Source organism: Snodgrassella sp. ESL0253 (assembly GCF_013344965.1).
GTDB classification, from domain to species: domain Bacteria; phylum Pseudomonadota; class Gammaproteobacteria; order Burkholderiales; family Neisseriaceae; genus Snodgrassella; species Snodgrassella alvi_B.
In genome coordinates, this window is record NZ_JAAEDQ010000001.1 from 288,357 (window position 1) to 403,699 (window position 115,343).

The following is a 115,343-nucleotide window of genomic DNA, read 5'->3' on the forward strand; positions in this document are numbered from 1 at the left end:
CCGGAAATTGTCCAAGGCTTTATTGAAAACAATAATCGTATTCTGGATTATATTTATCAACATAGTAAGGTCGTTAATTAACCAGCAACGCTTATCATCTGTCTTTAAAATGACAGTGTAGTTAATTAAAATAATATGGCTAATTCTGTACATAATTATCCAGAAAATAACTATTCAATTGTGACAGCCAATAATCAATTTTAAACAATTATCTTCTATTGATATATATCAAATTTATTTATATAAATCAACATATCATATACTTGCAGCATTTAAAAATTAACGCTATATTACGGTTAAACACTGTTAATTTATGCTATTAAAGCACAGAAGGGGCTATTTAATCCGCTGAAATTTAATTTGCAAAGGTAGCAAGATGAAACGATGGTTGTGTATTTTGATTCTGTGCTTAGCTGGTTGTGTTGATGGGCGCAGTGAAGAAGAAAAAAACAAACAATTACAGGATAAATTAGCAATGAAAGATACCACTGAAATTACGGTTTTGATTCCATCTAAAGTTTCAAGCAAAAAACTAGCGATTACTCTACCACGCTGCTTTTTTGGGCCTAACTTAAAAAATGAAGTTATTGATGGAAAAGTTGAAGAGAAAGCGGTTAGCATTATGTATCAACTACCTACTTTCTCCGGTTTTCCCAATGATGAAGAAGCGCTACATCAATGCCCTGATTTTTCCAAGCCAATCTCTGGCATAGGTATACGACCATTATTTACCCAAACAAGCGAAAGCAAATTGGAATATGGTAATTACTGGTTAAAACAGCAATACTACCGATTTTCAGTAAAAGAAGAACGAAATAATCAAGCACTGTACCGTGCTGGCATTGCGGGAAAACTAGCTATATTCGCTAATCAATCTGATAAAAATCAGCAAGATATCAGCATTGAATTCTGGCCATTTGATGCAAAGGATGAAAGCGACTCTTACCCTCATCAGACTGATATTCATTCCGTACTGGATAAGGAATTTGGCTTAGGGTATACCGTGTATTCCTCAAGATATCTACACGGCAAACATAAACCATCGCCAAATCAATGGTATTTTGCCGATGCTTTAATCGATATTTATAAACATAATGAAAGCCTGCTGGAGCATCCGGAAATTGTCCAAGGCTTTATTGAAAATAATAATCGTATTCTGGATTATATTCACCAACACAGTAAGGTCGTTGACTAAGGAGCAGTTGCATACTGCTTTAATAATAATATCGTGCCTGTTTAGCATAATATTGCTCATTTTTAGCAAATTTCTTAAGAAAATAGCGATTAAACTGCGATTGCCAATAATTAATTTCAAATCATTAATTTGCAATTAAAACCTATCGATTTATTTATATAAATCAAAGCATTTAATACTTGCTATATTTGATAATTAACGCTATATTTATGTTAAACACTGTTAGTTTATGCTATTAAAGCACTTAGATAATTTAATTTGCTCAAACTCAATTAGCAAAGGTAGCAAGATGAAACGATGGTTGTGTATTTTGATTTTGTGCTTAGCTGGCTGTATTGATGGACGCAGTGAAGAAGAAAAAAACAAGCAATTACAGGATAAATTAGCAATGAAAGATACCACTGAAATTACGGTTTTGATTCCATCTATAGTTTCAAATAAAAAACTGGCGATTACTCTACCACGCTGTTTTTTTGGACCTAACTTGAAAAATAAAGTTGTTGATGGAAAAGTTGAAGAGAAAGCGGTTAGCATTATGTATCAACTACCTACTTTCTCCGGTTTTCCCAATGATGAAGAAGCGCTACATCAATGCCCTGATTTTTCCAAGCCAATCTCTGGTATAGGTATACGACCGTTATTTCCTAATCCTAACAAAATTGAACTAGAATATGGCAATTACTGGTTCAAGCAACAAAGCTATCAATATGCAGCAAAAGAACAAAAAAATGATCAGACACTATATCATCTTGGTATTGGTGGAGAATTAGCTATATTTGCTGACCAATCTTATAAGAATCAGCAAGATATCAGCATTGAGTTCTGGCCATATGATTCAAACAATGCAGATAGTCCCTTTCCTCATCAGATTGATATTCATTCCGTACTGGACAAGGAATTTGGCTTAGGATATACCGTGTATTCCTCAAAATATTTACATGGGAAGCATAAACCATTACCGAATCAGTGGTATTTTGCCGATGCTTTGATTGATATCTATAAACATAATGAAAGCCTGCTGGATCATCCGGAAATTGTCCAAGGCTTTATTGAAAACAATAATCGTATTCTGGATTATATTCATCAACATAGCAAAGTCATTGACTAGAAAGGAGTAGGTATGAATTGCTTTATTAAAGGTGAAGGTTTCCAAGGATATCTTAATTTAGAATCATATATGGCTGAAAAGGCTTCCTATGATTTGACTGAAGCTCAAAGAGCGGAATTAAGATCAATTATTAATGATATTGAGAATAAACTTGCTCATGGCGAAGATGCAGATTATTCCAAAGCTTATGACTATTTAAAATCCACCATTCCAGCAGGTAATCCGGATGCCAATGGGTTAGATTGGTGGCTGAATGTGGCGGTGGGCACCAATAGCCGCGGGCAGGCCGGCGGAGCCTTGGGCAATGTGATGGATAAAGCGCTGCGCGGAGTCACGGATCTGATCTTGCGCTCTCGGATGGGCAGATATGATAACAATAAATATAATCAATTTTCTAATCAGATGGCTCGAGCCTTACTGAATAATATCGCTCAGTCTGGCAGAGTTTCGTTAGATGGTATTTTAAAATCAGATGCACAGGGCTTTACCCGTTTTGACCCGGATAGCCTGACTCCCAAGGACTGGCCGGGTTCGACACTTGACTGGCATCATCTTGATAAAATTGATACAGATAGTATCAACCTAGGGGATTTATTAAGAACCATGGGTAATCTTGCTGTTGGAACCTACAATTTTCGGAATGATCCACTTAATTTTGGCGGCTGGATTTGTGAGGATCTGAGAGACTGGCTTGATTTACCTCGCGACGGTAAATATTATGTCTATGACCCGCTGGTACTGGATCTGGATGGTGATGGAATTGAAACGACTGGTTCGAGAAAATTAAGTGGGGCGTTATTTGACCATGATGGTGATGGTATCCGTACGGCTACTGGCTGGGTAAAGGCTGATGACGGCCTGCTGGCAGTAGACCGTAATGGCGATGGGATTATTAATGATGGTACGGAGCTCTTTGGTGACAGTACGCTGCTGGCGGATGGCAGCAAGGCGGCCAATGGCTATGCGGCATTGCGCGAGTTTGACAGTAATGGCGATGGCCGGGTAGATGCGCAGGATGCGCACTTTGATCAGTTGCGCGTGTGGCGTGATTTGAATCAGGATGGTATCTGCCAGAGCAATGAGCTGTTTACGCTGGAACAGGTAGGCGTGAAGGCGTTGAATCTGGAAAATAAAAACAGTAATACCAGTTTGAAAAATGGCAATACGCTGGCTCAAATCGGCAGCTATGAAACCACTGACGGGCAAACCCGGGTTATGGGTGATGTGAATTTTGAGCATAAGCCGGTTTTCAGTGAGTATGCTGAGGAAGTAAAACTGACTGAGGAGCAAAAGCAGGCGCCTAATCTGAAAGGTACAGGGCGGGTACGCGATTTACGCGATGCAGCAGCGCTTTCTAAAAATTTAGCCGCTGTTTTGCAATCCTATGCGCAAGCAGAAACGCGCGCTGAGCAACTGGCATTGCTGGACAAGCTGCTGGAGGAATGGGCGAAATCCGACCCGCAGTTTGATGAAAAGGCCAATTATGCTTTGGGCACGAGCTGGGTTAATAGCGGCTCTGCCAGCTCTGGTGGCTCAGCTATCAGGCCGTCAGAAGAAAGTAAGCTTACTTTTGTTGATCCGGTATGGGCGGAGAAGTTTAAGACTTATAGCGGTAAGCTGAATGTTCTGAATGCGTTTACTGGTGAAACCTCAAGATTATTTTATGCGGGTACGCCAAAGCAGCGGCAGCAGCTTCTGGATACGATTGATAAGACTTATAACGGGATTCGCAATAGTCTGTATGAGAGTCTGTTATTCCAAACGCGGCTGAAACCTTATCTGGAAAAGCTAACCTTTAAACTGGAAAATGATGAGGTTTCGCTGGATTTTTCGGGTATTGCAGCTACTTTTAATCAGGTTTTCCGGCACAATCCGGAAAAGGCGTTTGTGGATTTGGGGGAATTGCTGGCTTATCACTATACAGGTTTCTGGCCGGATGGGGTGAAGCTTTTCAATGAGTATGCTGATTACGCTAAAGCGCATAATGTATTTGGCCAGTGGTGTGAGCTGCTGGGTAAAACGGTACAGGATAAGCTGAGTGTGCAGTCTGGCAGTGATGGCAATGATATTCTGATTGGCACTAATCTGCTTGGTGGCGGCCGCGATATTCTGTACGGTGGTGCTGGGGATGATGTGCTTATTGGTGGTATCGGCAATGATGAGCTGGACGGTGGCGCCGGATCGGATATTTATGAGTTTGCGCGTGGTTTTGGCCAGGATATTATTCGCAATCATGATACCGGGATGAATAAGGTTGATAAGATTCGTTTTACCGATGGTATTGTGCAGGATGAGGTGCTTTTTGCCCGCGATGGTAATCATCTGTTATTGAAAATCAAGGGTACTACTGATCAGATTACGGTAGTTAATTTCTTTACTGGCGATGGCCACGGCGGCGACCAGATTGATGTGGTGGAATTTGCTGATGGTTCGCAGCTTGATGTTGAGGCAATCAAGGCGTTGTTGTTAAAGCCAACGGAAGGTAATGATATTCTGATTGGCTATGAATCTGATGATTCTTTAATTGGCCTGGGCGGTAATGATGTGCTTAAGGGCCACGGTGGGGATGATTTTCTGGATGGCGGTGATGGTGATGACAATCTGGATGGTGGTGCCGGCAATGATGTGTTAGTCGGTGGCGCCGGCAATGATATTCTTTATGGCGGTGATGGCGATGATACTATTATCGGCGGCACGGGCGATGATTACCTTGAAGGTGGTATAGGTTCGGACTTGTTTGTGTTTGATAAAGGCTTTGGCCATGACGAGCTGCTTGAATTCAATCCTACCGGTAAAGACGTTAATACTGTGCTCTTTAATAATTGGGTAAAAAAAGATTTTACTTATTCTCGCAAGGGGCAGGATCTTTATATTGTTTCGAAGCGTTCGGATGATTCGCTGAAAATTATTAATTTCTTCCGTGATTCTGGCGTTAATCAGATTGACTTGATTAAGTTTGCTGATGGCAGCCAATTAGATGTTGCAGATATCCGTAAGCTTACTCAAATCGGCACGAACGGTGATGATGAGTTATATGCTTATGGCTCTGAGGATACTTATCTGAATGGCGGTAAGGGTAATGATAAGCTGTTTGGTGCCGCGGGTAGTGATAAGCTGGTTGGCGGCTCAGGTAATGATTATCTAGATGGTGGTAGCGGTGATGACCGCTTATATGGCGGTACAGGCGATGATATCCTTGTCGGTGGTATGGGTAATGATTATCTGGAAGGTGGCTCTGGTAATGACATCTATGTTTTCAGTAAAGGACATGGCCAAGATACTATTCTGGAATGCAATCCCTGCAACAAGGATGTGAATACCATCAGATTCACGGATGTGCTGGCTAATGAGGTTATTTATCGCAAAGAAGGCTGTGATCTGGTTATCTGTGGATATCAGGATACGGATTCTATTGTGGTGAAAAACTTCTTTGGCGGTAAAGCGCACCAAATTCAGGTTTTTGAGTTTGCCGATAAAACGATGACGGCGGCCGAGCTTGGGATAGATAAAATTAAGGCTTCTGCTGAAAACGGTAAAATTGCAATTGCGGATCGCATGGATGGGATGCAGCTTTATCATGATGATGCTGATGATTTATTTAGCATGAATCATGTACGTTTTGCTGATACTCATCTGGCCGGTAATGGCAATCTGTATCATTTAAATGAGGTAAATTATTTATTTGATAACAGGCTGGCTGGATATCATAATTCAGTAAATACTGATAATGCACAGGCTGCAACACAGGTGCAATATTTGATTACGGCTATGGCCAATATGGGCTCTAATGTTGCTGATACTATGGCAGCTCCGGAACAAGTGGTATTGTCACAGCAACAGAATGTGATAACGGCCTACTGGGGCAGTTAATTACTGGTTTTGGATCCAAAGCCTGCAATTATTTTTGCAGGCTTTTTTGTATGCATGGTGTATATAAATTTTTATTCTTGTAAATACGCTATTGCCAGTACAAAACTGATGTAAAAAATTGCGCTGCGAGTTTGAATGTTTTATATGCGGCAGGTGTCATATTATTTAGTGTTTCCTGGGGGATTTTGGCATTATCAATCTTTAACTATTCCCCCAGTTAATCCCCTTGCTTGTGCAGAATTATTAAAAATATATAAATCCAATACTTCGGTTTGATAAGTACGATTAAATCATTCAATATACCCGTTTTGAGATGGCTATTTGATTGAATATAATCTATGGCCATACCAAGTGATTTTACCCAGTTACTCTGAAATTAAGCTGTAATTGGCAATACGCTCTGATAATAGTAAGCATAACGATTCAAGCCAACAATAGCACAACTCATGGCAATAGTAACAGGATGACTTGCTTGTAATTCCTGATCTCAATCTCAAGCTTTACCGGCCTTTGTCGACATTACAGCTTTTTTATAATTTCTTCCTGAAGCTGTGATTTTAAACCCAGCTCGGCAAATATCTGCTTGAGCTTACGATTTTCAGCTTCCAGTTCCTTTAAGCGTTTGATAGCCGAGGTTTCCATACCGCCATATTTCCCCGTCATTTATAAAAGTCGAATTACCAATGCCATATTTACGGCAAAGCTCTTTGACAGGGATACTGGCTTCAGCTTTTGTTAAAATGGATACGATTTGATCTTCAGTCATCTATTTCTTGTTTAAATTCTCTGTGGGTTAATGGAGAGAATTTCTTACTTTGGGGTTGTACTATTTCAGGAGGTAGTTACAACTGCTTCATACCGGCTGTTTTCAATGTTTAAATTAATATTCTTGAACCAGCACAATAGCCGGATATCTTTGATATCCGGCTATTGCATCACTAAGCAGAGTGCTTAAAGCAACATGTCGGCCAGCAGCACAACAAGCTTAAGAAGCACATATGCAAGTTTCATTGCATATAGTTCCAGCCTTTATAAATCCGTACTACTGTTTAAAGTAAACAACCGCTATTTAGCTTTACACTCATCACATTGTTCTTTACGTGGTTTTTCATTAACCTTTTCCCAACCGGCATCAGGATAATGATTCTTAGAACAACTTGTTTCCCAATGATACGTATCCCCACTTTTTTTGTGGTAATACGGTGCACTTGGTTCAGACATACTACAATCTCCTTGCAAAAAAACAATTTGATAATCTTAGTAAAAGATCATCACCCTATACCCATGGCACACAACTTAACTGCACACGAATACACTTCTATTATCTGTTATTTTCAAATAATTTCAATATTAATAAAAAGATAAATCTATGTTTTTTTTTCAGATAGTAGTTTAGATGCAACATTATTAACTTGTTAACTTCATTACTGTATTCATCCACCTGTGTAAAACATCATGGATATTCCAATCATCGTTATTTCTGAACAGTTGACGATACTATGATCCGGTATATATTTTTATCTATCTGTTACTGACGGAATCTATTATTTTCCTCTCAGTCAGATAATATCTGAAAATTAGGGAGTACGTTGTCAAAGCACGTTTACCCTGCAATTACTGACGACGCGCTAATCTAAAATACTATTAGCTATTTAACAGTTCTGGCTCTGTAGTCAACCAAAATAAAGTCAGACAATTATTAGTACAGCTTCATACCAATAGATTCCAGTGTGCAAATTGATAAAGACAATGTTACCTGTTTCATCACAAACCCGGCAGCCAGTTGGCCCCAATATGAATCTTTTAGACATTATTATAGTTATAATCGTGATTCTATTTTATAAATTTCAATTAGTTATAACAATCAATGTTTTTATAAATTTTGGGAATTCTAGCTTTAAGCCAAAGTTAGGTCTTCGCTGAGAGAAGAACCGATGTTTCGAGATGATTTAAAACTCAGAACATCAGGGATTTATCATATTTGAACTTATTTGATGAAAAAAAGTGAGCACAACGTTAGTTAGTGCTCACTATGTACTATGGGCGTAGATAGCTAGACCTAGCTTCCTACGCGACTATTGTCACATTACATCATGCCGCCCATACCACCCATACCGCCCATACCACCCATATCAGGCGCAGCAGGTTTGTCTTCCGGTAATTCGGTAATCATGCAATCAGTAGTCAGCATCAGGCCAGCGATAGAAGCAGCATGCTGCAAGGCAGTGCGGGTAACCTTAGCAGGATCCAGCACACCCATTTCCAGCATATCCCCGTATTCACCAGTACCAGCGTTGTAACCGTAGTTACCAGAACCATTCAACACATTGTTCACCACAACGCTTGGTTCATCGCCAGCATTGGCAACGATTTGACGCAATGGTGCTTCAACTGCTTTCAGAACGATTTTCACACCGGCTTCCTGATCAGCATTGGCACCTTTCAGGTCTTTAATTGCTGCACGGGCACGCAACAGCGCAACACCGCCACCAGCTACCACACCTTCTTCTACGGCAGCACGGGTAGCATGCAGAGCGTCATCCACGCGGTCTTTTTTCTCTTTCATTTCAACTTCAGTAGCAGCACCAACTTTAATTACTGCCACACCGCCAGCCAGTTTAGCCACGCGTTCCTGCAATTTTTCTTTATCGTAGTCGCTGGTAGCTACTTCGATTTGTTTACGGATTTCAGCAACACGAGCTTCAACAGCAGCTTTGTCACCCAAACCATCAATCACAGTGGTATTTTCTTTACCAACTTCTACACGTTTAGCCTGACCTAAATCTTCCAGAGTGGCTTTTTCCAGAGACAGACCAACTTCTTCAGCAATAACAGTACCGCCGGTCAGGATAGCAATATCCTGCAACATGGCTTTACGACGGTCACCGAAGCCCGGAGCTTTAACAGCAACAGTTTTCAGAATACCGCGAATATTGTTTACCACCAGCGTAGCCAGAGCTTCACCTTCTACATCTTCAGCAATAATCAGCAACGGACGGCTGGTTTTTGCCACCTGTTCCAGAACTGGCAACAGATCACGGATATTAGAGATTTTTTTATCAAACAGCAGAATGTATGGGCTGTCCAGACCAGCAATCTGTTTTTCCACATCGGTTACGAAGTAAGGAGACAGGTAGCCACGGTCAAACTGCATACCTTTAACTACTTCCACTTCGTTTTCCAGTGATTTGCCATCTTCTACGGTAATCACGCCTTCTTTGCCTACTTCGTTCATGGCTTTGGCAATGATTTCACCGATAGATTCGTCTGCATTAGCAGAAATAGATGCAACCTGAGAAATTTCTTTAGATTTTTCTGGTACTGGTCTGGAAATGTTTTTCAGTTCGGCAATAACAGCTTCAACTGCTTTATCAATACCGCGTTTCAAATCCATCGGGTTCATGCCGGCAGTAACATATTTCATGCCTTCAGTTACAATCGCCTGAGCCAGCACAGTAGCGGTAGTTGTACCATCACCAGCCACATCATTGGTTTTAGAAGCTACTTCTTTAACCAGCTGAGCACCCATGTTTTCGAATTTGTCTTTTAATTCGACTTCTTTAGCAACAGACACACCATCCTTGGTGATGTGCGGGCCGCCAAAGGCACGATCTAACAGCACATTGCGGCCTTTAGGGCCTAAAGTTACTTTTACTGCTTCAGCCAACACATTGACACCAGCAACCATTTTCTGACGGGCTTCGTCAGAGAATTTCACGTCTTTTGCTGCCATTTGTAACTCCTAATCTTTAATAATCAATTACGCAATAAAATCTTAATATCTGAATAAATAATTTATTCAACAATACCGAAAATATCTTCTTCGCGCATTACCAGCAATTCTTCACCGTCTACCTTAACAGTTTGACCGCTGTATTTGCCAAAAATCACTTTATCGCCAACTTTAACATCCAGTTTCTGACGGTCACCATTTTTCAACAGTTTGCCATTACCTACAGCAATTACTTCACCCATATCAGGTTTTTCAGCAGCAGAACCCGGCAACACAATGCCAGAAGCAGTTTTTTCTTCAGCTTCCAAACGTTTTACGACAACGCGGTCATTCAAAGGACGAATAGTCATATATGTTCTCCACATCTTTAGTGCCTACAGCACTGCAAAGTTGGTTAATACAAACCCGCATTTATTGCGGGGCGTAAAATTCAGTTCGCTTAATAAGGTAAGGTTAGCTACTCACAATTCAAGAGTAAGCAAGATAATTTTTTTCCCATTTCTTACAAATGCTTAGCAAAATTGACAAATTAACCTTGTTATTACAGCTACATAGCTTCCATAGCAATCCAGATATATTTGTGCTCACAGAATCAATGGGGCTCATGTATAACATAAACGCCCAAAACAATAACTCTGTTTTTCTGATAAACAGAATTCAACCTTTAGACAATCTTAACAAATGAGCATGCAATTCAGATAAACAGTTAAAATTCAAATAGCATTAAGCTGATTAAAAGCAATATCTATAGCTGGCTCAGTTACCCTATCTATCCACTACAGACAAATGCTGGCTATTCCGAGTATTACCAAAACCAGTGCTTATTCACGGTCAAATCTGGTTTTAATCTGTGTCGATAAAATTTCACGGGCACGAGCAATACGTGAGCGCACCGTACCAACCGGACAACCCATCACCTGAGCAATTTCCTCATACGTCAAACCATTGACCTCCGACAATATAATCGGCTGACGCAGATTGACCGGTAAATTGTCAATAGCCTCATCCACTGCATCAATCAGTTCGCGATTAAGTAATTGCGCTTCCGGCGTTTGATAATCAGACAAATATTCCAGTACATCAACCTGTTCTCCATCGTCATCCACAATTTCAGTAATCATCTGAGGTTCCCGCCCGTACACGGCGGCCATAGATTTGGCCGTATTCATTCCTATACAGCATAACCACGTATAAAACTGACTACCAGCACGAAACTGTGGTAAAGCCTTATAAGCTTTGAGAAACGTTTCCTGTACTACATCCAGCGTTATTTGCTCATCATGGGTAAAACGATGCAGGAAATGATTCAAGCGACGTTGATATTTATTAACCAGCAAATTAAAAATCTGCGCATCACCCTGCTGAGCCTTACGCACCAACATCTGTTCTTCAACCTGTTGGGTACGGTTATCATGCATACTGTCATCCTCTAGTTATTGTTATTGCATCAATCAGCAGCTGAATCTGCGATAAATATAGTACTAATCTTCCAACTTTATAGCCTGATAGGTAAATCCTCCATAAGCGGCATCCAGCCATTGACTACACCAATATCAGTGGCCACAGCCACATTAATCACAGTAACACACTGATTATTCGAATCACACAAAACCGGCCAGACAGCACGCATAAAAGGCGGGATTTTCCGTTCCTGTAATAACTTCTTAACCTTTTTTCTTCCTCCTCGCAAAACAATTGTATCCTGAGCATGCACCTGACGCACCGTCCACTCAGCGGCAATTTCTGCCAAACCAAAGGTATGCCGCTTCCATTGCAGATAGCCAGCAGCGATTAACTGGCGGCAGGTTACTGGCAGCAACTCAAACCAGAGCCATTGCCGGTTTACCTCATGCTTATTTATCCATAATCTGGAATCATAATAAATTACACAAGCGTGGGGCAAAGACCATTGTGCACCGTTTTTACTTTCCATCAACTGTCGTGCAAATTCCGTGAGCGCGGCCGCAGTTGACATCCCCAGACAATTTTTATGCGCAAACAGGCGTAATTGTTGCCGGCGCCGTGCCGCACTCAAAGTGCGCCACAAAGGTATCTGAAATCCCTGCTGTTGTGCATGCAACATAGTCCAGTCAGCTTCAGCCACTTCATCCAGTAAGGCCAGCTCATCCTGTAACCGCCCTACCGCTGCTTCAATCTGCGTATCCAGATGCGGCTGATGCTCGCGCCAGTGCGGCAAACCACTCAAACGCAGCCAGTTGCGCAAATAGGTACAATTAGTGTTACTGTCATCCTCAATGTGCACCAGCCGCATCGCATCAGCATAAGCCTGTAGCTGCTGTCGTGAAAAATGCAATAATGGCCGCCACAGAGCTGTACGTTCAGTCAATTGCCGCACCAGAGGCATAGCCGAAAGTGAACGTAAACCACCACCACGCAATGCACCCAAAAAAAAGGTTTCTATCTGGTCATCCCGATGATGCGCCAGCACCACTGCATCCGCTTCACTATTAGCATAAGCCTGATAGCGCGCCTTACGTGCCGCTGCTTCCACGCCCTCGCCAGCAGCACACACATTCACCTTAACTATCTTTAATGGCACCGACCAAGATGCACATAACTGCTGGCAGAAAGCTGCCCATTCATCTGCATACCGACTTAATCCATGATGCACATGAAGAGCAGACACCTCAAGCGGCAATCTGTTGCGTAAAAGAGTCAAAGCATGCAACAGCACCACCGAATCAAGCCCGCCACTAAGACCTACGGCTAAAACACAACGGTCAGCCATAGTGGCTGACCATTGTTGCGCAATATCATCACATAAACTGATACAAATTTTATTTACCGTTGAATTGACCATAATTCATCAAACGATCAAAGCGACGCGTCAACAAAGTAGACAACTGTTTACCTTTAGCTTCATGTAACTGGCGGGTAAGTACAGATTTTACCCGCTGCATGATTTCCGGATAATTACGATGCGCTCCGCCCAAAGGCTCCTCTATCACAGTATCAATCAGCTTCAAATCGTGCAGACGCTTAGCCGTAATACCCAGCGCTTGAGCAGCTTCCGGTGCTTTTTCAGCCGTTTTCCACAGAATAGAGGCACAGCCTTCCGGTGAAATGACTGAATAGGTAGAAAATTGCAGCATATTGACATAATCACCCACCGCAATAGCCAGTGCCCCGCCAGAGCCACCTTCACCAATTACCGTACAAATCACCGGTACTCGCAGCCGCGCCAGTTCATACAGATTACGGCCAATAGCCTCAGATTGGCCACGCTCTTCCGCCCCGATACCGGGATAGGCTCCCGGTGTATCAATAAAAGTCAGTAAGGGAATTTGAAATTTTTCTGCCAGTTTCATCAGACGCAAGGCCTTGCGGTAACCCTCTGGCTTAGGCATACCAAAGTTACGGCGAATTTTTTCCTTGGTATCACGGCCTTTCTGATGGCCGATTACCATAACACTTTCACCATTAAAGCGTGCCAGGCCACCTACAATAGCGGCATCATCAGCAAATGCACGATCACCGTGCAATTCCTCAAAATCCGTACACAGCGCATCAATATAATCTAATGTATAAGGACGCTGGGCATGACGGGATACCTGCGAAATCTGCACCGGAGTCAGCTTGGCAAAAAGATTTTTGGTTAAATCATCGCTTTTCTTTTTCAGGCGTGCGATTTCTTCGGAAATATCCACAGCCGATTCATCCTGCACAAAGCGCAGCTCATCAATTTTTTGTACCAGCTCGGCTATAGGTTGTTCAAAATCCAAAAAAATCTGTTTCATTGTTAAGATATCCGCAAAAACATGTGGCAGCTATGATACGCGAAGAAATGAAGCTACGCAGCCCCAAATAGCAAAAACCTAATACACATATCGAAAAAATAAATATAAGTACATGATTTTCACAAGAATAATTATAAAAAAATACCCAAATCGCCAGCAGCATATCTGGCAGACATCATCACACCCCATCGGATTTTAACCATATACAGCAATAATTTACCCTAACAGCACCAGTGCAGATGTCAGAAAAATAAATATCCGGTAACAAACAAACCCACAGCAATATATATGCAACAAATATGCATTAACAGCTTGCCAAGACTGGGAATTACCCACTAAAATTAGCGATTTTCTGTTATCTTGACAGAATAAAATTACTTCGATTTTTTCACTAAGGAATACACTATGGTAGTTATCCGTTTGGCTCGCGGTGGTTCTAAACACCGTCCTTTCTATAACATCGTCGTAGCAGACTCTCACAACCGTCGTGACGGCCGCTTTATCGAACGCGTTGGCTTTTACAACCCTGTTGCCAATGAAAAACAGGAACGCGTACGCCTGAGCGCAGACCGTCTGAACCACTGGATTGGTCAGGGCGCGCAATTAAGCGAAGCCGTTGCCAAACTGGTTAAAGAGCAAAAGGCTGCGGCCTGATTCAGCAGTAAAGCAGATGAATAGTACACAGCCACAATGGGTAGCAATGGGCTATATTAAAGGCGTATTCGGCGTAAAGGGCTGGGTGAAAGTCCATTCCGATACTGAATATACCGACAGCCTGCTTGACTATCCGCAATGGCAGCTGAGTAAAGATGGCCAAACCAGAACTGTGAGCATTGCCGAAAGCAAAATCAGCGGTGATGAATTACAGGTGAGGTTTGACGGAATACACGATCGTGACAGCGCAGCACTACTGCGCGGCTTTACTATCGAAATAGACCGTGCCAGCTTTGCCGAAACCGATGACGATGAGTATTATTGGGCAGACCTGATTGGCCTGAACGTACTTAACCGTACACAGGAAAATCTGGGCACTGTCAGTTCATTAATGCAAACCGGTGCGCATGACGTACTGGTAGTAGATGGTGCTTTTGGCCGTAAACTGATTCCTTTTGTCTCCCAGTACATTGACGAAGTAAACCTGCCACAACAGCAGATTTGTGTCGACTGGGGCAGCGACTACTGATGCATATTCAAGCCATTACCCTGTTTCCGGAAATGTTTACTGCCCTTACCGACAGTGGCGTAACCGGACGTGCCTTACAACAGGGCATCTGGCAGTTTGCAGCAATCAACCCGCGGCAATTTGCCGATAATCCACTGGGGCATATTGATGACCGCCCGTTTGGCGGTGGCCCGGGAATGATTATGATGGCTCCGCCCTTGCAGGCAGCCATAGATGCGGCCAGACAAAGCAGCCCGCAGGGACGATTGATTTACATGAGCCCGCAGGGCAAACCGCTGAATCATGCACGGGCAGCCAGTCTGGCCAGAGAACCAGCACTGATTGTAATGTGTGGTCGTTATGAGGGTATTGATGAACGTATTCTCACCAGCAACGAAGTAACCGAAATCAGTATCGGCGACTTTGTGGTTTCCGGTGGAGAATTACCGGCCATGATGTTAATGGACGCTGTAATCCGCCTGTTACCCGGCACACTTGGTGATGCGCGCTCAGCAGTAGAAGACTCATTTGCCAATGGTTTACTTGATTGCCCGCATTACACCCGTCCGGTAGAATTTCGTCAGCAGACAGTTCCCGACGTATTGCGTAGCGGTAATCATGCTTTAATCGCACAATGGCGATTAACTCAGGCGCTCAGGCGCACACTGACACGTCGTCCGGATTTACTGGCCGACCGTGAATTAACCCCAGAGGAATCCAGACTCTTGCAGCATATCAGACAAGAGGAACGGGACATCCCATTATAACAGGAAGCTTAACATGAACTTGATTCAACAATTAGAGCAGGAAGAAATCGCTCGTCTGAATAAAGAAATCCCGGCCTTCGCGCCAGGTGATACCGTGGTAGTATCTGTACGCGTTACCGAAGGTAGCCGTACCCGTTTGCAAGCCTATGAAGGCATTGTAATCGCCCGTCGCAACCGTGGCCTGAACAGCAACTTCATCGTTCGCAAAATTTCCAGCGGTGAAGGTGTAGAACGTACATTCCAGTTATATTCTCCAGCCGTTGAAAAAATCGAAGTTAAACGCCGTGGTGATGTACGCCGTGCCAAACTGTATTACCTGCGTGGCTTAACCGGTAAAGCTGCCCGTATTCGTGAAAAACTGCCGGCTCGCAAAGCCTAAGCAGCATACATTAGCTGCATATAGCAGACTAATCCTGAGGCCGAATTTATCAATTCGGCCTTTTTCTTTGATTGCTGTGCTAAATTACATAGAATTTTCGTCTGCCACAATCCTGTCAAGGCCAACAGCAATAAACATCCAAGTAGTCCAGCCAGCCATTTTCAATATCTTTTCCGCTCTCCTTTATCAGATATTAATGCTACGATTGGCCAGCTATTTATCCTGCTCATAGCCGTCAGAAAGATATAAGCCAGAATATGCCCGCTAATCAACTGTACCAATTTCAACACCGTAAAAAGATGAAAAATGTTAAAATTGCCCAGTTTTTTGTCTATTCCATCTCAATCAGCTTTGTTCTTGTCCAAAGGAAGCACACTAATGAGCCAGTCCCTGAGTTATCGCGATGCCGGTGTTGATATTGACGCTGGCGATTCGCTGGTCGAAAAGATTAAACCATTTGCCAAACGTACCATGCGCCCTGAAGTATTAGGCGATTTGGGCGGCTTCGGCGCACTTGTAGAAATCAGCCATAAATACCGCCAGCCAGTACTGGTATCCGGTACCGATGGCGTAGGCACCAAACTAAAACTGGCTTTTGAATGGGATCAACACGATACCGTCGGTATCGATCTGGTGGCCATGAGTGTCAATGATATTCTGGTACAGGGAGCAGAACCACTGTTTTTTCTGGACTACTTTGCCTGTGGTAAACTGGATGTTGAACGTGCAGCAGCAGTGATTAAAGGTATTGCCGCCGGTTGTGAACAATCAGGATGTGCCCTGATTGGCGGTGAAACTGCCGAAATGCCCGGCATGTACCCAGATGGCGAATATGATTTGGCTGGCTTTGCTGTAGGCGTGGTTGAAAAAGAACAAGTCATCAATGGGCGCAGTATTGTGGCCGGTGATATTGTACTGGGACTGGCCTCTAATGGTATTCATTCCAACGGCTATTCATTAGTGCGCAAAATTATTGAGCGTGCCCAACCAGAATTGGACGCCGAATTTGAAAATGGCAAAACCCTGCGGCAGGCCATCATCACCCCTACCCGTTTATACGTTAAGCCCATTCTGGCTGCATTAAAACAGTTTACCATCAAGGGTATGGCACACATTACCGGTGGTGGCATCAGCGAAAACGTACCCCGTATCCTGCCAGACAACACTGTTGCCGCAATTGACGCCCAGTCTTGGCCACTGCCAAAACTCTTCCAGTGGTTACAGCAGGCCGGACAAGTAGATATACAGGAAATGTACCGTACCTTTAATTGTGGTATCGGCATGGTAGTGATTGTAGACGCCGCAGACGCTGTTGCTGTACAGCACTTTCTACAACAGCAGGGCGAAACTGTTTACCAGATTGGTACCATTCGTACACGTCAGGGTGATGAACATCAGACGCAAATAGGCTGAAAAAATTACATCTACAGAATATAAATCAAAAGCCCAGTATCAGCTTGCGCTAATTTCTGGGCTTTTTTCAAATTGATTTGGTCAAATAATACTGATAACTAATTAACTTTGTAGTGAAAAGCACTTTCGTCTATCGCAAGTAAAACTGTTCTCCTTAGGAAGCTTTCCACAGACAAGTTATACAAAATCTTACTTCTTTATTAACACTTCAAGTATTATTAAATGATTCAGATAAATCAGAATGGTGCCTAAATAAACTAATCAATCCTGTGCAAACAAGGATACAATATCAAAGAATAGATAATTTCTTACAGCTATCATAATAAATAACCCAAACACATGACACTAAAAAATTTAAATCATTGATTCTGTAACAATTCCTTTAAATCTGCATAGCTTAATTTAACTTTATCTGTTTCATCTTTGCTCCATTCTAGAGCTTTTTCCTTAAGCCTACTTTTAATTTCTTTGGTTAATTTAAATGGCCCCTCAGACCTCTTCTTTAAAAAATCAATAAGATACATATTACCTTTTGATTTATCAACGACAATTTTCTGGCAACAAAAAAACTTGATTTTATTCCCCCGTTTATTCATACATAAAATAATCTCATTTTCTCTATAGTCTTTTTCATACTCACGATCAATCTTAAAGCATTCATGCTTATCAAAATTTAGTTGCTCACAAGAATTTTCTTTTCCAACTTTAGCTTCAATATATTTCATTTCCTCCTCATCCATATATCTATCCCAAATTAAAATTGGTAATTCAGGTGGAATTTCTTTTTTTAAATAATCTTCCAAACTTGAATCTGTACTATTTGAATTTAACCAAACTCTAGATTTTAAATGCTTTTTTCTATATTTTTCTAGTTCATCATTAAAATTTTTATCCTTACAATCTAATACTTTATCTAATACTTTTACTTCAGCAATTTCTTTTAAGTAGTCTAAATACAACTTTTTATTATGTATGTAAAGGCATGTATCTCGAACAAGCTTCAGCCCTTTTTGGGTAAAATTGGCGCTTCCTATAATAGTAATATCTGGCTCAATCATATAGAGCTTCCAATGAACGCTATCGTCATATCTGAAATCAATATAAAATTTAAAATTATTATTCTCCTCAGCCTCTTCAATGCAAAAATCTATCAAATCGATAGAAGAAAAGGCATTGATTGTCCCTATAATAAGTTCAACCTGATTATGTTGATCAAGTAATTGTTTTATATCAGATTCAATTCCACTTATAAAAGCAGAAACAATAGTAATTTTTTTATTATAATTTTGTAGTAAGATTTCACGCAGACAATCTTCTCTCAAAATTTTCATATTTATCCTCTAATTTAACATTTAGATGTTTAATGTGCTGACTATAGCACATGGTCATTTACAACAACTTTTTTGTTGATTAATCTTAAGCCAAATCACTTATTATTTAGCCGGTATTGTTATAGGCTTTGTCCAACAAGTGCTTTATTTAGACAAAATAAAAATGCTTTTAACATAAAAGATAATGTATCAATAAGCTATATTTGGATAAAAACATAATATTAACAAGCATATCCATATTTTATTTTATTTATAATAACGTTAATTATCAATTAAAATAACAGGAGTAGTGATGCAAAAATGGCTATTAATTATAACCGCAGCTACTTTCATGGTTAGCATTGCACAAGTCAAAGGCTGTTTGCCCTGCTCTGGAAAAAAAGCGGTATTTCTTATTGTGCGGGTATAAAACCTGTTTGCAAGATGGAAGTCTCAGCGCTTCCAAGCGTATTTGTAAGGTATAAATTAAAAAAGGCATAATCATGGTTATGCCTTTTTTATTAACTAGATGAAGTACAATAGTAAAATTTTTAATGTAAATACCCTATATCTAGTACAAAACTTATCCAGAAAATTAAGCAGTCTGTTTCAGTGTTGTATATTGTATTGGCGTGATATTTGTTAGTACCTGATGAGGTCTTTAGGTACTGAGAATTATTAACCACTCTGCCAAACCATACAGGCACGCTAATCCCCTTTTGATTTTATATGTTTGTTATCCATACCTGAACGATAGCCCAACCAATAACAGGGCCAATGGGTTCCGGCTCCGATATTATTGACTATTAAAGCGACAAGAACTAACAGAACTGAACCTATCAGTACGGGTGTCAACAAGAATGAATAGTCAGTGATTCCTGACATCATGATAAGAATGGGATTTGCACCCGCAGGGGCATGGACTACACGTAAAAATTGCATTAAAGCAATGGATATGCCAACCGCTAATGCTATGGATAGTATTCCATTACCAAATAAATTGATGAACAAAATCCCTACTAAAGCCGAGATAAAATGCCCCCCGATAACACTTCTTGGCTGGGCTAATGGTGCTTTAGGTACGGCAAATAATAATACACATGTTGCACCAAATGGAGCCATGATTGCTAAAGTACCGCTCCAGTAAGTTATCAGGAGTAACACGAAAATTCCCAAAGTGCCACCAGTAAAACCTCTCAATATCGCTACTATATTAGGTCGGGGCTGCATGGCCTCTCCCCCTTTAATTTTTACTAACATGAGTTCCTCCTGTAATGAATAAGTAAACATTATTGTTCAAATAAATACAATAAGTACACGATTACGTTTACTTATTGTATTTTTAAAACCATAAATGGTCAAATAATATTTATAATTAACCAAAATGGTGTTATTGTGATAAAATTAAAAAATATGCTAAAAACGTCAAAATAATGAAATCTGAAATTATTGATAAGATACTTGCTGCTGCTGAATCATTGTTTAATGAATTTGGTTACTGCGCTGTTAGTCTGGAGCTCGTTGCAGAACGTGCAGGAGTATCGAAACGAACGTTATATAAATATTTCGGTGACAAAAATGGGCTGGTGAGTAAAGTATTACTTAGGAGGAATGCTTTTTTTAAAAAGTCACTTACAGATGTGATAGCGGTATTTTCGGAGAAAAAAGATAAAATTAATGCGCTTATTTCATGGCATATCAGGTGGTTTAATGATGACGACTATCGCGGTTGCATGTTTGTGCGTGCTCAGGCTGAATATGGCAATAGGAGTGAAGAAATATGCTCTATTGTTAGAGAACACAAACAATGGATGCAGGCTTCAATTGCTCAATGGCTGGGCGGAACCGCAGCATGTGAGCAGGCGGCTTGCCTGATTATGTTAATACTTGAAGGTATGATTGCCTACGCATCGGTTTTTGGTGTTGAGGGGCATGATTTTGAACGAGAAAAGAGATATATATATGATATAGTTGACGCTATTGGTAACGCTAATGCATAAAATCATTAATAGCCGTTTATCTATCTAATCGTCAATTTTGTGCAGATGTGATTTTAAATCAGGAATTGATGCGTACTGCACATTCTGTAATCAACTGATAGCGTGCTTTATTAATTTTATATTGGCTTGCCTATTTTCAGCTGTTGGCTATATTGTTTAATAGGTGTGCTTGCCAATATAAGATTCTGAGCAGGTAAATTCTGATTTACCCTGAACAACTCTTTTAAAATCAGTGTATTGATATTTAATTACTTATATTTTATTTAAGCATTCAGGGTAGTAATATTTTTATTATTCAACCAGTAACGCTGGAAACAGCCGCTCAATCCACTGGCGCAGCAAAATCAGTTTGCCATGGAAAAAATGGCCGGAGCCCGGCACGACCAGTACAGGTAAATCCTGTGCCTCTGCCCAGTTCATGCTGTTTTGCAATGGTACTACTTCGTCTTTTTCACCATGAATCAGCAAGGTGGTGGCTGGATTGTAGGCATTGGGTGCATCAACAGGATACATGCCAATCGCAGGCCCCATCAGCAGTAAGGCATCCGGACGGGCAGTTAAGGCGCTGAATAAGGCAACATAGCCGCCAAAGGAAAAGCCGGACAACACCAGTTTGTTCGCTTCTGGATGCTGGGAACGGGCAAAATCAACTACAGCAAGGCAGTCTGCTACTTCACCGCGGCCATAATCATGCTCGCCGTCGCTGTTGCCCACACCGCGCAGATTGGGCAGATAGCAGTGAAAGCCCAGTCCGGTAAGTGCTTTGGCAGCAGTCTGTACGACTTTGTTGGTATTCAGCCCGCCCTGTAATGGGTTAGGATGATTAATCACGGCTACACCACGGGCGGTGCCCTGTGCCGGGAGATAGATGGTTTCCAGCCGTCCTGCCGGCCCGTTAATCCAGATGTTGGGTTGTTGCTTTAGCATCGGGTTTACTCGCTACTTTCGGGTTTATCCATTAATAAACGGGTAACGACACGGTCGTTAGCCAGTTCTTCATCGAGAATTTCCTGTAAATCACTTTCGTCTACATAGGTATACCAGCGCCCCTGCGGATACAGTACCATAACTGGCCCTTCATCACAGCGTCCGAGGCAGCCGGCACTGCTGATGCGCAGTTTACCCACGCCCATCAGCCCCATTGCTTTAGCATGGCCTTTAAGGTAATCAACTGCATCGGCACCGACGTTATCGTCACCGCAGCTCTGGCGGCACGGGTTATCACGGCGATTGGTGCAGACAAACAGATGTTTGGCATAATAACTCACGGGTTTTCCTTTATTCTTTCTGCCTGTTTACGCTGGCAGTGCGAGTTGGTGCGCCAGCGTGAGGTTATTTAATCATTAAATGACAGCGGACGATTGCCGTGTACCTGCTGGGCTTTTATGGCAGCCAGCATGGCGGGTAAATCCAGATTAAACTGGCTGGCGCGCTGCCCGGCACGTTTTTTCAGCTTATCCCAGTCGCGCAGTGTTGGTGGCTGCTGAAAGGCCAGTACGGCAATATTGCCATGGGTTTCTGCCGGCACCATTAGCACACGGTTGTCAAATACTTCGCGCAGGCGGCGTACAAAGGTTTGAAAACGTTTGTCACCCTGCCACCAGTTGGTGACAAAGATGCCATGTTCGCTGAGTGCCTGACGGCAATCAGCAAAAAATGGTTCAGCTACCAGACTGTCTATAATCTGCTCGCCATCGAAGCCATCTACCAGAATGATGTCGGTATTGCCTCGTAATACTTTGATGTATTCGGCACCATCGTCTTCGATAATTTCGAATTTTTCACCTTCAAACGGCAATTCAAACATACTGCGCGCAATGCTGATGACCTGCGGATTGATATCAACAGCAGTTTGGCTGGTATCAGGCAGATAGGCATCAATCCAGCGCGCAAATGAGCCACCGCCCAGCCCAATCTGGGTAATATGCTGCGGCATATCATCGACAAACAGCAGCCAGGCCATCATGGCACGACTGTATGACAGTACCAGCTCGGCCGGATTATCTACATTCATTGAGCTTTGAATGGTAGGCGTACCCAGATGCAAGGAACGGATGTTACCTGATTCGGATATGCCTACTTCCGGTAATTCATGGCGTGCAGGACGTAAACGGCGATAAGGATGTTGTGGCATGGTAGTTTCCATCATCAGATAACATGGGTTGGTGGGCGCCTGTTTGGTAACTGGATAAGCGCCGGCTACGTATATTTGTTCACGCCAGCGTTAATCAGCAGAGTATCAGGAATCTGCTAAGTAAACTGGTATTGTGGATAAGTAAGCCAGCACTGCACTGTAAGGAGCTGCTGGCAAAAATACAAGCTCACTGAGCAGACCGGTTTAACCGTACACACAGTGAGGTCTGTGCAGGCGTATTATATATGTATGGCAGGATTTATGTTTTATTTAAAGAGCGCAAAAACCCTGTTTGTGAAGGACGGATAATATATCACTACATTTATAATGTTTACATGCTAACTTGCTGGCTATTTGCGTAGTATATACATCAATGCGCTATTCACTGCCGCACACATCTTTATAGATCTGCACAATTTCATTGTATGCAGCAAAATCGGCCAGATTAAATATGTCCTGATTATGATTTTGAAATGAATGCATTGCCAGTGCCATACGGTGTTTGTGTTCAGAACAGATGAGTGGCAACGCTTATCGGCATGGCCATTGTAAAAGCCTGTTTGGGCAGATGGGTCATCTGGATAATCTGGCGGATATCTTTTTGAATACTAGCCAGATATACGCTACGCAATTCCATGCATTCAGCGGCGATAGTCATGCTCAGTGCCGCAATCATGGTATTTTCTATGCCCAGAATAAAAATATCTGTACTGATTGAGCCATCATCGGCCAAACCAAGCTGGGTACAGATGTGATGCTTGCGATACGGGTCAAACACACAAAAGCCGGTAAGTCACCGTTGTGCTCCCTCCTGCTGCCAAACAGTATGAATCTGGTCACGCAATGGCAAATCGGTAACGCAGATAATTGTACATTGCTGTAAAAAATCTGATGCAGATGCGCGTATATATTGCTCGTTTGTAAGTGCTGGTCTTTGAAATTGCGCACGATGCAAGGTTGTAACCGTAATTCTTTTGTTGTGGAAATATTCTTTACTCTTTTTCTTTAATCATGACTTATATAGGATAGCGAATACTTTGACACCTTTTTGCTAATTCTTTTGTACCACGCCAGCAATTTCACTGGCGCATGTTTTTGTACTTTTTTGTTACTCTTCCTGTGTGCTCGGCAATTCAGAAATTAAACCTTGCTGATACCTCAGTAGAGCTGCCCGGTACTTTCTTCAGGCAAGCAATCCCCTTTTTTTGCCTCTGCTCATTTTTCTTCGGTATCTGCAAAATCAAGTATATCTTGATATCCTGTAAGTCGTTGAAACTGATAAAGTAGTGAAAAAACAGAACTGCTAGTTCAGTTTAGCAAAATCTAAATGCATATTGCAATACAATATAGTTTTAGACCAGTAGAATTAAAGGACTGCGAAAAAGCCGCAACTTATTTAAATAAATAGATCAGTTTACTAATTTGAAAGTAAAAAGCACTACATCAATTTTTTGCTTTAGATTTTGCTTACGTTTCCTAAATTTAAGCAAATTTTTTACTATCGACTAAACAAATGTTTTTTTTGTTTAGTCGGTAAGCATGCTAATTCATAATTTTATACAACCAATTAATTTAATTAAACAAAAGACTAAACAAAAAATTGTCCATTTTGTTTAATCTTTTGTTTAGTTGCTATTTTCTAAATAAGAGGATTTGCATACATGGATAACGCTATCTCTTGCATATTCATTAATAGCCTCAAATTGTATATTTTAAATAACAAATTGATTTTTTTAATAAAAAATAAATTTTCAAATGAATGCAAGCATTTACATATCCATTTGCCTATTCGTACATTTAATATAAGCAAATGAACTTGATGTGCTAAATGATAATTTGCGCTTAGCCAAGTATATATAATTTCTTTATTGTAAACAGCAATAAAGAAAAAGTCACAACGCCAGTCACTCACATGAGTTGTAGAATCTTCGAAAAAGTTAGAAGCTATACAGTTATACAAAAATAATGTGTAGTATTATGTTTCTTAAAATATTTATTTAACTTTTACGCTTAATTTAAGCTTTACGGCAACGTAAAACTTAAGGTAGAAAACTATTACGCCCAAAACACATAAAAACCACATTATCAAAAACTATAGAATTGACTTTTAACAACAGTTTAAACATTGCTCAAATCTTATTTATGATCTGCTTAAAAGGTTTCAAAAATTGCGCAATTTTTGCCTAAAATGGTACAAAAGCTGATTTTCAGATTTTTGTCTTTTCACCCTCCCAGAATGCCCGTGTTTCCTTTATTTCAGCCTTTTTATGTATAGTGCAAAAAAGTTCAAAAGAACGCACTACCCCACATATATTAAGTAAATATTAATAAATTCAATCTGCCGGAATGCAGATAAAAAAACCGGCACGTGGCCGGCTAATACGGGTGTTGTTTAAAACAAATGCTTCCTGCTAAGGCTAAGTTTTGCTTTTAACACTGGGTAAATGTTAAATCCTAGTAAGCATACGGATAATACCTGTCTGGTTAAAGCAGAATTTCCTTAAAAGGAATCAGTGATGATGGCTGGCCTGCATGGCCAACCACTTATTTCTTTAATCATGAATAGCAGCAATTAATTCACTCTTCGCCCAGCCAATACTGTGTTTGCTATTTTCACGTACTGGCATGTTATATTCCAGCCGGAATATTCCTGTCAGCTATTTATCACATCACAAACAGTTACTGGCCGGGCTGTTTTATCTGCCACTCTGAATAAATACTTACACTTCTGCGAGTAAATGCAGTGCTTCCTGATATTTAGCCAGTGTTTTGGCAATAATGTCGGCCGGTACTTGCGGTGCTGGCGGCTGTTTATTCCAGCCGGATGCCTCCAGCCAGTCTCGGATAAACTGTTTGTCAAATGAAGGTGGATTGGTACCAACCTGATAGTTATCTACCGACCAGAAACGGCTGGAATCAGGAGTAAGCACTTCATCCATTAAAGTTAATGTACCATTCTCATCCAAACCGAATTCGAATTTTGTGTCAGCAATGATAATGCCTTTGCTACGGGCATAAGTGGCTGCTTCGGTATACAGCTCAATCGCTTTGGTGCTTACCTGTCTGGTCAGTTCTTCCCCCAGCAAGGTGGTGCATTGTGCCAGACTGATGTTTTCATCATGGTCGCCTACAGCAGCTTTGCTGGATGGGGTAAAAATCACTTCCGGCAACTGTTCGGCTTCGCGCAATCCCGCCGGTAACTGAATGCCGCAAACAGCACCTGTCTGCTGATAATCGCGCCAGCCACTGCCGGAAAGATAACCGCGGACAATGGCTTCGATTTTCAGCGGAGTCAGCTTTTTCACTACGACTGCTCGTTTGGCAATTTTATCCGCCTGCTCGCGTGGCAGCACATCATAAACTGTTGCACCAGTAAAATGGTTTGGCATGATATGTTGCAGTTTTTTAAACCAGAAATTGGATATCTGGGTAAGAATTTCGCCTTTTCCTGTTATAGGTTCAGGTAAAATTACATCAAAAGCGGATAAGCGATCAGTGGCGACCATCAGCATGTGCTGCCCGTCAATTGCATACAAATCCCGTACTTTACCCGAATATATTTTCTCTAACACCAGCTCGCTCATTATCCATCCCCATTAAAACGATCAATTGCTAACAGATCAATATCTGTGCAAAAACATATCCTTGTGCTAAGGTAGTTCTTGTGTAACAGATGTTAGCAGCCAATAATTATTTTAACCGATATTGCAACAAAACTGGCAGTCTGTTTGCTGCACGACACAGGTTAAGCTGGCTGTTGATTTTGATATTGTCAGTATTTTGACGCCACTTGTTAGGAGAATGATCATGGCTGATTTTGATTCCCAAAAAGAAGATTTAATGAAAGAAGTACGCTCTGTGCTGGATGAAGTTGAAGATTTATATGACAACGCCAGTGACAATGGTTCTGATCAGGCCAAGGAGCTGAAAGACCAGCTACGCAAAAAACTGGGTAATACCAAATCCAAATTGAGCGATCTGGAAAGCACACTGGCCGAAAAAGCCCGTGCCACAGCCGAACGCACCGATGAGCTGGTACGTGAACAGCCATATTACGCCATGGGCATCGCCGCCGCGGCTGGCTTTATTGCCGGTGTTATGCTGGGACGCTGCAAACGCTGAACACTGCCAGCACAGGCTACATTCAGGCAATACGGTAAACACCAATTGCCTGAATATGATTCACTCTTAAACGGATACCATGGCATGAGTATAGGTAATCTTGGCCGCGATTTGCGCAAGCTAAAAATCTGGCTGACATACGGTAGCGAGTTATTGTGGATTCGTGCACGTATGCTGCGGCTGGATGCCATTGCCCAGCTACAAAGTATTATTGTACTGATGGTGCTTGTGGTGCTGGCTGGGGTGGTGTTTTTTCTGGGCTTTATCAGTCTGTTATTCGGTCTGAATACCCTACTCACACCACAGGCCAAAGTATGGGTGTTTTTTGGCATTGCCATTCTGTTTTTACTTTTAATCCTGCTTCTGACTATTCTGATTGTTAAATTACTGCGCAAACAAAGTCAGTTTATGACTGAAACATTCGCAGCCATAAATAAAGATATAAGCTATCTCAAACACACAAGCAATGCCAAGGCTAATGGAGAACACTGAATATGAGTAAATTCGGTAAGCTGAATATAGCACAGCAACGTGAGCTGCTTAACCTACAGGCACAAGGTGCGCGATTAAAACTATTGGCCGAACAGCTTAAAAATGGTCATCATGCCACTAAATCAAACCTGTGGCAGCGTTCACTGAATATCGTGGATAAAATTCCGGCTGGTGGTTTGGCACTGAAACTGGCCAATAAACCCAAACGCTGGCGTAACAAGATACTGGTAGGTGCGTTATTGACTGTTGCCTCGCTGATGGCCAGCAAAATCAATCGGTCCATCCGCCGGTCTTAGATTGATAAAATCAATACGATGGATTTTGCCAGATATATAATCTGCTCATCCCAATATAAAAGCCTCTTACTGGTCGTAAGAGGCTTTTATTTATTGCAAACAGATTTAAGCTTAAATACCACGCAATAATTCATTCACGCTGGTTTTGGCACGGGTTTTGGCATCCACTTTTTTCACAATCACAGCACAGTACAGGTTATGGCTGCCATCTTTGGCCGGCAGGCTGCCAGACACGACTACAGAACCGGCTGGCACTCGGCCATAAGTGATTTCACCACTTTCACGGTCGTAGATTTTAGTGGACTGGCCAATAAACACGCCCATGGAAATCACGCTGCCCTCTTCAACAATCACCCCTTCAACAATTTCAGAACGGGCACCGATAAAGCAGTTATCTTCAATAATGGTTGGTGCAGCCTGCAAAGGTTCCAGTACGCCGCCAATTCCCACGCCCCCACTGAGGTGAACATGTTTACCAATCTGGGCGCATGAACCTACAGTTGCCCATGTGTCTACCATGGTGCCCTCATCAACAAACGCACCGATATTCACAAATGAAGGCATCAGCACCACATTTTTACCGATATGGCTGCCAGCACGCACCACTGCGCCCGGCACAGCACGAAAACCAGCCTGCTGAAAATCAGCCGCGCTCCAGCCGGCAAACTTGGTGGGCACTTTGTCAAAATAGCGGTTTACCGCATCATCGGCAATGACATTGTCACTGATTCGGAATGACAGTAATACTGCTTTTTTCGCCCATTCATTAACCTGCCACTGATTGCCCTGTTTTTCAGCCACACGCAGGCAGCCGCTATCCAGTTGCTGCAAAGTTTCTGCTACCGCTTCTTTTACTTCCGCAGTTACAGAAGAAGGGGTAATTTCGGCACGATTTTCAAAAGCAGTTTCAATCACTTGTTGTAAAGACATAAAGTATTCCTATAATCAATGATTCAGGTAAGGACTATCGCCGGGTAAGGGGATAACACCATTGTCGGCCAGTACCTGTGGCTTAACAGGCTGTGGCAGTGGCTGTGCATTAAACTGATGCAGACAGGCGGCAAAATCAGTAAACGGAATTTCCCGCGCACCGAAGCTGGCCAAATAATCGGTATAAACCTGACAGTCAATCAGCGGTACACCCTGCTGCTGCAAATAATGTACAGCATGGACAAAGGCAATTTTGGAAGCGTCACCAGCATGGGCAAACATGGATTCCCCATAAAATATCTGCCCAAGCAGCACGCCGTATAAACCGCCTGCCAGAAAGGCCTGCCCCTGCGCGTTCTGATACCAGCATTCAAATGAACAGGCATGCTGCTGTTGATGCAGCGTGTAATACGCCTGTTGCATTTCCGGCACTAGCCATGTGCCGTTCTGGCCATTACGTGGCGTTTGCGCGCAGTTGGTAATAACCTGCCGGAAAGCATAATTCATCGTTACCGCATAGGGTTTATTACGCAGATTTTTCGCTAGCGAACGACTGATTTTCAATTCAGCCGGAAGCAATACCATCCGCTGCGCAAAAGCCCACCACATGATTGGTTCATCTGGCGCATACCACGGAAAAATACCTCGCCGGTAAGCAGCCAGTATTCGTGCCGGGCTTAAATCACCGCCGATGGCTACCAGACCATCACGCTGGCGCTGCGCAGGCTCTATATCAGGAAAATCCAGATTTTCACTACACAGCACCGGAATACATGGCCGGTATTCAGGCTGATTCATACACGCACATCCTGCCCTTATTCAGTTCAGAAGTGTTTACTCTCAAACTGCTGACATTCGCCACACACACCATACATATACAACGCATGGTCAACAATACGGTAGCCGTTATCGTCGGCAATTTTCTTTTGCAGTGTTTCAATTTCTTCACTGCAAAACTCAGTTACTTTGCCACATTTAATACAAACCAGATGGTCATGATGGCCGCCACGATTCAGTTCATAAACTGCCTTGCCGGTTTCAAAATGGTGGCGCAACAAAATATTGGCCTGTTCAAACTGGGTAAGTACACGGTAAATGGTGGCTACGCCGATTTCAACCCCTTCATCCAGCAGGCGCCGGTATACATCTTCTGCACTCAGGTGCTCTTCGGGCTGAGCTTCAAATAGCTCCAGAATCTTCAGTCTGGGCCCTGTCACCTTTAAACCGTTATCTTTCAGTTGAGCTACATTGTTATTCATGATGCTTAATTCACCACTAGATGATAATACTCGCTATAATACGCACTTTTAAGGCAATTGCCCACTGGGTGTCATACAATGTCGCCATCGCCATTGCTAACTGTTTCGTCCCAGCTCCGAGGTATCAGCATGAAAAAAATATACTGCCTGCTGGCAGTGGCCGCTCTCGGCCTGAGTGCCTGCTCTACAACCAAACTGGCACAAATCCCGTCGTACAAACTCAAAATCATTCAGGGTAATGAATTACTTGACCAGAATGTGGTGAATTCATTACAGCCCGGCATGAGCCGTGAGCAGGTACAAATGCTGCTTGGCACACCATTACTGCGCGACCCGTTTCATGCCAACCGCTGGGATTATCTGTATGTAATTACCCGCGCCAGCGAGATTCAGGAAGAAAGAAAACTGACTCTTTATTTTGATGCTAATGGCAAACTGATTCATGCCGAAGGTGATGTCATCACTGCACAACCGCAGCCAATAACCACTGCTGTGCCTGAAAAAACGGAGTAACTTATGTCTACATCTCGCTTGAGAGTGGCTGTTGCCGGTGCCAACGGCCGCATGGGCAGAGCCCTTATTCAAAGTATCAGCCAGCGGCACGATTGTGTATTAAGTGGTGCACTGGAACACAATGCCTCACCGGCTATCGGACTGGATGCCGGCTTTGCCATCGGGCTGGAACTTGGCGTGAGCATTTGTCACGACCCCGAAAAAGTACTGGACAATACCGATGTACTGATTGATTTCAGCAAACCGGAATCCACACTGAGCAATCTGGCTATTTGCGAACGCCTCGGTGTTAAGGACGTGATCGGCACCACCGGCTTTGATGAGGCTGGCAAACAGCGCATTGCTGATGCTGCTGAAAAAACGGCTATTGTGTTTGCGCCCAATTTCAGCGTGGGCGTAAACCTGACCTTTGCCCTGCTTAATACCGCAGCACGCGTGTTAAACGAAGGCTACGATATTGAAATTATAGAAGCGCATCATCGTCACAAAGTAGATGCCCCTTCTGGCACTGCGCTGCGCATGGGCGAAGTGATTGCCGATGCCCTTGGCCGTGACCTGAAAACCTGCGCGGTTTATGGCCGCGAAGGACACACAGGAGCTCGCGACCCACAAACCATCGGCTTTTCCACTATTCGTGCTGGTGATATTGTTGGTGACCACACGGCCCTGTTTGCTACCGATGGCGAACGTGTGGAAATCAGTCACAAAGCTTCCAGCCGCGCTACCTTTGCCAATGGTGCTGTCCGTGCAGCAGTATGGCTGCGCCAGCATCAGCAGGGATTATTTGATATGCAGGATGTGCTTGGCCTGAAATAAGCATAGCAGGAGCATCTTTACTACAAGGTTAGCTATTAATCTGGCTAACCTTGTATGCATTTGTAATGCAGACAAGGCGCTATCATTGGAATTTAGTCGATTAAGCTCGCCGGCTGATGTATTTTCAGGCGACAATTTTATATAGCACATATTAAAAGCCATTGTCTGCAACAATGGCCGGATAATTAGTAAATGAATCAGGCCGCCATAGCCATGCATTTGTCTGCACAGGCATTGCAGGCTTCGGCACAGCGCTGGCAGTGCCCCATATCAAACCGCCCGCATTCCTGCGCACAAGCGCGGCATAGTTGAGCACATAGCTGGCATACCTGTGGAACAAAAGCGCTGTTCTTACACATAAAATTAACCGCAAGGGCACACATTTCAGCACATTGCAGATCCAGACTGATACATTTAGCCATCATTTTGACATCATCTTCCTGTAGACAGGCTGTTGAGCAATACTGGCACAAGGCTATACAACAGTTACATGCTTCTACACATTCCTTAAATTTCAGCGCATCCATGATTCGCATCCTTTTCAACAATATTTTGATTTAACAAGAGAAATCAAAATCAGTCTATAAAACCATAGCGCATATTGCAATCCAGCCAGAAGTAAATAAATATATGATTTAGATATGTTTATTTAACTTTTACTAGCAAATAATCAATATATGCCAATTACACAATATCAACTGCCTGTTACTGTAAACTGGCCAGTGGAAAATTCAGGAATGATTTTAAAATTGATGGTTTGAATGATTATTTTCTAAATATACAATTATTTGTCTTTCAAGCCTGCCCTGTGAGCAAATGGATTGAATAATTAACAGGCGCTGTTTCACTACAAAGTAACACAGCAATATGACAATCGATACAAAATATGATGTAACCCATTGTATATCAAATTTTATTTAATAAAATTTGTACACAACACTATAACTGCCGCGCGGATAAATGGGTCACAATCGCTTTCAACTATAACAATCATCGTTTCTCGGCGCTCATTTTAATCATTTCAGACCAATCATTACTCGCAGCCGGCATTGTCCGTTTATCTTGTGTTTTTTCTTGATGGCTGCGGCAATGATTTTATCTAACCATCCAGTCTGACAATAACGATATTAATCAGCAGTATATTGAAAATCAAATGAACAACCCCATTTCAATACCCTGATATTTAAAGGAATTTATTATGGCTAGTGGATGGGCTTCAGATGATGCTGTAAACCAGCAGATAGAGAGCACAATAGCAGATGCCCTCAATCATGTACGTCAGCAGATGGAACAGGCAACAGAAAGTGCAGAATTTTGTGAAGAATGTGGTGAAGCTATTCCATTAGCACGCCGTCAGGTAATTCAGGGCGTGCGCTTTTGTGTTGGCTGTCAAACCGAACGTGATAAGGAAATACAGAAAACATTCAGTTTATATAACCGGCGTGGCAGTAAGGACAGTCAGCTACGCTAGGCTGATTGAATTGGGCTATCAGGCACAGATCGAATGGCCTGCACTGTGCAAAGATTCACACAATTTCTATTTAAATGATAAATATTTATTGGAAAAAGTGATGGTAATGGCCTGAAATTTAGTGCTTGAAGTCAGTATGAAGTTTTAAGCCCACTGCTGATGTACAGGTATTATTTCTGTATCTGAAGTTGAAAAACTTGTTTGGCACAATTAGTCTGATATGCTGAAAGCAGTAAATCAGCCCGATAGAAAATCGGTTTGATAATCATAACTAACTATGCCATTAAGTGTATTGGTTCTATCCGTTACCACTAACAGCAATATGGATGATTGACACACCACCGGCCTGATCTGCACACATTATTGAACATGCTTTTAGTAGCACATATCTGCATGCATCTGCTTTTCGTTGCAGGCAAGCGCTATGCTGTCTTTCTAATTGTATAAAAATCACTATAACCGATAAACAGGCTTTATTCGGGTTTAATTAGTGGTTTCTGGTTTACCAGCTACAATGCATACAGCCAGATATAGCATACTTCAGCGGTTTAGATTTTGCGACCAAACCACTCTACTTTGCCGATAATTTCAAAATCCTGTTCGCTATTAGCCAAATCGATAGTGAATGGTTCATAAGCATTATTGGCTGATGTTACCAGCAATTGATTATTTGGTTTGAGTTGTGTACGTTTTACCAGAATATTCTTTCCTATGCGTAACACATACAGGCCATCGCCTCCAGCTTTTTTACTGTGATTAATCAGCACATGATCGCCATCGTTTAGCACACCGGTCATGCTGTCATCCTTGACAATCAGGGTACTGAGTTTTTGCGGATCTACATTCAGATAATTTTCCAGCCAGTTACGGTTAAAGGCAATGGTACACATTGCTTTGCCTTCTGTGGCTTCAATATTATCCGGGTTTTCGGTTGAACATACTGGAATAAATGCATAATCGCTGGCACAGACTGCATGAGGATGGTTGCCATAACCACAATCGGTTTCACCGATAGGCGTATTCTTTGCCAGTGGATTAGGCAGTTCTGCGTAATACTTTGCATTTTTCTGGTCAAATTTTGGCCCTATGCCTGTTGCCAGCCATTTTATTTCTACCTGTGCAACACGAGCTATTTTTATCAGATTGGTAGTACTGGGTTCTGCTCCGTCTCTAACCCATTTTGATGCTGTTGGGTACGCTACCTCTACTCTTCTGGACAACTCAGATACACTGCCGAGAATATCCACTACTTCCTGCATTCTGGAGGCAAAGCCAACATTAAAATTTTCCATATTTGAATTACCTTCAAATAAAAACAATGTAAGGTTTAATTTAAAATTTATTATTAAACAATCATTTACAATTTAAAGTTTAATTAAATACAACATTCAGCTATATAAAATTAAATTAAACCTTGCTAAAAATAACTTTTGCGATATAATTTAGCATGTGTATATATTAGGAGTAGCAATTCAACACATTAAATATATTCCAAACTAACATTATAAATTTAAGCCAAAGTTGCTATTTAAGCTTACTGGTGTAGCATCAATTACTTGTACTGCACTATAACTGCTTAATATGATATCTCTATCGGGTAAGCGTTGATGATACCATGTCGTCATGTACAAGAAAATGCTTGGACATGAGTTAATTTGCGCCTAAATCACTGTATATACAATCAGGCAATTGTAAGTTAACACGTAATATTACAACCATTGGTAAAGTTTGCTTTATATAAGGGGCGAGCTATAAACTATTATATGTGAACTTGTGTTAATTTTATAGCCTTTTTTTCATAAAATAAACATAAGTTATTCTATAATTAAACTTGAATAATTATTTATTTAAAACTGATTTTTCTGGTTTATCTTACTGCTTACTATCCTTTCAGTTCATAAAACTTGCGATATTCTAAATATAAACTCAATTTGTACAACAAAAAACTTAAATTTATTTATACAAGTTAATTTGTAAATACATTTGATTATATCATTAATTTATTATCAAGATTTATCATTATTTTAATGCGATTGAAATATTATTCAATCTTCATTTCAGTTTTAATTATCTTTTTTTATACAGATATTAAAAGAAATGTTACTTCAAAGTTAAAAATAGCGCGCTGCGTAACAATATGAAATATATAAAACTTGTTAGCTATTGGATGCTCTGTAATCAATACTCGGATGAATAGACAGCTTCTGGATTATCTGGATATTTTATTAACAAAAGTTTGAAAGATTAAAGGGCTTTTCCGGTTACAGAATATTTTAAGCTCAATAAATTATCGTTACAGGCTAAATGGTTACCGCCAGATGCAGCCAGTGATATTCACTAACTGCAAATGCTGATCATTATTTTAGGGCTGACGCTGCCAACTGCCTGACTGGCCACCTTCTTTATGTTGCAGGCAAATGTCACTGATGGTCATACTGCGGTCTACTGCCTTGAGCATATCATATATGGTCAGCAGGCCGATGCTGGCTGCGGTTAAGGCTTCCATTTCCACACCAGTCTGCCCCGTGTTTTCGGTTTGTACGCAGATGGTTATACTGCGCTTTTCGTCATCAAGGCTGAAATCCACATTCACCCGGGTCAGGGCGATGGGATGACACAGGGGAATTAGATTACTGGTTTGTTTGGCCGCCTGTATGGCAGCAATCCGGGCAACACCCAGCACATCACCTTTTTTGCTGTCACCGCTAAGTATTTTGCTATAAGCATTGTTGTTGACACTAATCGTACCGCTTGCAATGGCAATACGCTTACTGTGTGGCTTGCCGCCTACGTCTACCATATGGGCTTCGCCACGGCTGTTGAAATGAGTTAACTCGTCTGAATTCATCTTGCTTCACTGACAGGCTAAAAGGTCTATATTACAATAATTGCCTTTTTGCTGCTGGGGATGGTTTGATATGAGTACACTACCTTTATTAAAAATCGGTCTGGTTTCTATTAGTGACCGGGCATCTACTGGTGTCTATGCCGATCAGGGTTTGCCGGAATTGAAAAAATGGTTGCAGCGGGCTGTATTGAATCCGCTGGAACTGGTCGAACACCTGATACCGGATGAGCAGGCTCTGATTGAAAGTACGCTGACGCAGCTAGCGGACAAGGATGCTTGCCCGCTGATTCTTACTACTGGTGGCACCGGCCCCTATCTGCGCGATGTGACACCGGAAGCAACGCTGGCAGTGGCCGACCGGGTAATTCCCGGCTTTGGCGAACTGATGCGGCAAATCAGTTTACACTTTACGCCCACAGCTATTCTGTCGCGTCAGGTAGGCGTATTGCGTGGAAATAGTCTGATTCTGAATTTACCCGGTAAACCATCTGCCATTGCCGAAACGCTGGGCGGGGTAAAGGATGAGCACGGTAAAACGCTAATTCCGGGGATTTTTGCTTCGATACCGATTGCGGTGGATGCCGTTGGCGGCCCGTTGATTCAAACTGATGCGGATTTCTGCCCGGTGGTGTTGCCCAAGCGCTGATTCTGAGCTTTTGAAAGCTGCTAAAAACTGATTTTCAATTAACAATCTAACGTTTTCTGGTGTATTAGCGCATTATAGAAGATGATTGACTGCTTATTCTGGCTTTGGCCACACACCAGCGAGTGCATGTCATCAAGTATGTTGAAAATTTGCTTAACCTGTCGCTTGAATACGGCATAGTAGTACCAAAAGTGCCAAAACTAATGGTATGGTGGCAGATTGTTGCGTATGTGTAAGCACCTTTTGGTTTGTTACGGGAGCGGTGTAGCTGACTTAACATAAAGTAGTTACAGTCGCACAGTGGTCATGTTGGCTGCTAAAGCTGTGATTGTACTGTAGCCGCTGCGGATAATCTTTTTAGCAATAAAAAAACAGTCTGGATAGTTTCCAGACTGTTTTTTTAATACTTCTTAGATATTTTTATCCACTTCGTCCAATGTTGCTTTGGCATCACCAAAACACATTCTGACATTTTCTTCATAAAACAGCGGATTATCTACACCTGCATAGCCAGACTGCATGGAACGCTTGAAGACAATTACATTTTTGGCTTCCCAGACATGTAGTACCGGCATACCGGCAATGGGGCTGCCCGGATCGGTAACCGCTGCCGGATTAACGGTATCATTGGCACCAATCACCAATACCACATCGGTATCACTGAAATCATCATTGATTTCGTCCATTTCCAGTACCACATCATAGGGGACTTTGGCTTCTGCCAACAGTACATTCATGTGCCCGGGCAGGCGGCCGGCTACCGGATGAATGCCGAAGCGCACATTCACCCCCTGCTGGCGCAATTTGGCCGTGATACTGGCCACTGCATTCTGAGCATGTGCCACAGCCATGCCATAGCCTGGGGTAATGATAACACTATGCGCATTTTTCAATGCTTCGGCTACTTGTTCCGGCTTGGTTTCCTGCACTTCACCGGCAGGAGTATTGTCGCCACCAGCAGCTACGGGTGCTGCACCAAAGCCACCGCCAATCACTGCCAGAAACTTGCGGTTCATGGCCTGACACATAATATACGACAGGATGGCACCAGAAGAACCCACCAGTGCACCGGTAACAATCAGTAAATCATTGTCGAGCATAAAACCGGCAGCGGCAGCAGCCCAGCCTGAATAGGAGTTGAGCATGGAAATCACTACTGGCATATCCGCCCCGCCAATTGAAGCTACCAGATGGTAACCAAAGGCCAGTGCAATCAGGGTCATTACAATCAGCGCAAAGCCGGAACCATCCACACCCACAAACCACAGCATCAGCACGAAAGACAATATCAGGGCAGCCAGATTAAGCAGATGGCGATGTGGCAGTTGCAAGGGGCTGCTGGCAATTTTGCCATTCAGTTTACCCCACGCCACCAGAGAGCCGCTAAATGTGACCGCACCGATAAATACACCCAGAAAAACTTCAATCAGGTGAATGGTGAACATATCCGAATCTACATCGTGCGGGTCGATGTAGCTATTAAAGCCTACCAGTACAGCGGCCAGACCAACAAAGCTGTGCAGCATGGCAATCAGCTCCGGCATCTGGGTCATCTCTACTTTTTTAGCCTGTTGCAGTCCAACTGCGCCACCTATTACCATGGCAATAATCACCCAGCCCAATCCGTGCGCATCTTGGCTGAAAACAGTAGCAATCAGGGCGATGGCCATGCCGGCTATCCCCATATAGCAGCCGCGTCTGGCACTTTCTTGCTGCGACAGCCCGGCCAGACTCAGAATAAACAATACGGCAGCAACGATGTAGGCGGCAGTTACGATACCTTGAGACATCCTGTTTCTCCCTTACTTACGAAACATATTGAGCATACGACGGGTAACAGCAAAGCCGCCGAAGATATTGACACTGACAATGGCCACCGCAATAAAGGCTAACAACGACACAAAACCGTGTCCCTGCCCGATTTGCAGCAATGCACCCAGTACAATAATGCCGGAAATGGCATTGGTTACCGACATTAACGGCGTATGCAGGGAATGATTCACATTCCACACAACAAAGTAGCCCACGACGCAGGACAGTACAAACACCATAAAGTGGTTGAGAAAGGCCACCGGAGCTACGGCGCCAACCCATAACACCAGCATAACGGCAATAGCCGCCCAAATCATTTTTTTCTTTGCCGTATTCGTCTGTACTGCCGGCGCAGCAGTGGTGGGCGCTACGGCCTTTGGTGCCGCTTTGGGTGCGGCGGACACCTGGATTGGTGGTGGCGGATACATGCTGTTGCCTTCATGGGTCACAGTCATGTTACGGATAATCACGTCTTCAAAGTTCAGCACTAATTCGCCATCGTTATTAGGCGTGAGTAATTTAGCCAGATTCACCAGATTGGTGCCATATAATTGTGAAGACTGGCCAGCCAGCCGGTTGGCCATATCGGTATAGCCGATTATTTTCACGCCATTGGCTGTGGTAATGATTTTACCGGGCTCGGTATATTCGCAGTTACCGCCAGTTGCAGCAGCCAGATCAACGATTACCGAACCTTCGCGCATACTGTCTACCATGTCGCGGGTAATCAGTTTTGGGGCTGGTTTGCCCGGAATCGCAGCAGTAGTAATGATAATATCAACCTGTCTGGCCTGCTCGGCAAACAGTTTCATTTCTGCTTCAATGTAGGCAGCACTCATGGTTTTGGCGTAGCCGTCACCACTGCTGCTTTCTTCTTCCTGATAGTCCAGATGCAGGAAATTACCGCCCATGGACTCAATCTGATCGGCTACTTCTGGTCGGGTATCAAAAGCATTGACTACGGCACCAAGCTGGCGCGCAGTTCCAATGGCGGCCAAACCAGCCACACCGGCACCAATGACCAGTACTTCAGCCGGTGGTACTTTACCGGCAGCAGTAATCTGACCGGTAAAAAAACGGCCAAAGTTTTCCGCAGCTTCGATAACGGCGCGATAGCCACTGATATTGGCCATTGAAGACAGTGCATCCATCGCCTGCGCGCGCGAAATGCGCGGAACCATATCCATAGCCAGCACGGTGATTTTTTTCGCCTGCAACTGTTCAAGCAGTTCTGGCTGCTGTGCCGGCATAATAAAGCTAACCAGAATCGTACCTTCATTCATGGCCGCAATTTCGTCAGTATTGGGCGCGTTTACCTTAAATATCAGCGGGCACTGCCAGACGGTTGCAGCATCAGCCACGGTTGCACCGGCTTCATGATACAGCCCGTCAGACAGGCTGGCCGCTTTGCCGGCATCATGTTCAATAATAACTTCATGCCCCAATTTAATCAGCTGGGTAACGGTTTTCGGCGTAGCCGCTACTCTGGTTTCACCGGCAAGAGATTCGCGTGGAATACCTATCTTCATTCTTATTCCTTTCCGAGGAAGGTGCCGTAAAAATCAATTTTTTGACAGTAAGTGATATGCCATCAGGCCACTGGCAGGCCAGAACAGCAATATTCTATGCTGCTTTTACAACCGCTATAGTATCGAAAACAGGGCGATAAAACCGCAATGATGGCGTTATTGCTGTCTGATTTAAAAAATTTAACAATAACATCAAATTGACACAGATAAAAGTCAAATATCTGCTTCAGGAAGAATAGACAAGTACGTGATACAAAAAAGCCAGCCATCAGAAGTAATGGCTGGCTTTGGCTTAGTATTAAGTGATGTTATTTAACGTCATTCAAGGGTTTCACAACTTCATCAATCTGCTGGTTCAGACTTTCCAGCCCGTTACCAGACAGATACCATAAATCGGCACTGAGATAAACTACTTTGGTACCGGCGCGCTGCAATACTTTGTCATCAAAATAGTCATTACGCATTGGTGTTTTGCCGATGGCTTTGCTGCGGTCAACAACATAGACAATATCTGGATGGTATTGGTTGATAAACTGGCTATCCACCATTACAGGCACAGGTCTGCCATTATCACCGATAACAGGTGTAGGCAGCGCATCCGCAGCCACAGCACGTTTAATCTTCAGTTCATCAAAAATCAATGCCGGATAAGTGCCCTGATTCATCAGCATGACATGGCCGTCATTATGCAGCACCACGATGGCTTTCTGGCCTGAATGCTGTGCCAGCTCGCGGGCTGCGCTCATTTTCAAATCTAATGCTTTTAATTGCTGCTGCGCCAATACTTCCTTGCCGGCAATTTTCCCCAACCGGCGGATTTGCTTTTTCACATCTTCATAATAATGCCCATCTGCGGCATTAACTGAATAATTCAGGGTAGGAGCAATGGCACTTAAATCTTTATAGAAAGCTTCCTGACGTCCGCTGATGATAATCAGGTCTGGGCTAAGTGCCTGAATAGCGGCAATATCCGGCTCTTTCATCTGGCCTGCATTCTGTACCTGATCGTTCTGATACTGGTGTAGATAACTGGGTATACTCTGCTCTGGCACGGCAACTACTCGGTTACCGGCACGAAGTGCATCCAGAGTATCCAGTGCACCAAAATCCATCACTACAATTTTTTGTGGTGCTGCCGGCAGCTTCAATTCTTCACCTGTCTGCGCTACCTTAACCGGTGCTGTACTTTGACAGGCACTCAGCCCCAGAGCTAATGCAGATAACACAGCCATCGCCAGAATTTTCTTCATGACAAATTACCTTTTTGCGTTAAATAATGATAATAATTATTATTTATATTAAGGCAAAAGTCCAGTCTGTCGGTTGCCATTAATGGCTGTAAGCTGTAAACAGATGATTTTCAGCAGAAACTGGCAACCGGCCAAACACGGCGATGCTTTAGTGGGCACCAAATTTCAGACCAATGATACCGATAATAATTAGTGCCAGACTAATCAGGCGTATGGCACCGGCCGGTTCCCTGAAAACGATAATACCTACAATGGTTGCACCCACTGCACCAATTCCGGTCCATACCGCATAGGCTGTCCCTACCGGCAAGGAGCGCATCGACTGTGCCAGTAGCAGAAAACTGCCAACCAAAGCCACCAACGTAATAATGCTGGGCGTCAGTTTAGTGAAATTCTGTGAATATTTAAGACCAATGGCCCAGACTACTTCCAGTAATCCGGCCAGTAATAATGACAGCCAAGCCATGATTGTTCCTGTACAGGCTAATGCAGGCCGTCCTGCATGAGAATTTACCGGCCGGGTCGTCCCAGACCGGATGCATAAGCATGTGAATAACCGCATCATAGTAGGCAGACAAAGCCAGCGTCAAGCACTGAGAAACCATGATGATGCAGCAACAGACGGCATCGCGGCCATCTGGCGTGATCCTGGCAGTTGGTGGCACGTTAGGGCTTAAAGCACCACCGACTAATCATACAGGTTTATTTTTCTGTATAAATTCAATTTTATAGCCATCCGGGTCTTCCACAAACGCTATTACTGTCGTGCCATGCTGCATGGGTCCGGCTTCACGTGTTACCCGACAGCCCTTAGCGCGCACAGCATCGCAGGCAGCATAAGCATCATCTACCTCAATAGCAATATGGCCGTATCCGCTACCCAGCTCATAGGCATGGGTATCCCAGTTATAGGTTAATTCCAGCACGGTACTATTGGATTCTTCACCATAGCCGACAAAGGCCAGAGTAAAACGGCCGCCGGGAAAATCTTCGCGTCGCAGCAGTTTCATGCCTAACACATCCTGATAAAACGCCAGTGATTTATCCAGATCGCCTACGCGCAGCATAGTATGCAACATTCTCATGATTTGTTCCTTTATTCTGTTTTTGTTTGCGCCAGATTACCCAGCAGCATGGCATCGCCATAACTGAAAAAACGGTATTGTGCTGCTATGGCGTGCTGGTAAATGGCACGGATTTCATCATAACCGCTAAAAGCACTCACCAGCATCAGTAACGTTGATTTGGGCAGGTGAAAGTTGGTAATCATGCGGTCGATAACCTTAAACTGATAACCGGGGGTAATAAATATACTGGTATCTCCCTGCCCGGCCTGCAATTTTCCACTGCGCGCGGCAGATTCCAGTGCGCGTACTGCGGTGGTGCCCACTGCCCAGACTTTATTACCACGGGCATGCGCAGCTTCTATTTCTGCCACTACCGTTTCACTCACATCATACCATTCACTGTGCATATGATGCTCGGCGATATTCTCTACCCGCACCGGCTGAAAAGTACCAGCACCGACATGTAAGGTTACTTCGGCCAGATGCACGCCTTTGTCACGCAATTGTTGCAAAAGGGTATCAGTAAAATGCAAACCGGCAGTCGGTGCTGCCACCGCACCTTCATGTTTGGCATATACTGTCTGGTAACGTTCATCGTCGTCATTATCGGCCGAACGGGTAATGTATGGCGGTAAAGGCAGATGCCCGTGAGCGGCCAGCAACTCCCATACTGTCTGGCTGCCAGCAAAGTGCAGCACAAACAGCTCACCCTGACGTGCCTGCATCTGTGCATGCAGGCCACCTTCAAAAATCAGTTCTGTACCCGGTTTGGGTGATTTGGATGAACGCACATGTGCCAGCGCGGTATGCGCGTCCAGCACGCGCTCAATCAACGCCTCAATCTGCCCACCACTGGCCTTGTGGCCAAACAGGCGGGCTTTCATTACACGGGTATTGTTAAATACCAATACGTCACCGGCTGCAATATGGTCAGCCAGCCGGGTAAATTCGCTGTCTGCCGGCTGTTGTCCGGGCAGAGCAACCAGTAAACGGCTGCTACCACGCTCGGCTGGCGGATGCTGCGCAATCAGTTCTGGCGGCAAATCAAAGTCAAAATCATTAATATGCATGTACTAGTGCCTGAAAACGGCAAAAGACGTATTATATGCCTGCTGCGGTAAGCTGCGAAGCAATAGCATACTGGCCAGAGGCTAATTAGCCGGTTTCCCAGAAATCAATGTTATCTTAAGTATTTTTATAATTAATTCTGTATGTAATATTGAAATTTTATTTCAAATCATACCTTTATCCTATCTTAATTAGCACTATAACAGACCACCAAACATTAATTATTTTTAAATAATCATCACAAAAAAACGATAAGTGTTTAAAGTAACACTATGGTTTAATTCTGTTATTCATCCATTTAATACCGCTAGTAAGTATGCAACTATGGAAAGACGAAATTCAAACTAACCCAATAAGCTACCTGAACAGTAAACAAAAAACCAAAATATTATATTTAATCATTGTTTTATGCATCAGCTCTCTACTTTAAAATTGCTCATATATTATTTTATAAAGCTTGGTTATGATGAAATTACAAACATTATCTGGGGTGAAGGCAGAAAAAGCCTGGCAAGTTATCAGCCTGTTACATGTTCATGCTCTAAAGGTTTGATGTATTTTAATAATGATAAAAGCATTAATTATTAATAATGGATATTTTTATTTTCACAATAATCCTGTTGGTAAAGTTACACTAAAAGACAAACCTGATTATATCTGAGACGGAAAAATTCTAACTGAGGATGAGTTAGCAGTTAAGAATATTGAAGAAGGTTTTGTTTATCACTATGACCAAATCATAAATGATGAAATTATTATTTGATAAAAGAAAATTCGATTATTGTGCATTTATCAGCTTGCCTGACATTTATATTTCTACTCTCTCAATTCCTGTCATCATTTCAGACAAAAATTTAAGTAGTGTGCACGCAAAATAAGGCTGCCAGACTATAAACAGTACAGAAGGACATCATTTATACAGTGAAATAAATACGAAAACACTGGACATCTGCGCGCATTTTCGGCAAAAATGACGCAATTTTGCTAAAACCAATAAATCTATGAGTGCCTCTATTCTGGTTTTAAACGGCCCCAATCTTAATCTTTTGGGTGTGCGTGAACCGCATATATATGGTCATGCCACACTGGCAGACATCAACCAGAAACTGCGGGTACAGGCACAGGCAGCCGGTATGACACTGGAAACACTGCAAAGTAATGCTGAACATGTTCTGACCGAACGCATTCAGGCCGCTTTAACTGATGATACCCAGTTTATTATCATTAATCCGGGCGCGTTTACACATACCAGTGTGGCCATCCGTGATGCTTTTGCTGCTGCCGGCAAACCATTTATTGAGGTACACATTTCCAATGTACATGCCCGCGAAGCTTTCCGGCGCCATTCCTATCTGTCCGATATTGCCATGGGCGTAATCTGTGGTCTGGGCGTATATGGTTACGAAGCGGCATTACATCGGGCAATTGAATACATTCAAGAGACCAGCCGCCAACACTAATACCTATTGCGGCCAAGTCGAAACACACAAGGGTTCATAATATGGATTTACGTAAACTGAAAAAACTCATTGATTTGGTAGAAGAATCCGGTATTGCCGAAATCGAGGTTACCGAAGGTGAGGAAAAGGTACGCATTACCCGTACTACTGCGGCAACCCAGCCAATATATGCGGCGCCGATGCAGCAACAGCCTGCTATGATGGCAGCTCCTGCGGCAGCAGCCACAGAAACAACAGCAACTGCATCTGCACCGGAAGCTGCCGCCCCCGACCTGAGCAAGGCGGTAAAATCACCGATGGTGGGCACTTTTTACCGGGCAGCCAGCCCCAATTCCGCACCGTTTGTTGAAGTGGGCCAGACGGTTAATGCTGGTGATACCCTGTGTATCATTGAAGCCATGAAACTGATGAATGAAATCGAAGCTGATCACAGTGGCGTGGTGAAAGAAATTCTTATAGCTAATGGACAGCCTGTTGAATTCGGTGAACCGCTGTTTATTATTGAGTAATTCTCAATATCAGTAATATTTCCCGTTTCTTACAAGGTATTGCCTTATGTTAAAAAAAGTTCTTATTGCCAATCGTGGCGAAATTGCGCTGCGCATTCTGCGCGCCTGCCACGAGCTAGGTATTGCAACTGTAGCTGTGCATTCGGAAGCCGACAGTGATGCCTTACATGTGAAGCTGGCAGATGAATCTGTGTGCATTGGCCCGGCCAGCTCTGCCCAGAGTTATCTGAATATTCCTGCCCTGATTTCTGCAGCTGAAGTTACCGATGCGGATGCTATTCATCCCGGCTATGGTTTTCTGGCTGAAAATGATGGTTTTGCCGAACAGGTGGAACAGTCAGGTTTTATATTTATCGGTCCACGTCCAGAAACCATCCGCCATATGGGAGACAAGGTTTCTGCCAAAAAGGCCATGCAGGCTGCTGGTGTGCCGTGTGTGCCCGGTTCAGACGGTGCTTTGCCGGAAGACCCACATGAAATTGAAAAAATCGGTGCGCAAGTTGGCTATCCGGTGATTATTAAAGCTTCCGGTGGTGGTGGCGGTCGCGGTATGCGTGTGGTGGAAAAAGCTGAAGACCTGCTGGCTGCGGTAGAAATGACCCGCACCGAAGCTGGCGCAGCTTTTGGCAATCCAGCCGTGTATATGGAACGCTATCTGCAAAAACCGCGCCATATTGAAATCCAGATATTGTGTGATGAGCATGGCAATGCCATCTATCTGGGTGAACGTGACTGCTCTATGCAGCGGCGCCATCAGAAAGTAATTGAGGAAGCACCAGCGCCGTTTATCACACCAGAAGAACGGGAACGTATCGGTACGGCCTGTGTGGCTGCCTGTAAGCGCATCGGCTACCGTGGTGCAGGTACTTTCGAATTCCTGTATGAAGACGGCGAATTTTTCTTCATTGAAATGAATACCCGTGTACAGGTAGAGCATGCCATTACTGAGCTGATTACCGGTGTGGATATTGTGCAGGAGCAAATCCGTGTTGCCTCCGGCCTGCCATTATCCTATACCCAGGCTGATATCCGCTTGCAGGGACATGCTTTTGAGTGCCGGATTAATGCCGAAGATCCGTACACCTTTGTCCCCAGCCCCGGCCTGATTACCAGTTGCCACCAGCCCGGCGGTAATGGCGTGCGTATCGACAGCCACATTTATCAGGGCTATACCGTACCGCCCTACTATGACAGTATGATTGGTAAAGTCTGTACTCTCGGCCGTAACCGCGAAGAAGCCATCGCCAAAATGCGTGTAGCCCTGCGGGAACTGGCCATTACAGGCATAAAAACCAATACTAACCTGCATCGCGACATTTTTGCTGACCCGGGCTTTATTCAGGGTGGTGAAAGTATTCACTATCTTGAGCAATGGTTACAAAAACACAAAGAAGCACAAAAATAATTTACAATATGCGTACATTGCGCTTTTGTTTGCAGGCAGCCGCAGTGGCTGCCTGAAGTTTTATAGAACATCCACATACGGTAAAAAGCCATGCACTACCAACAAGTTGTTATCACAGTTACACAGGGTCAGGTTGATAAGCTCTCCGATGCACTGATTGAAAATGGCGCATTGAGCACCGCTATCGAAGACGCCAATGCCGGTAATGATAATGAGCAGCCTATTTTTGGCGAACCAGATATGCCCACCGAGCAGGTATGGCTGCAAAGCAATATTGTGGCACTATTTGATGAAAATGCCGATATTGAAGCCATCGTGTCTGCTGCTGCACGGGATTGCGCCATTGACATGCCGCATTACTATCTGGAAACCATTCCTGAGCAGGACTGGGTACGACTGACGCAATCACAGTTCGACCCCATTCAGATTTCTTCCCGCTTGTGGATAACGCCATCGTGGCATAACCAGCCAACTGAGCCGGGTGTGATTAATCTGCAACTAGACCCCGGACTGGCATTTGGTACGGGTAGCCACCCCACTACCCACTTGTGTCTGCAATGGCTGGATAAACATGTGCGTGGTGGTGAAACCCTGCTTGACTACGGCTGTGGTTCGGGCATTCTGGCAATCGCAGCACTGAAACTGGGAGTTGGCCGAGCCTGTGGTGTAGACATCGACCCGCAGGCCATACGCGCCAGTCAGGACAATGCGCTACAGAATCAGGTAGAGGCCGATTTTTTCCTGCCAGACGACCTGCCTGCCGAACAGCAGTTCGATATTGTTATCGCCAATATTCTGGCTAATCCACTGCGTCTGCTGGCGCAAATGCTGGCTGAACGTACCCGCACCGGTGGCGAGATTGTTCTATCAGGTATTCTGGCTGAACAGACGGAAGAGCTGAGTGAAATTTATCGCCAGTGGTTTGATTTGAATCCACCCATAACACTGGATGGCTGGGTATGCATTAGTGGTCGTAAAAGAGCATAATCACCCGGCACAGCCATTTGTCTAACAGCACTGATACGACACGCTAATGCGATTTAACGGCTATCCGCTTTTGACAGTACTGAATTTCCTCCTTTTTTAACTATTTTGGTTTGCTGAAATAATCATGTCTAAAACAATTACTGTTATTTGTCCCAAATGCCATGCAGAAAACACCGTAATGACACCGCCACGCGATGGAGGACGTGTTGTGTGTCGTGAGTGTCAGTACAAATTTACTGTTGTATCCAAAATCCGGAACAGTAAAAATGTTACCCCGCAGCCTGCATCCGGCAAAAACGATAATTCTGCTTCTGGCCAGCAGGTATTGAGTGCCGAGGAAGTCATGGATATGCTGAGCAACGCACTGAATCAGACCACCATCCAAAAACGCGCGCAAACGCAAATCTATACCAGTGCACCCACGCCCAAAAATACCGCAGTCATCGATAAGCGGCCGAATCTGAATACACTGTTAAATCAGGTAGCCAATAAAGTTGAAATCCGCCAGCCGGCAGTAGCCGAACCGGAACCAGAACAGTTATCTACGCCGCAGCCGCAATTGGCCAGCAGTGAATTGCTGCGTAATCCTGCTCTTACACAGGTTCCGGCAAAAGAAACACTGGCCACTACCAATACACCGGTACCTGTACCGGAGGAAAACACCACCAATATATCCATGAACAGTAATGTGAATAACCTGAATAATCTTGTTTTTACCTTACTGCCTAATGACAACCCAAATCAGGCAGATGTACCATTGCTGCTCAATGATGCTATCGAAAAAACCGATGCCATCCATGCTAAAACAGAATTCCTGCACCACCAGCAGGACAAATTATCCAAAGAATTTAACTGGACTCTGGCCACAATTGTTGCGTTAACGGTACTGATGATGCAGTTATTTTATTTAATGGCAGTAAAATGAGTATGCCTGTAGGTAATCGAGAATTTTTTCACAATAACCGCTTTATTCACGATTTTCGTCAGGCTTCTCCCTATATTCACCACCTTAACGGCAAGACTCTGGTGCTGGCCATCAGCAGTCATGTTCTGGTAAGTGACAAACTGGCGGCATTGGCAGCCGATATACTATTACTCACCAGTCTTGGCATGCGTGTGGTCATCATTCATGGTTGCAGCCAATATATTCAGGCCATAGCCGGTCGCAGCACGGCCGTTAGCATTGATGAAAATCCTGTTACCGATGAGGCTGTTCTCGAGCTGGTCAAACAGGCCAGTGGCATAGCACGTTTCAATCTGGAAGCAGCATTGTCGATGATACCGACACAGGTAATGGAACACAGTGCACCCAATGTACGCATTGCCGGTGGCAATTTTCTGCGCGCCAAACCACTAGGCGTGATTAATGGTATTGATATGTGCTACAGCGGCTGTGTACGCAAAGTGGATGCGGCCGCCATTGAGGAGCGTCTGGCACACAATCAGCTGGTATTAATCAGCCCGATTGGCCACTCACTCAGCGGCCAGTCTTACCGTTTACAGGTAAATGAAGTTGCCCAGGCTGTCGCCGAAGCGATTAGCGCAGAAAAACTGATTTTTCTGGGCACACAACAAGGCTTGCTGGATGAACAGCAGCAAACCATCAGTGAACTGAATTGTATTGAAATCCGTCAGCTTCTGGCTAAAAACATCACCGATAAACGCCAGACTGAACTGTTGCAGACTGCGGCACATGTACTCGAACATGGCGTGCAACGCGTGCACGTTCTTTCCGGCCTGCAGGACGGCAGTCTGCTACAGGAATTATTTACCCGCGAAGGCAGTGGCACCGCCATGGCCAAAGCGCCGTTCATGCGTATCCGCCCGGCTGAAAACAAGGACATCGGTGAAATTCTGCAACTGATTGCTCCATTGGAAGCTGCCGGTATTCTACTGCCGCGCGACAGTGAGTACATGGAAAACCATATCCATGAATTTTCCGTGCTGGAACAGGATTGCTACGTTTATGGCTGCGTAGCTCTGCATGTTTATCCCGAGGAAAATGCTGGTGAGCTGGCCTGCCTGATTGTTTCCCCGGATGCGCGTGCGCGCGGCTACGGCGAGCTGCTGCTGGCACATGTCATCAAACAGGCACAAGAGTTACAGCTACAAGCACTGTTTGCCCTGAGCACCCATACCGGCGACTGGTTTGTCGAACGTGGCTTCAGCAGTGCCACACTGGCGCAATTACCGGCAGAGCGGCAGCAACAGTACACCAGCAATAAACGCCGTTCGAAAATATTTCGCCGCCAACTTTGAACGCGACCAGCAAAAATCTTTTACAATCTACCCTTTTCTCTGATTGCCACTAAGGAAGACACATGAGTCATACAGTGCATTGCGTCAAACTGGGCAAAGAAGCACCCGGCTTGAAATTTCCGCCATTTCCCAATGAACTGGGTAAACGCATTTACGATAATGTATCGCAAGAAGCATGGGACGGCTGGTTACGATATCAGACCATGATTATTAATGAAAACCGCCTCAGTTTGGCCGACCCACGTGCCCGCCAGTACATTACCCAACAAATGGAAAATTACTTCTTCGGCGATGGTGCCGACCACATCAGCGGCTATACTCCGCCACAGGAATAAAATCTAATGGCTGTTCGACTGTATGCAGATGAACAGCTTTTTTTATTTGTCCAACACCTTGCTACAGCTTTTATGGTTATACAGCTCATTAAAAGTGATTTATTTCGTTACAGCGGCCGTACTGACTGGCGCACACTCATACGCCACTACTTTTGTAACCGGGGCTTTCGCTTTTCCTGCTGGCTAAGATTGGCTGCTGCACCGGGAGTCTGGCGCAAACTGGCCTACCCGATGTATGTATGGCAAAAGCGCCGCAGTGGAATCATCATCAGCCCGCGCACGCCTATTGGCTACGGGCTGTATATCGGCCATGGTGGGCCGCTGATTATTAATAGCAGTGCCCGGCTGGGTAATAATGTCAATCTTTCCCCCTATACCGTAATTGGCGCCAACAACGGGCCAGCGGCCACTATTGGTAATAATGTCTATATCGGCCCCAATTGTAATCTGATTGAAAATGTCTGCATTGGTGACAATGCCACCATTGGTGCCGGCAGTGTTGTCACCAAAAATATCCCGGCAAATGCAACTGCTGCGGGTAATTACGCCAAGGTGTTAAATTTTCAGAATCCTGGCCAGTTTATTCACAATCGCTGGCCACCAATAAAGCAACATGACCCTTGACCTATTCGTAAAACAGTGCCAAGGTTAGTAAAATAACACCAAACTGACACCCCCTTACTCATAATGACAGCCACAGGTATGTCCCATGTCCAAAATTCAGCCACACTTACTTTGCCGTGAACTTAGCCTGCTGGCATTCAATCGTCGAGTACTGGCACAGGCACAGGATACACAGGTACCCCTGCTCGAACGTTTACGTTTTTTATGCATTGTTTCTTCTAATCTGGATGAATTTTTTGAAGTTCGGATGGCATGGCTGCGCCGTACCCGTGAGCTCTCACCTCATATTCCGCTGGCCAATGGCGAACTGCCGGATACTGTCATCACCAACGTCACCAAACAGGCACATGCCATCATTGCCGAGCAATACCGCCTGTTTAATGACGAGCTGATTCCGGCCTTGCGCAGTGAAGGCATATCGTTTTATCCGCGCAGTGCATGGAGTGAGGCGCAGCGCCAGTGGGTGGCTGACTATTTCCAGCATGAACTGTTACCCATTCTTACACCCATCGGACTGGATCCATCTCACCCCTTTCCACGTTTACTCAATAAATCGCTGAATTTTGCCGTAGAGCTGGAAGGTAAAGATGCTTTCGGCCGGACTGGAGGCATGGCAATTGTTCAGGCGCCGCGTATTCTGCCACGGGTATTAAAAATGCCCAAAGAATTATGTAATGGACACGATGGTTTTGTTTTTCTGTCTTCAATTCTGCATGCCCATGTACATACCCTGTTCACAGGTATGACTGTCAAAGGCTGCTACCAGTTCCGCATTACCCGCGACAGCGATTTAAGCGTTGACGAAGAGGATTTAGAAAACCTGCGCACCGCCATTGCCGGTGAACTACAGGGACGTCAGTATGGGGATGGTGTGCGTTTGGAAGTAGCAGACAACTGTCCGGCACATGTTTACGATTTCCTGCTCAGCCATTTTCATCTGGGACGCGATGAACTGTATCGGGTGAATGGTCCGGTCAATCTGGTACGCCTGATGGCCGTACCGGATATGGTTGAACGCAATGATTTAAAATTCCCGCCATTTATTCCCGGTACGCCGGCCATGCTGAATAAAAATCGCGACCTGTTCAGTATTATCAGCCAGCGCGATATTCTGCTCTATCACCCCTATCAGTCTTTTGAACCAACAGTGCGCCTGATTCAGGAGGCAGCGGATGACCCTCAGGTTATTGCCATTAAAATGACTATCTACCGTACCGGTAGTAATTCTGATCTGGTGAAAGCGCTGATGAAAGCGGCACTGGCCGGTAAACAGGTCACAGTAGTGGTTGAACTGATGGCACGTTTTGACGAAGAAACCAATCTGAACTGGGCCAGCCAGCTTGAAACTGCTGGCGCCCACGTGGTGTATGGCGTATTCGGCTACAAAGTCCATGCCAAAATGGCGCTGATTGTGCGCCGCGAAGACGGCAAACTGAAACGCTATGCCCATGTCAGCACTGGCAACTACCATCAAGGTACCAGCCGCATCTATACCGACTTGGGACTCATGACTTGCAATCCGGACATCAGTGTTGATGTCAATACTGTGTTTATGGAAATTACTGGGCTGGGGCAACCCAATCACCTGAATAAAATAGCCCAGAGCCCGTTCACACTGCACAAAATGCTGCTCGACAGCATTAATGCTGAAATCGAACAGGCAAAAGCCGGCAAAACAGCGCGTATTATTGCCAAAATGAACGCTCTGGTCGAACCTACTATGGTGGATGCCCTGTATGCAGCCAGTCAGGCTGGCGTACAGATAGAGCTGATTGTGCGCGGTATGTGCGTACTGCGCCCGGGCGTTAAGGGACTATCGGAAAATATTCGGGTTCGTTCCATTGTCGGCCGTCTGCTGGAACATGCACGAGTATTTTATTTTGAAAATGGCGGCGACACTAAAGTATGGATATCCAGTGCCGACTGGATGGGGCGCAATCTGTTCCGCCGTGTAGAAATTTGTACACCAATTGAAACACCTGAGCTAAAACAACGTATAATCAAGGAAACGCTGATGCTCGCCTTAGCTGATAATCAGTGTGCATGGGTGATGCAGCCTGATGGCCGGTACCAGCGAGTTAAAGCGGCAGACAATGAGTCTGTATCTAATATGCAGAATATGCTGATTGAACGTTATCGCCAACAATAATGCGGTTACCAACAATCAATCTGGCCGGTCAGAATGCTGAAATAAATTTGCAGTAAGCAGTTTAGCCAGTGCCATGGCAAAAAAAGCAAGGTAATCCATCCGGATACCTTGCTTTTCGTTTATTTAACGCCCAAAACTACTGGTGGCCAGTACTGCCAAAGCCACCTTCTCCTCGGCTGCTTTGCGCAAATTCATCCACAACGGTAAAAGCCGCCTGCATCACTGGCACAATAATCATCTGCGCAATCCGTGCCAATGGTTCAATTACATATGCTTCCTGACTGCGATTCCACAGCGATACTTTTAATTCACCCTGATAATCAGAGTCAATCAGTCCCACCAGATTACCCAGCACAATACCGTGCTTATGCCCCAGACCGGAGCGCGGTAAGATTAAGGCTGCATAGCCTGGATCGGCCAGATATACGGCCAGACCGGTTGGCAACAGAAAGCTTTCTCCCGGCTGTAAAGTAACCGGTGCTTCAATACAGGCACGTAAATCCAGACCAGCCGAACCAATAGTTGCATATTGTGGTAACTGTTCCGCCATTAACGGATGCAATACCTTAATTTGTACAGATAACTCAGAAGCACTCATAAACCAACCAGTCTTTATATAATTTATAGTTAACAAATATCGGGGCAGCAAGCTCCCCGATACATAAATACAGTCTTACTTACTGCTGCGCCAGCAGTTGCGCCAGCCGGGCAACAATTGCAGTAGCTGTATCATCTTTACTCATCTGCGGCAAGGCAGTTTCCTGCTCGTCATCAAGCAGTATCACCTGATTGGTGGATTTACCCATTGCCTGACTCACCTCATTGGCCACCAGTAACGGCACGCCTTTTTTCAGCCGTTTGGCACGTGCATGCTCCAACACATGCTCACTTTCTGCGGCAAAACCCACACAGAACGGCGCATCAGCCCGGGCAGCCACAGTAGCCAGAATATCAGCATTCTCAGCAAGCTCTATCACAGGTACGGATTGACCGGCCTGTTTTTTCAGTTTCTGTTCACTGCGGTTTCTAACCTTATAATCAGCCACCGCAGCTACCGATATAAACACATCCTGCTCAGGCAATAAGCGTTGCACCGCCGCCAGCATCGCATCCGCACTGACAGCCTGTTCAGTATAAGCCAGCCCGGCGGCCAGTGCCGTCTGTACCTGCCCATACACCAGAGACACATTAGCTCCGGCAGCGCGACAGGCACGCGCCAGCGTCATCCCCATCTGCCCGCTGGAAATATTGGTAATACCGCGTACCGGGTCAATGGCTTCAAAAGTGGCTCCGGTAGTAATTAATACTCTTTTGCCCGCCAGTACAGGTGGTGTCCAGACATCAACCAGCAAATCAGCCAGCTCTGCCGCTTCCAGCATACGCCCGCTGCCGACTTCACCGCAGGCCTGTTCGCCAACAGCCGGCCCCAGTATTTTTATCTGATCCTGCTGCAATAAGGCCAGATTGCGCTGATTAGCCGGATTATTCCACATCTGCACATTCATCGCTGGTGCAACAGCAAGCGGACAGCTACGGGCAGCTGCCAATGTAGTGAGCAGATTATCTGCCATGCCTTGAGCTATTTTTGCCAGCGTATTGGCAGAAGCAGGCGCAATCAGCATCACATCTGCCTGACGGCTTAAATTGATATGTGCCATGCCATTACCACCAGATCCATCGTGTGTATCCAGCAATACCGGTTCCCCACTCAGAGCCTGAAAAGTAGTTGGGCTGATAAAATCAGTAGCTGCCTGAGTCATTACCACATTTACCTGATGCCCTGCCTTTTTCAGCAGCCGCACCAGCTCACAGCTTTTATATGCAGCAATACCACCACAAATACCCAGCAATACCTTTTTTTTCATTACCTATACCACCTATAGCCAAAATCAGCTTACAGCAGACAATCACATCAAATTCACTTTACCAACTCAGTAAAATGAAGAAAACTTTTTGATTAAATGGAAAATTTTTTGCATAATCCATTTATATTGGTAAATAGACATTCATACATATAAGTAATATGGTTCAGTTATCAGACAAAGCCAGACCTGAACGAATATAACAGACAATTATTACATGATACACTAGGCATTACTTAGTTCGCCAGACAGGCCATACTTTAAAACCCGTACCTTAGCGTGATCCTAACAAAAATTAATTCAAGTTAGAAAGCAGTACTAAATACCTGTTTACATGCAAAGTTATACACAAAGTGGAGAATTTAAATGTATTAACAGTTAAATTTCATTGCCCCACGCAAAATGCTTGCATACAATGCCCCCCCTAAAGCAGGAGCAGAATCGTTTTTGCACCGTTCTTTACACATTACAGTAAACATCCATATGCCGAGCATTGGCTGGAACGATTTTTCTGGAGTAACCTTTATCATGAGCGAAAACGCAACCACCAAGCTAGGTGCCGATCCCGCACATTACTTACAGATTAAAGACATCGTCAAAACCTATGGCGACAACTACGCCGTTGACCATGTCAATCTCACTATTAAAAAAAATGAAATTTTCGCCTTGCTTGGCAGCTCCGGTAGCGGTAAATCAACCCTGTTACGCATGCTGGCCGGTATGGAAACACCGACTCAGGGGCAAATTATCCTCGATGGTGAAGACATCACCAAACTGCAACCCTACGACCGTCCCATCAATATGATGTTTCAGAGTTATGCCCTGTTTCCTCATATGAGTGTCGAACAGAATATTGCTTTCGGCCTGAAACAGGACAAACTTCCTAAAGGCGAAATCAGCGCCCGTGTCGAAGAAATGCTGCGTCTGGTACAAATGACCAAATACGCCAAGCGTAAACCACATCAGCTTTCCGGCGGGCAGCAGCAGCGTGTTGCACTGGCGCGCAGTCTGGCCAAACGGCCGAAACTGCTGCTACTGGACGAACCACTGGGTGCACTGGATAAAAAACTGCGGCAACAAACCCAGCTCGAACTGGTTAATACACTGGAAAAAGTAGGTGCCACCTGCATCATGGTTACTCATGATCAGGAGGAAGCCATGACCATGGCCTCGCGCATAGCCATCATGTCTGACGGACAGTTGCAACAGGTAGGTACGCCTTCTGACATTTACGATTATCCTAACAGCCGCTTTACCGCTGAATTTATGGGTGAAACCAATATTCTGGCCGGTAAAGTTACAGAAGATGGTTCCGATCACACCATTATTCAGTGTCCTGACCTGCAACAGCAAGTCTATCTTGGTCATGGCATCAGCGGACCGGAAGACCAGAATATCTGGCTGTCCATTCGTCCGGAAGACATCAATATCTATCGCGAACAGCCACAGCAGGAATACAACTGGTCAGCAGGCATCGTCAAAGAAATTGCCTATCTGGGCAGCTTTGGTATTTTTCATATCCAGCTCCCTTCCGGCAAAATCATCAAAAGCCAGGTTTTATCCTCATATTGGGAACAATCCAACATTCCCATGCCCACCTGGGAAGAAAAAGTTTACATTAGCTGGCCAGACAATCAGGCCAGCCCCTTGACTCATTAACAGCCGTGGGAGCTTAAACATGAACTGGTTTAACCGCCTGAAAGGCTTGCGCCCCACTCAGGGGCTAGTAGTTGGCATCCCCTACATCTGGCTGCTGGTACTGTTTCTGGTACCGTTTTTTATTGTACTCAAAATCAGCTTTGCTGAGCAGGATATCGCCATTCCACCTTATACTCCGCTATATCATGTTGATGGCGATCTAGGGCGAGTGAATATTCTGGTCAGTTACCAGAATTACGCCGATATTTTCAACGATTTCTGGCAATCCCTCGGGCAAATGCTTATTGGTAATCGTGGTGACAACATCTACCTGCTGACTTACTGGCTGTCGATTAAAACCGCCTTTACCACCACACTAATCTGCCTTCTGGCGGGCTATCCGATAGCCTATGCCATTGCCCGGGCACCAGAAAAAATCCGCAATGGTCTGTTACTCGCCATCATGCTGCCTTTCTGGACTTCCTTTCTGTTGCGTGTGTATGCATGGATGAGCCTGCTCGGCCATAACGGCATCATCAATACCTATCTGCTGAAGTGGGGGCTTATCAACCATCCGCTGGATATGTTCTACAACTCATTCTCCCTAAATCTGGTGATGGTTTACGCCTATTTGCCCTTTATGATTCTGCCGTTATACACCCAGCTGGTGAAGCTGGATAACCATTTGCTGGAAGCAGCAGCTGATCTGGGGGCGGGCCCGATTAAGGCTTTTGTTTCCATTACCCTGCCCTTGTCCAAGGCCGGTATTATTTCTGGTTCAATGCTGGTATTCATTCCAGCAGTAGGCGAATTCGTGATTCCCGAACTGGTAGGCGGGCCAGAAAATCTGATGATTGGGAAAGTATTATGGCAAGCCTTCTTCGACCAGAACAACTGGCCACTGGCTTCAGCCGTAGCCGTAATCATGGTGCTGTTACTGGTGATTCCGATTACCCTGTTCCATCGCTATGAAACCCGCGAAATTGAAGAAGGAGCCGGCCATGCATAACCAAAAATCATCCTGGTTTCTCAGAGGCATGCTGATTCTGGGACTGGCCTTTCTGTACATGCCGCTGGTGATTCTGATTATTTACTCGTTTAATAGCTCGCGTCTGGTTACTGTCTGGGGCGGCTTTTCAACCCAATGGTATGGCAAGCTGCTACAGAACGAACAGATACTGGATGCAGCATGGTTATCCGTACGCATTGCCCTGTGTTCAGCCGCAGCAGCCGTTATTCTGGGTACACTGGCCGGTTATGCACTGGCACGTATCAAGCGCTTTCGCGGCAATACCCTGTTTGCCGGCATGGTATCAGCACCGATGGTTATGCCGGATATCATCACCGGCCTGTCCATGCTGCTGCTGATTATTCAGGTGCAAATGCTGCTGCAAAACAGTGCTTTCAGCTTCCTGTATTTTGAACGCGGCTTCTTTACCATCTGGCTGGGTCATACCACCCTGTGCATGGCTTACGTGACTGTTATTATCCGCTCGCGCCTGTCTGAGCTGAACCAGTCGCTGGAAGAAGCGGCCAAAGACCTTGGAGCACGTCCATTAAAAGTATTTTTCCTGATTACCCTGCCCTCTATTGCACCGGCAATTGCTTCTGGCTTCCTGTTATCCATTACCCTATCACTGGATGATCTGGTGATTACCTCGTTCCTGTCCGGCCCGGGTTCATCCACCCTGCCCATGATTATTTTCTCCAAAATCAAACTGGGACTGGATCCGCAAATGAATGTACTGGCTACCATCATCATCGCACTGGTAGGCACCTTGGCTATCGGTATCAACTACTGCATGATGCGACAAAATACCAGACGCGAACGGGAAATGGCTGAAGCCTACCGCCAGAGCCAATTACTTGAGACTAATAAATAATATCCGTTTACAATGGCAGTTATCTGATTCAAGATAACTGCCAATTTTTTTATCTTTCAGCCCTGTTTCACCCAGCGCCCATGTCTACATCATTCACGCATACAGAACCCATTCACAGCTATTATACTGCCAGCCGCAATGACCACACTCACTACCCCAGTGTACAGGGCACGATAGAAGTTGAAACGTGTGTTATCGGTGGTGGCCTGAGTGGTATCGGCACAGCATTGCCACTGGCACAGCAGCAGCGCAGCGTGGCGCTTATCGAAGCAGCACAGATTGGTTACGGCGCTTCTGGCCGTAATGGTGGTCAGGTGATTTATGGCTACGCTGCCGAAATGAGCAGCATAGCCAGCATGATTGGCCTGAAAAATGCCCAGACTCTATGGCAGTGGAGTCGCCAAGCCGTTGCTCTGGTAGAACAACAGATACAAACTTACCGGATAGACTGCGACTGGCACCGTGGCTATGCCCATGTTGCCATTCGGCCACGACATCTGCATGCCCTAACTGAATGGGTGAAAGAAGCCGCCACACATTATCACTTTCACGATTACCAGATATGGAATCAACACCAGCTACAACAACAACTGGCCAGTGAACGCTATGCAGGCGCGATATTTGACCATCAGGCCGGCCATTTGCATCCACTCAACTACACGCTGGGGCTGGCACGTGCTGCGGCAGCAGCCGGCGCATTGCTATTCGAACAATCCCCCATGCTTGCCCTTGAACCATGGCAGCATGGCTACCGGATTACCACGCCGAACGGCTGTATTATGGCCAAAAACATTGTTATCGCCGTTAACGCCTTTACCCGCAGCCTGCAACACGCGCCCATCCAGTCACTGGCAGCCAAAATTCTGCCAGTAGGCACTTATATGATTGCTACAGAACCATTAGGTGAGCGCGCTCAACAACTCATACTAAACAACATGGCCGTATGTGACACGCGTTTTGTACTTGATTATTATCGCCTCAGCGCAGACAAGCGCCTGTTATTTGGTGGCAAAGTTAACTACTCTGGCCGTGAGCCCGGCCAGCAGCAATTAATTCAGGGCATGCGCCGTGATATGTTAAAAGTTTTTCCGCAACTGGCAGACGTGCACATTGACTATGCATGGGGCGGACAGGTTGACATCAGCATGAACCGTATTCCCCATTTCGGTCGTCTTAATCCGCAGCTATACTTTTTACAGGGATTTTCCGGGCATGGTGTGGTTGCTACCGGACTAGGCGGACAGATTATTGCCGAAGCCATCGGCGGTGATGACAGTCGCCTGCGTCTGTTTGAAAAAATAACTCATCACAATTTTCCGGGTGGCAAGCTGTTACGCCTGCCGGCACAATGGCTTGGTGTCGGTTATTACCGCCTGAAAGATTTATTACCTTAAATTTAAGAGTACTAAACACAACTATAGTACAATCAATGTCCTGTTTTGAATTTTCAGCAACAAGCTACATGACTGTTTCCGATTCGACTGCCTTTTATCAACATGCCTTACAGCAGTGCCTGCTTATACAAACCAACCTGATGCAAAGCCACACACTGGCAAATGGAGAAAAAGTATGGGTACGACAGGCAGGCGCGCGCAACAGTATCTGGCGTTATCGTCTGTTAAGAATAGCCCAGCAAATCAGCGGTATTCACATGCTTCAGCCTGTACCCAATCTGGGCGGCATTCCTTCCCTGCAAACCGAAGCAGCCCGTTTGCAGGCTCTGGCCACAGCAGGCGTTCAGGTACCGGCCATTCTGGCACAGCAGCCGAATGCACTGATGATTAGCCACATTGGCGAACACAATCTAGAAAATGAATGGAAACAACACAAGCACCAGCCAGAAATCCTGCTGCAACGCTGGCAGCTTGGTCTTAACGCTATTGCGGAGGTACACAAACGCAAGCAATACCTGAGTGAAACCTTTGCCCGTAACATGATTTACGTGAATCAGCACAGCATAGGTTTTATTGATTTTGAAGACGACCCGCTGTCAGTTATGACCTTACCCCACTGCCATGCCCGCGACTGGCTGTGTTACTTGCACTCAGGCGCACGCCTGATGCAGGAATATAGCGTGGCCAGTCAGGCCAAAGCCTTGTGGGACAGTATGCTGCATAATCAGCCTCAAGAAGTTCACACTATTGTGGTCAACAGTTTGCGTAAAATCCGCTGGATGCGCTATTTCACCGCCAGATTTTATGGCAAAGACACCCTCAAGCTGGCAGCCATGGCCAGTTATGCCTGATATAACCGCATATCACTAAACTGATGATAATGCGGTTGCATTCAGACATAGCCAGCAATTATCCAAAACATAAAGGCTGTAGCACAACAATTGTGTGCTACAGCCTTATTTCAGATACAGACAAGCTTTAACTTACTGCCGCCTTCTGGCACTGCATCACCATTTCCTGCAACATCCACGGCTGTAATAACTGTATATGCTTGTGCTCAACCTTAATCCAGCCCTCATGCTGGAATTTGGACAGAGTGCGGCTCACTGTTTCAAGTTTCAGCCCCAGATAACTGCCAATTTCCTCACGTGACATGCGCAGAATAAAATCATTGGCTGCAAAACCACGGAAGCTCAGACGATGAGACAGATTAACCAGAAATGCCGCCAGACGTTCTTCGGCACGCATATTACCCAGCATCAGCATCAGCTCCTGTGTGCGCAGGATTTCCTGACTCAGCAGACGATAAAAATGTGTTTGTAATGAAGGTAACAGATTACTGGCATCTTCCAGATTATCAAACGGCAACTCACAAACTTCACTGTCTTCCAGAGCCACAGCATCACAGCCATGCATACTATTACAGATACCATCCAGCCCCAGCAGCTCACCAGACATAAAAAATCCGGTCACCTGATCACGCCCGTCCTGACTATTCACCATGGTTTTGAAAAAACCGGTGCGCACTGCAAATATTGCACTAAAAGGTTCTCCAGCACGAAACAGGTACTCACCTTTTTTCAGGCGACGACTCTGACGAATAATAGCACCTAAATCAGTTAATTCCCGTTCCCTTAGCATTACCGGCATACAAAGAACATACAGAGAACATTTCTCACATAACTTCTGTACTATTTCACCCTGTTTATGCAATCTAATCATAATATATTAATAATTACCTGTTACACTTTGCCAACGAACATCACCCAACCAATACATTGATATAAATCAAAATTTTTCTAAACAACCCTACACATTATTGATAGTGTGAATTGAATTTTCTATCAGACCCTGCTCTAATATAGAATGGGCTTATTATATAGTCACTGCTTTACTTTACTGCTGCATGTGCTTATTCTACCATAAATAGTTATCATCCTTATCTATTTCACCAAGCCATTCAACAAGAATAATCATTATTACCCAATGAACACACCACGCATCAACATAGAATTTGACCGCACTCTTATTGCATCCTTACCCGCTTCGGGCCCGCGCTACACATCCTACCCTACTGCTGACCGCTTTAATACCACCTTCACGGCTGTACAGTTACAGGCTGCCCTGCAGCAGCATATCGGCAGCCAGCCCGTATCCCTGTACGTACACGTACCTTTTTGCAATACCATCTGCTATTATTGCGGCTGTAATAAAATCATTACCAAAGATACCAGCCGCGCAGACCTCTATATCCAGTATCTGGACAAAGAGCTGGCACTTCTGGCGCAAAACTGGCAAGGCAAGCCCCTCTTGGCGCAACTGCATTTCGGCGGCGGCACACCCACCTTTCTTAACGACGACCAGCTAAGCCACATCTTTGCCAGCATCAGCCGCTACTTTACCCTAACCAGCCAGGGTGAATACTCCATTGAAATTGACCCACGCAAAGTTACCGCCAGCTCAGTTGCTCATCTGGGCAAACTTGGCTTTAACCGCATGAGTGTCGGCATTCAGGATTTCAATCCCGCCGTACAGCAGGCAGTCAACCGCATTCAGAGTGAAGCTGAAACCCGTGCCGTAATTGAAGCTGCACGCAATAATGGCTTTCAGTCAGTCAGCGTAGATTTAATTTATGGCTTACCACACCAGACAGAAGCTTCCATGCGCTGCACACTGGATCATGTACTGCAATTACAGCCAGACCGCATTGCCATGTATCACTATGCCCACCTGCCGCACCTGTTCAAACCCCAGCGGCGGATTGATACCGCAGCTGTACCAGACAGTAGTGTCAAACTGGATATCCTGCAAAATACCGTACAATACCTGTTACAGCAAGGATATATTTTTATTGGCATGGATCACTTTGCCAAACCGGATGACGAACTGGCTATTGCCCTGTCAGAAGGACGTCTGCAACGCAATTTTCAGGGTTATTCAACCCATGCCGACTGCGATTTAATTGCCATTGGCGTATCCAGTATTGGCAAAATAGCCAATATCTACAGTCAGAATGAAAAAGAACTGAACGCCTATTATCAGGCACTGGATGAAAATCGTCTGCCAGTTATGCGTGGCTACCAGCTTAACGCAGATGATTTACTGCGCCGACAAGTGATACAGGATTTAATGTGTCGCTTCCAGCTCAACTATCACGACTATAGTGCGGCCATACAACAGCCTTTTCAAACCTATTTCGCGACTGAACAGGCCGATTTACAGCAACTGGCACAGCTTGGTTTACTCAGCCTTACCGATCAGCAATTACAGGTTACCCCGAAAGGGCGTCTGCTGATTCGCAATATCGCTATGGTATTTGACTATCATTTACGTCAGAAACGCACAGAAGCCCAGTATTCGCGCACACTATAACGATTAAATAACACTAACTACTACCTGTTTAACTGCACCAAATCATGGTGCAAACTAATAAACGGCATAAACTGCTATTATGCTGTTTATTTAACAACAAATCACCTTGACGCTTAAAAGCTAAATCAGTTCCCATGGCAAGTCCCGCCGTTTATGAACTGGTTTTAATTTTTATGACACCGCTGCTGATTAGTCCAATTTACTTCCGGCATCTTTTCAGACACAATTCCCTATCCCTATAGATCATTCTTTAGGCCTAATCAATATATAAATACATCAAACGGCCAATATTCTTAGTATATGAATATGTTTACTTCACCCGATAGCCTGAACCAGTTTTTGCATTATGCCAGTACCACCACTATCCCGGCGATACTCAATCAGCGCCAACAATTGCTGCAACAACTGCCTGTTACCTTTCGGCGTGCTGCGGTACTCATGCCCTTCGACTGGAATCATGGCGCCACACAAATCTGGCTAAGTCAACGCAGTAAGCAGCTACGTCAGCACAGCGGACAAATCGCCTTTCCGGGCGGCAAACTGGAAGATAATGAAAACAGCATTACTGCTGCATTTCGCGAAAGCGCAGAGGAAGCCGGCCTGATTCGTCACCAATGGCATCTGGCCGGTACCCTGCCACCATGCTATCTTCCCAGCGGCTTTAAAGTCGTCCCAGTTCTGGCCTGGAGCAATGCACATCTGCAATGGCAGCCCAACCGTGCTGAAGTCAGCGAAATATTTGCCATTCCCCTGTCCATCGTTCTGAATAGCAGCCAATACCAGCAAAGCATCATGCGTTATCAGCAACGCCGGCTTCCCATTTACCATTTACATTACCAGCACTGGCATATCTGGGGTGCCACCGCCTGCATGTTACTGCATATGGCACAATGCTATCAGGCATGGTATCGACAAATGACATCAGTCCTGTAAATTAATACACAGCACTTCACCACACAGCTGTCGAACCTGTGCCAGACAATGTGCGGGTTTCAATGCCTGAAAAGCATAGGTAAGCTGTGCCTGAAAACTGCCACTGGCCACCGCATCTCCATCACCGGCCACACCACTGGGCATATCCAACGCTACCCGGAATACATCAGCCTGAGCCACCGCAGCAAAGCATTGCCTGACAATCTGTGGCAGCTCCCCATGAAAACCAATGCCATACACCGCGTCCACCACTACCTGCATGGATGGCAGTAATGTGTCCAACTGCGCGATATCCGCACACACTACCGTAGCAGGTAAGCTTGCCCGATTGGCCGCGGCCAGAACGGATAACTGCTGCTCCTGTAACCACATAATGGTTACCGGCCAGTGCTGCCACACCAATCTCCGTGCCAGCACCAAACCATCACCAGCATTATTACCCTTACCACAAAGCACCAGTGTATGCTGAGGAGCTGGAAAACGCCGCATCAAATCCTCTGCGGCGCGGCTACCCGCATGTTCCATCATTCTGGCATAGCTCAAACCAGCCTTATTCTGCTCATCTTCCCATGCCTTCATCTGCATTACAGTCCATACCGGCGTATGCATATCGCTTCCTTTTCCGAGCAAGGTAGGCAATGATCACGTTTAGGTACATTGGCGCTCAATCAGCACACCCACCTCTTTGACACCGGCCAGAATGCCCGGCTTCACAACCTTCACCCGCACCCACAATGCCCCGTAACGAGTGAGAATAAATTGCGCCACATATTCAGCCAGTGCTTCCAGCAACAGAAATTCCTGTTCAGCTAATGCCTCGCGCAAATTCTCAGCGACTCTAGCGTAATGAATCGTATCGTCAATATTATCGCTTTGCGCAGCCTGCTGAAAATCGGTACCAATATCCAAATCCAGCAGCAAAGTCTGTTGCTGCTGCCGTTCCCACTGATACACGCCAATCAGCGTCTGCACACTCATGCCATGTAAAAAGATAGTATCCATGTCCAACTCACTGGGCTAAAATGCAAACCCTTAGATTGTAGACTAAAGAAACCGCTTTATGGCTAACTACTTTGCAATTATCGGTGCCTATTTGTTGGGTTCACTGTCTTTTGCCGTTATTGTTTCGCGCTGCATGGGCATGCCCGACCCGCACAGCTATGGTTCTGGCAACCCCGGTGCCACCAATGTCCTGCGTAGCGGCAGAAAAAGCGCTGCCGCCCTTACCCTGCTTGGCGATGCATTCAAAGGCTGGCTGGCCGTCTGGCTGGCAGAGCACTATCAGGCTACATGGCAATTAGATAACAGCATCATTGCCATCGTGGCGGTAGCGGTGCTTATCGGCCACATGTGGCCGGTATTTTTCAAATTTAAAGGAGGCAAAGGCGTAGCTACTGCATTGGGCGTGCTACTGGCCTTATCATGGCCAACTGCACTGATTTGCGCTGCTGTCTGGCTTGTCATCGCCTTTGGCTTCAAAGTATCCTCATTGGCCGCATTAATTGCCACACTGATCAGCCCGTTTATCGCCTGGTGGTTTATGCCACAAACAAGCTGGGTATTTGCCGTTATTGTGATTGATTTACTCGTGCTGTACCGGCACAAAAGCAATATTAAAAATCTGTTCAGCGGGCGTGAAAGCAAAATCGGCGAAAGCAAATAAAGCACACTGCAACAGCCAATAAAAAAGACAGTTATCACAACTGTCTTTTTTATTAATACGAAAATTCCGGGATTTATTTCAAATTTTGCTTTTGCTGCTTGCGATTACGCCGACGCTGACGAATTTCAGCAATCTTGCGTTTAAAAAACTGCACACGCTGACGCTTTTTCCACCAGTAATACAATAAAGCCAGCAGACCAATACCAATGACAATATACACAACTGCCTGAAACTGATGCACCTTATGCATCAGCCAGTCGATGTTTTCCGCACCATATTCACCCAAATATACCCAGACAGGTACCGAAATCATCGCAGCCAGACCATCCATCAGCAAAAATTTCAGAATGGAAACCTTACCACTGATACCTGCCGTAATATAAATCGGCGTACGCAATCCCGGCAGAAAACGGGCGATAAACAGCACCCGGCTGCCATACTTATCAAATTTATCCTGCACCTGAGCATAACGCTTTGGCGTCATTACCCGCTGCACAAAACGGAATTTCAGAATACGATGACCGAATACCCGCCCGGCAGTAAACATCAGGCCATCACCTACCAGCACACCAGCCATGCCTACTACAAACATCGTATGCACATTCGCGTGCCCCAGACCGGCAATCACACCACCAGTAACCAGCGTTACATCTTCGGGTATTGGCACGCCAAAGCCACAGGCCACCAATACCAGAAATACAGCTGCATAGCCATATTCAGTAAAAAAAGCTTCCAGCAATGCAAACATAAAATGCCCGTTCTTCTCTCATTCTGGCCGGACAGATTTAATCCGCCAAACCCGCCACAATCGCATCTGCAATTTTTTCAGCTGCCTGCCGCGCAACTTCAGTTTGGCGTGCTTCCACCATCACCCGCACCACCGGTTCTGTTCCTGATGGACGAAGTACTACGCGTCCATTTTCTCCAAGTTGTGCTGTTACCTCGTCTGCCACCGGTGTGGCAATACTCTGCCAGTCCTGATCCGGCTCAATATGGACATTAATCATGGTTTGCGGAAAAGGCTGCCAATCAGTAAGTATACTGGCCAAATCCTGCTGTAAATCCTGCAAGGCTGCAAAGACCTGTAAAGCTGCGATAATCCCATCACCAGTATTATGTTTATCCAGACAAACAATATGGCCAGAGGCCTCACCTCCCAGCGACCATCGGTGCTGATGCAACTGTTCCAGCACATAACGGTCACCTACCTTGGCGCGGACAAAATCAATGCCCTGCTGTTTAAATGCCTGTTCCATCGCCAGATTGGTCATAACCGTGCCAACCACACCGCCATGCAGACAACCAGATGCAGCACGTGCCTTGGCAATAACATAAATCAGCGCATCACCATCATAAACTTTGCCAACCTTGTCCACCATCATCAGCCGGTCGCCGTCACCATCCAGCGCAATACCGTAGTCAGCCTCATTCTGTAATACTGCTGCCTGCAATGATTTAGTATAGGTAGCACCGATTTTCTGATTGATATTATAGCCATCAGGTTTATCACCAATGCATACCACATCCGCACCCAGTTCATGGAAAACCTTGGGCGCCACAGCATAGGCTGCACCATTGGCGGTATCTACCACCAGCTTTAAACCACGCAAATTCAAATGACTGGGAAAAGTAGACTTGCAAAATTCAATATAACGGTCAACCGCACCATTAATACGCCGGGCGCGGCCGAGCTGGCTGGAAGGCACAGTCTGCACCGGTTTTTCCAGTTCTGCTTCAATTTCTAGCTCCAGATGGTCACTCAACTTCACCCCACCCTCAGCAAAAAATTTAATCCCGTTATCGTGATAAGCATTATGTGAAGCAGAAATCATCACCCCGCAATCCAGACGCAGCGCACGGGTTAAATACGCCACACCCGGCGTAGGCAACGGCCCAGTAAGCAGCACATTCACGCCTGCCGCAGTAAAACCGGCCTCCATCGCCGCTTCCAGCATATAGCCGGAAATACGCGTATCCTTACCAATCAGCACAGTAGGCTGATGATCAGTTCCATGCTGCACTAAAACATGACCGGCGGCATAAGCCAATTTCAGTACAAATTCAGGCGTAATCGGAAACTTGCCTACTTCACCACGTATCCCGTCAGTACCGAAATATTTCTTTGCCATTACCAGCTCCAAGCATTTAAAACAAGACTGTTATTGTAGAACAGGCATAGCCGTTCAGTCAGTAAATAAAATGGTATTTAAGGATTCATTCAACTCATATCCCCCAATACAGCATACTATTTCCCGCTAAAGCATGAACCCAGACACTTAATCACATGCCTATCGCCAATACATATCTTATAGCTACCTTTATCTATTATCCGAATATTGCCACAATGACAAAATCATAAAAGCAACTGACACAGATAAAGCACATATTCTTTCACGACACACGAACACCCAAAGCAGCCCATACTTGCAAACCTTGTCGGGTTTCACGCACATCATGTACCCGTACAATCGCAGCACCGCGTGCCACTGCTGCCACTGCCGCCACTACACTGCCTGCAACCCGCTGCTGCGGATCTGTTTCAGCCGTGAGCAAACCAATCATCGTTTTACGCGACACACCAATCAGCGCCGGACAGCCGGCAAGCGTCTGCCATGCTGCAAAATCCTGCATCAAAGCAATATTATGCTCAAGGGTTTTACCAAAACCAAAACCCGGGTCTACCGTCAGGCGTCTGCGGCTAATACCAGCCTGCTCACATACCCGCACCCGCTGCTGCAAATACCGACCAACCTCTAGCACCACATCCTCATAGACAGGATTATGCTGCATATTCTCCGGCTGCCCCTGCATATGCATCAGACACACCCCCACATCCTGCTGCTGCGCCAGCAAAGCCACTGCATCAGCATCTTCCAGTGCCTGAATATCATTAATCCCGTCTGCAAGCTGCTGTTCGAGTAACTGGCGCATTACCCATGCACGTCGTGTATCCACCGTTAACGGCACATTCCAGGTGATCAATTCACGTAATACCGGCTCAATCCGTGCCCACTCCTCCTGCGGCGATACAAAAGCCGAGCCCGGACGTGAACTTTCCCCGCCAATATCCAGAATATCAGCCCCATCTTTCAGCAACTGCTCGGCATGATTTAACGCCACCGTCAGCGAAGTATTGTAACGGCCACCATCAGAAAATGAATCCGGCGTTAAATTGACAATCCCCATAATTTTCGGCTGAGCCAGATCAACCTGAAACCGGCCACACTGCCAGTAGGTTTGCATTGAACTATCCATAATCAATCATTATCTTTCAACAATAGCCAATACAGCTGCATTTACCTGTACTCACTGCTGATAGTAGTGACATCAGCTGCTAAGTACCTCAAACCAGCCTGTGGCATTTCTCAATATCGAATCCGTTATCAGTTAAACAAATACATAATCTTCACTAACCATACCCAGCTAAATATCACATAGCGCCAATTGCATCAGCGTGGCAATCATTTAGAAAACGCCCAAAGTCATATATGCAAACCCAAACACCAGCCCTATGCTTTGACATAGCAAGCAACACTCGCCTGACATCAAAGATTCTCCGTCTTTTACTTCATACCAACCAGAATCCTGCCTATACAAACAGCATAGTATCAGAATAATCCTGCAACAATATTGATTTAAACTACTATTATCTAATAGCCACTACCTTTGCCAACGCCATTATTTACTTGCAGATTACTTGCGCAAACACCGCGGATACAGGATTAAAAAGAAATCATGGCCTGAGTGTAATAATCGCCCCGACATCATACCTAATATCAGAAACAATATTAAATTTACAGATTCATATACTTATATCAATATTTTATATCAGGCCAATATACATAGCGCGATATCAAAAAAATCATCACCATCAACAAAAGATTAATTGAAATGATAAATATAAACAGGCCAATATTATTTATTGTTAACCAGTACCAGAATTTATTGTCCAAGTGCTTTTATCCATAAAACCTGCTTATATTCAATCAAACCGAATCGCAGCATGAATCCAAAAAAAATTAAATAAAATTATTAATTCATCACCATAACTGGACTATCTGGTTTTATCCAGATTGCTAACAATCATATTGCTTTAGCATTCCATTGCTAGCTGATTCGAAATTATCATCTTTCAGCCAGCCTGTTTTTCAATGTTTGTTTAACTGCTTAAGCCATTTCACTAAACGTATATGCAGATTATCGAATGCCATATATCAACCAAACCATCACAACCACATGCCCATTATCATAAAAAAGGTATAAAAAACGGCAGCTATAGCTGCCGTTGAAAACTCAATTACATTATTGCTGTGATTTCTGCTCTGGTTCTGACGCTTTAGTTTCAGCATCACTTACAGCTTCTGCCTCAGAATCAGTTGCAGCGGCTTCTTCAGCAACAGGTTGCTCAGCGTCAGCATCCTTAACCACATTTTCACTGAAATCTTTCGGTGGACTAGGCTCTTTGCCAGCCATGATTTCCAGCACCTGATCACGATCAATGGTTTCCCACTCAATCAAGGCTTTGGCCATGGCGTGCATCTTATCCTGATTTTCATCCAGAATTTTGTAAGCAACAGCATATTGCTCATCAAGAATACGACGCACTTCAGCATCCACTTCCTGCATGGTTTTTTCAGAAATATTTTTCGACTGAGTTACTGAACGTCCAAGAAATACTTCGTTTTCATTTTCGCCATACACCATTGGCCCCATCTTCTTGGACATACCATAACGCGTCACCATGTCACGGGCAAGCTGAGTAGCGCGTTCAAAGTCATTAGAAGCACCAGTAGAAACACGGCCAATAAACATTTGCTCAGCAATACGGCCACCAAACAAAATCGAAATCTTATTGAGCATCTGGTCTTCATACATACTGATGCGATCACGTTCCGGTAACTGCCACGTCAGCCCCAGTGCGCGGCCACGAGGCATAATCGTTACTTTATGCACAGGGTCAGTAAAGTCCAGCGTCTCAGCAACAACCGCATGGCCAGATTCATGGTAAGCAGTGGCTTTCTTTTCATCCTCATGCATCACCATAGAACGACGTTCCGGGCCCATATAAATTTTATCTTTGGCGTCTTCAAAGTCACTCATATCAACTTTGGTCTTGTTACGACGACCGGCAAACAGTGCAGCTTCATTCACCAGATTGGCCAAATCGGCACCAGAGAAACCAGGAGTACCACGTGCCAGCACCGGCAAATCCACAGACTTATCCAAAGGCACTTTAGTTGCGTGTACTTTCAGAATCTGTTCACGACCACGTATATCCGGTAGAGGCACGACTACCTGCCGGTCAAAGCGACCCGGACGCATCAGTGCCGGATCAAGCACATCGGGGCGGTTAGTGGCTGCAATCACAATCACTGTCGTATTGCTATCAAAACCATCCATTTCAACCAGTAGCTGATTCAGAGTTTGCTCACGTTCATCATTACCACCGCCCAAACCAGCACCACGCTGGCGGCCTACCGCATCAATTTCATCAATAAAAATAATACAGGGTGCATTCTTCTTCGCCTGCTCAAACATATCACGCACACGTGAAGCACCTACACCAACAAACATTTCCACAAAATCTGAACCGGAAATACTGAAAAACGGTACCTGTGCCTCGCCAGCAATAGCCTTGGCCAGCAAAGTCTTACCCGTACCCGGGCTGCCGCACATCAGAATACCACGAGGCATACGGCCACCCAGCGTCTGATAACGCTGCGGAGCACGCAGATAATCCACAACTTCCTGTACTTCTTCCTTGGCTTCATCACAACCAGCCACATCGGCAAAAGTAACTTTATTGGCTTCCTTATCCAGAAGACGGGCACGGCTTTTACCAAAAGAGAAAGCACCGCCCTTACCGCCGCCGCCCTGCATAGAGCGCATAAAATAAAAGAACACCCCAATCAGCAACAGCATCGGCAACATACTGTAAAGCAGATTAGTTAAAACACTTGGCTTTTCTTCCGGAATCACATTAACCCGAACATTCTTAGCCAGCAGGTTATTAATTAAACCATTCTCCAGTGGCGTAGGAGCATTAGTGGTAAATGATGATTTATCATTGCGCAAACCTTTTAGCTGAAAGCCATTAACTACCGAACCTTCAATATTTACGCTGGCAATCTCACCCTTGTTAACCTGCTGAATAAACTGAGAGTATTCAATCTTCTGTTTACTCTCTTTTTTCTCAGTTATGGCATTGAATGCGGCCATTAAAATTAACGCCAGCACCAGCCAGACAAAAAGATTCTTTACGGTATTCCGCACTGTCAGAAACTCCTAAGGAGGTTAATTAATTGTTGTTCAGAATAGTCAGCACAGCCAACACCCTCAGGCTTGGCCATCACAACTATTTTTTACCGCGACCGAGCAGATAAATTTCACTGGAACGGTCACGTGAAGCTTTCGGCTTGCGAATCAATACCTGTGCAAAGCTATCTTTCATCACCTGCTGAAACTCTTGCAGACCACTGCCCTGAAACACCTTCACCAGGAAATCACCACCCTGTTTCAGATGTGCCTGCGCAAACTCCAGACCCAACTCTGCCAGATACAAACTGCGCGCCTGATCAGTAATGTTATTGCCTGACATATTGGGTGCCATATCACAAATTACAAGATCCAGCTCACAGCCATCCAGTAACGTTTCAAACTGCACCAGTACTTCATTCTCGCGAAAATCACCCTGAATAAAGCGTACACCTGCCACTGGCTCCATTGGCAAAATATCCAGCGCGAACACCTGCCCCTGCTTACCGGCCAGTTTAGCTGCAACCTGCGACCAGCTTCCGGGCGCACTGCCAAGGTCTGCCACCACCGCACCCGGCCGTATCAGATGATCCTTATCATTGATTTCCAGCAGCTTGTAGGCTGCACGTGCACGATAGCCTTCTTTCTGAGCCAAATGAACATAATGATCGTTAACATGCTCATTGAGCCATGCACTGGAAGATTTAGAACGAACACCCATGATGCAATTTCTTGAAAAAACCTTCACATTGTATCGTGAAATCGAAGCGGAATACAGAGCATACCAGTAGCAAAGCTGATAAATTTAACAGCCTAAAACAGCAGCAGATTACCTTAGCCAGCCACCAAAACAGTCTGAATTCACCGCTTCTACCTCAAACCTGAATCTATCTTCTTTGCATCATACTGCCAGCAGCGCTTTAAGCAAAAATACTGATTAACAAAATAAAAGTATGAATAATCTACTCAGCATACAGAATTGATTCAGCCGTTAATACTCAACAGCACAGCTCAACCTGATTTGATTTCTCCAAATCAGATAGCGGATGAAACACTTCAACAACTGCACCACAATAAAAGCCGCAGCGGCAGAAGCCGGCATATAATCAAAAGCATATATTCTGGTAGTTAACGGCATAATCGAATCATGGGTTGCCACATAGGTTGCCCATGTAGTGCGCTCATCATCTTTAGAAACTGTCTGGATTAACTGCTGCTGTGGCCGCTGCTCAATCACTTGATAACTAAACGAACTATATTCACCATACTGTTTATGCCCCTTAGGCACAGGAGCCAGATAGGAGGTATTTGCAGACCTGACATCTCTATCTGCCGTATAACTGATACCTTCAAAAGAAGCATCAGCCTGAAATACCGCCACATCAAAAGGAAACATAGATTCTTTTCTCATACTGTCCCGCGCTTCAGTATAGGAAAGAATCTGTATAAACAATCCCATTAACCAGTACCAAGCAAACAGTCTGAAAAAAATGGTATCCAGCACCCACAATGTACCACTGTATATACGCTGAAATTTCATCATTATTAATTCAAAACAGCATCAATCAAGGTTTAAAATATTCAAAACAGAAACAGTTAATAGTCCATACATGGCAATCAGCCTGAAGAAACTTCAATAATTTAAACATATATTATCAAAAAAAGATAAAATCAACACATATTTCAAACAACTACTCGGTTATACCCAACAGGCAAACTTCTGCTTACCACTTCATCACATATATTCACTACCTAATATTATAAACACAGCATATGCTGGCGGAGTTAATTAACCAGCCATACACAAATATTATACGTATTACATAAAATCAGATTGATATTAACTATAAAAATTTGGCTGCCTCATTTAAAATAGCTCAATCTGAATTCAACCAGCGTACCCGCCAGCGGGATAGGCAGGTTTTAGCAATATGGAAACCAAAATGGCAACTGATAAACTAAGCAGTAAAGATAAAATGGCATTAAAAGCACGCGCGCATCAACTGCATGCGGTCGTATTAATCGGGCAGCACGGGCTAACAGCCGAAGTAATCGCCGAAACCAACCGCAATCTCGATGCGCACGAGCTGATTAAAGTACAGGTTGCCGGTGACGAACGTGCACAACGTATTGCCATTGCTGAAGCATTGTGCGCAGCTACAGGCGCCGAGCTGATACAGCACATTGGCAAACAACTGGTGTTATACCGTCGAAAAGCTGAAACAGCTGAATAAACAAAAGCGATTCATTTCATGAATCGCTTAATGATTTTGCCTTTAGCGGTTTAACCCAAGGCAACAGACAACTGATTAAAAACCGCCTGCTTAAATATAAAAAACCTCAAGAATTTCATATTCACGCACACCACTTGGTGCCTGAACTTCGGCCACATCGCCTTCTTCCTTGCCAATCAACGCGCGTGCTATCGGTGAACCAACAAAAATTTTTGCCTGTTTAATATCGGCCTCATCTTCACCCACAATCTGATAACTAACCACTTCTTCAGTTTCCAGGTCCTGCATTTTCACTGTTGCCCCGAATACCACTTTACCATCGGCATTGGTTTCTTTCGGGTCGATAATGTGTGCCAATGAGAGCTTGTGCTCAATTTCAGCAATCCGGCCTTCAATAAAGCCCTGTTTTTCCTTAGCAGCTTCGTATTCTGCATTTTCCGACAGATCGCCATGTGAACGTGCCTCAGCAATAGCCTCAATCACAGCAGGACGAGCCACACTCTTAAGTTCTTGCAGCTCCTGCTTCAGCAAATCGGCACCAATTACGGTCAACGGAATTTTTTGCATCATATTTCTCCAAGATACCGCAGCTGAATGCGCCAACGGTATTTCGTATTAATAACAAAAAGCAAGCCGCCCGATTCTGGCGGCTTGCGCTGTTCCATAAGTGATATTTTATCAGACCAGTATAAAATAGCAATGCTTATTTTACAGGTGCAGAGATAAGCATGTATACCTCCTGCTTTAAGGTAGGCTGGTACTTTCTTGCCATCATTAAATACATCCGTAAATTCCAGTACAACATCGGCTTGGTGTTTAACCTATGATTGCAACAACGTCAATATCGTATGGTTTGTCCTGTAATTCACGTATAAAGCTGCGCCTAACACGGCAAAACCATTAATAGCTGCATTATTCATGATGACTGCCCATTACATTGAAAAAACATACAAACTGGCACAGCAACACAAATATTATTTACATGATAATAAAAAATATACTAATTATTTATTATATGTTTACAAATAGATTCTTTTGTTTACCGACATACAAAAACGGCATAGCATAAAAAAATACATACTATTTCGTATGGTATTGGAAGAATGCAAAACAGAAATGGATAAAAAAATAATTATCGTTGGGTTTGTGCTAGCAATTGGCGTTCTGGCACAAGCAATATTTACCATGGGTTTTGCTGGCATTCCTATCACCGGAATTTTAATGCGAGATGCTTATCATTTTTCATGATACGAGCTTGGTTTTGTTTTAGGTTCAATGGGATTGGGAGTTACAGCTTCAGAAATAATTTGGGGGCTACTCACCGATAAACTGGGTGAGAAAAAAGTTCTGATTTTAGGCTTATGGTCGTCAGCCATAGCGTATGCCTTAATCGCCATATCACTTACACCAGAGGCTTCGTCTGGCGGTGTCAAGTATCTACACTTGGGCACAGCCCTAGCAATAACTGGGGCTTTCAGCGGTAGTATTAGCTCCTCATCGGGCAGAACAGTCATGTCATGGTTTGATGATAGTGAGCGTGGATTTGCCATAAGTGTTCGCCAAACTGCAATCCCGGTTGGCAGGGCGATTGGTACAGGATTACTGCCCTAGTTGGCCTATTCATATGGTTTTGATGATGTTTACCGTGTTAGCCATCGCAGGCTTGAGCGTTGGCCTTGTGGTTGTATTGTTTATCAACGCTAAACATGCCGAATCAAAATATATATCCAAATCAACGCTCACCATTCCCTCACCGCTTAAAAGTATTGTAGTCTGGAAGGTTGTTATGGCCGCCGGTTTTCTAACGGTACCTCAAATGGCAGTACTTACATTTGGCGGCATCTATATGCTCGATATCCTGCATATAGGTTTAACATCAATCTCTGTTATTCTCATTAAGTGTGCAGATTGGCGGCGGCATGCTCAGAATTTGGGCACTGAGCAGCATTAAAATATGTTCATTTTTCTACTCAAATGTATTGTTAAAAGGTTAATATGCCCAACTCTGTGGCTGCTCAGTAACAAACCAGTCAGACAACAATTCAGTTAAACCATACTAATAGTTTCATTACTTTACAAAAATATCAATTATGGCATACACTCAAAAATAAGTATTAATTCTAAAGTTAGATATATTTTTCTTTTCAAATTTAAATATTTAAATTGATTTAATGATACTAAACTTCTAATTATGAGTACTATTAAAAGAACGGCAAGAATGGATATTTTCATAGAAGAAGATAGAAATACCATTCTTATTCAGGAAAAATGGCAATATACCCGGTTTACCCGAACTACTCCTTGAGCCATAAGAGAAAAAAGAAAATTCCATCAATCTGCTGATGTTCTTATTAGCAAAATTTGGGGAAATTATTTTAAGTTAAAAATTCGGGGACTATCTAACTTTGCTGTGAAACATAAGAATAGTATTTTCACCGTAGATTTTGACATCAAATGGGTATTCACAAATCCTCACTGGACAGTAAATGTAATCAAAATAGCTCCGGGGGATTTTGAAACAAGTTATGTAATCTGGGATCGAAGAATAATTAGCTTAGATACTGAAGATATTAAATCAAACTATAAGGATTACTTTGGTTTGAAAGATTATTATCAATTTCCTATTGCTCATGAATTTGGGTACACTGTGGGGAATGTTCCAATCATTGGACATTCAGATGAATATCATGATGATAATCGCATTAATGGAGGCTTTAAACTGGATTACCCAGTGTAATGAATGTAGAAAATGAATTACGGAAACGTCATTTAGTTGATATTCTAAATCAGCTAACGCCATGTTACCTAATACAACTTTTTATCTAATATCAAGTTATGAAGAAATATGTATTTATTATATTATTCGTTCTACTACTGTCTTCGTGCAATAAAATTAAAGTAATAGAAGAAAATAATCATGAAAATCACATAGTAGCTAATAAAGAATTAAATAGAATTGATGGCGACACTATGGAAAAATTTATGAATTTTAATCAGATAGAACAAACACCTGTAGATAGTCTGATAAAAAAATATCCGCCCTTATGGGATAAAACTTTTATTCTGGGTAAAAAAGACGGTTTTATTACCGAATTTAGAGCAGGGCTATCCAAACAATTTACACAAAAAGAAATAAGGAGCAGAGATATAAAAATTAGGGAAGTGACATGGGCTAGCAGTAATGAAGAAAACCTCACTGTTTGGTTTGAAGAAAAAGACCATAAATGGATTCCTGTAGAACATTTCATCTGGGATAAAAATGCTGTGTTTTAAAATTTACTTTAGCAATCAACCATTTCCCCTAAATGAGCTGTACTATTTTAGAAAGTAGTTACATATTAGATACAACTAAGCTAATAAAGATATAGGTTATAGCGTATAAAAATATGGCATAGTTACCAGTAAATGAGATTAAAACCAACTATTATGCAGATTGATCACAATTCGTTTACTCAATCTGCAATAAATAGGTTATTTGAGTATTAATGTCTTCCCTCATCAAATAAAACGCCCTTCAAATACACATCTGAAAGGCGAAAGATTACCAAAAATCAATTTATCCGGCTAATTCAGTCAGGAATTGATTCTTAATCAATTTTAGATAATTAAAATGGAATATCGTCATCGATATCATCCACTGGCGCCGGTGTTGGTGCTGGCCGTGGTGCCTGACGGCGTGGTGCTGCCGGTGGCGGGCTGGAAGCAGCAGGTGCGGCATCATAACCGCCCTGACTATAGTTGTTGCCGCCCTGAGCATAATCAGCACCGCCACCCGTTTGATCATAGCCGCCGCCAGCACTGGCGCTATCATTACGGCTGCCCAGCATTTTCATTTCATTGCCGATGATGTCGTAAGCTGTGCGTTCGATACCATCTTTACCGCTATATTTACGGCTTTGAATACGGCCTTCGATATACACCTGACTACCTTTACGCAGATACTGGCTGGCTATCTCACCCAGCTTGCCAAACAGAGTAATGTTGTGCCATTCGGTACGGGTCTGGCGCTCACCATTGCGGTCACGCCATTGTTCATCAGTAGCGATAGAGAAGTTGGTTACTGCATCGCCGCTAGGCATATATCGCGTTTCAGGGTCTCGACCCAAACGGCCAACCAGGATGACTTTATTAACAGACATGGTGGTTTCCTAATAATGAATACAGGTGGTCTTTCCAGACAACCCGTGTTGAAAAGATTATCTTTGTTACAGAATACTTGTTACGCCCATTGCCAGTGCCGCTGCCAGGCACTGATAACAGCATTTGAATAAGTAGTACGGCCCAAACTGCCATTATAACGCGCCAGTGCTCGTGCCATATTACCATTCTCTCGGTTTCGATAATAACGCAGGATGGTGCAGCCATAACGTAAGTTAGTGCGAATATCGAATAAGTTATGTTCCGGACGGCCAATCTGTTTCACCCAGAATGGCATTACCTGCATCAGTCCGCGTGCCCCTACGCCAGAAATAGCATACTGGCGAAAACGGCTTTCTACTTCAATCAGGCCCAGTATCACCTGTGTATCCAGACCAGCACGCATCGCTTCATACTGGATGTTGGTGAGCAAACGCTTACGTGCATAATCATCTGGAACATATGGCGCAAGCCGTGTCGACATGGCATTTAACCAGCGGCTGGCTTCTGCCGGCGATGCAAAAATCAGTCGCGGTGGGTTGGCATTATTGACTGCATTGCGCATGATGGAAGTTACATCATCAGCAAGCGTTTCTTCGCGTTGTGCGCCTGCCAGTGCCATACGTGACATGGCTACACCCAGCATGGCAGCACTGCCAGCCTGTAATAACTGGCGTCGCGATACAGTTTTACTTCTGCGCTGCATATGAATTAATTCCGGTTATGTACAGCATATAAACTGGTTTGAAAAATTGATTGTATACAATTGTAATTGATTATTTTAAATCAGGTTAGCAAGATTAAAGATTATGCAATCAATTTGCAGTTTAACAGAATGATTTCAGCACAGAATAATAAATGTCAGACAACTGCTTTTAATGCAAAAAAGCCGATGTTTAACATTGGCTTTTTTTAACATAGACAATAACACTGGTTTAATTCAGGTCAATAGGTACGAATGCTTCACGCGCCAGTTCTTCCTGTGCCAGATCGGTTACCACTGTTGAAATCTGTACCCCGAACCAATCTTTAAAATTATCCAAGCTTAAAGTCGGCCACAAGCTTTCATCTTCACACCAGTCAGCCAGTTCAGCTGCAAAGATATCCTGATAGCGCTGTTCAATTTCAGCCCACAAATCATCAATATCCTCGCAGGCAGAAGTCAGATAAGCATTGGCATCCTGCTGTAAAATCTCTAATGATAGCTGTTCCAGATCAATATCGGGCAGGTTTTGTAACCACGCCCAAAATGGTTCAAGAGGAACAAGCAAAAATACGCTGCGATTAACTTCAAACATGATTGCATTCCTGTTGTAATATGACCCGAATTTCAGTTACTGGTTTAAATTCCGGCAATGCCTGCACTCATGCTTAGTGCACATTCCAGTAAGGCTGGTCTGCTGAGGTAGCCGCAGCAGGTAGTGTAGTATTCGCAGATTCGGCTGCTACTGGTTCAGTTGTTGCAGGCGTACTGCTGCTAACAGATGCTGAATTTTTTTCTCCAGTATCAGCAGGTTTATCTGCTATTGCCGATGCCGGCTGTGCACTGGTGTTATTACTATTTGGTGCCACCAGACTGTCGATATCGTCATCCTCATCTTCATCGGCGGTAAATAGCGTACCACCCACTTGGCTGTTACGCAGTTTCATATACATATCACGCATATAGGTGTAGCGATCCAGTGCAGCATCATTCAGGCTATCAGTTACATCCAGCAATCCTTCACGGGTGGCAACACCATTTAAACCAGCAGTACCCCAGCGTACAGCACTATCCTTGAAAATAGCGTCTTCTATCGGAAACACGTCGGTGATGGTACTGCCAATACTATCGCGTACAGTTGACGGGCCAAAAATCGGATAAACGAAGTAATTACTGTTTTTCCAGCCCCATGAGGCAAAAGTGTCGCCAAGTGTATTTTTATTATTCGGAATCTGGCCGGCATCAGCAATATTCAATAAACCGCCTAAACCAAAAGTACTATTGATGCCAACGCGGACAAAATCTGTACTGGCCTTTTCAATATCCAGCCGCAACAGATTACTGCCGAAACTAACCACATCACGCAGATTATTGAAGAAGTTATTTACGCCGGTACGTACAGGTGAAGGTGTTACTTTACGGTAACCACGAGCTACCGGTGTCATGATATAACGATCCAGATGATCGTTAATATTGAACATTACCCGGTTATATCCTTCGTACGGGTCTTTATAGGCCTGTTCTTCGGCCCAGCTCACCTGACTCAGGCATAATAGCAGTGTAGCTGCCAGCAACTTTTTTTTACTCATTGTAATGATTCCTCTACGCCGTAAAGTGCCATCAGGGTAATCAGCCCTGCTGGCACGCCGGCGATGTGCAACATGAATTTTTGTCTACGCGCCAATCGCTTTGCCGCCACCAATAAGGCCACACATGCTGAATCGGCTTCGGTTACACCACTGACATCCACTTTTTCAATGCCGGCATTCTGGATACAGTCACAAAATCGCTTGTAATCGTTTTCCCCTACTGTACTCATGGTTACCTTATCATGAATCATCAGAGTTTTACCCTGCACGGTGGTTTGCATGGTTATTTACCGTTTTTGGCACGTAAATCAGCTACCAGACCATCAATACCTTTCTGGCTGATGGTTTGATTAAACTGGTTACGGTATACGGTAACCAGACTGGCACCTTCAACGGCAACATTATAAATGCGGTATATGCTACCAGCCTGATACATGGTGTAATCCATGCGTACCGGTTTGCTGTTCGGTGTGGTGATATCTACACGCACAATGATTTCACGCCCATTTTTATTCACTACCGGATTACTGTAAACGTTCGCTTTGGCGTTTCTGAATTTCAACATGGTACCGGAGTAAGTACGGATCAACAGGGTTTTAAATTCCTGAGTCAGCGCCTGCTGCTGGGCCGGGCTGGCTGTACGCCATGGTGCGCCTACAGCCAGTGCAGTCATGCGCTCAAAATCAAAATAGGGAATGGCATAGTTTTCTGCCTGTCGGCGCACTTGATCGTCATTTTTTCCATTAGCTGAGCTCAAAATATTCAATACCTGAGTGGCATTATCCTTTAGCTGGCTTACTGCCTGCTGTGGCGAGGCAAAAGCCATGCTAATGCTCATAATACCAATGCTTAATATACCCAGTAGCGTAGATTTGTTCAGTTTCATTGTATATTCCTTCAATTAAATATATTGTGTGTTTACCTGCTGCTATCTTTTTTACTCACTGGCCGAAGCAGCGGTACTGTCTGTTTGTTTGTTATTGCCTTTGGCGTTACCTTCAGCAAAGCTGGTCATAAATTTACCAATCAATTGTTCCAGTACCAAAGCAGAACTGGTAATGGTAATGGTGTCACCATCGGCCAGACTATCCAGATCTCCGCCCTGCTCCAACCCGATGTACTGATCGCCGAGTAAACCAGAAGTCAGAATCTGCGCAGACGTATCGCTACTAAACTGGTATTGTTTATCAATTTTTAAAGTTACTTTAGCCCAATAAGTTTTGGGATCAAGCACAATTTTGTCTACCCGTCCTACTACTACTCCGGCAGCTTTGACGGGCGCCTGTGCTTTCAGCCCGCCAATATCGCTGAATGAAGCCGATAAAGTATATGTAGGCTGGGAGGAACCAATGCCATTACCACCAGCTACGCGAAAAGCTAAAAATAGGATTGCCACTATGCCTATTAAAACGAATAGGCCAACCAGCATTTCCAGACTGTTTTTTTTCATATCATTACCCTGTTAATCTGTATCTTATTTGGTAAACATCAGAGCCGTCAGCATAAAATCCACAGCCAGAATAGTCAGAGAGCTGGATACTACGGTACGTGTATTGGCACGCAAAATGCCTTCTGAAGTAGGCTTTGCATAAAAGCCCTGATAAACCGCAATCAGAGTGACTACCACGCCAAACACCAGTGATTTAATCAGGCCGTTTACGACATCATAATGAAAATCCAGATTATTCTGCATTTGTCCCCAGAACACACCGCTGTCCATACCAAAATATCTTACGCCAATCAGATAAGCACCATATACGCCAGCCACATTGAATATAGAGGCCAGTAAGGGCATGGAAAGCACACCGGCCCAGAAACGCGGCGCCACCACCCGTGCCACCGGATCAATAGCCATGACATTCATCGCTTCCAGTTGCTCAGTGGTTTTCATCAATCCAATCTCACTGGTCATTGCGCCGCCGGCACTGCTGGCAAACAGAATCGCCGCAAGTACAGGCCCCAGTTCCCGCAACATGGCTGCCGCCACCATATAGCCAAGGATATCGGCTGATTTGAATTTGGCCAGCTGTGTATAGGCCTGCAAGCCCAGCACCATACCGACAAACAGCCCGGATACAGCAATAATGATGATCGAGAGAACACCGGAAAAATACATTTGCCGAATCATCAGACCCGGGCGGCGTAAAACAGTTCCACTGCGCAACAAGGCAGCAAACAGGAATAATGTTGCCCGCCCCAGATGCTGGACAAAACTCAGGGTTTTTGCACCCAGTTGCTCAATTGCTTTCATCACGCGATGTTTAAATCCTGTTGTAAGGTAGTGGTTACCGGATAGCGGAATGCTACCGGCCCGTCAGCCTGCCCATGAATAAACTGATTTATCCATGGTGAATCCAGTTCACGCATTTCTTGTGGAGAACCGGAAAAAATAATCTCTCCATGTGCCAGAAATACCACATGGCTGGCAATATCCAGAGATTGCTGAATATCGTGTGTCACCATGATACTGGTGGTTTGCAAAGCGTTGTTGATTTTACTTACCAGACTGGCTATCACGCCAAGTGAAATCGGATCCAGTCCGGTAAATGGTTCATCATATAATAATAGTGCCGGATCCAGTGCAATGGTGCGTGCCAGTGCCACTCGGCGTGACATGCCGCCGGAAAGTTCGGATGGCATTAAGCTCTCTACACCGCGCAAACCAACTGCATTCAGCTTCATAATTACCAGATCATGAATCATGCTTTCCGGCAAATGAGTGTGCTCCCGCATCGGAAAGGCCACATTATCGAAAACAGACAAATCCGTAAACAGGGCGCCAAACTGAAACAATACACCCATATTGCGGCGGTGGTGATACAGCTCTTCACGACTAAATTTGGCAATATCGCGACCATTGATCAGCACTTGCCCCTGCTGTGCGGTAATCTGGCCGGTCATCAGGCGCAACAGTGTGGTTTTACCACTGCCGGAACTACCCATGATAGCGGTAAAGCTACCCTGTTCCAGTTTAAAATTAATGTTTTTCAGAATAGGGCGATCGCCATAAGCGAAGCTCACATCTTTCATTTCAATAAACGGCGTAGCCATATTAAGATTTCCCATGCCGTATAGCAATTTAGATTTTATGATGTCTGCCAGTATTTATCAAATACGGCTGGGCATACTAATTAAGCTTCCAGTACTCGCTCATGCCCACTGCGGCATCAATTGCAGCAAACAGGCTGCTACTGGTAGCTTTGCCTGTACCAGCAATATCCAGTGCCGTGCCATGATCCACTGAAGTACGGATAAAAGGCAATCCCAAGGTAATATTCACACCCTCACCAAAACTTGCATACTTTAATACTGGCAAGCCCTGATCATGATACATGGCCAGAACGGCATCAGCCTGCTTGAGCATAAAAGGCTGAAACAGAGTATCTGCCGGAAATGGCCCGGTGATTTTCATGCCTTGCTGCTGTAGCTGGTGGATTACCGGCATAATAATGTTATTTTCCTCATGCCCCAGATGGCCGTTTTCACCAGCATGTGGATTGAGCCCTGCAACCAGAATACGTGGCTGTAGCAGGCCAAATTTTTGCTGTAAATCGCGATGCAGAATGGTTAATACTTCAGTTAAAAGCTCTGTTGTCAAGGCATCTGCTACGTTTCGCAGCGGTAAATGGGTAGTAGCCAAGGCCACTTTCAAACCGCCGCCGGCAAGCATCATTACTACCCGTGACGTTGCACTTTTGGCGGCCAGATATTCTGTGTGACCACTAAAAGGGATACCACTGTCGTTGATGATTCCTTTATGCACCGGAGCAGTCACCATGGCAGCAAATTCACCCTGCTGAATACCAATATATGCTCTGTCCAGCAACTGCAAAACATAAGCGGCATTGTGCACATTTAATATTCTGGCTTGCGCCGGTACCTGAACTGGAATGTGACACACTTCCAGTGTCCCAGGTACAGATTTACCCTCAGACTGATAAGGCTGGATAATTACATTTTTACCCAGTAGTGCCGCCCGCTTCTGTAATAGCAGTATATCCCCCAATACCACTATGCGTACCGGTAATGCACAGACAGCCAAATCCAGACAAATGTCGGGGCCGATGCCTGCTGGTTCACCACTGGTAACAGCAATAACTGGCTGGTTATTCATGTGATACATATCAGTATTCTGTCTGCATTAGCTACTGGGATGTCAATAAAACATCGTATACAGCCAGAATGCATAGAACAGTTGCTAATCTGGCTGCCAGATGTGTGGATTAGCCTTCTTTAGAAGCATCAATCCAGAGGACGGATATTGATATAGGCCTGATCATGCAGCTGTTTGAGGAAATTCTGTAATAAAATCTCGCGTTTTTCCTGTACCAGCACTGCACGCATGCCATTACGTTGGCGCTCCTGTGGGCTGTCATTACTTCTCACGTCTACCAGACGAATCACATGCCAGCCAAACTGGGTACGTACTGGCATGGATATCTGTCCAGGCTGCAATGATTTCACGGCAGCTTCAAATGGCGGTACAGTTTCTCCATCAATAATCCAGCCCAGATCACCACCATTCTGCGCACTACCATCCTGAGAATATTGCCGTGCCAACTGCTCAAATGAGGCACCAGAACGTGCCTGCTGAGCAATCTGCACAATCAGTTTACGCGTAATATCGTTATCGTTTTTCAGCAGAATATGTTGTACATGATAGGAATAGGCAGTCACTGGTGGCGGTAATTGCCGACCTTCCTGCTGTGCACGGGCAATAGCGTCATCAATCTCCGCATCACTTACCTGACTTTTACCCATTATTTCGCTCTGTTCAATTTTCTGTGCCAGCAGGTTTTCAGTCATGGTACGGCGTAAGTGTTTTTCGTTAATACCTTCTTTAGCAATGCGCTGAATCAATTCATTAACACTCATGTGCCGTTGTGCTGCAAACTGTTCAATTGCTTCATTTATATCAGCATCACTCAGACGGATATTGGCACGTTTGGCTGCCTGCACCAGTAAATCTTTACGTATCAGCTGCGCCAGTGCCTGCTGTTGCAAATCTGCAGTGCTGATATTCTGACCATTTGGCAATTGTGAACGCATCTGTGCAGTAACCAGATCCAGCTCCTGCCGTGTAATTACATCATCATTGACAATAGCGATAATGTTATCGACTGGTTTAATATCCTGTGCCAGTGCTGAAGGTAAGGAAACAGCCAACATGGTTGCTGTCAGCCAGGTATGTATGCGTTTCATTAATGTTTTACCTCATATGTATTACTGTAACCGGGGATTTGCGAACTAAGCTGATTGAGTGGCCCGTTACCTACTCCAGTCAGATCACGCAGCTGTAATTGAAATAATACGGCGGTTTTGCGTTTTTGGTAGTCATCTGTATAACGCGTACCTACCAAACCAGCACTCCAGCAATGACATGGACTCTGATATTCAAAACCTACTGTCTGATTCAGAGTAGTGCTGTGAGTAATATCGTAGTTTTGTCTGGCCACTAGGTAGTAGTTGCGGGTTAATGGCCATTGTACGCCGACATCGATTGCCCGCATTTTGCCATAAACATCATCATATAAATTTTCGTCACGCCCATATTTATAGCGTACGCTTATTGTTTTACCCGGTTTGGGTGTATAGCGGATGCCAAAATTATAACTTTCAGACGTTTTCAAATCCTGATTGTAATGCCATTTGGATTCAGCCGTAATGTGATTACTCAGGGCAGCACGGCCGAAAGCAACTATATCTGAACGTTTGCGTTCTTTATTTTTTGGAGTGTTGTCATTCAGTTTAACATTATCATCACTGAAATAAAAACGCTGACCAATACCGGCAGCAAAACGCTCTATACCACTGGTGCTGTCGTATACGCGTGATTGTAGTGCTGTGGTCAGAAAATTGGCCGCATTGATTCTGTCCTGACCGGAATAGCGGTTTTCACGGAATAGCTGGTCGTAAGTAAAGCTGTTTTCAGCAGTATCAAACAGCGGCATATCATCCTGATTCCGTTTCGGAATGTAGGTATAAAACAGGCGTGGTTCCAGCGTCTGGATAAAGCCTTTATGCAAACGGCGGGTTTTCCACAAGCGCTCAAACGTCACACCTGAGTCTACACTGAGTATTGGCACAGCCCGATCCATACTGCGGCTATCCTGATTATTCTGCCTGCTCATATCATAATGAGTGGCATGAAAACTCAGTTTCGGCCGAACATAACCCCAGCTGTTGGCATAATCAGCCGTAAAGGCTGGCAATAACACCAGACGAGTGCCGTTGGGGTATTTATACAGCCAATCTTTATGCCCAGTTTGTCGACCTTCAAAATGGGTTGCCTCTGCATACACATTAACCGTGTAGTGATTGCCAAAATAACGATTCCAGGTAGCAGAGAGATGAGGCAAACGTGAATAGGGCTGATCTTTATAACCACTGGTGGAAGCCAGAGTTTGGTATTTCTGTACCATTAAATTGCCATCAAAAGTACCACCCCATAAATCCTGATGGTAATTCAGCCATGCCTGCCGGTTCAGATTAACACTACCACTGTCACCATGCCAGAAATCACGGCGGTAATCATCATCTGAAACCTGATGGTAATCAATGCCCCCTGTTAACCCCTTTGCCAGTTGCTGGGTATGCGTAAAATCGATTTCTGCACGATTTTTGTGACTGCTTTTCTGGTCACTAGGTACCCAGTCGGCACTAAGCTGTCCCTGATATTTGGGTTGCAGATAGCGAAAATCACCACCCAGCTGTATACCACGGCTGCTGATAAAATGCGGACGAATAGTCGCATCATAGTTGGGCGCCAGATTCAGGTAATAGGGGGTCATTAGTTCAAAGCCATCAGAACCGCCCTTGATAGTAGGTGCCAGAAAACCGCTTTTACGGCTGCCGTTTAACGGGAAATCAATCCATGGTGTGTAAAACAGTGGTACCCCACCAAACACCAGCGTTGCATTACGCGCCACACCAACATTTTTGTCGTAATCCAGATCAATACTACCGGAGCGGATATACCAGCTGTCGTCACCCGGATTACAGGTATTGAATTTGGCACTTTGCAGACGGTAGCGATTTTTGCCACCCATCTGTATTTCATCACCAACACCTTGTAAACGCCGATTGTCCTTTTCCATCTCAAAGCGTCCAGCATCACCTACACCCGTACCTTTAGCCATGTCGTAGGTTACATGTTCACCCGTAACACGCCCCTGACCATTATCCAGTGTGAAGTGATCACCTGCTTTAATAATCTGCGTCTGCTGATCATAATCAGCCCAGTCTGAATTCAGGGTAACATCATTACGCTCTATAATGACATTGCCTTTGGCATGTACCTGAACCTGTGACTGTCCGTTGACATCATCGGCCACTACCCGTGTGACATCGGTACCGGGGTTGGCTTCGCCACTGCTCTGCACTGGTTTGACAAAATTTTTCGGCCGCTGTGGCGCTGTACAGACATTGCCCTCACCCATAGACAAGGGAGAGGCAGCAAAAGCAAGCCCGGGTAAGGCACAAAAAACCGTTGTTAGTGCCAGAACCAATGGTTTGGGAGAGAATAAGTAGGACAAAGTATCACCTTAACGGCTTTGCCAGTTAAAATAGTGTTTATTTTAACCTGAAAAATGTCATGCAACGAGAATCTGCATTAAAAAAATGGTTTCATACCTGCTATCCACAACAGGATTTTGCTCTAAGCTTCGCTGCCGCCGATGCCGATTTCCGGCGCTATTTTCGTGCTACTTTTAACGATGGCCACACAGTAATCTGCATGGATGCGCCTCCGGATAAAATGAGTATTCAGCCTTATATGAAAGTTCAGGAACTTTTTCAGGCCATCAACGTACCGGAAATTTATCATGCAGATGAGCAACTGGGATTTATGGCTCTGGAAGACTTTGGCAATACACCCTATCTGGCTGCACTGGAACAGGATAAACGTACTGAAGTACATAAAATATTATTGCTGGAAGCGATTGATGAACTCATCAAACTGCAAACAGCCAGTCTTCCTGATCAGCTTCCGGTATATGATGAAGCTGTATTAAAGCGTGAAATGCAACTCTTTCCTGAATGGTATGTTCAGAAAGAGCTTGGTCTGTCTTTAACTGAAAAGCAGCAACAACTGTGGCAGCAAAGCGTTACCGCTATTCTACCCGTTATTCTGGCACAGCCACAGGTTTATGTGCATCGCGATTACATTGTGCGCAATATAATGCTCACCCATGACCGCCCCGGTATTCTGGATTTTCAGGATGCATTGTATGGCCCGATTACTTATGATCTGGTATCGTTATTACGTGATGCCTTTATCGAATGGGATGAAGAATTTGTCCTTGATATTGTCATTCGTTACTGGGAAAAAGCACGGGCTGCCGGGCTACCAGTGCGTACTGATTTTGATCAGTTTTACCGTGAATTTGAATGGATGGGCGTGCAGCGCCATCTGAAAGTAGCCGGTATCTTTGCCCGCTTGTATTATCGCGATGGTAAAGACAAATATCGCGGTGAAATTCATCGTTTCCTGAAATACTTGCGTAAGACCAGCCGCCGTTATCATGAATTGCGCCCATTACTGCAATTAATAACCGAGCTGATAGGAGCCGAAGAAGTCCAGACCGGTTACACTTTCTGAAATGGTCAGCCACATCTGAAAAATAAAAATATCCAAGCTGCTTTATCTGTAAGCAGCTTTTTTAATCTAATCAACAGGATTTTGAAATAACAATTTAAGTTTTTGCCAGAATCCCATTGTTGTATAGTAATTTAATCTGTTATTCAAATGCCATTCTCTTTGTCGCATTTGTTCCATTAAACTTTGTAAGTTAGACATTTCAACTTTGATTTTTTCATGTTCTATATTTAACAGATTGAACTGTCTTTCTAATGTTAGCTTCGCGACATGATGTAATTGTTGTTTACTCTCTAATGCAATTAAATTCTGCCGGTGTGAATTTTGCAGATTATCTATTTCATTTTGATAAAATTTTTTAGACACTGGATCAGAACGGATTTTTCCAAACACCTTATTAGCAAACATTTTTTTCAGTGCATGATAATATTTTTCAACATCTGCCACGGTAAATTTTATTTCGCCACAGAATTCTGTTCGTAGCTTTAATTTTTCAGAGATACTTACTTCAATGATGGGAATATGATTTTTTTCAATTGAATTTACTTTTTTAAAGTGACAATTACTAGTAAAAACAACTTCAATAGCTACACACCCATGCCATTTATCATATAGCTCACAATTATCATCAAAATAACCAACAAGGTCTGGATAGTATTTCTCTTCATTTTTGTCAAAATGTTTGAAACGCAGGCAGGGCTCAACTAAAAATTTTGAAAAAGTAAAAAGATAATTATCATTATCAATAATGAAATTGATTTGAGGCATTTCCATCAATACCAGCATCGCTGTAGAATGATAAATGGATTCTCTTGTCTCTTCATCAATTTGCTCAGATTTGTACTTAAAAAAACCATGTTCGGATGCAGTTAATTCCAAGCGATTAATTTCATCAAACTCAGTAGAATAAAACTTGAGTTCTTTATATTCGTCCGGATTTCGTGCTTTTAATCTCAGAACATCCCAAATATAAAAAATTTTCAACTGTTCCGATTGCTTTTCATAGATAAACTGATGATTTTTATCTTTGGCATATGCCCAGACTTTTCTGGCCATCTGTTATCCTCCTCCGTACAAAATATATTGCCAGCTAAATAATCCTGATCAATAAAAACGTGTTTTTCTTAAATTATAAAGGCATATACCCGTCAAATCGCGTGGTTTTGCCTAAATACTGAAACGCTGGTGTTTTTTCTGCCAAAACCACACCATTAGCCGGCCGTTTTACCACAACCCGCTTTTGAGCAAACTTTTGTGCGGCCAGCAGTAAAGCCTTATCATTATTCGCATCAGCAGTGCCAAGTAATTCATGAAAATAGGCCATTTCCTTTTTTACTGCTGCTGATTTCTGCTTTTGTGGATACATCGGATCCAGATACACCACAGCGGGTAATGGTATCTGCTTTTGCTCCGTTTGCAACAAAATAATACTGCCATAATACAGACTAATCCGTTGTGCTATCGATGTTGTCTGCTCATCTGCCAGTGCACGCTGCAAACCATCTGCCAGTAAAGCATAAACATAGGGGTTGTGTTCAAACACCACAACTTCTAAACCCAATGATGCCATTACAAACGCATCACGGCCTAAACCACCGGTGGCATCCCATACAAGCGGCTGATTTTTAGCCTGAACCGCACGTGCCAATAATTCACCCCCGCCAAACAGACGCCGGTGTCGTGCCGTACCCTGTACAAAATCCACACGCACTACACCCTTATGTCCGGCTTTAGCCAGAGCAAGACCACTGTCTTCGTATAGGAGATACAATCCTTGTGCAGGTGGCTGCGGCTGGTAATGTAACTTTTCAGTGGCGAACAAATTCTTCAAATGGGTGGGCAGATTCGTTAGGTCTGTTATCTGACCAGTCAAAACCAGTGGTTGCATCATCAGGCAATACCCAACCGTTCCATCCGGTAACGCATGGATCGAAAGCTGATACCCAGCAGTTTGGCCGCCTGCGTGCGGTTATAGCGGGTTTGTACCAATGCCTGCTGCAAGATATGTCGTTCTACATCGTCCAGATAATCCTGTATCTGGGTATGTCCAAACTGAAAATCCTGAGGCAATGCATGGCTGTCTGGCGATAAGTTGCTGCTACTGTCGGTAGATACAGTACTCTGTGTATCCAGTTGATGACTATGAATCTGTAAATCGTCAACTTCTATAATCTGATTTTTGGATAAGGCAATAGCCCGTTCCAGAATATTTTCCAGTTCGCGGAAATTGCCCGGATAGCTGTATTGCAACAGGGCTTTTTCAGCAGCAGCAGTCAATGTCATGGTTTCGTCGTGTAAAATTCGCTGCAACAAAACCTGAATCAACTGCGGCAAATCATCACGTAATTCACGTAAAGGCGGCATAGTAATGGATACCACATTCAGACGGTAAAATAAGTCCTGCCGAAACTGTCCCGACTCAACCAGAGCATTCAAATCTTTATGTGTTGCACAGATAATGCGCACATCAACCTGCTTTTCTTCCATCTCGCCAATCCGGCGTACGGCACGTTCCTGAATGGCACGCAGCAATTTAACCTGCATCGATAATGGCAAATCAGCCACTTCATCCAGAAATAATGTACCGCCATCAGCATGCAGGAAAAAACCTGCTCTATCAGTATCGGCACCGGTAAAGCTGCCTTTTTTATAACCAAAAAATTCACTTTCCATCAGCGCTTCTGGTATGGCTCCGCAATTTACCGCAACAAACGCCTTATCTCTGCGTGCCGACTGCTCATGAATACTGCGTGCTGCCTGCTCTTTACCACTGCCGGATTCTCCTGCGATGTATACTGGTACATTACTTTTGGCCAGTTTACCGATAAGTTGCCGCACTTCTGCGATTAACGGTGAATTACCCAGTAAGCGCTCACGTGCAGATGTTTGTGTTTCGCTGACCTTGCCGGAAGCTGGTTTATTTTTCAGTTTCTTATCAGACTGTTGCGGTTCTGTTGCCATTTTACTGCCCGGCTCGGTTTCAGCAGCATTATTATTAATTGTAATCACAGACTTAACCAGAGTACGCAGTTGTGCCAGAGTAATCGGTTTTTGCAAATAGTCGAAAGCACCATTTTTCAGTGCCTCTACAGCCTGTGCAGCATTCCCGTAGGCTGTAATCACCGCAATCGGAATATCCAGATTCTGGGCGGTAATATAATCAACAATTTCCAGACCGGAGCCATCCGGCATACGCATATCCGTGAGTACCAATGAAAAGGCATGGTTACGTAAAGCCTTTTTGGCTTCAGCCACGCCCGCAGCAGTTTGTACGGATAAACCCATTTTAATCAGGGTTAATTCCATTAAATCACGGATATCAGCTTCATCGTCTATCACTAATACCGGCTTTTTTAAATCTATGTGACTATTCATTAACCATCCTTGGCAATGTCAGTTCAAATCCATTCAACTGTGGGCGATAATTTAACTGGCCATGGTTGGCCTGAGCAAGTTCACGCGCTACATACAGCCCCAGTCCCGTCCCGCTGGCTTCAGTTGTAAAAAATGGTTCAAACAGGTGTAATTGGTTTTCAGCACTTACACCTGCACCATTATCTATTACTGTAATCGAAATTTGCTGCTGCGCCTGTTTTTGAATAACCACTCGAATAGCCTGTCTATCCTGCAAACTGTGGCGCCAGGCATTATTCATCAGATTCCATATAATCTGTTGTAAATGTACTGAATCACACCAGACAATCAAATGAGCACTGTCGACTTCCAATCGAATACAATTTACAGCCTGTGGCTTAATCAACACAAATTCCTGTACAAATGCAGACCAGAAAACGCGTAAATCAATTGCCTGCTTATTTTTTTTATCACGCTTATTCAGCATGCTGATGTCTTCGAGCATTTTATCAATACGGCCGATATTATTATCCACAATATGAAATAGTTTCAGCCGTACTGGGTCGTGTTCTTCTTCCTGTAATAGTTCATTGGCCTGACGCACTGCCGACATCGGATTACGGATTTCATGCGCCAGATTGGCCGTTAATTGTCCTAATGAAGCCAGTTTGATTGCCATAGCCTCCTGATCAACTTCTGTACGTGAGCGCATTGACAGCATCAATAAAGGGGTATTGGCCTCCTGCAGCAGCCGTGCATGCACCCGCATCGGCCAGCCATTCAGCGTACAGTTCATTTCAAAAATATTTTTCTGCTCCGTGTGCCAGTAGTGCATAACCTGACGAAATAGTGCTGTGCGTGTATCAGCCACCAGCATCGGAAAATAATTCTGCGCTTTACGGTTGATTAACCATACCAGACCACTTTCATCCAGTACTACCACACCTTCCTGTACATAATTGAATGCACGATCGAGCAAGTGACGGTAACTATCCAGCATTTGCGATTGCTGATATTGCAGGTTTTGCGAACGCGCCAGCGAAGTAGCAACATAGGCGGTCAGACAGGCCACGAAATAGACAGCAGCAATTAGCGTAACGGCTATGGTACATATCCGCATACTGATATTTTCAAAACCATCGCGACTTATCTGTAACCAAGTCATGATAATGATCAGCAAAGTAACATAGCCTGCATAAATCATCGGATAACGACCACGGCTGAACAGACAGGCCGAACCCACAAATGGCAACAGCAAAATACCAAAACCACTGCCTACACCGCCACCCATGCTCATCAGCCAGGCAATCATGGTGATGTCTACCGCAGCATTAACATTTGGTAACGCATCCTGCTGATTCTGCCAGCGTGGCACCAGCATGGAAAACAATATCAGAAATGCGTATAGTGTTGCCCAGCTATAAAGTTCAATTTTATTGAATATCGGTACAGCCGAACCCAGTTCATCCATGCTCTGGGTCAGCACATAAAACGTCATGATAGAAAACAGCAGGCTCATGCGGGCAATATTGAGCAGTGCAGCAAGCCTGTCCAGATATTGCGGCCAGTCATTTATGCGGTTTTTCATACCAGCTTAATTTCCGTTATTTAAATCACCATATACAGCAACAATATCACCAGTAACGCTTAATTCTTTGCCTTTATGTCCACGCTTGTTGCTGATATCCTGCACGCGTAAAATTTCCTGATAACGTCCGCCGCGTTTACCCTGTGTTTCCAGCGTAAATTCTGCTGCATCCGTCAGCACAAGATAATGCAGATTGTCATCAGCCGGCAAACTCATGATTTGCAGGCCACGGCCTTTAGTCATGATTTTTAGTTCATGCAGCGGGAAAGCCAGCAGACGGTTGGCGCTGGAAACGGCAATAAGCTGAGTATTACCAGTGACAGCCAGACAATCAGCCGGTACTGGCAGTGGTGGCAACAAGGTTTCATCACCATTGACAGTCATGATTACCTTGCCGCTTTTAGTACGGCTAACCAGATCTTTGAATGCAACTACAAAACCATATCCGCCACTGTTGGCAAGCACATAGTGCTGCTGGGGTAAGGCACTAAGCATAGCCACTATTCTCGCTCCCTTATCCAGCTCAACCAGCGAGCCGGCTGGTACACCATCACCACGTCCGCCGGGAATACTGGCTGCATCTACGCTGTAGGCACGCCCGTTTGAGTCGAGTAATATCACCGGCCATACCGTACGCCCTTCCACCGCCTGCAACAGACCATCACCTTCCTTGAAAGTGGTCTGGCTTAAATCCAGATTATGCCCTACCCGCGTTTTCAACCAGCCTTTCTGGGACAATACCAGTGTTACCGGTTCGTCAGCAGTAGTCTGGGTAAGTGTGGCCCGCTCAGCGGGTTGAATAAGTGTGCGCCGTTCATCACCATAAATTTTGGTATCTGCCTCTATTTCTTTGATAACCAGACGTTTCTTGGCTTTTTCGTCCTCTAACAAAGTGGTTAACTGTTCACGTTCCTGTTGCAGTTTGTTCAGTTCAGTTTCCAGCTTAATCCATTCCAGTCTGGCCAACTGGCGTAAACGGATTTCCAGAATATCATCTGCCTGTATTTCGCTTAAACCAAACGTAGAAATCAGTTCATGTTTTGGTTCATCTGATTCACGGATAACCCGAATAACTTCATCAATGTGCAGAAAAACTGTCTGCCTGCCTTGCAGTATATGAATGCGTTTTTCCACCTGCTGCAATCGGTATTGCAAGCGTCGGGTGACGGTCAGAATACGAAAATCCAGCCATTCACGCAGAATCTGGTATAGATTTTTTTGTGCCGGTTTATTATTCTGTCCCATCATAACCAGATTAACTGACACATTGCCTTCCAGGCTGGTTTGTGCCAGCAGAGTATTCATAAACTCTTCCGGTTGCAGACGACTGGATTTAGGTTCAAACACCAGGCGCACTGGAGCTTGCCCATCTGACTCATCACGTACCCTTTCCAACAGTGATAACATCAGGGTACGTGTATTTTGCTGCTCCTGCGTCAGATTTTTTTTGCCAGTTTTGGGTTTCGGATTAGTCTGTTCTTCTATCTCTGCCAGAATTTTCTGCGCAGAAGTTCCTGGCGGCAATTCGGTAACTATAGCACGCCAGTGCCCGCGTGCCAGTTTTTCAATTTCATAACGTGCACGTACCCGGATACTGCCCTTACCCTGTGCATAAATTGTCTGAATATCTTCCGGCGCGGTAATAATCTGTCCGCCGCCAGCAAAGTCAGGACCAGGCAAATATTGCATTAATGCTGCTGTATCCAGAGCTGGCTGTTTCAACAATACCACAGCAGCAGCACTGACCTCACGCAGATTATGTGAAGGAATTTCAGTTGCCAACCCTACTGCAATACCGGAAGCACCATTGAGCAATATCATTGGCAATCGTGCCGGCAATACTGTGGGTTCAACAAAGGCACCATCATAATTGGGAATAAAATCCACTGTGCCCATATCGATTTCTGACAACAATAATTCAGCAATCGGTGTTAATCGTGCTTCGGTATAGCGCATGGCCGCAGCACTATCGCCATCGCGGGAGCCAAAATTACCAATCCCGTCAATCAGGGGGTAGCGCAAGGTAAAATCCTGAGCCATCCGTACCATCGCATCATAAGCAGATGCGTCACCATGCGGATGATATTTACCCAGAATTTCACCCACCACACGTGCCGACTTTACAGGCTTGGCTCCATGTACCAGCCCCATGTCTTTCATGGCATACAGAATGCGCCGTTGCACTGGTTTCTGACCATCCGCTACATCAGGCAACGCCCGTCCTTTTACCACACTCATGGCATAGGCAAGGTAAGCACGTTCGGCATACTGCCCCAATAACAGATAATCGTCACCACGGTCTGATTGTTGGATCACTTCACTCATATCATTTTGACTTCACTAAATTTTTATCTGAAACAGATTACTCAGGCTATCTATTGTAAGGGATTTCCGTCTTATTCCCAAAACTGCCTGATTTTGATTTGATTACAAGGTAATGGCTGAATATCAGCAGCATAAAAGCAGATATTAATACGTTAAAACCACCGGTAATTTTCATACCATACAGATTCTGCGCACGGTCTGATTTCGCATTTGAATAGCGGGCACAGCCTATTAGCTTTATGAATGATTTTTTCTTTTTTAACAATTTATCACTTTAAACAACATTTTTTATTTTCAGACAATGAAAAAAAGCTGTCCAGAATTTATTCTGGACAGCTCCGATACCTATGGAATATCAATCAGCCTGTCGACGGATAACTGCCGGAATTTCAAAATCATCCAGCACAGACTGATTAGAAAAATCAGCAGCGGCCAGATTCATGCTTCGCGCACTGCGGCCAGAACGTACCACACTACCAATATCCGGATAGGCATCGTCAGTACCAGTAGACTGTACAGTCTGCAGCACACGCAGACTACTTGGCTGCTGATGGTGTAAAACTTTCTGTTCCTGCAAACCAGTAGCAATGATGGTTACCCGGATTTCACCCTCTTCCATGCTTGCGTCTTCAGATGTACCATATTTCAGGGCTGCGTCATCATGCGCATATTCATCAATCATGCACATGATTTCCTTGTATTCAGACATTTTCAGGCAACCCGGCGCAGTAGTAATGTTAACCAGAACACCTTGTGCACCATCCAGAGTAACGTCATCCAGCAGTGGGCTGGCAATAGCCTGTTCGGTAGCAATACGAGCACGGTCAACACCATGCGCACTGCCGGAGCCCATCATTGCCATGCCCATGATGCTCATCACATTTTTCACATCGGCAAAGTCCAGATTAATAATACCCGGATTGGTGATGACTTCCGCAATCCCTGCTACAGCATTGCGCAATACATTGTCTGCCGCGCGGAAAGCTTCACGCATACTCACATCTTCACCCAGCGCTGACATCAGCTTGTCATTTGGGATCACAATCAGTGAATCAACGGTGTTTTTTAGAATTTCAATCCCGTTATTGGCTACCTGAATGCGTTTACCTTCATATTCAAAAGGACGGGTAACCACGGCAACAGTCAAAATGCCCATTTCCTTGGCCAGCTCAGCTACCACTGGCGCTGCTCCCGTACCCGTACCACCACCCATACCCGTGGTGATAAACAGCATATTGGCACCGCGGATCGCATCCGACAATGCTTCACGGTCTTCCATGGCTGCATTACGGCCAATTTCCGGATCCGCACCTGCCCCGAGGCCACGGGTCAGATTATTACCTAGCTGAATGCGTTTTGAGGCTTTACTGTTTTGTAAAGACTGTGCGTCAGTATTGGCACTAATAAACTCAATACCGGCGACCGCATTTTCAACCATATTGTTAATCGCATTACAGCCACCACCACCGATACCAATTACTTTGATAACTGCAGCACCGACTACTGTCTCCACAACATCATATACCAATTGCATTCATGTCTCCTGACAAAACCTGCGCATAAACGTCATCGACTTTTGTATAACTATCATTATATAGACATTTATATACAATGCGCAAAAATTCTGTCATTTAATATTTGAGTTAAGTTAAAAATTGTTCTTAAACCAGTCCTGTAATTTTCTTAGCCATGACTCTTTTGGTTCGGTAGCAGCAGCTACCGGCATATCCGTTTTATTTTCATCTTCACAGGCTGCCTGTAACAGACCAATCGCCGTGGCATAACGCGGATTGCGAATCCGCTCCGATACACCACCCATTTCCTGCGGTACACCAATACGCGCGGGCAGATTAAATACATCCTCCGCCAGTTCCACCATACCGGGTAATAATGATGCGCCCCCGGTCAGAACCACACCCGAGGTCAGAACATCTTCCGGGAAACCTGAACGACGTAATTCATTCAGTGTCAACTCCAGAATTTCTTCCACACGCGGACCAATCACACTGGCCAGTGTACGGCGTGAAATCTGACGTGGATTGCGGTCACCCACACTAGGTACTTCAATCATGTCATCCAGACCATCCATAGTAGCCAGTGCCACACCATGATTGATTTTAATGTATTCGGCAGCACTGTGGGGTGTACGCAACGCCTGAGCCAGATCTTTGGTAATTAAATCACCGGCTACAGGAATGACTGCGGTATGCCGGATAGCACCATTAGTATACACTGCGATATCTGTTGTACCACCACCAATGTCAATCACACACACACCAAGATCTTTTTCATCTTCAGTCAAAACTGCCTGACCACTGGCCAGCGGCTGTAAAATCATTTTACTGATTTGCAAACCGCATCGATTGACACATTTCTGAATGTTCTGCATGGCAGTAACAGCACCGGTAATAATGTGAATGCGCGTATCCAGACGCACACCACTCATACCAATTGGTTCGCGCACACCAGGCTGATTATCAATAATAAATTCCTGCACCACAGTATGCAAGATATCGTGATCTGGCGGAATATTTACAGCCTTGGCAGTTTCAATTGCACGGTCGATATCGGCATGACTGACTTCACCATCCTTGATTTTCACCACACCCTGTGAATTAAAACTGCGAATATGATTGCCAGCAATACCAGTTGTGACACAGTCAACCTGTATATCAGCCATCATCTGCGCTTCTTCCATGGCCTGTTTGATTGCCTGTGCCGTGGTTTCGATGTTGGTCACCATACCCGCTTTCAAGCCGCGCGAGGGCGCCTGTCCCAAACCAACAATATGGATTTCGTTGTCTTCCTGTACCTCACCAATAAGGGCAATTACTTTTGACGTGCCGATATCCAGTGCACTGATGTATTTTTTACCTTTAACCATGGTCATCACTTTAAATTCAAATAATCAATCGGTCGGTTTGGATCAATTCACTTGTACTTCATGCTGATCCATCGCTGCGGCAGCATCTGTTGCGTTAACGCCAGCAGGGGCTGAAACAGTTCTATTTTTATATCGTAATGCAAAACCATCTGGGTAACGCAGATCTACATAATCAATATTCCTGGCCTGATTTCGCAATACCTGTTGCCATGCCCAGACAAAATTAGCCAGACGCTGCTCTGCTTTTTCCCGTCCCAGCCGCAAGGTAATACCGTTAGTTAATATTAACTGCCAGGCAGAACGGTCACTTAACTGCAATTTTTGAATATGCAGACCGGTCGGTTGCAACAAACTCTCGAATGTTAACAAATGTACAGTCATGTAGCGAGCAGAAGCATTGGTTCCAACAAACAAAGGTAGCTGTTCCTGCGCTGTGGCATTAAATAGCTGCCCGTCCATATCCACCATCTGCTGTGCATTCCAGCGCGCTACCGGTACACGTTCCTTAATATCCAGCTGCACAGTATCTGGCCATATCCGCTTTACCTGAACTTTGGCTACCCATGGCAGTTTGGCCAGCTCTGCCTGCGCAGCACTTACATTCACCGTAAAAATATTACCCTGCAAATACTGACGGCTGATTTTTTCAATTTCAGCTGGCTGCAAATACTTCAACGGCTGTACTACCTGAACCTGCCGCACTGGAAAGTAGGGGGAATGCACCAGCCATGTTCCACCTGCAGCCAGCAGGCAAGACAATACACACACATATAACCAGCGATAGAGCCGTTTCAAGGCTTGCGCATTATCCCAAAGTCGCATGACTTAAAATTTCAACACACAAATCTTCAAAACTCAAGCCAATTTCACGTGCTGCTTTGGGCACCAGACTGTGTGCGGTCATGCCGGGCACAGTATTTACTTCCAGAATATAGATAGTGCCATCAACATCACGCAGGAAATCTACCCGCCCCCAGCCACGCCCGCCCAGTGCCTTAAAGGCGCGGGCTGTTAAATCACGCATGTACTGCTCGTCTGGCAAAGTCAAGTCTGCCGGGCACAAATATTCGGTGTCATCACGGTGATACTTGGCTTCATAATCATAAAATTCTGTTGCCGGTACAATACGTATACTCGGTAATACCTGTTCACCAAGAATCCCGCACGTATATTCACCACCTTCAATTGCCCGTTCTGCCAGAATTTCACCGTGATACTGTTTCAGCTGCTGATAAACCTGTGCCAGTTCACCAGCCTGCCTGATTTTAATCACACCAACACTACTGCCCTCTGCTGCTGGTTTGACAAACAGCGGCAAACCCAGTTTTTCTTCTACTGCTGCAAAATCACTGTCATCCTGTAATACGATAAACGGTACACAAGGCAAACCAACTCCCTGCCAGACCAGACGGCTGCGAAACTTGTCCATGCCCAGAGCACTGGCAGCCACTCCACAACCGGTATAAGGAATACCCAAAGCCTCCAGCGCACCCTGCACTACCCCATCTTCACCATAAGAGCCATGCAGGATATTAAAGGCTCGGTTAAAACCAGCACTGACCAGCTCAGACAATGGCCGCTCAGACGGGTCAAAAACATGTGCATCGATACCACGACTTTTCAGTGCCGTCAGAATTGCCGCGCCACTTGCCAGTGAAACCTCGCGTTCACTGGAGAAGCCGCCCATCAGCACGGCGACTTTACCAAAATCATTCATTACTGTAATTAATCCTGTTGTTCTTTTTGCGACTACAGTCTAGATAAAAAATAAGCTGTCAGCACTATACCGTAGCAGCCATACCCGTAAGCATGGCTGGTACTTTATTAATACTGCCGGCACCCATATTGAGCAAAACATCACCATCTTGCAACACATTTAATAAAGTAGACGCCATTTCGTCCACGTTTGCCACATAAATCGGTTCAACTTTGCCCAACACTCTAATTGCACGCATTAATGCCTTACTGTCTGCCGCCACAATCGGGTCTTCACCTGCAGCATACACTTCAGTCAACACCACGCCATCAGCTTTACTTAATACCTGTACAAAATCTTCAAAAAGGTCTCGCGTACGTGTATAGCGATGAGGCTGGAATGCAACCACCAGACGACGCTCAGGATAGGCACCCCGTGCCGCTGCTATGGTTGCAGACATCTCTACCGGATGATGACCATAGTCATCAATCAGCAATGCCTTACCCCCTTCCGGCAATGAAATTTCACCGTATTGCTGAAAACGGCGTCCCACTCCGGCAAAACTTTCCAATCCAAGCTGTATTGCCGGCACAGATACGCCAACTTCCAGCGCCACACCAATCACCGCCAGTGCATTCAGCACATTATGCTGCCCCGGCATATTAACCGTTACACTAAACGGTTCAATGCCTTTTTTGCGGGTATGCACATCAAAGTGCATCTGCGCACCACAGGCAACAATATTAGTAGCATACAAATCAGCACTGTCATCAAGCCCATAGGTGACAAAAGGTTTCTGAATCTGCGGTAAAATCTGGCGCACATGCTCGCTGTCAATGCACAGAAAGGCCTTGCCATAAAACGGCATCCGATGCACAAAGTCTACAAAAGCCTGATGCAGTTTTTCTACATCGTGGTCATAAGTATCCATGTGATCGGTATCAATATTGGTAACTACCGTAAATAGAGGCGTCAGGTAGAGAAATGACGCATCTGATTCATCCGCTTCAGCAACAATATATTCACCCTTGCCCAGCTTGGCATTTGTTCCGGCAGCAGTTAACCGGCCACCGATTACAAAAGTCGGATCCAGTCCAGCAGCAGCCAGTACTGAAGCCGTCAAACTGGTAGTCGTGGTTTTCCCATGAGTACCGGCAATCGCAATGCCACGGCCAAAACGCATGACTTCTGCCAGCATCATAGCGCGCGGAATCACTGGAATTTTCTGTGCCAGTGCAGCCACAACCTCTGGATTGTCTTTTTTAACTGCCGTTGAAGTGACCACCACATCAGCACCAGTGATGTTCTCTGCACTGTGACCAGAACAGATATGCACACCGATTGCCTGCAAATGCCGGGTTGCTGCATTATCAGCCAGATCAGAGCCGCTGATATGATAACCTTCATTATGCAAAACTTCGGCAATACCACACATACCAGTACCCCCGATACCCACAAAATGGATATGGCGGATACGGTCTTTCATATTTTCTTTCATACTGTATAACTTTTCCTGCTAATCCAGACTTCCGGCTGGATACTCGGCCAAACATCATTCGAGCCGACTCAATCATAATTTAATGGATACTGGCCACGGCTGCCGCAGCTACCTTAGCCGCACTATCCGGCTGTACCAATGCACGCGCCTTAGCCGCCATCTGCAAACATTGTTCACGCGATAAATCTGTCAGTACAGTCATTAACGCCTGTGCATTCAGACTGGTCTGCGGCAATAACACAGCAGCACCATCCTTAACCATAAACTGCGCATTAGCTGTTTGATGGTCATCTACAGCATGCGGATAAGGCACCAGAATTGCCCCTACTCCGGCGGCAGTTAACTCGGCAATAGTCAAGGCGCCGGCACGGCAAATCACCAAATCAGCATCGCGGTAGGCGGAAACCATATCTGTGATAAATTCAACACATTCAGCTTCTACACCACACTCGGCATAATTATGCTGCAATTGTGCCAGTTTATTGCGTCCAGACTGATGTATCAGCCGCGGGCGCTGTGATGCCGGCAATAAAGCCACTGCCTGCGGTACAACCTGATTTAAAACATCCGCACCCAGACTGCCGCCAACCACCAGAATATTCAATACTCCCTGCCTGCCGGCAAAGCGTTGCTGTGGCAAAGGCAAAGCGGCAATATCGGTCCGCACCGGATTACCAACCAGCCCGTTCTTATTCGCAAATACTTGCGGAAACGCATACATTACCTGATTGGCAAAATGCGACAATACCTTATTGGATAAACCGGCAATAGCATTCTGTTCATGCACCAGCAGTGGCAAACCGCATAATTTGGCTGCTATCCCCCCCGGGAAAGTGACAAAACCACCAAAACCAATTACTGCGTCTACACGATGCTTGCGAATAATCTGCCGAGCTGCTGCAATAGTATTTAGCAGCGTAAACGGTAACAACAGCTTGCGTTTCAGCCCATTACCACGGATACCTTTTATGGCCAGCGTTTCCAGCGGTATGTTGTACTGTGGTACCAGACGTGTTTCCATCGCACCAGCACTCCCCAGCCAGACAATATGATGTCCCTGCTCCTGCAATGCCTGAGCAACAGCGAGCGCTGGAAAAATATGCCCGCCTGTTCCGCCTGCCATGACCATAAAGGTTTTTGCACTCATCGTTTTCCCGTCAAGCTAAAAATATTCTGTGATTATTCAAACTTTAAAACCACGCATTACCCGCCGATTTTCATAATCGACCCGTAACAACAAACCCACACAGATTAAAATAATCATAACAGCCGAGCCACCATAAGACAGTAAAGGCAGAGTTAAACCTTTAGTCGGCAAAAGACCAATATTCACACCAATATTAAAAAAGCTTTGAATACCCAGCCAGATACCAATGCCTTTTGCCACAAAAGAACCATAAAACAGTTCCAGATCACGCGCCTGTTTACCAATGGAAAAGGCACGAATCACCAGCCAAATATAACAGAACATTAATACCAGAATACCCACAAAACCGAATTCTTCCCCGATAACCGCCAGAATAAAATCCGTATGTGCCTCAGGTAAATAAAAACGCTTTTCCAGACTGGCGCCCAATCCTACACCAAACCAGCCACCACGCCCGATTGCCATTAACGAATGCGTCAGCTGATAGCCTTTACCCAGCGGATCTGCCCATGGATCAAGAAAACCGGCAATACGAGCCATACGGTAAGGCTCGAACAACACCAACATAATCATAGCCAGCAAACCAAATCCCACTACAGCCATAAACCAGCGAAATGGCAAACCAGCCAGAAACAGCAGACCAACAGCAATAACGGAAACAACCACAAATGAACCGAAATCCGGCTCCAGCATAATCAACCCGAGCCCGAGCCCTATCGGAATACCGGCAAACCAGACCTTCCTGAATTCTTTTAGTATTTCAGCACGCCGAGTAAAAAAACTCGATAAATATAAAATAATGGCCAGCTTGAAAACTTCTGTGGGCTGAATATTAATCATCCCCACGTTAATCCAGCGTCTGGCACCATTAATTTCCCGCCCCATTACCAGTACCACAATCAGCAGCATAATACTGAACAGCAACACCAATGGTGTTAACTTCTTCCAGGTACGCAAAGGAATACGGGCCGCTATACAGCCAAACATACCACCACATACCAGAAAAACAGCCTGACGAATCAGGTAATAATAGGTACTGCCACCATCATGCTGTGCATAGGCAATTGAAGCCGAGTACACCATAATCAGGCTGAAACTCGCCATCAATACCACCATCCACAGCAGTGACTGGTCAAAAGTATCGCCGCGGCGCAGCAAATTACGATCCAGCAGGCGTGATTCAGTAATCATACTGCGCCGCCCTGCAACTGCTGAACACTGGCAATAAATACTTCACTGCGGTGTGCATAGCCCTTAAACATATCATAACTGGCACAGGCAGGACTCAGCAGTACAATATCCCCCGGGTGTGCCAGCGTAAAGGCACGCTGAGTGGCCTGAGGCAAATCTTCACAATACTCTACTGGATACTTAGCCTCTGCCAGAGCGGCTCCCAGTTGATGCCTATCTACTCCAATCAGCAAAACAGCACGGGCCTTATCAAGCAAGGCTGCCCGTAAAGGGGTAAAATCCTGCCCTTTACCCTGTCCGCCGGCAATCAGCACAATCTGTTTATCCAGTCCGTGCAAAGCGGCACATGTAGCGCCGACATTTGTTCCCTTGGAATCATCAATAAATGTTACACCATTGACTTCAGCTACTTTTTCTACCCGATGCGGCAAACCTTTAAATGCAGGTACATACTGGAGCAATTGTGCCCGTGGCAAACCAATAGCCTCGCATAAAGCCAATGCAGCCAGCACATTGGCCGCATTATGCGTACCCTGTAAAGACAGTGCATCATAGGTCAGTAATGGCTCATTATCCGCACATAACACATCTTTATTTAGCCAGAAATCAGTAGCCTGCTGTAAAGAAAACCATTTTACCGGACGGCCATGTCGCAGCATGGCACGACAGAATACATCATCAGCATTTAATACCTGAATCGCCTGGCCTCGAAAAATCCGGTCTTTACTATGGGCATAATCCAGCAAGTCATCATAGCGATCCAGATGGTCTTCTGACACATTCAGCACTGTGGCAGCAGTTGCATTTAGAAAGGGCGTGGTTTCCAGCTGAAAGCTCGACAATTCCAGTACCCAGACATCGGCTGCTTTACCTCCTGCGCGCTCCATATAAGCTTCGAGTACCGGCGTACCAATATTGCCAGCCACTACCGTATCCAGTCCACACTGTACACATAAAAAACCCACTAGGCTGGTAGTGGTAGTTTTACCATTTGAACCAGTAATAGCAATAATTTTACTGCCGCTACCTGAAAGCAAATCAGCCAGAATCGCCACATCACCCAGCACCACACCACCGGCACGTTTAAAGGCAACGATGGCAGCATGACGCTGACTGATTCCGGGACTTAAAGCCAGAATATCAAACTGATGCTCATCAAGCAGGGCAGCCAGTTCGCCAGTATGTACATCAACCTGATAGCGCTCGGAGACTGACTGCCGTGTTTTTTCGTCTGGCTGTGCATCATAAGCGGCCACATTAGCACCCGCCTGTGTCAAAAACGCCAGCATTGAAACACCCGTGCGTCCCAACCCTGCAACCAAAACCTTTTTATTACGCCAATCAATCATGGCTTAGTCCTACACTTATTTTTCAATTACATAATCATGGCCAGATACTGTTTATCTTACTACCATTAACGAATTTTCAGAGAAGACAAACCCACCAGCACCAGAATCATGGTAATAATCCAGAAACGTACGACAACCTGTGTTTCTTTCCAGCCTTTCTGTTCAAAATGATGGTGGATCGGCGCCATCAGGAAAATACGCTTGCGCCGCAATTTGTACGACCCTACCTGTAGCATGACAGACAATGCTTCAACCACAAATAATCCGCCCATAATCACCAGTACAATTTCCTGACGCACAATCACCGCAATTGTACCCAGTGCCGCACCCAGCGCCAGCGCGCCGACATCGCCCATGAATACCTGCGCCGGATAGGCGTTAAACCACAGGAATCCCAGACAGGAACCACAAATTGCAGCACAGAAAATCATCACTTCATTGGCACCGGGCACATGTGGCAACTGCAAATAATGGGCAAATTCAGCATGGCCACTAACATAGGCAAAAATTGACAGCCCTGCTGCCACCAATACTATTGGAAAAGCGGCCAGCCCATCCAGACCATCAGTCAGATTGACTGCATTAGAAGTACCGACAATCACAAAATAAGTCAGAACCACAAAGCCAATGCCACCCAGCGGATAAGTAATTTCCTTGAAAAACGGCACAATAAAAGCAGTTGTTGAGCTTAAATGCGCGGCATAAAACAGCACCAGACCGGCGATCAATGCCACAGCAGATTGCCATACCATTTTAAATTTAGCCGAAACCCCGTGCGGGTCTTTATAAACTACTTTTTTCCAGTCATCATAAAAACCCAGTGCACCGGTACTCAGCATCACCAGCAATAGTATCCAGATATAAGGATTGGCCAAATTGGCCCATAATAAGGTTGTAACAGTAATAGCCAATAAAATCAGCGTTCCGCCCATAGTCGGCGTACCGGTTTTTATCAGATGAGTTTTAGGACCATCATCGCGTACCGCCTGCCCCACCTTGAGCTGGGTTAATTTACGAATCATCCACGGCCCGAATGCCAGACTCAGACCCATGGACGTGAGTGCCGCCATCACTGCACGAAAAGTAGTATATTGAAATAAATGGAAACCATTTATCCAGTAATGAAAAAGTTCCGCTAACCACAACAGCATGGTTGTTTTCCCTTGTCACGGCCAGAGCCGTGACGGTTAATCAAATAATCACTGCTGCCTGAATGAAAACAGTCATTCATGGCAGCCTGAACCGGATAAAACGGCTATTCTAAGTCGTTCAATCCAGCTTGAAGATAGTTATCTACAGCTTATTCTTGCGTTAATGCCTGTACCACATCTTCCATATGCATGAAACGTGAGCCTTTCACCAGAATGGTAGCCATCTGCTGGTCCCATGCACGTAAATCGTCAATCAGCCTGTTTCTGTCCTGATAAAACGCCTCTGTGGCTCCATAGGCTTCTGCTGCATACTGACTATTGTCACCAATAAAAAATGCAGCATCAATGCCACGCATCCTCATATAGGCACCGACTTCGGCATGCAAAGCAGGAGCATTACTACCCAGTTCACCGATGGCACCCATAACCATAATTCGTGGTGCCGGAAACACTGCCAGCACATCAATAGCAGCCTTGAATGCATCCGGATTGGCATTATAAGTGTCATCAATTACAAGAGCACCATGGACACTGCGTTTCCGTTGCAACCGACCTTTGGCATTTTCAAACGCATTCAGTCCCCGCAAGGCCGTTAAAGGCAAACCGGCTGCCAACGCCAGTGCACAGGCAGCTACAGCATTGTGCACCATATGCAATCCCGGAACCGGTACCTGTAAATTAATTACTCCTTGCGGGCTATGCAAATCAAAACAGATACCTAAAGGCTGCAAGACAATATTTTCGGCATGTACATCACCCTGCTCAGTACCAAAGCGGATATAACGTTTACCACGTAAAGCGGCAATGCAAATAGCTGACTGGCTATCATCAGCAGGAACAAAGCCAATTCCGTCCGCATTCAAACCCTGATAAATTTCGCTTTTGGCACGGGCAATATCAGCCACATCCGCAAAGCCACAACCAATATGTGCACGCAAGGCATTATTAACCAGCGCATAGTCCGGGCTGGCCAATCCGGTTAAATAACTCAACTCACCGACATGATTCATACCCATTTCAATCACCGCATAGCGGTGTTGTGGCTTTAGCTGCAACAGCGTTAATGGTAAACCAATATGATTGTTGAAATTGCCTGTAGTCGCCAGAACGGCATCATTACCGGCATGATGACGCAAAATTGCAGCCAGCATCTCCTTCACTGTGGTTTTACCGGCCGAACCGGTAATACCAAAAACCTGCAATGCCGGATTTACCACCATACGCCAGGCCTGTGCCAGCTGTCCTAATGCCTTCCCTGTATCTGCTACTACCAGACAATGCGCCTTATTTTGGCAGTCGGCTCTGCTGACAATACACAGCCGAGCACCCTGTACCAGTACTTCATCAATAAAATCATGACCATCAAAGCGTTCGCCCTGAATGGCCACAAACACATCACCCGGTTGAATCTGGCGGCTATCAATAACCACCCGTGTTACCGGCTGATTATTGTCAGGCAACACCTGTCCAAAAGTTTGATAAATAAAATCCAGATCTAAATTCGGCATGTTCTACCAATAGTTACATAGACATCAGGTGCGTTGACGTAAAGCTGCCTGTGCCACTTCAAAATCAGAAAAATGCTGCTTGTGGCCACCGATATCCTGATAGGTTTCATGACCTTTACCCGCAATAAGCACAATATCGCCAATTGCTGCATGATTCACAGCATACTTAATCGCAATACTGCGGTCTGCCTCAACCAGTACCGGCGCAGCAATTGCCGGTAAGATATCGGCAATAATTGCCTGCGGATTCTCCGTACGTGGATTATCACTGGTTACCACCACATAATCTGCGCCGGCAGCCGCTGCTGCCCCCATTAATGGCCGCTTACCCGCATCACGATCGCCGCCACAGCCAAAAACACACCATAAATGTGCACCGGCGGGCTTGATTTCCTGTAAGGTAGCCAATGCCTTTTCCAGCGCATCCGGTGTATGGGCATAATCCACAACCACCAGCGGCTGTTTATCCCCCATCAGGCAATCCATACGCCCAGTAGCCGGACGAATCTGCGGCCACACAGCAAGCACATCATCAAAAGCAAAACCATTGGCACATAATACGCCAACGCAGGCAGCCAGATTCTGAGCATTGAAGCGCCCCAACAAATAGGTATGCACTACACCTTCGCCCCATGGTGTGCGTAAATGTATCTGCATACCGCTGGCAGAGGCCTGAAACTGATAAATATGAATATCCGCCTCTGCATGAAAGCCATAAGCCAGTATAGTTAAATGTGAACGAGCACGACGTAAATCCTGCCACAACTCATAGCCGAATTCATCATCAATATTGACAATAGCATATTGCAGACCGTACCAGTAAAACAGCGCAGCTTTACACGCCCCATAGTGTTGCATGCTATGATGATAATCTAGGTGGTCACGGGTCAGATTGGTAAACACCGCACTGGTAAAAGGCACGCCGACTACGCGACTTTGAGCCAGACCATGGCTGGATACCTCCATGGCCACTGCTGCCGCATTCTCTTGCACAAACCGGTGCAACCATGTCTGATTGGCAACCGCATCCATGGTCGTATTCATGCTCTCATGCAACTGCTGCCAGTAACCATTACCTACAGTGCCCATAATGGCGCATTTTTTTCCCAGAATATCAGCAGCTTGTGCCAGCCATTGTGAAACTGAGGTTTTACCATTGGTTCCGGTTACCCCCCAGATGGGCAGCTTCCTGCCCGGATAGTCATAGCAGGCAGCAGCCACCAGTCCGGCACGCTGACGTAAATCTACTACCGCCTCATTCGCTACCACCCAGTCTGCCTGCCATCTGAACTGACCATCATCATCCCAGAATACAAATGCTGCCCCATTATCGATAGCGGCCTGAATAAAATCCCGGCCATCAGTATATTCACCCTGACAGGCTACAAATACATCGCCCGGCTGTACCTGTCTGCTGTCGACCCGCAAGGTACGACCCGCAACCAGTGCACGCGTTTGAGCACTTAAACGATATTCAGGCAAAGGATTCTTCAGGGAAAACATAATACAGCCGTTTCACACATTTTCATCAGATATAAACAGACAGACAATCTGTGCAAGCACAGATTGTCTAAAGATTAATGCCTTTCAGTATGCAAACCAGTCTTCACCGGTCTTGTAGGCGAAACACCCAGTACATTCAGCGTACCCGCCATGACATCATGGAATACCGGACCAGAAACCGGGCCACCATAATAACCATTAGTAGTAGGATTCTGGATATTGACGGCCACAATAACACGCGGATTATCCGCTGGTGCAAAACCAATAAAGGTGGCCATATGCTTGGAGTCAGAATAATGCCCGTTTACCAGCATTCGTGCCGTACCGGTTTTGGCGGCAACATCATATCCTTCAATTGCCCCCTGCAAACCAGTACCACCAGGCTGAGTCACAGCAATCATCATATGACGTACTTCCCGTGCTGTTTTTGGCTGGATAACCTGTTCACCCTGCGGCGCCCTGTCCAGCTTGAGAAAACTGACCGGCAATAACTTTCCATCATTGGTAAAAATAGTATATGCCCTTGCCAGCTGTAGTAGGCTCATCTGAATACCATAACCGAAAGACATAGTAGCCTGCTCAATCGGGCGCCAGTTGTGCCAGTCACGTACCACTCCCGGCGTTTCCCCCGGAAAGCCGGAATGCATCCGGTGACCAAAACCGATAGAAGTATACAGGTTGTACATTTCTTCCGGAGTAAACATGGCAGAAATTTTACTTGTGCCAACATTAGATGACTTCTGAATGATGCCGCGCACATCCAGATAAGGATAATTATGCGTATCCCGCACTGTAGCCGGCCCGATTTTATATGGCAAAGTATTAAAACCGCTGCTCGGCCTGATTTTACCGCTATCCAACCCCTTGGCAATAGTAAACGGCTTCATTGCACTACCCGGTTCAATCATATCGGTAACAGCACGGTTGCGGCGTGCATCACTTTCAACAGATGCCGGATTATTGGGGTCATAGCCCGGCGAATTGACCAATGCAAGAATTTCACCGGTTTTACCATCCAGTACCACCACAGAACCAGCCGAAGCAGTATGAAACTGCATCGCTTTATTCAAAGATTCATAAGCAATAGACTGAATACGCTGATCTATAGACAGCACCATATTGGCACCATTCTTCGGTGGCTGGTTGCGGGGCGAGTCCAGACTGTCAACAATATTACCTTTATTGTCGCGCAGTACAACCTTGGCTCCGTCAACCCCATGCAGAATACTTTCGCGTGACAGCTCCAGACCTTCCTGTCCTTTACCATCAATATTGGTAAAACCAATAATATGAGAAAAAATCCGCCCCATCGGGTAATGGCGTTTACTTTCATGCTGAAAGGCCAGACCTTTAATATTCAGTGCGGCCACTTTTTCTGCGATCTCTGGCGGCAATTGACGTTTCAGATAAATAAAGTCTTTATTACGACTGAGACGGCTTTTAATCGTTGCAACCGGTACATCAATCAGCTCAGACAACTGTTGCAGCTGAGCTTCAGCAGGCATCTGTTCCATGGCCGAAGGTACTGCATATAAAGAATCTGCCGGCGCGCTGATCGCCAGTGCCGCACCATTACGGTCAGAGATTGTGCCTCGGGTGGCAATCAGTGGCAGAGTACGGACAAAGCGCTGATCACCCTGCTCTTTCAAAAATTCATGTTTTTCAGTCTGTAGATAAATACCACGTCCGATTAGCATGGCAAATGCCACAGCCAGAGTGCCCAGCACCAACACTATCCGTCCGTTAGTTGTTACAGGTTTGACCTGTTTCACCTCACGGGGCAGCATGCGCGGCTTATAATCGTTTTTAATTAACATAGTAGTTTGTTCCACTGCCGGATATCGCTGCCTGAAAGCAACATTCCATTATTCTCTGCTCATTCATATCATCATTTAACTGGTCGGGGTACGGCCAGCATCTGCGTTTCGGCCAGTGATGGCGAATGCAGACTCTGCCGGGCTGAAGCATCCTGAATCAACTGATGATTGGATAACCGTGCCTGCGCCAGCTTTAAACGACTGAAATCTTCATTCAGAAGACTTTCCCCTTTTTGCGCCTTATCCAATGCGATAAAAAACTGGCGCGAACGATTCTGTACTGTTACCACAGCAAATGCTGAAGCCAGTACCAACAAAAGCAAAATAATGTTGATTTTATTCATAATAAACCAACCATAAATCTTTATCTAACAACTGCGTTCTGCCACACGCAACACCGCTGAACGGGCTCGCGGATTGGCTTCAATTTCGGCAGAAGTGGGCTTTTGTGCCTTGCCTATCAGACGCAGGGGCGGCTGCTCACGCTCTGTTTCCTTAACCACAGCCCAGCGCGGTAAAGGCGCCGGACGACTGTGCTGCTGCATAAAACGTTTAACAATACGGTCTTCAAGTGAATGAAACGAAATCACCGCCAGCCGGCCACCAGTAACCAGACAATTCATCACCTGAGGAAGCACCCCTGTTATTTCTTCCAGTTCACGGTTAATAAAGATGCGAATGGCCTGGAAGGTACGCGTGGCCGGATCCTGCCCGCGCTCACGAGTACGGACGACTTGTGCCACGAGGCGCGCCAGCTGGCCGGTTGTGGCAATCGGCATTTCTTCCCGCTGTGCCACAATTGCCCGTGCAATCTGGCGACTAAACCGCTCTTCACCATAATTTCTAATCACCTCATGTATAGCCTGCTCTTCAGCTACCGCCAACCATTGAGCTGCCGACTGTCCGCGTGTGGTATCCATACGCATATCCAGTGGCGCATCAAAGCGAAAACTGAAACCGCGGCCAGCTTCGTCAATCTGGGGGGACGAAATACCCAGATCAAACAGCGCACCATTTATCTGCCTGATACCCAATTGTTCCAGTGAGCGTGTCAGTGCAGAAAAACCTTCATGCACTACCTGCACCCGCCCGTCCTGCTGTGCCAGTTGCTGCGCCACAGCTATCGCCTGTGGGTCTTTGTCAAAAACAACCAGCCGACCATCATGTCCCAGCTGTGACAAAATCAGACGTGAATGACCACCACGACCAAAAGTTCCGTCAACATACACACCAGCAGGCTGTACCTGTAAACCGGCAACTGCCTCATTTAAAAGAACGGTCACATGACCGCCATTACTCATCTGTTCACTCATAATTGCAGTTGAGTCTTACCCAATTCTGCTGCCAGCATGTCTTCATCCATATCCAGTGCGGCATTATTCTGTTCTTCCCACAGTGCCCTACCCCATACCTCGATGCGATTGGCACGACCCACCACATAAACCTCACGTTCAAAATTCACCAAACGGCGCAAGTGCGCCGGCAACAATACCCTGCCGGCACTATCCAGCTCCATGGTATCGGCGTTATGCAACAGTAAATTCTGATATGCCTGCAATACCCTGTTACCTGCCACAGGCAGCTGTAACAGCTGCGCTTCCACACTGCGCCATGATGACTCGGGATACAGCAATAAATGCGTGCGCTTTTCCAGTGTAGCTACCAGCACCGGAGTGAAATGACGCGCCAGCAAATCACGAAATTTGGCCGGGATGGCCAATCGCCCTTTACTGTCTATACTCAACTCGTACGCGCCGCCAAACATGACTCAGCTCCAGTTCACCGTAACGGGATTATCCCCCACTTTGCAACACCTTTACACACTTATTCACACTATAAGGCAAATTTGCACGCAGGGTCAATGTAATCCAGGCAAACTTTACCTGCGCAAAAAAGCAGCTGAGAGCATAAAAAAATAACTATTTCAATACATTAATTTACAATTAATGCAAACCAGCTTATTTGTACTATTTGAGATACTTTATCCGAACAGACACAAGCGAAAATCAACGTTTATAATGACTTCTCCTTTACAATTTTCACCATCTATCCCATGGATAATTTACCCAGCCCTGAACAAGCCGCTCTGGCCAGTTCACAGACATTGACTGCACTCATTCAGCAGAAAATCCAGCAACAGGATAACTGGCTATCTTTCGCCGACTACATGCAGATGGCACTTTATACCCCTGGTTATGGTTATTACACCGGAGGCGCGCAAAAATTTGGCAGAGATGGTGACTTTATTACCGCACCAGGACTAACGCCGCTGTTCGGACAAACATTAGCACAGCAGTTAAATGCACTATTACCGCAAACTGCAGGTAACATTTACGAATTTGGTGCCGGTACCGGCCAACTGGCCGCATCTATCCTGCCTGCACTGCACAGCGGCCAGCTTCAGTACTACTACATTATCGAACTGTCGGCAGAACTGGCACAGCGCCAGCGCGAATACATCCATACCCATGCCCCTGCTCAGGCAAACAAAGTTATCCACTTAACCCAGTTACCGGCACAATTTGATGGCATACTGCTGGGCAACGAAGTTCTGGATGCCATGCCAGTACCGATTTATCAGCGTCAGGGAAATCAGGTAACAGAAATGGGCGTCAGCTGGCTGGACGGCCGATTAAACTGGCAATCCCGACCCATTAGCAATCCGACTGTACAACAGCAGATACTGGAGACCTTCCCAGCAACAGCAGAGCCCTATCAATCCGAACTACATCCACAGCAATATGCTTTCGTCGCCACACTGGCGCAAAAACTGCAACGCGGAGCCATGATCTGGATTGATTATGGTTTTGATGCAGCACAGTATTATCATCCGCAGCGCCTGCAGGGTACTTTAATCGGGCATTACTGCCATCACACCATTCATGACCCCTTTTATTATCCCGGCCTGACTGACCTAACCGCCCATGTCAACTTCACCCGCATTGCCGACGCCGGGATCGATAATCATCTGGACTTGATTGGCTACACCAATCAGGCAACATTTCTGCTCAATCTGGGGATAACCGAATTACTGGCACAAACCGGTAAGCCCGAGGATACAACCTACGTTCAGGCAGCCTCAGCCTGCCATACCCTGCTGAACGCGCATGAAATGGGCGAATTATTTAAAGTTATCGCATTTGGCAAAGATATTGATGTTGACTGGCAAGGATTTATGCATGGGGATTTGTGTCATAAACTATAGAAAGATTAATTACAAATAAATTCTACTTACAAGTATATAAAAAACAATTATTTTTATAATATACAATATGCATATAGTATAAACCCTTATTATCTACAAACTACAATCAATTCTAACAGCAGGAGTATATAGAAAAGAATGGCTTATGATCTAACCAAAAGACTAGTAATAGGATTGGCTTCAAGTGCATTA

At 45.0% G+C, this 115,343-nt stretch carries 113 protein-coding genes (2 of these 113 cut by a window edge); 43 read left to right on the forward strand and 70 right to left on the reverse strand.

Translation table 11 applies throughout. The features are described from left to right. The 4 genes from GYX26_RS01230 to GYX26_RS01245 all read left to right on the forward strand — a co-directional run. Positions 1 to 81, forward strand: partial view of a hypothetical protein gene (locus GYX26_RS01230; protein WP_174827718.1) — the 3' end only. It extends 732 nt beyond the left edge of the window; the window shows 81 of its 813 coding nt (coding positions 733–813); its start codon lies off the left edge, out of view; the stop codon is at positions 79 to 81. Positions 82 to 376: 295 nt separating this feature from the next. Further along, a complete protein-coding gene (locus GYX26_RS01235; protein WP_174827719.1) occupies positions 377 to 1,195 on the forward strand; it encodes a hypothetical protein in 819 nt (272 codons plus the stop codon). A 289-nt stretch (positions 1,196 to 1,484) separates the two neighbouring features. Further along, on the forward strand, positions 1,485 to 2,303 hold the full coding sequence (locus GYX26_RS01240) for a hypothetical protein (RefSeq protein ID WP_174827720.1): 819 nt from the start codon (positions 1,485 to 1,487) through the stop codon (positions 2,301 to 2,303). 12 nt (positions 2,304 to 2,315) lie between these two features. Next, positions 2,316 to 6,173 carry a calcium-binding protein gene (locus GYX26_RS01245; protein WP_174827721.1) on the forward strand — a complete coding sequence of 1,286 codons (3,858 nt, stop codon included), beginning with the start codon at positions 2,316 to 2,318 and terminating at the stop codon, positions 6,171 to 6,173. 519 nt (positions 6,174 to 6,692) lie between these two features. Here GYX26_RS01245 and GYX26_RS01250 read toward each other — a convergent pair. The 7 genes from GYX26_RS01250 to GYX26_RS01280 all read right to left on the reverse strand — a co-directional run bounded on the left by GYX26_RS01250 (position 6,693) and on the right by GYX26_RS01280 (position 13,664). Beyond that, complete coding sequence (locus tag GYX26_RS01250; RefSeq protein ID WP_174827722.1) at positions 6,693 to 6,836, reverse strand: hypothetical protein; 144 nt, start codon at positions 6,834 to 6,836, stop codon at positions 6,693 to 6,695. Between the two features lie 402 nt (positions 6,837 to 7,238). Further along, positions 7,239 to 7,394 carry a hypothetical protein gene (locus GYX26_RS01255; RefSeq protein WP_174827723.1) on the reverse strand — a complete coding sequence of 52 codons (156 nt, stop codon included), beginning with the start codon at positions 7,392 to 7,394 and terminating at the stop codon, positions 7,239 to 7,241. A gap of 865 nt (positions 7,395 to 8,259) precedes the next feature. Next, entirely contained in the window at positions 8,260 to 9,906 is a 1,647-nt protein-coding gene (gene groL / locus GYX26_RS01260; RefSeq protein WP_100091008.1) for a chaperonin GroEL, read from the reverse strand. Between the two features lie 62 nt (positions 9,907 to 9,968). After that, positions 9,969 to 10,256, reverse strand: coding sequence for a co-chaperone GroES (gene groES / locus GYX26_RS01265; protein ID WP_100091007.1), 288 nt, complete (start codon positions 10,254 to 10,256; stop codon positions 9,969 to 9,971). 471 nt (positions 10,257 to 10,727) lie between these two features. After that, positions 10,728 to 11,324, reverse strand: coding sequence for a sigma-70 family RNA polymerase sigma factor (locus GYX26_RS01270; RefSeq protein ID WP_174827724.1), 597 nt, complete (start codon positions 11,322 to 11,324; stop codon positions 10,728 to 10,730). Between the two features lie 77 nt (positions 11,325 to 11,401). Next, entirely contained in the window at positions 11,402 to 12,727 is a 1,326-nt protein-coding gene (gene tilS / locus GYX26_RS01275; RefSeq protein WP_174827725.1) for a tRNA lysidine(34) synthetase TilS, read from the reverse strand. Beyond that, positions 12,705 to 13,664 (reverse strand): acetyl-CoA carboxylase carboxyltransferase subunit alpha, encoded by a 960-nt coding sequence (locus GYX26_RS01280; protein WP_174827726.1) that lies wholly within the window; start codon positions 13,662 to 13,664, stop codon positions 12,705 to 12,707. The genes tilS and GYX26_RS01280 overlap by 23 nt, the downstream gene beginning before the upstream one ends. 405 nt (positions 13,665 to 14,069) lie before the next feature. Here GYX26_RS01280 and rpsP point away from each other — a divergent pair, with 405 nt between their 5' ends. The 5 genes from rpsP (at position 14,070) to purM (ending at position 17,385) form a co-directional block, all read left to right on the forward strand. Beyond that, positions 14,070 to 14,318 (forward strand): 30S ribosomal protein S16, encoded by a 249-nt coding sequence (gene rpsP, locus GYX26_RS01285; protein ID WP_025331153.1) that lies wholly within the window; start codon positions 14,070 to 14,072, stop codon positions 14,316 to 14,318. A 16-nt stretch (positions 14,319 to 14,334) separates the two neighbouring features. Then, entirely contained in the window at positions 14,335 to 14,847 is a 513-nt protein-coding gene (gene rimM / locus GYX26_RS01290) for a ribosome maturation factor RimM (protein WP_100138505.1), read from the forward strand. Next, positions 14,847 to 15,593, forward strand: coding sequence for a tRNA (guanosine(37)-N1)-methyltransferase TrmD (trmD, locus tag GYX26_RS01295; protein WP_174827727.1), 747 nt, complete (start codon positions 14,847 to 14,849; stop codon positions 15,591 to 15,593). The genes rimM and trmD overlap by 1 nt, the downstream gene beginning before the upstream one ends. Before the next feature lie 13 nt (positions 15,594 to 15,606). After that, entirely contained in the window at positions 15,607 to 15,972 is a 366-nt protein-coding gene (gene rplS / locus GYX26_RS01300; protein ID WP_025331156.1) for a 50S ribosomal protein L19, read from the forward strand. 378 nt (positions 15,973 to 16,350) lie between these two features. Further along, positions 16,351 to 17,385: a phosphoribosylformylglycinamidine cyclo-ligase gene (purM, locus tag GYX26_RS01305; RefSeq protein ID WP_174827728.1), complete on the forward strand. Its 1,035-nt coding sequence runs from the start codon at positions 16,351 to 16,353 to the stop codon at positions 17,383 to 17,385. A gap of 359 nt (positions 17,386 to 17,744) precedes the next feature. Here purM and GYX26_RS01310 read toward each other — a convergent pair whose 3' ends face one another. Both GYX26_RS01310 and GYX26_RS01315 read right to left on the reverse strand, forming a co-directional pair. Further along, complete coding sequence (locus tag GYX26_RS01310; protein ID WP_174827729.1) at positions 17,745 to 18,716, reverse strand: phospholipase D family protein; 972 nt, start codon at positions 18,714 to 18,716, stop codon at positions 17,745 to 17,747. A 687-nt stretch (positions 18,717 to 19,403) separates the two neighbouring features. Then, positions 19,404 to 19,955 carry an HPP family protein gene (locus GYX26_RS01315; protein ID WP_174827730.1) on the reverse strand — a complete coding sequence of 184 codons (552 nt, stop codon included), beginning with the start codon at positions 19,953 to 19,955 and terminating at the stop codon, positions 19,404 to 19,406. Between the two features lie 173 nt (positions 19,956 to 20,128). Between GYX26_RS01315 and GYX26_RS01320 the strand changes: the two genes are divergently transcribed. Then, the gene (locus GYX26_RS01320) at positions 20,129 to 20,695 is read left to right on the forward strand and encodes a TetR/AcrR family transcriptional regulator (RefSeq protein ID WP_174827731.1); all 567 of its coding nucleotides are present in this window, start codon (positions 20,129 to 20,131) and stop codon (positions 20,693 to 20,695) included. 291 nt (positions 20,696 to 20,986) lie between these two features. Here the strand turns inward: GYX26_RS01320 and GYX26_RS01325 are convergent, their stop codons facing one another. From GYX26_RS01325 to GYX26_RS01345, 5 genes are all read right to left on the reverse strand, one after another. Next, positions 20,987 to 21,622 (reverse strand): alpha/beta hydrolase, encoded by a 636-nt coding sequence (locus tag GYX26_RS01325; RefSeq protein ID WP_174827732.1) that lies wholly within the window; start codon positions 21,620 to 21,622, stop codon positions 20,987 to 20,989. 5 nt (positions 21,623 to 21,627) lie between these two features. Next, complete coding sequence (locus tag GYX26_RS01330; RefSeq protein WP_100089358.1) at positions 21,628 to 21,963, reverse strand: ferredoxin; 336 nt, start codon at positions 21,961 to 21,963, stop codon at positions 21,628 to 21,630. A 68-nt stretch (positions 21,964 to 22,031) separates the two neighbouring features. After that, complete coding sequence (locus GYX26_RS01335; RefSeq protein ID WP_174827733.1) at positions 22,032 to 22,829, reverse strand: polyamine aminopropyltransferase; 798 nt, start codon at positions 22,827 to 22,829, stop codon at positions 22,032 to 22,034. 508 nt (positions 22,830 to 23,337) lie between these two features. Further along, positions 23,338 to 23,607: a hypothetical protein gene (locus tag GYX26_RS01340; protein WP_174827734.1), complete on the reverse strand. Its 270-nt coding sequence runs from the start codon at positions 23,605 to 23,607 to the stop codon at positions 23,338 to 23,340. A 1,942-nt stretch (positions 23,608 to 25,549) separates the two neighbouring features. Further along, positions 25,550 to 26,413, reverse strand: a complete 864-nt coding sequence (locus GYX26_RS01345) for a phosphoribosylaminoimidazolesuccinocarboxamide synthase (RefSeq protein WP_174827735.1) — start codon at positions 26,411 to 26,413, stop codon at positions 25,550 to 25,552. A gap of 223 nt (positions 26,414 to 26,636) precedes the next feature. On the opposite strand from GYX26_RS01345, the gene GYX26_RS01350 reads away from it, so the two are divergent. The 3 genes from GYX26_RS01350 to GYX26_RS01360 all read left to right on the forward strand — a co-directional run bounded on the left by GYX26_RS01350 (position 26,637) and on the right by GYX26_RS01360 (position 27,739). Further along, on the forward strand, positions 26,637 to 26,951 hold the full coding sequence (locus tag GYX26_RS01350) for a YqjD family protein (RefSeq protein WP_174827736.1): 315 nt from the start codon (positions 26,637 to 26,639) through the stop codon (positions 26,949 to 26,951). Between the two features lie 84 nt (positions 26,952 to 27,035). Continuing rightward, a complete protein-coding gene (locus GYX26_RS01355) occupies positions 27,036 to 27,443 on the forward strand; it encodes a phage holin family protein (RefSeq protein ID WP_100089362.1) in 408 nt (135 codons plus the stop codon). A gap of 2 nt (positions 27,444 to 27,445) precedes the next feature. Continuing rightward, positions 27,446 to 27,739: a hypothetical protein gene (locus GYX26_RS01360; protein ID WP_174827737.1), complete on the forward strand. Its 294-nt coding sequence runs from the start codon at positions 27,446 to 27,448 to the stop codon at positions 27,737 to 27,739. A gap of 111 nt (positions 27,740 to 27,850) precedes the next feature. Here the strand turns inward: GYX26_RS01360 and dapD are convergent, their stop codons facing one another. Genes dapD through fur form a run of 3 tightly spaced genes read right to left on the reverse strand, consistent with a single transcriptional unit; the run spans position 27,851 to position 29,928 of the window. Next, positions 27,851 to 28,669 carry a 2,3,4,5-tetrahydropyridine-2,6-dicarboxylate N-succinyltransferase gene (gene dapD, locus GYX26_RS01365; RefSeq protein WP_174827738.1) on the reverse strand — a complete coding sequence of 273 codons (819 nt, stop codon included), beginning with the start codon at positions 28,667 to 28,669 and terminating at the stop codon, positions 27,851 to 27,853. A 15-nt stretch (positions 28,670 to 28,684) separates the two neighbouring features. After that, positions 28,685 to 29,467, reverse strand: coding sequence for a leucyl/phenylalanyl-tRNA--protein transferase (aat, locus tag GYX26_RS01370; protein WP_174827739.1), 783 nt, complete (start codon positions 29,465 to 29,467; stop codon positions 28,685 to 28,687). A 26-nt stretch (positions 29,468 to 29,493) separates the two neighbouring features. Beyond that, positions 29,494 to 29,928 carry a ferric iron uptake transcriptional regulator gene (gene fur, locus GYX26_RS01375; RefSeq protein WP_100089366.1) on the reverse strand — a complete coding sequence of 145 codons (435 nt, stop codon included), beginning with the start codon at positions 29,926 to 29,928 and terminating at the stop codon, positions 29,494 to 29,496. Between the two features lie 129 nt (positions 29,929 to 30,057). Between fur and GYX26_RS01380 the strand changes: the two genes are divergently transcribed. Together GYX26_RS01380 and dapB are read left to right on the forward strand one after the other, a co-directional pair. Beyond that, entirely contained in the window at positions 30,058 to 30,441 is a 384-nt protein-coding gene (locus GYX26_RS01380) for an outer membrane protein assembly factor BamE (protein WP_100089367.1), read from the forward strand. A 3-nt stretch (positions 30,442 to 30,444) separates the two neighbouring features. Beyond that, positions 30,445 to 31,257, forward strand: coding sequence for a 4-hydroxy-tetrahydrodipicolinate reductase (dapB, locus tag GYX26_RS01385; RefSeq protein ID WP_100114091.1), 813 nt, complete (start codon positions 30,445 to 30,447; stop codon positions 31,255 to 31,257). Positions 31,258 to 31,454: 197 nt separating this feature from the next. On the opposite strand, the gene GYX26_RS01390 is transcribed toward dapB, so the two are convergent. Further along, positions 31,455 to 31,784, reverse strand: a complete 330-nt coding sequence (locus tag GYX26_RS01390) for a four-helix bundle copper-binding protein (protein ID WP_100089371.1) — start codon at positions 31,782 to 31,784, stop codon at positions 31,455 to 31,457. Positions 31,785 to 32,455: 671 nt separating this feature from the next. On the opposite strand from GYX26_RS01390, the gene GYX26_RS01395 reads away from it, so the two are divergent. After that, the gene (locus GYX26_RS01395; RefSeq protein WP_174827740.1) at positions 32,456 to 32,728 is read left to right on the forward strand and encodes a DksA/TraR family C4-type zinc finger protein; all 273 of its coding nucleotides are present in this window, start codon (positions 32,456 to 32,458) and stop codon (positions 32,726 to 32,728) included. Positions 32,729 to 33,276: 548 nt separating this feature from the next. Here the strand turns inward: GYX26_RS01395 and GYX26_RS01400 are convergent. Continuing rightward, positions 33,277 to 34,020, reverse strand: coding sequence for a helix-turn-helix transcriptional regulator (locus GYX26_RS01400; RefSeq protein ID WP_100089374.1), 744 nt, complete (start codon positions 34,018 to 34,020; stop codon positions 33,277 to 33,279). A 1,070-nt stretch (positions 34,021 to 35,090) separates the two neighbouring features. Beyond that, on the reverse strand, positions 35,091 to 35,576 hold the full coding sequence (gene moaC, locus GYX26_RS01405) for a cyclic pyranopterin monophosphate synthase MoaC (protein WP_174827741.1): 486 nt from the start codon (positions 35,574 to 35,576) through the stop codon (positions 35,091 to 35,093). A gap of 70 nt (positions 35,577 to 35,646) precedes the next feature. Between moaC and mog the strand changes: the two genes are divergently transcribed. Next, the gene (gene mog / locus GYX26_RS01410) at positions 35,647 to 36,222 is read left to right on the forward strand and encodes a molybdopterin adenylyltransferase (protein ID WP_174827742.1); all 576 of its coding nucleotides are present in this window, start codon (positions 35,647 to 35,649) and stop codon (positions 36,220 to 36,222) included. A 410-nt stretch (positions 36,223 to 36,632) separates the two neighbouring features. Here mog and pntB read toward each other — a convergent pair whose 3' ends face one another. The 6 genes from pntB to queA form a co-directional block, all read right to left on the reverse strand. After that, positions 36,633 to 38,012 (reverse strand): Re/Si-specific NAD(P)(+) transhydrogenase subunit beta, encoded by a 1,380-nt coding sequence (gene pntB / locus GYX26_RS01415; protein ID WP_174827743.1) that lies wholly within the window; start codon positions 38,010 to 38,012, stop codon positions 36,633 to 36,635. Between the two features lie 12 nt (positions 38,013 to 38,024). After that, positions 38,025 to 39,563 carry a Re/Si-specific NAD(P)(+) transhydrogenase subunit alpha gene (locus GYX26_RS01420; RefSeq protein WP_174827744.1) on the reverse strand — a complete coding sequence of 513 codons (1,539 nt, stop codon included), beginning with the start codon at positions 39,561 to 39,563 and terminating at the stop codon, positions 38,025 to 38,027. Between the two features lie 308 nt (positions 39,564 to 39,871). Then, complete coding sequence (locus GYX26_RS01425) at positions 39,872 to 40,813, reverse strand: siderophore ABC transporter substrate-binding protein (RefSeq protein WP_174827745.1); 942 nt, start codon at positions 40,811 to 40,813, stop codon at positions 39,872 to 39,874. Positions 40,814 to 40,961: 148 nt separating this feature from the next. Then, a complete protein-coding gene (gene sugE, locus GYX26_RS01430) occupies positions 40,962 to 41,279 on the reverse strand; it encodes a quaternary ammonium compound efflux SMR transporter SugE (protein WP_174827746.1) in 318 nt (105 codons plus the stop codon). A 226-nt stretch (positions 41,280 to 41,505) separates the two neighbouring features. Beyond that, positions 41,506 to 41,898 carry a lactoylglutathione lyase gene (gene gloA, locus GYX26_RS01435; protein WP_174827747.1) on the reverse strand — a complete coding sequence of 131 codons (393 nt, stop codon included), beginning with the start codon at positions 41,896 to 41,898 and terminating at the stop codon, positions 41,506 to 41,508. 11 nt (positions 41,899 to 41,909) lie between these two features. Next, complete coding sequence (gene queA / locus GYX26_RS01440) at positions 41,910 to 42,950, reverse strand: tRNA preQ1(34) S-adenosylmethionine ribosyltransferase-isomerase QueA (protein WP_174827748.1); 1,041 nt, start codon at positions 42,948 to 42,950, stop codon at positions 41,910 to 41,912. Between the two features lie 999 nt (positions 42,951 to 43,949). Between queA and aroQ the strand changes: the two genes are divergently transcribed. The 9 genes from aroQ (at position 43,950) to ppk1 (ending at position 52,676) form a co-directional block, all read left to right on the forward strand. After that, the gene (aroQ, locus tag GYX26_RS01445; RefSeq protein WP_174827749.1) at positions 43,950 to 44,408 is read left to right on the forward strand and encodes a type II 3-dehydroquinate dehydratase; all 459 of its coding nucleotides are present in this window, start codon (positions 43,950 to 43,952) and stop codon (positions 44,406 to 44,408) included. Between the two features lie 41 nt (positions 44,409 to 44,449). Beyond that, entirely contained in the window at positions 44,450 to 44,917 is a 468-nt protein-coding gene (gene accB / locus GYX26_RS01450) for an acetyl-CoA carboxylase biotin carboxyl carrier protein (RefSeq protein ID WP_174827750.1), read from the forward strand. A 46-nt stretch (positions 44,918 to 44,963) separates the two neighbouring features. Next, the gene (gene accC / locus GYX26_RS01455) at positions 44,964 to 46,322 is read left to right on the forward strand and encodes an acetyl-CoA carboxylase biotin carboxylase subunit (RefSeq protein WP_174827751.1); all 1,359 of its coding nucleotides are present in this window, start codon (positions 44,964 to 44,966) and stop codon (positions 46,320 to 46,322) included. Positions 46,323 to 46,412: 90 nt separating this feature from the next. Then, positions 46,413 to 47,309: a 50S ribosomal protein L11 methyltransferase gene (gene prmA, locus GYX26_RS01460; RefSeq protein ID WP_174827752.1), complete on the forward strand. Its 897-nt coding sequence runs from the start codon at positions 46,413 to 46,415 to the stop codon at positions 47,307 to 47,309. 124 nt (positions 47,310 to 47,433) lie between these two features. Then, positions 47,434 to 48,234, forward strand: coding sequence for a hypothetical protein (locus GYX26_RS01465; protein ID WP_174827753.1), 801 nt, complete (start codon positions 47,434 to 47,436; stop codon positions 48,232 to 48,234). Further along, positions 48,231 to 49,568, forward strand: coding sequence for an amino-acid N-acetyltransferase (gene argA, locus GYX26_RS01470; RefSeq protein ID WP_238791197.1), 1,338 nt, complete (start codon positions 48,231 to 48,233; stop codon positions 49,566 to 49,568). Before GYX26_RS01465 ends, argA begins: the two co-directional genes overlap by 4 nt. A 62-nt stretch (positions 49,569 to 49,630) precedes the next feature. After that, positions 49,631 to 49,903, forward strand: a complete 273-nt coding sequence (locus GYX26_RS01475; RefSeq protein ID WP_100114082.1) for an oxidative damage protection protein — start codon at positions 49,631 to 49,633, stop codon at positions 49,901 to 49,903. 6 nt (positions 49,904 to 49,909) lie between these two features. Continuing rightward, on the forward strand, positions 49,910 to 50,527 hold the full coding sequence (locus GYX26_RS01480; protein WP_202984266.1) for a serine acetyltransferase: 618 nt from the start codon (positions 49,910 to 49,912) through the stop codon (positions 50,525 to 50,527). Between the two features lie 85 nt (positions 50,528 to 50,612). Next, a complete protein-coding gene (ppk1, locus tag GYX26_RS01485) occupies positions 50,613 to 52,676 on the forward strand; it encodes a polyphosphate kinase 1 (RefSeq protein WP_174827754.1) in 2,064 nt (687 codons plus the stop codon). A 136-nt stretch (positions 52,677 to 52,812) separates the two neighbouring features. Here ppk1 and dut read toward each other — a convergent pair whose 3' ends face one another. Both dut and coaBC read right to left on the reverse strand, forming a co-directional pair. Beyond that, positions 52,813 to 53,274, reverse strand: coding sequence for a dUTP diphosphatase (dut, locus tag GYX26_RS01490; RefSeq protein WP_100089391.1), 462 nt, complete (start codon positions 53,272 to 53,274; stop codon positions 52,813 to 52,815). A gap of 79 nt (positions 53,275 to 53,353) precedes the next feature. After that, positions 53,354 to 54,541, reverse strand: a complete 1,188-nt coding sequence (coaBC, locus tag GYX26_RS01495) for a bifunctional phosphopantothenoylcysteine decarboxylase/phosphopantothenate--cysteine ligase CoaBC (protein WP_174827755.1) — start codon at positions 54,539 to 54,541, stop codon at positions 53,354 to 53,356. Positions 54,542 to 55,066: 525 nt separating this feature from the next. Between coaBC and GYX26_RS01500 the strand changes: the two genes are divergently transcribed. From GYX26_RS01500 to GYX26_RS01520, 5 genes are all read left to right on the forward strand, one after another. After that, a complete protein-coding gene (locus GYX26_RS01500) occupies positions 55,067 to 56,197 on the forward strand; it encodes an ABC transporter ATP-binding protein (RefSeq protein ID WP_174827756.1) in 1,131 nt (376 codons plus the stop codon). Positions 56,198 to 56,216: 19 nt separating this feature from the next. Beyond that, positions 56,217 to 57,185, forward strand: a complete 969-nt coding sequence (locus GYX26_RS01505) for an ABC transporter permease subunit (protein WP_174827757.1) — start codon at positions 56,217 to 56,219, stop codon at positions 57,183 to 57,185. Further along, positions 57,178 to 58,059: an ABC transporter permease subunit gene (locus tag GYX26_RS01510; protein WP_174827758.1), complete on the forward strand. Its 882-nt coding sequence runs from the start codon at positions 57,178 to 57,180 to the stop codon at positions 58,057 to 58,059. Before GYX26_RS01505 ends, GYX26_RS01510 begins: the two co-directional genes overlap by 8 nt. An 80-nt stretch (positions 58,060 to 58,139) precedes the next feature. After that, positions 58,140 to 59,453, forward strand: a complete 1,314-nt coding sequence (locus tag GYX26_RS01515) for an FAD-binding oxidoreductase (RefSeq protein ID WP_174827759.1) — start codon at positions 58,140 to 58,142, stop codon at positions 59,451 to 59,453. A gap of 68 nt (positions 59,454 to 59,521) precedes the next feature. Then, positions 59,522 to 60,304 carry a hypothetical protein gene (locus GYX26_RS01520; RefSeq protein WP_174827760.1) on the forward strand — a complete coding sequence of 261 codons (783 nt, stop codon included), beginning with the start codon at positions 59,522 to 59,524 and terminating at the stop codon, positions 60,302 to 60,304. A 127-nt stretch (positions 60,305 to 60,431) separates the two neighbouring features. On the opposite strand, the gene fnr is transcribed toward GYX26_RS01520, so the two are convergent. Next, a complete protein-coding gene (gene fnr, locus GYX26_RS01525) occupies positions 60,432 to 61,175 on the reverse strand; it encodes a fumarate/nitrate reduction transcriptional regulator Fnr (protein WP_174827761.1) in 744 nt (247 codons plus the stop codon). A 264-nt stretch (positions 61,176 to 61,439) separates the two neighbouring features. Between fnr and hemN the strand changes: the two genes are divergently transcribed. Together hemN and GYX26_RS01535 are read left to right on the forward strand one after the other, a co-directional pair. Beyond that, a complete protein-coding gene (gene hemN / locus GYX26_RS01530) occupies positions 61,440 to 62,825 on the forward strand; it encodes an oxygen-independent coproporphyrinogen III oxidase (protein WP_174827762.1) in 1,386 nt (461 codons plus the stop codon). A 306-nt stretch (positions 62,826 to 63,131) separates the two neighbouring features. Then, positions 63,132 to 63,758, forward strand: a complete 627-nt coding sequence (locus GYX26_RS01535; protein ID WP_174827763.1) for a CoA pyrophosphatase — start codon at positions 63,132 to 63,134, stop codon at positions 63,756 to 63,758. Here the strand turns inward: GYX26_RS01535 and GYX26_RS01540 are convergent. Both GYX26_RS01540 and folB read right to left on the reverse strand, forming a co-directional pair. Then, positions 63,747 to 64,367, reverse strand: a complete 621-nt coding sequence (locus GYX26_RS01540; protein WP_174827764.1) for an NAD(P)H-hydrate epimerase — start codon at positions 64,365 to 64,367, stop codon at positions 63,747 to 63,749. The two genes, GYX26_RS01535 and GYX26_RS01540, sit on opposite strands and share 12 nt — an antisense overlap. Positions 64,368 to 64,406: 39 nt before the next feature. Continuing rightward, positions 64,407 to 64,760: a dihydroneopterin aldolase gene (gene folB / locus GYX26_RS01545; RefSeq protein ID WP_100089402.1), complete on the reverse strand. Its 354-nt coding sequence runs from the start codon at positions 64,758 to 64,760 to the stop codon at positions 64,407 to 64,409. A gap of 58 nt (positions 64,761 to 64,818) precedes the next feature. Between folB and plsY the strand changes: the two genes are divergently transcribed. After that, positions 64,819 to 65,421 (forward strand): glycerol-3-phosphate 1-O-acyltransferase PlsY, encoded by a 603-nt coding sequence (gene plsY, locus GYX26_RS01550; RefSeq protein WP_100089403.1) that lies wholly within the window; start codon positions 64,819 to 64,821, stop codon positions 65,419 to 65,421. 73 nt (positions 65,422 to 65,494) lie between these two features. On the opposite strand, the gene GYX26_RS01555 is transcribed toward plsY, so the two are convergent. The 6 genes from GYX26_RS01555 to GYX26_RS01580 all read right to left on the reverse strand — a co-directional run bounded on the left by GYX26_RS01555 (position 65,495) and on the right by GYX26_RS01580 (position 73,219). Beyond that, a complete protein-coding gene (locus GYX26_RS01555) occupies positions 65,495 to 66,169 on the reverse strand; it encodes a DedA family protein (protein ID WP_174827765.1) in 675 nt (224 codons plus the stop codon). A 37-nt stretch (positions 66,170 to 66,206) separates the two neighbouring features. Next, positions 66,207 to 67,550 carry a phosphoglucosamine mutase gene (gene glmM / locus GYX26_RS01560; RefSeq protein ID WP_174827766.1) on the reverse strand — a complete coding sequence of 448 codons (1,344 nt, stop codon included), beginning with the start codon at positions 67,548 to 67,550 and terminating at the stop codon, positions 66,207 to 66,209. Positions 67,551 to 67,812: 262 nt separating this feature from the next. After that, positions 67,813 to 68,676, reverse strand: coding sequence for a dihydropteroate synthase (folP, locus tag GYX26_RS01565; protein ID WP_238791198.1), 864 nt, complete (start codon positions 68,674 to 68,676; stop codon positions 67,813 to 67,815). Positions 68,677 to 69,723: 1,047 nt separating this feature from the next. After that, entirely contained in the window at positions 69,724 to 71,694 is a 1,971-nt protein-coding gene (gene ftsH, locus GYX26_RS01570) for an ATP-dependent zinc metalloprotease FtsH (protein WP_174827767.1), read from the reverse strand. Positions 71,695 to 71,776: 82 nt separating this feature from the next. Next, positions 71,777 to 72,397, reverse strand: a complete 621-nt coding sequence (locus tag GYX26_RS01575) for an RlmE family RNA methyltransferase (protein WP_174827768.1) — start codon at positions 72,395 to 72,397, stop codon at positions 71,777 to 71,779. Positions 72,398 to 72,667: 270 nt separating this feature from the next. Further along, complete coding sequence (locus GYX26_RS01580; protein ID WP_174827769.1) at positions 72,668 to 73,219, reverse strand: hypothetical protein; 552 nt, start codon at positions 73,217 to 73,219, stop codon at positions 72,668 to 72,670. A gap of 400 nt (positions 73,220 to 73,619) precedes the next feature. Here GYX26_RS01580 and yhbY point away from each other — a divergent pair, with 400 nt between their 5' ends. After that, a complete protein-coding gene (yhbY, locus tag GYX26_RS01585; protein WP_100089465.1) occupies positions 73,620 to 73,910 on the forward strand; it encodes a ribosome assembly RNA-binding protein YhbY in 291 nt (96 codons plus the stop codon). A 90-nt stretch (positions 73,911 to 74,000) separates the two neighbouring features. On the opposite strand, the gene greA is transcribed toward yhbY, so the two are convergent. Further along, the gene (gene greA, locus GYX26_RS01590; protein ID WP_100089410.1) at positions 74,001 to 74,477 is read right to left on the reverse strand and encodes a transcription elongation factor GreA; all 477 of its coding nucleotides are present in this window, start codon (positions 74,475 to 74,477) and stop codon (positions 74,001 to 74,003) included. Positions 74,478 to 75,026: 549 nt separating this feature from the next. Here greA and GYX26_RS11510 point away from each other — a divergent pair. From GYX26_RS11510 to GYX26_RS01610, 5 genes are all read left to right on the forward strand, one after another. Then, on the forward strand, positions 75,027 to 75,158 hold the full coding sequence (locus GYX26_RS11510; RefSeq protein ID WP_255453829.1) for a hypothetical protein: 132 nt from the start codon (positions 75,027 to 75,029) through the stop codon (positions 75,156 to 75,158). A 27-nt stretch (positions 75,159 to 75,185) separates the two neighbouring features. Next, positions 75,186 to 75,521, forward strand: a complete 336-nt coding sequence (locus tag GYX26_RS11630) for an MFS transporter (RefSeq protein WP_174827770.1) — start codon at positions 75,186 to 75,188, stop codon at positions 75,519 to 75,521. Positions 75,522 to 75,546: 25 nt separating this feature from the next. Then, on the forward strand, positions 75,547 to 75,861 hold the full coding sequence (locus tag GYX26_RS01600; RefSeq protein WP_174827771.1) for a hypothetical protein: 315 nt from the start codon (positions 75,547 to 75,549) through the stop codon (positions 75,859 to 75,861). A gap of 459 nt (positions 75,862 to 76,320) precedes the next feature. Beyond that, complete coding sequence (locus GYX26_RS01605; protein WP_174827772.1) at positions 76,321 to 76,647, forward strand: hypothetical protein; 327 nt, start codon at positions 76,321 to 76,323, stop codon at positions 76,645 to 76,647. Between the two features lie 98 nt (positions 76,648 to 76,745). Next, entirely contained in the window at positions 76,746 to 77,183 is a 438-nt protein-coding gene (locus GYX26_RS01610; RefSeq protein WP_174827773.1) for a membrane lipoprotein lipid attachment site-containing protein, read from the forward strand. A 332-nt stretch (positions 77,184 to 77,515) separates the two neighbouring features. Here GYX26_RS01610 and GYX26_RS01615 read toward each other — a convergent pair whose 3' ends face one another. From GYX26_RS01615 to GYX26_RS01670, 12 genes are all read right to left on the reverse strand, one after another. Then, positions 77,516 to 78,049, reverse strand: coding sequence for a single-stranded DNA-binding protein (locus tag GYX26_RS01615; protein ID WP_100138445.1), 534 nt, complete (start codon positions 78,047 to 78,049; stop codon positions 77,516 to 77,518). Positions 78,050 to 78,129: 80 nt separating this feature from the next. After that, entirely contained in the window at positions 78,130 to 78,753 is a 624-nt protein-coding gene (locus GYX26_RS01620; protein ID WP_174827774.1) for a lytic transglycosylase domain-containing protein, read from the reverse strand. Positions 78,754 to 78,982: 229 nt separating this feature from the next. Continuing rightward, complete coding sequence (locus GYX26_RS01625) at positions 78,983 to 79,345, reverse strand: VacJ (protein ID WP_100089418.1); 363 nt, start codon at positions 79,343 to 79,345, stop codon at positions 78,983 to 78,985. A gap of 73 nt (positions 79,346 to 79,418) precedes the next feature. Beyond that, positions 79,419 to 80,339 carry a VacJ family lipoprotein gene (locus GYX26_RS01630; RefSeq protein WP_174827775.1) on the reverse strand — a complete coding sequence of 307 codons (921 nt, stop codon included), beginning with the start codon at positions 80,337 to 80,339 and terminating at the stop codon, positions 79,419 to 79,421. Continuing rightward, positions 80,336 to 80,620: a lipid asymmetry maintenance protein MlaB gene (locus GYX26_RS01635; RefSeq protein WP_100089420.1), complete on the reverse strand. Its 285-nt coding sequence runs from the start codon at positions 80,618 to 80,620 to the stop codon at positions 80,336 to 80,338. Before GYX26_RS01635 ends, GYX26_RS01630 begins: the two co-directional genes overlap by 4 nt. Before the next feature lie 2 nt (positions 80,621 to 80,622). Continuing rightward, entirely contained in the window at positions 80,623 to 81,225 is a 603-nt protein-coding gene (locus GYX26_RS01640) for a phospholipid-binding protein MlaC (RefSeq protein WP_370520823.1), read from the reverse strand. 51 nt (positions 81,226 to 81,276) lie between these two features. Next, positions 81,277 to 81,789 (reverse strand): outer membrane lipid asymmetry maintenance protein MlaD, encoded by a 513-nt coding sequence (mlaD, locus tag GYX26_RS01645; protein ID WP_100114058.1) that lies wholly within the window; start codon positions 81,787 to 81,789, stop codon positions 81,277 to 81,279. A gap of 24 nt (positions 81,790 to 81,813) precedes the next feature. Beyond that, positions 81,814 to 82,590: a lipid asymmetry maintenance ABC transporter permease subunit MlaE gene (mlaE, locus tag GYX26_RS01650; RefSeq protein WP_100089422.1), complete on the reverse strand. Its 777-nt coding sequence runs from the start codon at positions 82,588 to 82,590 to the stop codon at positions 81,814 to 81,816. Then, on the reverse strand, positions 82,590 to 83,390 hold the full coding sequence (locus tag GYX26_RS01655) for an ABC transporter ATP-binding protein (RefSeq protein WP_174827776.1): 801 nt from the start codon (positions 83,388 to 83,390) through the stop codon (positions 82,590 to 82,592). Before GYX26_RS01655 ends, mlaE begins: the two co-directional genes overlap by 1 nt. A 76-nt stretch (positions 83,391 to 83,466) precedes the next feature. Then, a complete protein-coding gene (gene pdxA, locus GYX26_RS01660) occupies positions 83,467 to 84,453 on the reverse strand; it encodes a 4-hydroxythreonine-4-phosphate dehydrogenase PdxA (RefSeq protein ID WP_174827827.1) in 987 nt (328 codons plus the stop codon). A 128-nt stretch (positions 84,454 to 84,581) separates the two neighbouring features. Then, positions 84,582 to 85,541: a peptidylprolyl isomerase gene (locus tag GYX26_RS01665; RefSeq protein WP_174827777.1), complete on the reverse strand. Its 960-nt coding sequence runs from the start codon at positions 85,539 to 85,541 to the stop codon at positions 84,582 to 84,584. Then, on the reverse strand, positions 85,541 to 87,874 hold the full coding sequence (locus tag GYX26_RS01670; protein ID WP_174827778.1) for an LPS-assembly protein LptD: 2,334 nt from the start codon (positions 87,872 to 87,874) through the stop codon (positions 85,541 to 85,543). Before GYX26_RS01670 ends, GYX26_RS01665 begins: the two co-directional genes overlap by 1 nt. A gap of 59 nt (positions 87,875 to 87,933) precedes the next feature. Here GYX26_RS01670 and amgK point away from each other — a divergent pair, with 59 nt between their 5' ends. Beyond that, positions 87,934 to 88,938, forward strand: coding sequence for an N-acetylmuramate/N-acetylglucosamine kinase AmgK (gene amgK, locus GYX26_RS01675; protein ID WP_174827779.1), 1,005 nt, complete (start codon positions 87,934 to 87,936; stop codon positions 88,936 to 88,938). Positions 88,939 to 89,004: 66 nt separating this feature from the next. Here amgK and GYX26_RS01680 read toward each other — a convergent pair whose 3' ends face one another. The 20 genes from GYX26_RS01680 to mraZ form a co-directional block, all read right to left on the reverse strand. Beyond that, complete coding sequence (locus GYX26_RS01680; RefSeq protein WP_174827780.1) at positions 89,005 to 89,991, reverse strand: hypothetical protein; 987 nt, start codon at positions 89,989 to 89,991, stop codon at positions 89,005 to 89,007. A 73-nt stretch (positions 89,992 to 90,064) separates the two neighbouring features. Further along, on the reverse strand, positions 90,065 to 90,823 hold the full coding sequence (locus GYX26_RS01685; protein WP_174827828.1) for a class I SAM-dependent methyltransferase: 759 nt from the start codon (positions 90,821 to 90,823) through the stop codon (positions 90,065 to 90,067). 2 nt (positions 90,824 to 90,825) lie between these two features. Next, positions 90,826 to 92,310 carry a sigma-54 dependent transcriptional regulator gene (locus tag GYX26_RS01690; RefSeq protein WP_174827781.1) on the reverse strand — a complete coding sequence of 495 codons (1,485 nt, stop codon included), beginning with the start codon at positions 92,308 to 92,310 and terminating at the stop codon, positions 90,826 to 90,828. Beyond that, a complete protein-coding gene (locus tag GYX26_RS01695) occupies positions 92,303 to 93,877 on the reverse strand; it encodes a nitrogen regulation protein NR(II) (RefSeq protein ID WP_174827782.1) in 1,575 nt (524 codons plus the stop codon). Before GYX26_RS01695 ends, GYX26_RS01690 begins: the two co-directional genes overlap by 8 nt. Positions 93,878 to 93,883: 6 nt before the next feature. After that, positions 93,884 to 96,202, reverse strand: a complete 2,319-nt coding sequence (gene parC, locus GYX26_RS01700; RefSeq protein WP_174827783.1) for a DNA topoisomerase IV subunit A — start codon at positions 96,200 to 96,202, stop codon at positions 93,884 to 93,886. Between the two features lie 355 nt (positions 96,203 to 96,557). Next, on the reverse strand, positions 96,558 to 97,736 hold the full coding sequence (gene ftsZ, locus GYX26_RS01705) for a cell division protein FtsZ (protein WP_100089431.1): 1,179 nt from the start codon (positions 97,734 to 97,736) through the stop codon (positions 96,558 to 96,560). A 114-nt stretch (positions 97,737 to 97,850) separates the two neighbouring features. Then, entirely contained in the window at positions 97,851 to 99,086 is a 1,236-nt protein-coding gene (gene ftsA, locus GYX26_RS01710) for a cell division protein FtsA (protein ID WP_100089469.1), read from the reverse strand. Between the two features lie 42 nt (positions 99,087 to 99,128). Further along, the gene (locus GYX26_RS01715) at positions 99,129 to 99,908 is read right to left on the reverse strand and encodes a cell division protein FtsQ/DivIB (RefSeq protein ID WP_174827784.1); all 780 of its coding nucleotides are present in this window, start codon (positions 99,906 to 99,908) and stop codon (positions 99,129 to 99,131) included. After that, positions 99,892 to 100,803: a D-alanine--D-alanine ligase gene (locus tag GYX26_RS01720; RefSeq protein ID WP_100089433.1), complete on the reverse strand. Its 912-nt coding sequence runs from the start codon at positions 100,801 to 100,803 to the stop codon at positions 99,892 to 99,894. Before GYX26_RS01720 ends, GYX26_RS01715 begins: the two co-directional genes overlap by 17 nt. Positions 100,804 to 100,867: 64 nt before the next feature. Further along, positions 100,868 to 102,268: a UDP-N-acetylmuramate--L-alanine ligase gene (gene murC / locus GYX26_RS01725; RefSeq protein WP_174827829.1), complete on the reverse strand. Its 1,401-nt coding sequence runs from the start codon at positions 102,266 to 102,268 to the stop codon at positions 100,868 to 100,870. A 91-nt stretch (positions 102,269 to 102,359) separates the two neighbouring features. Next, positions 102,360 to 103,427, reverse strand: coding sequence for an undecaprenyldiphospho-muramoylpentapeptide beta-N-acetylglucosaminyltransferase (gene murG / locus GYX26_RS01730; protein WP_174827785.1), 1,068 nt, complete (start codon positions 103,425 to 103,427; stop codon positions 102,360 to 102,362). A 36-nt stretch (positions 103,428 to 103,463) separates the two neighbouring features. Continuing rightward, a complete protein-coding gene (gene ftsW / locus GYX26_RS01735; RefSeq protein WP_100089435.1) occupies positions 103,464 to 104,618 on the reverse strand; it encodes a putative lipid II flippase FtsW in 1,155 nt (384 codons plus the stop codon). Further along, the gene (murD, locus tag GYX26_RS01740; RefSeq protein WP_174827830.1) at positions 104,615 to 105,964 is read right to left on the reverse strand and encodes a UDP-N-acetylmuramoyl-L-alanine--D-glutamate ligase; all 1,350 of its coding nucleotides are present in this window, start codon (positions 105,962 to 105,964) and stop codon (positions 104,615 to 104,617) included. Before murD ends, ftsW begins: the two co-directional genes overlap by 4 nt. A gap of 68 nt (positions 105,965 to 106,032) precedes the next feature. Further along, entirely contained in the window at positions 106,033 to 107,118 is a 1,086-nt protein-coding gene (gene mraY / locus GYX26_RS01745) for a phospho-N-acetylmuramoyl-pentapeptide-transferase (RefSeq protein ID WP_100089436.1), read from the reverse strand. A 149-nt stretch (positions 107,119 to 107,267) separates the two neighbouring features. Then, positions 107,268 to 108,626: a UDP-N-acetylmuramoyl-tripeptide--D-alanyl-D-alanine ligase gene (gene murF / locus GYX26_RS01750; protein ID WP_174827786.1), complete on the reverse strand. Its 1,359-nt coding sequence runs from the start codon at positions 108,624 to 108,626 to the stop codon at positions 107,268 to 107,270. 24 nt (positions 108,627 to 108,650) lie between these two features. Further along, complete coding sequence (locus GYX26_RS01755) at positions 108,651 to 110,129, reverse strand: UDP-N-acetylmuramoyl-L-alanyl-D-glutamate--2,6-diaminopimelate ligase (RefSeq protein WP_174827787.1); 1,479 nt, start codon at positions 110,127 to 110,129, stop codon at positions 108,651 to 108,653. A 74-nt stretch (positions 110,130 to 110,203) separates the two neighbouring features. Beyond that, positions 110,204 to 111,946: a penicillin-binding protein 2 gene (locus GYX26_RS01760; protein ID WP_100089439.1), complete on the reverse strand. Its 1,743-nt coding sequence runs from the start codon at positions 111,944 to 111,946 to the stop codon at positions 110,204 to 110,206. Between the two features lie 71 nt (positions 111,947 to 112,017). Beyond that, entirely contained in the window at positions 112,018 to 112,290 is a 273-nt protein-coding gene (gene ftsL / locus GYX26_RS01765) for a cell division protein FtsL (RefSeq protein WP_174827788.1), read from the reverse strand. A gap of 24 nt (positions 112,291 to 112,314) precedes the next feature. Continuing rightward, positions 112,315 to 113,259, reverse strand: coding sequence for a 16S rRNA (cytosine(1402)-N(4))-methyltransferase RsmH (rsmH, locus tag GYX26_RS01770; RefSeq protein WP_100089441.1), 945 nt, complete (start codon positions 113,257 to 113,259; stop codon positions 112,315 to 112,317). Then, a complete protein-coding gene (gene mraZ, locus GYX26_RS01775) occupies positions 113,256 to 113,711 on the reverse strand; it encodes a division/cell wall cluster transcriptional repressor MraZ (RefSeq protein ID WP_037404983.1) in 456 nt (151 codons plus the stop codon). The genes rsmH and mraZ overlap by 4 nt, the downstream gene beginning before the upstream one ends. A 288-nt stretch (positions 113,712 to 113,999) precedes the next feature. Between mraZ and GYX26_RS01780 the strand changes: the two genes are divergently transcribed. Further along, positions 114,000 to 115,151 (forward strand): class I SAM-dependent methyltransferase, encoded by a 1,152-nt coding sequence (locus GYX26_RS01780; protein ID WP_174827789.1) that lies wholly within the window; start codon positions 114,000 to 114,002, stop codon positions 115,149 to 115,151. 138 nt (positions 115,152 to 115,289) lie between these two features. Then, positions 115,290 to 115,343 carry the start of a 5'-nucleotidase gene (locus GYX26_RS01785; RefSeq protein ID WP_174827790.1) on the forward strand. Its footprint extends 876 nt past the window's final position, so the window shows 54 of its 930 coding nt (coding positions 1–54); the start codon lies at positions 115,290 to 115,292; its stop codon lies off the right edge, out of view.

What these genes read in the sequence shown, in the direction of transcription:
- GYX26_RS01235 (WP_174827719.1), top strand. Translation starts at nt 377, where the DNA reads ATGAAACGATGGTTGTGTATTTTGATTCTGTGCTTAGCTGGTTGTGTT.
- GYX26_RS01240 (WP_174827720.1), top strand. Translation starts at nt 1,485, where the DNA reads ATGAAACGATGGTTGTGTATTTTGATTTTGTGCTTAGCTGGCTGTATT.
- GYX26_RS01245 (WP_174827721.1), top strand. Translation starts at nt 2,316, where the DNA reads ATGAATTGCTTTATTAAAGGTGAAGGTTTCCAAGGATATCTTAATTTA.
- GYX26_RS01250 (WP_174827722.1), bottom strand. Translation starts at nt 6,836, where the DNA reads ATGACGGGGAAATATGGCGGTATGGAAACCTCGGCTATCAAACGCTTA.
- GYX26_RS01255 (WP_174827723.1), bottom strand. Translation starts at nt 7,394, where the DNA reads ATGTCTGAACCAAGTGCACCGTATTACCACAAAAAAAGTGGGGATACG.
- groL (WP_100091008.1), bottom strand. Translation starts at nt 9,906, where the DNA reads ATGGCAGCAAAAGACGTGAAATTCTCTGACGAAGCCCGTCAGAAAATG.
- groES (WP_100091007.1), bottom strand. Translation starts at nt 10,256, where the DNA reads ATGACTATTCGTCCTTTGAATGACCGCGTTGTCGTAAAACGTTTGGAA.
- GYX26_RS01270 (WP_174827724.1), bottom strand. Translation starts at nt 11,324, where the DNA reads ATGCATGATAACCGTACCCAACAGGTTGAAGAACAGATGTTGGTGCGT.
- tilS (WP_174827725.1), bottom strand. Translation starts at nt 12,727, where the DNA reads ATGGTCAATTCAACGGTAAATAAAATTTGTATCAGTTTATGTGATGAT.
- GYX26_RS01280 (WP_174827726.1), bottom strand. Translation starts at nt 13,664, where the DNA reads ATGAAACAGATTTTTTTGGATTTTGAACAACCTATAGCCGAGCTGGTA.
- rpsP (WP_025331153.1), top strand. Translation starts at nt 14,070, where the DNA reads ATGGTAGTTATCCGTTTGGCTCGCGGTGGTTCTAAACACCGTCCTTTC.
- rimM (WP_100138505.1), top strand. Translation starts at nt 14,335, where the DNA reads ATGAATAGTACACAGCCACAATGGGTAGCAATGGGCTATATTAAAGGC.
- trmD (WP_174827727.1), top strand. Translation starts at nt 14,847, where the DNA reads ATGCATATTCAAGCCATTACCCTGTTTCCGGAAATGTTTACTGCCCTT.
- rplS (WP_025331156.1), top strand. Translation starts at nt 15,607, where the DNA reads ATGAACTTGATTCAACAATTAGAGCAGGAAGAAATCGCTCGTCTGAAT.
- purM (WP_174827728.1), top strand. Translation starts at nt 16,351, where the DNA reads ATGAGCCAGTCCCTGAGTTATCGCGATGCCGGTGTTGATATTGACGCT.
- GYX26_RS01310 (WP_174827729.1), bottom strand. Translation starts at nt 18,716, where the DNA reads ATGAAAATTTTGAGAGAAGATTGTCTGCGTGAAATCTTACTACAAAAT.
- GYX26_RS01315 (WP_174827730.1), bottom strand. Translation starts at nt 19,955, where the DNA reads ATGTTAGTAAAAATTAAAGGGGGAGAGGCCATGCAGCCCCGACCTAAT.
- GYX26_RS01320 (WP_174827731.1), top strand. Translation starts at nt 20,129, where the DNA reads ATGAAATCTGAAATTATTGATAAGATACTTGCTGCTGCTGAATCATTG.
- GYX26_RS01325 (WP_174827732.1), bottom strand. Translation starts at nt 21,622, where the DNA reads ATGCTAAAGCAACAACCCAACATCTGGATTAACGGGCCGGCAGGACGG.
- GYX26_RS01335 (WP_174827733.1), bottom strand. Translation starts at nt 22,829, where the DNA reads ATGCCACAACATCCTTATCGCCGTTTACGTCCTGCACGCCATGAATTA.
- GYX26_RS01345 (WP_174827735.1), bottom strand. Translation starts at nt 26,413, where the DNA reads ATGAGCGAGCTGGTGTTAGAGAAAATATATTCGGGTAAAGTACGGGAT.
- GYX26_RS01350 (WP_174827736.1), top strand. Translation starts at nt 26,637, where the DNA reads ATGGCTGATTTTGATTCCCAAAAAGAAGATTTAATGAAAGAAGTACGC.
- GYX26_RS01355 (WP_100089362.1), top strand. Translation starts at nt 27,036, where the DNA reads ATGAGTATAGGTAATCTTGGCCGCGATTTGCGCAAGCTAAAAATCTGG.
- GYX26_RS01360 (WP_174827737.1), top strand. Translation starts at nt 27,446, where the DNA reads ATGAGTAAATTCGGTAAGCTGAATATAGCACAGCAACGTGAGCTGCTT.
- dapD (WP_174827738.1), bottom strand. Translation starts at nt 28,669, where the DNA reads ATGTCTTTACAACAAGTGATTGAAACTGCTTTTGAAAATCGTGCCGAA.
- aat (WP_174827739.1), bottom strand. Translation starts at nt 29,467, where the DNA reads ATGAATCAGCCTGAATACCGGCCATGTATTCCGGTGCTGTGTAGTGAA.
- fur (WP_100089366.1), bottom strand. Translation starts at nt 29,928, where the DNA reads ATGAATAACAATGTAGCTCAACTGAAAGATAACGGTTTAAAGGTGACA.
- GYX26_RS01380 (WP_100089367.1), top strand. Translation starts at nt 30,058, where the DNA reads ATGAAAAAAATATACTGCCTGCTGGCAGTGGCCGCTCTCGGCCTGAGT.
- dapB (WP_100114091.1), top strand. Translation starts at nt 30,445, where the DNA reads ATGTCTACATCTCGCTTGAGAGTGGCTGTTGCCGGTGCCAACGGCCGC.
- GYX26_RS01390 (WP_100089371.1), bottom strand. Translation starts at nt 31,784, where the DNA reads ATGGATGCGCTGAAATTTAAGGAATGTGTAGAAGCATGTAACTGTTGT.
- GYX26_RS01395 (WP_174827740.1), top strand. Translation starts at nt 32,456, where the DNA reads ATGGCTAGTGGATGGGCTTCAGATGATGCTGTAAACCAGCAGATAGAG.
- GYX26_RS01400 (WP_100089374.1), bottom strand. Translation starts at nt 34,020, where the DNA reads ATGGAAAATTTTAATGTTGGCTTTGCCTCCAGAATGCAGGAAGTAGTG.
- moaC (WP_174827741.1), bottom strand. Translation starts at nt 35,576, where the DNA reads ATGAATTCAGACGAGTTAACTCATTTCAACAGCCGTGGCGAAGCCCAT.
- mog (WP_174827742.1), top strand. Translation starts at nt 35,647, where the DNA reads ATGAGTACACTACCTTTATTAAAAATCGGTCTGGTTTCTATTAGTGAC.
- pntB (WP_174827743.1), bottom strand. Translation starts at nt 38,012, where the DNA reads ATGTCTCAAGGTATCGTAACTGCCGCCTACATCGTTGCTGCCGTATTG.
- GYX26_RS01420 (WP_174827744.1), bottom strand. Translation starts at nt 39,563, where the DNA reads ATGAAGATAGGTATTCCACGCGAATCTCTTGCCGGTGAAACCAGAGTA.
- GYX26_RS01425 (WP_174827745.1), bottom strand. Translation starts at nt 40,813, where the DNA reads ATGAAGAAAATTCTGGCGATGGCTGTGTTATCTGCATTAGCTCTGGGG.
- sugE (WP_174827746.1), bottom strand. Translation starts at nt 41,279, where the DNA reads ATGGCTTGGCTGTCATTATTACTGGCCGGATTACTGGAAGTAGTCTGG.
- gloA (WP_174827747.1), bottom strand. Translation starts at nt 41,898, where the DNA reads ATGAGAATGTTGCATACTATGCTGCGCGTAGGCGATCTGGATAAATCA.
- queA (WP_174827748.1), bottom strand. Translation starts at nt 42,950, where the DNA reads ATGCATATTAATGATTTTGACTTTGATTTGCCGCCAGAACTGATTGCG.
- aroQ (WP_174827749.1), top strand. Translation starts at nt 43,950, where the DNA reads ATGAGTGCCTCTATTCTGGTTTTAAACGGCCCCAATCTTAATCTTTTG.
- accB (WP_174827750.1), top strand. Translation starts at nt 44,450, where the DNA reads ATGGATTTACGTAAACTGAAAAAACTCATTGATTTGGTAGAAGAATCC.
- accC (WP_174827751.1), top strand. Translation starts at nt 44,964, where the DNA reads ATGTTAAAAAAAGTTCTTATTGCCAATCGTGGCGAAATTGCGCTGCGC.
- prmA (WP_174827752.1), top strand. Translation starts at nt 46,413, where the DNA reads ATGCACTACCAACAAGTTGTTATCACAGTTACACAGGGTCAGGTTGAT.
- GYX26_RS01465 (WP_174827753.1), top strand. Translation starts at nt 47,434, where the DNA reads ATGTCTAAAACAATTACTGTTATTTGTCCCAAATGCCATGCAGAAAAC.
- argA (WP_238791197.1), top strand. Translation starts at nt 48,231, where the DNA reads ATGAGTATGCCTGTAGGTAATCGAGAATTTTTTCACAATAACCGCTTT.
- GYX26_RS01475 (WP_100114082.1), top strand. Translation starts at nt 49,631, where the DNA reads ATGAGTCATACAGTGCATTGCGTCAAACTGGGCAAAGAAGCACCCGGC.
- GYX26_RS01480 (WP_202984266.1), top strand. Translation starts at nt 49,910, where the DNA reads ATGGCTGTTCGACTGTATGCAGATGAACAGCTTTTTTTATTTGTCCAA.
- ppk1 (WP_174827754.1), top strand. Translation starts at nt 50,613, where the DNA reads ATGTCCAAAATTCAGCCACACTTACTTTGCCGTGAACTTAGCCTGCTG.
- dut (WP_100089391.1), bottom strand. Translation starts at nt 53,274, where the DNA reads ATGAGTGCTTCTGAGTTATCTGTACAAATTAAGGTATTGCATCCGTTA.
- coaBC (WP_174827755.1), bottom strand. Translation starts at nt 54,541, where the DNA reads ATGAAAAAAAAGGTATTGCTGGGTATTTGTGGTGGTATTGCTGCATAT.
- GYX26_RS01500 (WP_174827756.1), top strand. Translation starts at nt 55,067, where the DNA reads ATGAGCGAAAACGCAACCACCAAGCTAGGTGCCGATCCCGCACATTAC.
- GYX26_RS01505 (WP_174827757.1), top strand. Translation starts at nt 56,217, where the DNA reads ATGAACTGGTTTAACCGCCTGAAAGGCTTGCGCCCCACTCAGGGGCTA.
- GYX26_RS01510 (WP_174827758.1), top strand. Translation starts at nt 57,178, where the DNA reads ATGCATAACCAAAAATCATCCTGGTTTCTCAGAGGCATGCTGATTCTG.
- GYX26_RS01515 (WP_174827759.1), top strand. Translation starts at nt 58,140, where the DNA reads ATGTCTACATCATTCACGCATACAGAACCCATTCACAGCTATTATACT.
- GYX26_RS01520 (WP_174827760.1), top strand. Translation starts at nt 59,522, where the DNA reads ATGACTGTTTCCGATTCGACTGCCTTTTATCAACATGCCTTACAGCAG.
- fnr (WP_174827761.1), bottom strand. Translation starts at nt 61,175, where the DNA reads ATGATTAGATTGCATAAACAGGGTGAAATAGTACAGAAGTTATGTGAG.
- hemN (WP_174827762.1), top strand. Translation starts at nt 61,440, where the DNA reads ATGAACACACCACGCATCAACATAGAATTTGACCGCACTCTTATTGCA.
- GYX26_RS01535 (WP_174827763.1), top strand. Translation starts at nt 63,132, where the DNA reads ATGTTTACTTCACCCGATAGCCTGAACCAGTTTTTGCATTATGCCAGT.
- GYX26_RS01540 (WP_174827764.1), bottom strand. Translation starts at nt 64,367, where the DNA reads ATGCATACGCCGGTATGGACTGTAATGCAGATGAAGGCATGGGAAGAT.
- folB (WP_100089402.1), bottom strand. Translation starts at nt 64,760, where the DNA reads ATGGATACTATCTTTTTACATGGCATGAGTGTGCAGACGCTGATTGGC.
- plsY (WP_100089403.1), top strand. Translation starts at nt 64,819, where the DNA reads ATGGCTAACTACTTTGCAATTATCGGTGCCTATTTGTTGGGTTCACTG.
- GYX26_RS01555 (WP_174827765.1), bottom strand. Translation starts at nt 66,169, where the DNA reads ATGTTTGCATTGCTGGAAGCTTTTTTTACTGAATATGGCTATGCAGCT.
- glmM (WP_174827766.1), bottom strand. Translation starts at nt 67,550, where the DNA reads ATGGCAAAGAAATATTTCGGTACTGACGGGATACGTGGTGAAGTAGGC.
- folP (WP_238791198.1), bottom strand. Translation starts at nt 68,676, where the DNA reads ATGGATAGTTCAATGCAAACCTACTGGCAGTGTGGCCGGTTTCAGGTT.
- GYX26_RS01575 (WP_174827768.1), bottom strand. Translation starts at nt 72,397, where the DNA reads ATGGGTGTTCGTTCTAAATCTTCCAGTGCATGGCTCAATGAGCATGTT.
- GYX26_RS01580 (WP_174827769.1), bottom strand. Translation starts at nt 73,219, where the DNA reads ATGATGAAATTTCAGCGTATATACAGTGGTACATTGTGGGTGCTGGAT.
- yhbY (WP_100089465.1), top strand. Translation starts at nt 73,620, where the DNA reads ATGGCAACTGATAAACTAAGCAGTAAAGATAAAATGGCATTAAAAGCA.
- greA (WP_100089410.1), bottom strand. Translation starts at nt 74,477, where the DNA reads ATGCAAAAAATTCCGTTGACCGTAATTGGTGCCGATTTGCTGAAGCAG.
- GYX26_RS11510 (WP_255453829.1), top strand. Translation starts at nt 75,027, where the DNA reads ATGGATAAAAAAATAATTATCGTTGGGTTTGTGCTAGCAATTGGCGTT.
- GYX26_RS11630 (WP_174827770.1), top strand. Translation starts at nt 75,186, where the DNA reads ATGGGATTGGGAGTTACAGCTTCAGAAATAATTTGGGGGCTACTCACC.
- GYX26_RS01600 (WP_174827771.1), top strand. Translation starts at nt 75,547, where the DNA reads ATGTTTACCGTGTTAGCCATCGCAGGCTTGAGCGTTGGCCTTGTGGTT.
- GYX26_RS01610 (WP_174827773.1), top strand. Translation starts at nt 76,746, where the DNA reads ATGAAGAAATATGTATTTATTATATTATTCGTTCTACTACTGTCTTCG.
- GYX26_RS01615 (WP_100138445.1), bottom strand. Translation starts at nt 78,049, where the DNA reads ATGTCTGTTAATAAAGTCATCCTGGTTGGCCGTTTGGGTCGAGACCCT.
- GYX26_RS01620 (WP_174827774.1), bottom strand. Translation starts at nt 78,753, where the DNA reads ATGCAGCGCAGAAGTAAAACTGTATCGCGACGCCAGTTATTACAGGCT.
- GYX26_RS01625 (WP_100089418.1), bottom strand. Translation starts at nt 79,345, where the DNA reads ATGTTTGAAGTTAATCGCAGCGTATTTTTGCTTGTTCCTCTTGAACCA.
- GYX26_RS01630 (WP_174827775.1), bottom strand. Translation starts at nt 80,339, where the DNA reads ATGAGTAAAAAAAAGTTGCTGGCAGCTACACTGCTATTATGCCTGAGT.
- GYX26_RS01635 (WP_100089420.1), bottom strand. Translation starts at nt 80,620, where the DNA reads ATGCAAACCACCGTGCAGGGTAAAACTCTGATGATTCATGATAAGGTA.
- GYX26_RS01640 (WP_370520823.1), bottom strand. Translation starts at nt 81,225, where the DNA reads ATGAAACTGAACAAATCTACGCTACTGGGTATATTAAGCATTGGTATT.
- mlaD (WP_100114058.1), bottom strand. Translation starts at nt 81,789, where the DNA reads ATGAAAAAAAACAGTCTGGAAATGCTGGTTGGCCTATTCGTTTTAATA.
- mlaE (WP_100089422.1), bottom strand. Translation starts at nt 82,590, where the DNA reads ATGAAAGCAATTGAGCAACTGGGTGCAAAAACCCTGAGTTTTGTCCAG.
- GYX26_RS01655 (WP_174827776.1), bottom strand. Translation starts at nt 83,390, where the DNA reads ATGGCTACGCCGTTTATTGAAATGAAAGATGTGAGCTTCGCTTATGGC.
- pdxA (WP_174827827.1), bottom strand. Translation starts at nt 84,453, where the DNA reads ATGAATAACCAGCCAGTTATTGCTGTTACCAGTGGTGAACCAGCAGGC.
- GYX26_RS01665 (WP_174827777.1), bottom strand. Translation starts at nt 85,541, where the DNA reads ATGAAACGCATACATACCTGGCTGACAGCAACCATGTTGGCTGTTTCC.
- amgK (WP_174827779.1), top strand. Translation starts at nt 87,934, where the DNA reads ATGCAACGAGAATCTGCATTAAAAAAATGGTTTCATACCTGCTATCCA.
- GYX26_RS01680 (WP_174827780.1), bottom strand. Translation starts at nt 89,991, where the DNA reads ATGGCCAGAAAAGTCTGGGCATATGCCAAAGATAAAAATCATCAGTTT.
- GYX26_RS01685 (WP_174827828.1), bottom strand. Translation starts at nt 90,823, where the DNA reads ATGCAACCACTGGTTTTGACTGGTCAGATAACAGACCTAACGAATCTG.
- GYX26_RS01690 (WP_174827781.1), bottom strand. Translation starts at nt 92,310, where the DNA reads ATGAATAGTCACATAGATTTAAAAAAGCCGGTATTAGTGATAGACGAT.
- GYX26_RS01695 (WP_174827782.1), bottom strand. Translation starts at nt 93,877, where the DNA reads ATGAAAAACCGCATAAATGACTGGCCGCAATATCTGGACAGGCTTGCT.
- parC (WP_174827783.1), bottom strand. Translation starts at nt 96,202, where the DNA reads ATGAGTGAAGTGATCCAACAATCAGACCGTGGTGACGATTATCTGTTA.
- ftsZ (WP_100089431.1), bottom strand. Translation starts at nt 97,736, where the DNA reads ATGCAATTGGTATATGATGTTGTGGAGACAGTAGTCGGTGCTGCAGTT.
- ftsA (WP_100089469.1), bottom strand. Translation starts at nt 99,086, where the DNA reads ATGGTTAAAGGTAAAAAATACATCAGTGCACTGGATATCGGCACGTCA.
- GYX26_RS01715 (WP_174827784.1), bottom strand. Translation starts at nt 99,908, where the DNA reads ATGCGACTTTGGGATAATGCGCAAGCCTTGAAACGGCTCTATCGCTGG.
- GYX26_RS01720 (WP_100089433.1), bottom strand. Translation starts at nt 100,803, where the DNA reads ATGAATGATTTTGGTAAAGTCGCCGTGCTGATGGGCGGCTTCTCCAGT.
- murC (WP_174827829.1), bottom strand. Translation starts at nt 102,268, where the DNA reads ATGAAAGACCGTATCCGCCATATCCATTTTGTGGGTATCGGGGGTACT.
- murG (WP_174827785.1), bottom strand. Translation starts at nt 103,427, where the DNA reads ATGAGTGCAAAAACCTTTATGGTCATGGCAGGCGGAACAGGCGGGCAT.
- ftsW (WP_100089435.1), bottom strand. Translation starts at nt 104,618, where the DNA reads ATGATTACTGAATCACGCCTGCTGGATCGTAATTTGCTGCGCCGCGGC.
- mraY (WP_100089436.1), bottom strand. Translation starts at nt 107,118, where the DNA reads ATGCTGTTGTGGTTAGCGGAACTTTTTCATTACTGGATAAATGGTTTC.
- murF (WP_174827786.1), bottom strand. Translation starts at nt 108,626, where the DNA reads ATGCCGAATTTAGATCTGGATTTTATTTATCAAACTTTTGGACAGGTG.
- GYX26_RS01755 (WP_174827787.1), bottom strand. Translation starts at nt 110,129, where the DNA reads ATGTTTTCCCTGAAGAATCCTTTGCCTGAATATCGTTTAAGTGCTCAA.
- GYX26_RS01760 (WP_100089439.1), bottom strand. Translation starts at nt 111,946, where the DNA reads ATGTTAATTAAAAACGATTATAAGCCGCGCATGCTGCCCCGTGAGGTG.
- ftsL (WP_174827788.1), bottom strand. Translation starts at nt 112,290, where the DNA reads ATGAATAAAATCAACATTATTTTGCTTTTGTTGGTACTGGCTTCAGCA.
- rsmH (WP_100089441.1), bottom strand. Translation starts at nt 113,259, where the DNA reads ATGAGTGAACAGATGAGTAATGGCGGTCATGTGACCGTTCTTTTAAAT.
- mraZ (WP_037404983.1), bottom strand. Translation starts at nt 113,711, where the DNA reads ATGTTTGGCGGCGCGTACGAGTTGAGTATAGACAGTAAAGGGCGATTG.
- GYX26_RS01780 (WP_174827789.1), top strand. Translation starts at nt 114,000, where the DNA reads ATGGATAATTTACCCAGCCCTGAACAAGCCGCTCTGGCCAGTTCACAG.